91 protein-coding genes, 2 pseudogenes and 1 riboswitch (1 of these 94 running past the window's edge) are annotated in these 98871 nt (G+C 33.9%); of the genes and pseudogenes, 25 read left to right on the top strand and 68 right to left on the bottom strand.

The window, feature by feature from the left end:
• Positions 1 to 527: 527 nt before the first annotated feature.
• The 6 genes from DFQ09_RS16740 to DFQ09_RS16715 form a co-directional block, all read right to left on the bottom strand.
• Positions 528 to 2429: a putative porin gene (locus tag DFQ09_RS16740; protein ID WP_245940380.1), complete on the bottom strand. Its 1902-nt coding sequence runs from the start codon at positions 2427 to 2429 to the stop codon at positions 528 to 530.
• 189 nt (positions 2430 to 2618) lie between these two features.
• Positions 2619 to 4841: a zinc-dependent metalloprotease gene (locus DFQ09_RS16735; protein WP_181897204.1), complete on the bottom strand. Its 2223-nt coding sequence runs from the start codon at positions 4839 to 4841 to the stop codon at positions 2619 to 2621.
• Between the two features lie 185 nt (positions 4842 to 5026).
• Positions 5027 to 5974 carry a hypothetical protein gene (locus tag DFQ09_RS16730; RefSeq protein WP_115812404.1) on the bottom strand — a complete coding sequence of 316 codons (948 nt, stop codon included), beginning with the start codon at positions 5972 to 5974 and terminating at the stop codon, positions 5027 to 5029.
• A gap of 8 nt (positions 5975 to 5982) precedes the next feature.
• Positions 5983 to 6831 carry a hypothetical protein gene (locus DFQ09_RS16725; protein WP_115812402.1) on the bottom strand — a complete coding sequence of 283 codons (849 nt, stop codon included), beginning with the start codon at positions 6829 to 6831 and terminating at the stop codon, positions 5983 to 5985.
• Between the two features lie 28 nt (positions 6832 to 6859).
• Positions 6860 to 8326, bottom strand: coding sequence for a RagB/SusD family nutrient uptake outer membrane protein (locus DFQ09_RS16720; RefSeq protein WP_115812400.1), 1467 nt, complete (start codon positions 8324 to 8326; stop codon positions 6860 to 6862).
• A 12-nt stretch (positions 8327 to 8338) separates the two neighbouring features.
• Positions 8339 to 11440 (bottom strand): SusC/RagA family TonB-linked outer membrane protein, encoded by a 3102-nt coding sequence (locus DFQ09_RS16715; protein WP_115812397.1) that lies wholly within the window; start codon positions 11438 to 11440, stop codon positions 8339 to 8341.
• Between the two features lie 215 nt (positions 11441 to 11655).
• Here DFQ09_RS16715 and DFQ09_RS16710 point away from each other — a divergent pair, with 215 nt between their 5' ends.
• The 3 genes from DFQ09_RS16710 to DFQ09_RS16700 all read left to right on the top strand — a co-directional run bounded on the left by DFQ09_RS16710 (position 11656) and on the right by DFQ09_RS16700 (position 15784).
• Positions 11656 to 12258 (top strand): ribonuclease HII, encoded by a 603-nt coding sequence (locus DFQ09_RS16710; RefSeq protein ID WP_115812394.1) that lies wholly within the window; start codon positions 11656 to 11658, stop codon positions 12256 to 12258.
• Between the two features lie 31 nt (positions 12259 to 12289).
• A complete protein-coding gene (locus DFQ09_RS16705) occupies positions 12290 to 14644 on the top strand; it encodes a ribonuclease HII (RefSeq protein WP_115812390.1) in 2355 nt (784 codons plus the stop codon).
• Between the two features lie 90 nt (positions 14645 to 14734).
• A complete protein-coding gene (locus DFQ09_RS16700) occupies positions 14735 to 15784 on the top strand; it encodes a nucleoid-associated protein (RefSeq protein WP_115812429.1) in 1050 nt (349 codons plus the stop codon).
• 28 nt (positions 15785 to 15812) lie between these two features.
• Here DFQ09_RS16700 and lipB read toward each other — a convergent pair whose 3' ends face one another.
• Genes lipB through DFQ09_RS16685 form a run of 3 tightly spaced genes read right to left on the bottom strand, consistent with a single transcriptional unit; the run spans position 15813 to position 17499 of the window.
• Complete coding sequence (lipB, locus tag DFQ09_RS16695; RefSeq protein WP_115812386.1) at positions 15813 to 16517, bottom strand: lipoyl(octanoyl) transferase LipB; 705 nt, start codon at positions 16515 to 16517, stop codon at positions 15813 to 15815.
• A 13-nt stretch (positions 16518 to 16530) separates the two neighbouring features.
• Complete coding sequence (locus DFQ09_RS16690) at positions 16531 to 17295, bottom strand: hypothetical protein (RefSeq protein ID WP_115812382.1); 765 nt, start codon at positions 17293 to 17295, stop codon at positions 16531 to 16533.
• Between the two features lie 45 nt (positions 17296 to 17340).
• Entirely contained in the window at positions 17341 to 17499 is a 159-nt protein-coding gene (locus DFQ09_RS16685; protein WP_092470473.1) for a YqaE/Pmp3 family membrane protein, read from the bottom strand.
• Positions 17500 to 17874: 375 nt separating this feature from the next.
• Between DFQ09_RS16685 and lysS the strand changes: the two genes are divergently transcribed.
• From lysS to DFQ09_RS16665, 4 genes are all read left to right on the top strand, one after another.
• Entirely contained in the window at positions 17875 to 19563 is a 1689-nt protein-coding gene (lysS, locus tag DFQ09_RS16680) for a lysine--tRNA ligase (RefSeq protein WP_115812380.1), read from the top strand.
• Between the two features lie 121 nt (positions 19564 to 19684).
• Complete coding sequence (locus tag DFQ09_RS16675; RefSeq protein ID WP_115812378.1) at positions 19685 to 20794, top strand: META domain-containing protein; 1110 nt, start codon at positions 19685 to 19687, stop codon at positions 20792 to 20794.
• Positions 20795 to 20899: 105 nt separating this feature from the next.
• Entirely contained in the window at positions 20900 to 22156 is a 1257-nt protein-coding gene (locus DFQ09_RS16670) for a fibronectin type III domain-containing protein (RefSeq protein ID WP_115812376.1), read from the top strand.
• 86 nt (positions 22157 to 22242) lie between these two features.
• A complete protein-coding gene (locus tag DFQ09_RS16665; protein ID WP_245940383.1) occupies positions 22243 to 24732 on the top strand; it encodes a zinc-dependent metalloprotease in 2490 nt (829 codons plus the stop codon).
• Between the two features lie 53 nt (positions 24733 to 24785).
• Here the strand turns inward: DFQ09_RS16665 and DFQ09_RS16660 are convergent, their stop codons facing one another.
• Positions 24786 to 25532 (bottom strand): alpha/beta hydrolase, encoded by a 747-nt coding sequence (locus tag DFQ09_RS16660; protein ID WP_245940379.1) that lies wholly within the window; start codon positions 25530 to 25532, stop codon positions 24786 to 24788.
• Between the two features lie 235 nt (positions 25533 to 25767).
• The gene (yiaA, locus tag DFQ09_RS16655; RefSeq protein WP_115812372.1) at positions 25768 to 26259 is read right to left on the bottom strand and encodes an inner membrane protein YiaA; all 492 of its coding nucleotides are present in this window, start codon (positions 26257 to 26259) and stop codon (positions 25768 to 25770) included.
• A 151-nt stretch (positions 26260 to 26410) separates the two neighbouring features.
• Here yiaA and DFQ09_RS16650 point away from each other — a divergent pair, with 151 nt between their 5' ends.
• The 3 genes from DFQ09_RS16650 (at position 26411) to DFQ09_RS16640 (ending at position 28946) form a co-directional block, all read left to right on the top strand.
• Positions 26411 to 27907, top strand: coding sequence for a hypothetical protein (locus tag DFQ09_RS16650; RefSeq protein WP_115812370.1), 1497 nt, complete (start codon positions 26411 to 26413; stop codon positions 27905 to 27907).
• A 92-nt stretch (positions 27908 to 27999) separates the two neighbouring features.
• Positions 28000 to 28485 carry a hypothetical protein gene (locus tag DFQ09_RS16645; protein WP_147298363.1) on the top strand — a complete coding sequence of 162 codons (486 nt, stop codon included), beginning with the start codon at positions 28000 to 28002 and terminating at the stop codon, positions 28483 to 28485.
• Positions 28486 to 28586: 101 nt separating this feature from the next.
• Positions 28587 to 28946, top strand: a complete 360-nt coding sequence (locus DFQ09_RS16640; protein WP_115812366.1) for a hypothetical protein — start codon at positions 28587 to 28589, stop codon at positions 28944 to 28946.
• A 52-nt stretch (positions 28947 to 28998) separates the two neighbouring features.
• Here the strand turns inward: DFQ09_RS16640 and hemL are convergent, their stop codons facing one another.
• The 4 genes from hemL to DFQ09_RS16620 are packed head-to-tail and all read right to left on the bottom strand — an operon-like array spanning position 28999 to position 32417.
• Positions 28999 to 30285 (bottom strand): glutamate-1-semialdehyde 2,1-aminomutase, encoded by a 1287-nt coding sequence (gene hemL, locus DFQ09_RS16635; protein WP_115812364.1) that lies wholly within the window; start codon positions 30283 to 30285, stop codon positions 28999 to 29001.
• A 3-nt stretch (positions 30286 to 30288) separates the two neighbouring features.
• The gene (locus DFQ09_RS16630) at positions 30289 to 31122 is read right to left on the bottom strand and encodes a glucosaminidase domain-containing protein (RefSeq protein ID WP_115812362.1); all 834 of its coding nucleotides are present in this window, start codon (positions 31120 to 31122) and stop codon (positions 30289 to 30291) included.
• A 3-nt stretch (positions 31123 to 31125) separates the two neighbouring features.
• Positions 31126 to 32040: a 1-aminocyclopropane-1-carboxylate deaminase/D-cysteine desulfhydrase gene (locus tag DFQ09_RS16625; protein ID WP_115812360.1), complete on the bottom strand. Its 915-nt coding sequence runs from the start codon at positions 32038 to 32040 to the stop codon at positions 31126 to 31128.
• A 47-nt stretch (positions 32041 to 32087) separates the two neighbouring features.
• Positions 32088 to 32417 carry a hypothetical protein gene (locus DFQ09_RS16620; RefSeq protein ID WP_115812358.1) on the bottom strand — a complete coding sequence of 110 codons (330 nt, stop codon included), beginning with the start codon at positions 32415 to 32417 and terminating at the stop codon, positions 32088 to 32090.
• A gap of 50 nt (positions 32418 to 32467) precedes the next feature.
• On the opposite strand from DFQ09_RS16620, the gene DFQ09_RS18990 reads away from it, so the two are divergent.
• From DFQ09_RS18990 to DFQ09_RS16600, 5 genes are all read left to right on the top strand, one after another.
• On the top strand, positions 32468 to 32629 hold the full coding sequence (locus DFQ09_RS18990) for a DUF5522 domain-containing protein (protein WP_179349636.1): 162 nt from the start codon (positions 32468 to 32470) through the stop codon (positions 32627 to 32629).
• Positions 32629 to 34629, top strand: coding sequence for a urocanate hydratase (locus DFQ09_RS16615; RefSeq protein ID WP_115812356.1), 2001 nt, complete (start codon positions 32629 to 32631; stop codon positions 34627 to 34629). Before DFQ09_RS18990 ends, DFQ09_RS16615 begins: the two co-directional genes overlap by 1 nt.
• Positions 34630 to 34645: 16 nt before the next feature.
• The gene (locus tag DFQ09_RS16610; protein WP_115812354.1) at positions 34646 to 35197 is read left to right on the top strand and encodes a DUF4136 domain-containing protein; all 552 of its coding nucleotides are present in this window, start codon (positions 34646 to 34648) and stop codon (positions 35195 to 35197) included.
• 128 nt (positions 35198 to 35325) lie between these two features.
• Positions 35326 to 37224, top strand: coding sequence for a SulP family inorganic anion transporter (locus tag DFQ09_RS16605; RefSeq protein WP_115812352.1), 1899 nt, complete (start codon positions 35326 to 35328; stop codon positions 37222 to 37224).
• Between the two features lie 121 nt (positions 37225 to 37345).
• Entirely contained in the window at positions 37346 to 37537 is a 192-nt protein-coding gene (locus DFQ09_RS16600) for a cold-shock protein (protein WP_020895249.1), read from the top strand.
• A 196-nt stretch (positions 37538 to 37733) separates the two neighbouring features.
• Here the strand turns inward: DFQ09_RS16600 and moeB are convergent, their stop codons facing one another.
• The 11 genes from moeB to DFQ09_RS16545 all read right to left on the bottom strand — a co-directional run bounded on the left by moeB (position 37734) and on the right by DFQ09_RS16545 (position 50216).
• Positions 37734 to 38795, bottom strand: coding sequence for a HesA/MoeB/ThiF family protein (gene moeB / locus DFQ09_RS16595; RefSeq protein WP_115812350.1), 1062 nt, complete (start codon positions 38793 to 38795; stop codon positions 37734 to 37736).
• A complete protein-coding gene (thiH, locus tag DFQ09_RS16590) occupies positions 38795 to 39916 on the bottom strand; it encodes a 2-iminoacetate synthase ThiH (RefSeq protein ID WP_115812348.1) in 1122 nt (373 codons plus the stop codon). Before thiH ends, moeB begins: the two co-directional genes overlap by 1 nt.
• A 3-nt stretch (positions 39917 to 39919) precedes the next feature.
• Complete coding sequence (locus DFQ09_RS16585; RefSeq protein WP_115812346.1) at positions 39920 to 40690, bottom strand: thiazole synthase; 771 nt, start codon at positions 40688 to 40690, stop codon at positions 39920 to 39922.
• Positions 40691 to 40726: 36 nt separating this feature from the next.
• Positions 40727 to 41350 carry a thiamine phosphate synthase gene (gene thiE / locus DFQ09_RS16580; RefSeq protein WP_115812344.1) on the bottom strand — a complete coding sequence of 208 codons (624 nt, stop codon included), beginning with the start codon at positions 41348 to 41350 and terminating at the stop codon, positions 40727 to 40729.
• Complete coding sequence (locus tag DFQ09_RS16575; RefSeq protein ID WP_115812342.1) at positions 41340 to 42107, bottom strand: hydroxymethylpyrimidine/phosphomethylpyrimidine kinase; 768 nt, start codon at positions 42105 to 42107, stop codon at positions 41340 to 41342. The genes thiE and DFQ09_RS16575 overlap by 11 nt, the downstream gene beginning before the upstream one ends.
• A gap of 39 nt (positions 42108 to 42146) precedes the next feature.
• The gene (locus tag DFQ09_RS16570) at positions 42147 to 42749 is read right to left on the bottom strand and encodes a thiamine phosphate synthase (RefSeq protein ID WP_115812340.1); all 603 of its coding nucleotides are present in this window, start codon (positions 42747 to 42749) and stop codon (positions 42147 to 42149) included.
• A gap of 227 nt (positions 42750 to 42976) precedes the next feature.
• Positions 42977 to 44836, bottom strand: coding sequence for a phosphomethylpyrimidine synthase ThiC (thiC, locus tag DFQ09_RS16565; protein ID WP_115812338.1), 1860 nt, complete (start codon positions 44834 to 44836; stop codon positions 42977 to 42979).
• Between the two features lie 30 nt (positions 44837 to 44866).
• Positions 44867 to 45070, bottom strand: a complete 204-nt coding sequence (thiS, locus tag DFQ09_RS16560; RefSeq protein WP_115812336.1) for a sulfur carrier protein ThiS — start codon at positions 45068 to 45070, stop codon at positions 44867 to 44869.
• Between the two features lie 46 nt (positions 45071 to 45116).
• Positions 45117 to 45211, bottom strand: a riboswitch (TPP riboswitch).
• 210 nt (positions 45212 to 45421) lie between these two features.
• Positions 45422 to 47488 carry an alpha-ketoacid dehydrogenase subunit alpha/beta gene (locus DFQ09_RS16555; protein ID WP_115812334.1) on the bottom strand — a complete coding sequence of 689 codons (2067 nt, stop codon included), beginning with the start codon at positions 47486 to 47488 and terminating at the stop codon, positions 45422 to 45424.
• A 280-nt stretch (positions 47489 to 47768) separates the two neighbouring features.
• The gene (locus DFQ09_RS16550) at positions 47769 to 48836 is read right to left on the bottom strand and encodes a branched-chain amino acid aminotransferase (protein ID WP_115812332.1); all 1068 of its coding nucleotides are present in this window, start codon (positions 48834 to 48836) and stop codon (positions 47769 to 47771) included.
• A gap of 63 nt (positions 48837 to 48899) precedes the next feature.
• Positions 48900 to 50216 carry a dihydrolipoamide acetyltransferase family protein gene (locus DFQ09_RS16545; protein WP_245940378.1) on the bottom strand — a complete coding sequence of 439 codons (1317 nt, stop codon included), beginning with the start codon at positions 50214 to 50216 and terminating at the stop codon, positions 48900 to 48902.
• A 201-nt stretch (positions 50217 to 50417) separates the two neighbouring features.
• On the opposite strand from DFQ09_RS16545, the gene DFQ09_RS16540 reads away from it, so the two are divergent.
• Positions 50418 to 50894, top strand: a complete 477-nt coding sequence (locus tag DFQ09_RS16540) for an Lrp/AsnC family transcriptional regulator (protein ID WP_115812328.1) — start codon at positions 50418 to 50420, stop codon at positions 50892 to 50894.
• A gap of 107 nt (positions 50895 to 51001) precedes the next feature.
• Here the strand turns inward: DFQ09_RS16540 and DFQ09_RS16535 are convergent, their stop codons facing one another.
• The 20 genes and pseudogenes from DFQ09_RS16535 to DFQ09_RS16445 all read right to left on the bottom strand — a co-directional run bounded on the left by DFQ09_RS16535 (position 51002) and on the right by DFQ09_RS16445 (position 67662).
• On the bottom strand, positions 51002 to 51598 hold the full coding sequence (locus DFQ09_RS16535; protein WP_115812326.1) for an acyltransferase: 597 nt from the start codon (positions 51596 to 51598) through the stop codon (positions 51002 to 51004).
• A gap of 36 nt (positions 51599 to 51634) precedes the next feature.
• Positions 51635 to 52012 carry a four helix bundle protein gene (locus DFQ09_RS16530; RefSeq protein ID WP_115812324.1) on the bottom strand — a complete coding sequence of 126 codons (378 nt, stop codon included), beginning with the start codon at positions 52010 to 52012 and terminating at the stop codon, positions 51635 to 51637.
• A gap of 54 nt (positions 52013 to 52066) precedes the next feature.
• Positions 52067 to 52819: an enoyl-CoA hydratase/isomerase family protein gene (locus DFQ09_RS16525; protein WP_115812322.1), complete on the bottom strand. Its 753-nt coding sequence runs from the start codon at positions 52817 to 52819 to the stop codon at positions 52067 to 52069.
• A 59-nt stretch (positions 52820 to 52878) separates the two neighbouring features.
• Complete coding sequence (paaZ, locus tag DFQ09_RS16520) at positions 52879 to 55380, bottom strand: phenylacetic acid degradation bifunctional protein PaaZ (protein ID WP_115812320.1); 2502 nt, start codon at positions 55378 to 55380, stop codon at positions 52879 to 52881.
• A 193-nt stretch (positions 55381 to 55573) separates the two neighbouring features.
• Positions 55574 to 56785, bottom strand: a complete 1212-nt coding sequence (gene pcaF, locus DFQ09_RS16515; protein WP_115812318.1) for a 3-oxoadipyl-CoA thiolase — start codon at positions 56783 to 56785, stop codon at positions 55574 to 55576.
• Between the two features lie 119 nt (positions 56786 to 56904).
• A pseudogene (gene ypfJ, locus DFQ09_RS16510) lies at positions 56905 to 57764 on the bottom strand (KPN_02809 family neutral zinc metallopeptidase).
• 17 nt (positions 57765 to 57781) lie between these two features.
• Complete coding sequence (locus DFQ09_RS16505; protein WP_115812316.1) at positions 57782 to 58207, bottom strand: PaaI family thioesterase; 426 nt, start codon at positions 58205 to 58207, stop codon at positions 57782 to 57784.
• 6 nt (positions 58208 to 58213) lie between these two features.
• A complete protein-coding gene (locus DFQ09_RS16500; protein WP_020895225.1) occupies positions 58214 to 58591 on the bottom strand; it encodes a four helix bundle protein in 378 nt (125 codons plus the stop codon).
• Between the two features lie 3 nt (positions 58592 to 58594).
• Entirely contained in the window at positions 58595 to 59842 is a 1248-nt protein-coding gene (locus DFQ09_RS16495; RefSeq protein ID WP_115812313.1) for a 3-hydroxyacyl-CoA dehydrogenase NAD-binding domain-containing protein, read from the bottom strand.
• Between the two features lie 153 nt (positions 59843 to 59995).
• Positions 59996 to 60883 carry a pyridoxal-phosphate dependent enzyme gene (locus tag DFQ09_RS16490; protein ID WP_394347285.1) on the bottom strand — a complete coding sequence of 296 codons (888 nt, stop codon included), beginning with the start codon at positions 60881 to 60883 and terminating at the stop codon, positions 59996 to 59998.
• Between the two features lie 123 nt (positions 60884 to 61006).
• Positions 61007 to 61327, bottom strand: a pseudogene (locus tag DFQ09_RS19100) (endonuclease domain-containing protein); the annotation flags it as partial.
• Positions 61328 to 61384: 57 nt separating this feature from the next.
• On the bottom strand, positions 61385 to 62164 hold the full coding sequence (locus DFQ09_RS16485) for an enoyl-CoA hydratase-related protein (RefSeq protein ID WP_115812309.1): 780 nt from the start codon (positions 62162 to 62164) through the stop codon (positions 61385 to 61387).
• Positions 62165 to 62258: 94 nt separating this feature from the next.
• A complete protein-coding gene (gene paaD, locus DFQ09_RS16480; protein ID WP_115812307.1) occupies positions 62259 to 62759 on the bottom strand; it encodes a 1,2-phenylacetyl-CoA epoxidase subunit PaaD in 501 nt (166 codons plus the stop codon).
• A gap of 84 nt (positions 62760 to 62843) precedes the next feature.
• Positions 62844 to 63596 carry a 1,2-phenylacetyl-CoA epoxidase subunit PaaC gene (paaC, locus tag DFQ09_RS16475; RefSeq protein ID WP_115812305.1) on the bottom strand — a complete coding sequence of 251 codons (753 nt, stop codon included), beginning with the start codon at positions 63594 to 63596 and terminating at the stop codon, positions 62844 to 62846.
• A gap of 63 nt (positions 63597 to 63659) precedes the next feature.
• Positions 63660 to 64010 (bottom strand): four helix bundle protein, encoded by a 351-nt coding sequence (locus DFQ09_RS16470; RefSeq protein ID WP_115812303.1) that lies wholly within the window; start codon positions 64008 to 64010, stop codon positions 63660 to 63662.
• Positions 64011 to 64044: 34 nt separating this feature from the next.
• The gene (gene paaB / locus DFQ09_RS16465) at positions 64045 to 64329 is read right to left on the bottom strand and encodes a 1,2-phenylacetyl-CoA epoxidase subunit PaaB (protein WP_115812301.1); all 285 of its coding nucleotides are present in this window, start codon (positions 64327 to 64329) and stop codon (positions 64045 to 64047) included.
• Between the two features lie 53 nt (positions 64330 to 64382).
• Positions 64383 to 64733, bottom strand: coding sequence for a four helix bundle protein (locus tag DFQ09_RS16460; RefSeq protein WP_115812299.1), 351 nt, complete (start codon positions 64731 to 64733; stop codon positions 64383 to 64385).
• 29 nt (positions 64734 to 64762) lie between these two features.
• Entirely contained in the window at positions 64763 to 65719 is a 957-nt protein-coding gene (gene paaA, locus DFQ09_RS16455) for a 1,2-phenylacetyl-CoA epoxidase subunit PaaA (protein ID WP_115812297.1), read from the bottom strand.
• 231 nt (positions 65720 to 65950) lie between these two features.
• A complete protein-coding gene (locus tag DFQ09_RS16450) occupies positions 65951 to 67024 on the bottom strand; it encodes an FAD-binding oxidoreductase (RefSeq protein ID WP_115812295.1) in 1074 nt (357 codons plus the stop codon).
• Positions 67025 to 67092: 68 nt separating this feature from the next.
• Positions 67093 to 67662: a TetR/AcrR family transcriptional regulator gene (locus DFQ09_RS16445; protein ID WP_115812293.1), complete on the bottom strand. Its 570-nt coding sequence runs from the start codon at positions 67660 to 67662 to the stop codon at positions 67093 to 67095.
• Positions 67663 to 67775: 113 nt separating this feature from the next.
• Between DFQ09_RS16445 and DFQ09_RS16440 the strand changes: the two genes are divergently transcribed.
• Positions 67776 to 68084 carry a rhodanese-like domain-containing protein gene (locus tag DFQ09_RS16440; RefSeq protein ID WP_115812291.1) on the top strand — a complete coding sequence of 103 codons (309 nt, stop codon included), beginning with the start codon at positions 67776 to 67778 and terminating at the stop codon, positions 68082 to 68084.
• A 3-nt stretch (positions 68085 to 68087) separates the two neighbouring features.
• On the opposite strand, the gene DFQ09_RS16435 is transcribed toward DFQ09_RS16440, so the two are convergent.
• Positions 68088 to 68711, bottom strand: a complete 624-nt coding sequence (locus DFQ09_RS16435) for a DUF4230 domain-containing protein (protein ID WP_115812289.1) — start codon at positions 68709 to 68711, stop codon at positions 68088 to 68090.
• 228 nt (positions 68712 to 68939) lie between these two features.
• Between DFQ09_RS16435 and DFQ09_RS16430 the strand changes: the two genes are divergently transcribed.
• Complete coding sequence (locus DFQ09_RS16430) at positions 68940 to 69710, top strand: hypothetical protein (RefSeq protein ID WP_115812287.1); 771 nt, start codon at positions 68940 to 68942, stop codon at positions 69708 to 69710.
• 226 nt (positions 69711 to 69936) lie between these two features.
• Entirely contained in the window at positions 69937 to 70836 is a 900-nt protein-coding gene (locus DFQ09_RS16425; protein WP_147298362.1) for a hypothetical protein, read from the top strand.
• A 6-nt stretch (positions 70837 to 70842) separates the two neighbouring features.
• On the opposite strand, the gene gldC is transcribed toward DFQ09_RS16425, so the two are convergent.
• Both gldC and gldB read right to left on the bottom strand, forming a co-directional pair.
• Positions 70843 to 71178: a gliding motility protein GldC gene (gene gldC / locus DFQ09_RS16420; protein WP_115812282.1), complete on the bottom strand. Its 336-nt coding sequence runs from the start codon at positions 71176 to 71178 to the stop codon at positions 70843 to 70845.
• The gene (gene gldB, locus DFQ09_RS16415; RefSeq protein WP_115812425.1) at positions 71178 to 72146 is read right to left on the bottom strand and encodes a gliding motility lipoprotein GldB; all 969 of its coding nucleotides are present in this window, start codon (positions 72144 to 72146) and stop codon (positions 71178 to 71180) included. The genes gldC and gldB overlap by 1 nt, the downstream gene beginning before the upstream one ends.
• 84 nt (positions 72147 to 72230) lie before the next feature.
• Between gldB and nadE the strand changes: the two genes are divergently transcribed.
• Together nadE and DFQ09_RS16405 are read left to right on the top strand one after the other, a co-directional pair.
• On the top strand, positions 72231 to 73019 hold the full coding sequence (gene nadE / locus DFQ09_RS16410) for an NAD(+) synthase (protein WP_115812280.1): 789 nt from the start codon (positions 72231 to 72233) through the stop codon (positions 73017 to 73019).
• A 139-nt stretch (positions 73020 to 73158) separates the two neighbouring features.
• The gene (locus tag DFQ09_RS16405; protein WP_020895207.1) at positions 73159 to 73788 is read left to right on the top strand and encodes a response regulator; all 630 of its coding nucleotides are present in this window, start codon (positions 73159 to 73161) and stop codon (positions 73786 to 73788) included.
• Between the two features lie 12 nt (positions 73789 to 73800).
• Here the strand turns inward: DFQ09_RS16405 and dnaG are convergent, their stop codons facing one another.
• From dnaG to DFQ09_RS16385, 4 genes are all read right to left on the bottom strand, one after another.
• On the bottom strand, positions 73801 to 75792 hold the full coding sequence (gene dnaG / locus DFQ09_RS16400) for a DNA primase (RefSeq protein WP_115812278.1): 1992 nt from the start codon (positions 75790 to 75792) through the stop codon (positions 73801 to 73803).
• 182 nt (positions 75793 to 75974) lie between these two features.
• Positions 75975 to 77072 carry a hypothetical protein gene (locus DFQ09_RS16395; RefSeq protein ID WP_115812276.1) on the bottom strand — a complete coding sequence of 366 codons (1098 nt, stop codon included), beginning with the start codon at positions 77070 to 77072 and terminating at the stop codon, positions 75975 to 75977.
• 117 nt (positions 77073 to 77189) lie between these two features.
• Positions 77190 to 77975, bottom strand: coding sequence for a hypothetical protein (locus tag DFQ09_RS16390; RefSeq protein ID WP_115812274.1), 786 nt, complete (start codon positions 77973 to 77975; stop codon positions 77190 to 77192).
• Complete coding sequence (locus DFQ09_RS16385) at positions 77962 to 78525, bottom strand: RNA polymerase sigma factor (RefSeq protein WP_115812272.1); 564 nt, start codon at positions 78523 to 78525, stop codon at positions 77962 to 77964. The genes DFQ09_RS16390 and DFQ09_RS16385 overlap by 14 nt, the downstream gene beginning before the upstream one ends.
• Positions 78526 to 78889: 364 nt before the next feature.
• On the opposite strand from DFQ09_RS16385, the gene DFQ09_RS16380 reads away from it, so the two are divergent.
• A complete protein-coding gene (locus DFQ09_RS16380; protein ID WP_115812270.1) occupies positions 78890 to 80155 on the top strand; it encodes an aryl-sulfate sulfotransferase in 1266 nt (421 codons plus the stop codon).
• A gap of 2 nt (positions 80156 to 80157) precedes the next feature.
• Here the strand turns inward: DFQ09_RS16380 and DFQ09_RS16375 are convergent, their stop codons facing one another.
• Positions 80158 to 81135: a polyprenyl synthetase family protein gene (locus DFQ09_RS16375; protein ID WP_115812268.1), complete on the bottom strand. Its 978-nt coding sequence runs from the start codon at positions 81133 to 81135 to the stop codon at positions 80158 to 80160.
• Positions 81136 to 81269: 134 nt separating this feature from the next.
• Between DFQ09_RS16375 and DFQ09_RS16370 the strand changes: the two genes are divergently transcribed.
• Complete coding sequence (locus DFQ09_RS16370; RefSeq protein ID WP_115812266.1) at positions 81270 to 82511, top strand: T9SS type A sorting domain-containing protein; 1242 nt, start codon at positions 81270 to 81272, stop codon at positions 82509 to 82511.
• A gap of 66 nt (positions 82512 to 82577) precedes the next feature.
• Here DFQ09_RS16370 and rlmN read toward each other — a convergent pair whose 3' ends face one another.
• From rlmN to DFQ09_RS16305, 12 genes are all read right to left on the bottom strand, one after another.
• Positions 82578 to 83618 (bottom strand): 23S rRNA (adenine(2503)-C(2))-methyltransferase RlmN, encoded by a 1041-nt coding sequence (gene rlmN, locus DFQ09_RS16365; RefSeq protein ID WP_115812264.1) that lies wholly within the window; start codon positions 83616 to 83618, stop codon positions 82578 to 82580.
• Between the two features lie 462 nt (positions 83619 to 84080).
• Positions 84081 to 85130 (bottom strand): tRNA preQ1(34) S-adenosylmethionine ribosyltransferase-isomerase QueA, encoded by a 1050-nt coding sequence (gene queA, locus DFQ09_RS16360; RefSeq protein WP_115812262.1) that lies wholly within the window; start codon positions 85128 to 85130, stop codon positions 84081 to 84083.
• A 69-nt stretch (positions 85131 to 85199) separates the two neighbouring features.
• Positions 85200 to 86426 (bottom strand): 3-phosphoshikimate 1-carboxyvinyltransferase, encoded by a 1227-nt coding sequence (locus DFQ09_RS16355; protein WP_115812260.1) that lies wholly within the window; start codon positions 86424 to 86426, stop codon positions 85200 to 85202.
• Positions 86427 to 86459: 33 nt separating this feature from the next.
• The gene (locus DFQ09_RS16350) at positions 86460 to 86786 is read right to left on the bottom strand and encodes a nucleotide pyrophosphohydrolase (RefSeq protein WP_115812258.1); all 327 of its coding nucleotides are present in this window, start codon (positions 86784 to 86786) and stop codon (positions 86460 to 86462) included.
• A gap of 647 nt (positions 86787 to 87433) precedes the next feature.
• On the bottom strand, positions 87434 to 89347 hold the full coding sequence (locus DFQ09_RS16340) for a DUF3857 domain-containing protein (protein WP_115812254.1): 1914 nt from the start codon (positions 89345 to 89347) through the stop codon (positions 87434 to 87436).
• 245 nt (positions 89348 to 89592) lie between these two features.
• Entirely contained in the window at positions 89593 to 90045 is a 453-nt protein-coding gene (gene dtd, locus DFQ09_RS16335) for a D-aminoacyl-tRNA deacylase (RefSeq protein ID WP_115812252.1), read from the bottom strand.
• 45 nt (positions 90046 to 90090) lie between these two features.
• Complete coding sequence (gene rsgA, locus DFQ09_RS16330) at positions 90091 to 91041, bottom strand: ribosome small subunit-dependent GTPase A (RefSeq protein ID WP_115812423.1); 951 nt, start codon at positions 91039 to 91041, stop codon at positions 90091 to 90093.
• A 66-nt stretch (positions 91042 to 91107) separates the two neighbouring features.
• Entirely contained in the window at positions 91108 to 91767 is a 660-nt protein-coding gene (locus DFQ09_RS16325) for a T9SS type A sorting domain-containing protein (protein WP_115812250.1), read from the bottom strand.
• Positions 91768 to 91903: 136 nt separating this feature from the next.
• Complete coding sequence (locus DFQ09_RS16320; protein ID WP_115812248.1) at positions 91904 to 92986, bottom strand: bifunctional 3-deoxy-7-phosphoheptulonate synthase/chorismate mutase type II; 1083 nt, start codon at positions 92984 to 92986, stop codon at positions 91904 to 91906.
• 21 nt (positions 92987 to 93007) lie between these two features.
• Entirely contained in the window at positions 93008 to 93859 is an 852-nt protein-coding gene (locus DFQ09_RS16315) for a prephenate dehydrogenase (RefSeq protein ID WP_115812421.1), read from the bottom strand.
• Between the two features lie 31 nt (positions 93860 to 93890).
• On the bottom strand, positions 93891 to 95033 hold the full coding sequence (locus DFQ09_RS16310) for a pyridoxal phosphate-dependent aminotransferase (protein WP_115812246.1): 1143 nt from the start codon (positions 95031 to 95033) through the stop codon (positions 93891 to 93893).
• Complete coding sequence (locus DFQ09_RS16305) at positions 95030 to 95857, bottom strand: prephenate dehydratase (protein ID WP_115812244.1); 828 nt, start codon at positions 95855 to 95857, stop codon at positions 95030 to 95032. Before DFQ09_RS16305 ends, DFQ09_RS16310 begins: the two co-directional genes overlap by 4 nt.
• Positions 95858 to 96216: 359 nt before the next feature.
• Here DFQ09_RS16305 and gldA point away from each other — a divergent pair, with 359 nt between their 5' ends.
• Together gldA and DFQ09_RS16295 are read left to right on the top strand one after the other, a co-directional pair.
• Entirely contained in the window at positions 96217 to 97110 is an 894-nt protein-coding gene (gene gldA / locus DFQ09_RS16300; protein ID WP_115812242.1) for a gliding motility-associated ABC transporter ATP-binding subunit GldA, read from the top strand.
• Positions 97111 to 97117: 7 nt separating this feature from the next.
• A complete protein-coding gene (locus tag DFQ09_RS16295; RefSeq protein WP_115812240.1) occupies positions 97118 to 97306 on the top strand; it encodes a hypothetical protein in 189 nt (62 codons plus the stop codon).
• A gap of 4 nt (positions 97307 to 97310) precedes the next feature.
• Here DFQ09_RS16295 and DFQ09_RS16290 read toward each other — a convergent pair whose 3' ends face one another.
• Complete coding sequence (locus DFQ09_RS16290; protein ID WP_181897202.1) at positions 97311 to 98054, bottom strand: head GIN domain-containing protein; 744 nt, start codon at positions 98052 to 98054, stop codon at positions 97311 to 97313.
• A protein-coding gene (locus DFQ09_RS16285; protein WP_115812236.1) for an acyloxyacyl hydrolase crosses the window boundary here: on the bottom strand, positions 98051 to 98871 show its 3' portion. It continues 271 nt past the right edge of the window; 821 of the gene's 1092 nt are visible here — the last part of the coding sequence; its start codon lies beyond the right edge, outside the window — the gene reads right to left on this strand; its stop codon occupies positions 98051 to 98053. Before DFQ09_RS16285 ends, DFQ09_RS16290 begins: the two co-directional genes overlap by 4 nt.

Here is a 98871-nt window from a genome sequence, read left to right as displayed (position 1 = left end):
GTTTCCAGTTGATTCTTACGCTGTCAATTCAATATGTTAATGAACTTTTTCTTTACTTTCTCTTAACGTTGTTTCGCTAAGCGGGTGCAAATATACAAGCCTTTTTCGTTCCTGCAAGTGCTTTTTGTGTTTTATTTTAAATTAATTTTCAAAGCACTTATTATAAGGTGTTTACTTAATGAAAAAATATTGAATTTATTAGAGGGATATCTTTCTGCAGCACTATTTATAATTGACAAGCTATTTATTCATTATATATATGTACACTCTTAAGTCTGCATTAGCGGTAGTAGCGGCATCCTTTTTTTGCTTCTATATATAATGACACAGAAAGAACATCGTATATATGATGACGTATTCTCCCTTAAAATAAAACTAGTAAAAAAAGATATAGCGGATGACGCGACGCTTTTGCTGTTAAAAAGCAAAAGCGGAATGCCCTAAAAAGACATACAATACTTGTGGTATTATATATGGATCGGATAACTTTACTATTAATAAGTAAAGAAGAAACGTTATAAGTTAATCTATAGGAAGAAATCCCAAACTAAACCAAACCTAATCGTAAAATCTCTGTAAGGATTGTTGGGTGCTGAAAAATAATCGTATCCGGTAAAGGATGAATTAAAATGCTCGGCTTTAAAAAAGATACGTGTTTGCCTAACCTTAGCATTGATAAAGAAATCTAATCTAGGGAAACCTCCTAGCTTGGTGTCGTTTTGGGTATAGAATTCGGCCAATAGCGGGTCATAACCATTCATGTTATACTCAGAAAAGTAATTGAAAGTTACCCCTGTTTGTAAAGTCATTGATTTTTTAAACAACTGGTTGGAGTAATACAATGTATTCCTTGTTATGATTGCAGGTACATTAAGAACATCTTCATCACTAACTACATTTTGATACATTAAGGTGTTATCTAATGCAAAATTACCGACTTTAAATTCCTTTTGTAGTTTTAATCTAAAATACTGAAGCGGCTTATTGTACTGTTTTGGTTCTATAATGTTAACTCCGTCTATAGTTTCTTTTAAATTGAAATAGGTGTAGTTATCTATATTAGATAAATCTACATAGGCATTTAGCCATTTTTGAGATTCAATTTTGAAATTTAACTGCTGTGTGTTTACGTTTTTAAAATTCTCTAGATTATACCAATTATAGTTAATATAATCACTTTGGTATAATAGGTAGTTATAGTTTGCTAATCTGGAATTAATTGCGATTCCACCAGAAAGCGCTATATCTTTATTTAGCTTTAAGTTTATGTTACCGTCTAGAAAGCTTCCTACAAATGTATCGGAAAGGTTTAGTCCTCCGTTACCGGTAATATTAAATCCTTTATAGGTTTTTGAATACGCTCCTTCTAAACCTAGGAAGTTTGATTGAATTCTATTTGTTATTGCTGTTGTTGGAAATAATACAACACTATTATAACCGTAATTAATATCTGTATAATTTACAGCAAACTCTAGATCCCCTATTATATTATTGCTATATCTAAGTCCTAAGGCTGTTTTAAAATTCTCTAGTTTTACTTTATCATTAATGCTTGTTGTAAACGCTTCTCCAAAAAAATCTTCAGCAGACACGTCTTGACTATACTGATAATATTTATCTTCTAATGAAAGCTTATTGAATAGTGTTATACTATTATTACTTAGGGAGTCTCTTTGTTGAAGTAATGTATAAGCGTGCTCAAAATAAAAGCGTTTACCTTCTAATATGTTTTCAGCGTCTTCAAACGCAGGATCAAATACGGATCTGTCTAAAAACTCTTCATTACCTAGGCTAAAATTATCGAGGTCTTCAGTATCTAAACCACCATTTTCTTGGTTAAGTAAATCTTGCATTACAACATAACCTTTGGCCTGGTATTTTTTATTCTTTGCTTTATAATCTGATGTAAACCGAAAATTTCCGGTACTAGTCAACGTGTTCTGATAGTTACCTAATGACCGTAATCCTTTATAGGCTATTGAAAAATTAAATTGCTTAGAGAGATTTACGGTAAAGAAAGCGTCTAAAAGCTGACCTTGTTCAAATGCTGTCTTATAGGTTAAACGCGTCCACGGCGTTGGAACTTCATAAAACAGAACATCCTCGTGCTTTAAATAATTAAAATGGCGGGCTCTTGCACCGAACAACGGTGACGTATTATTGTCCCAAGAATCAAAACTAAGTGTATTATAGGTCTGTCCTATATTAGCAAACGGCATTAAATTAAAATTATCCGTTTGAAGGTAATTAAATTTATAATCCTTTTTAATTGTTAATGTTGTATCTACTTGGATAGAGTCTGCGAGATTACTAAACTGCAGATACATATCGATGGTAGCTAACTCTTTAAACCCGCTAGCCTTATTAGTTAGAGAAGTTGTATCTGATCTATTATCTAAGTTTGCTTTAGTTAGTTTAGTCTGAGCCACAAGGCTTATTGTAAAAAAACAAAATACAAGTATGTAAAAATGTTTGTTCTGCATTTAGAAATATATAATTTTCAAACAAAGTAAACCATTAATTATTGTATGGGAATATAAAATTACAATTTACTTAACATAAAAAAGACCAACAGTGTTATTTGTTGGTCTTTAGTATTATTTGATTATTAAAGTGTTTTACTCAATAATAACTTTTTTAGATGTCATATTATTTCCTTTAGAAATATTTGCGATGTAAACGCCAGAAGCTACACCTCGTAAATTTACCGTTTCATTAAATCTAACAGAATTATTAGAGAACGTATTCTTATAGACTATACGTCCACTAATATCATAAACATCAACTTTGACATCATCGTTATTGTTGATTTTAGAATCGAAGCTAATAGTAAACTCACCCTTATTTGGATTTGGATGAATAGACAAATTATTTTCAAAACCGAAATCATCGACACTTAAACTCTGTTGAATTTCAAAATCCCTTCTATTGATATTATAGAATATATTACCCACAGCTTCTACCATTATTCTACATGATGCCGCATCTATATTTGGAAGAGTAACAGTTTCATTACCGTCATTTGGCGTATTAGATAACAATACTGTATCGAAATTTAATCCACCATCGGTAGATAATAAAATATTAACATTTTGAGCATTAACAGCACCTGTATTGGTTGAAGCTACGTTCCATGATACTTCTTGAGAACTATTACCAACATAAGCAATATTAAAAGTGTTTTGAGAAGTTACAACAAAAGGACCAGCAGAATTAGTTAATGAGATACTCATTTCATCTACACTAGTCTGACCACCTTGAATGTCATTATCCCTTACCGTTAATCTAAAATTAAGATCTCTTGCGACTAACATAAGACGTTCCCAAGTTGTTGAATTATCAACGTTACCAACATAATCCTCTAATCTAGGAATATACCTTACATTACTAGTACTAGGTGAAAAAGATCTTACAACAGGTCCATCTGCTGTAAAATCTGATGGTGCTGTATTAGAAGCACCTAAATCATACTCCTCCCAACAGTAAGTTAAAAGCGCTACATCTTTATCATCAGTAGCAGAACCGACAAGTTTATATGGAGTTCTAAATGGAATTGTATAATCATTTCCAGCATTTGATGTCGGAGATGAATTTGAAATACTTAATTGTTCTGCACATGTACTATTTCCGAAAGTAATATTAGACCACATTTCGGCCAAACTTGCTTGATGAAAATATAAATCAGCTTGAGATTGAATATTTGACTGTGTACCGCAAATCCCTGCATACGACATAATTGTAGTCCCACCTCCTGGTTCAAATGCAGTACTTGCTGTTGCTGCACCAAAACAGGTATTCGCATTATAAGTATGACGAGCACCATATTGATGTCCCATTTCGTGCATTAATGTAGACTCAAAACCATAACCCGTTGGTGGTCCGAATAATGAACTACTCACTCCTCTAGCTTTATTATTTGTACATGGAGAAAACAATTGCGCAAGTCCACTACCTGAAGTACTTAACATATGACCAATATCATAAGGCTCTCCAATAAATGCATCAATGAAGAATTGACTCTCATCAATTAATACACTAATATCATCATTAGTTAAGAAGGAATCAGTGAGAAAAATCACATTCCTGTTATTATCAACAATAGTCATTGTTACTGCCAATTCTCTTTCATAAACAGCATTAACTCTTGTCATAACATCATTCATAACAGCTAATATCGCATTCTTTTTTACTGCATCAGAAGCACTGCTTAAGCCTGCTTGGCTGATATGATATGTTGCGTATTCTTGTGTACAAGAAAGTGCTAATTTAAAATTTCTTAATTTACCATCATTTGCATTTCGAGCAGCAGGGTTCATTCCTACGTCTAAAGAACTTGCTATTTGCTCTTCAGAATCTTCTGTAAGACAGCTTATTTGCGTTTCAGATAAAGGAATATCATTCTTAGAATAAGCGATGTAAAATTTTCTGTCTTTTGTTAAGGAATCAATGTATTGAACCGAATTATCAGTGTCAAAAATTACAGCTTTTAAACCAAAAAGAGAAATACTAAATCTAATTGTTTTGCCTTTGTTCTTTAATGAAGTTCCAACAAATGAACGCACATCACTTAACTCTATTTGCAATTCCTCAGAAAGCACTGGTGCATCAAAGACCTCATAATCTTCATAGAATCCATCACCACTAGGAAAACTTACGACAATACCATTTGTATTATCTGAAAGCATCCTATTTGGAGCAGATTTAATTTTATCAAATAACTGATCTATATTTAAACCATAAACAGTATAAGCATCTGGCATCGATACACGATCCCATTTCTCATACTCAGAATTCAAAACATCAGATTTTTGATACCAAAAACCTGATTTTGCTTGTGCCATAATTGACATTGAAACACTGACGAATACTAATAAAATTAAGTATCGACATTGAGTATTAATTTTCATATATTTTATATTTAATTTTAATAAATGTTTTTTCAAAATCAAAAAATCCATTTATAACGGATACAAGATAAATAAAAAAAAACCGCTAAAAGCGGTTTTTTTTTATAAAACATAAATAATTATATTTTTGTTAACACAACTGTTAATTCAATGTTCTCAACACCACATCCACCAGAGCCTCCGAAAAAATCTAACATATTCAATGTTACACTTTCTGATTCTGCTACTGTACAAGCGTCTAGAGTAAAAATATTAGCACTATCACCACCTATAGTAAGGTCTTCACCTGCAGCACAGGCTATACCCGTAGATATATCATTTTGAACAACTATCTGACCATCTGAATTAATATTAAATCCGATAGAAACTATATTACCACCTGGTGCATAAGCAACATCGAAAGACCTATTAAAAGCTGCACCTGCATCTGCTGTTACAGTAACAGTTTGATCAGCAAAAACATCTCCACCAAATAAACTATCACCAGAAGTCACAGTTAGATTATAATCACCTACAAAAAAGTCATCATTTGCAAGTAATCCTGCAATAGCAACTTCAATCTCTGGACAAATAGTTACCCTAATTGTTGTTGGTCTAGTTTCCTCTGTACCACTAATACCTATAGCAATACCTGAATTATCAGTACCATTCAAAACAACATCAAATACCATAGTTTCAGTAATATTAGCTGCTGTTACTTCCGCTATGTTCAATTGTATTTCCGGAAAAGTAGTATCAAAATTACTTGAAGTTCCACCTGGGCTTAATAAATTACCTGTGTTAGAAAAAACCGTATTAGGGTTAGCACCAGATACTGGTACAAAACTATAGCTAATAGTTAAATCATTGGCAACTATAGGAACATTTACTTCAACAGGAATTCCTGCAGGAACACTTACATCGTAACCTCCTAAGTCAATACTCAACTGGCTAGTTTGAAACTGCACCCATCCAGACTCTGGACTTTCGTTGAATTTACCTTCATTCTCACCTTCGCTACTATCACAACTGTTAAAAGAGACCAATAACAATGAGAATAAAAACGATATTTTAAAAATATTTTTCATATGTAATTTTAAATTTTAGTTAAAGTAAAACTTTGTATGCTACTAGCACCACAAGAAAGTAATGGGTCTTGTAAATAATTAACTGTTATAACATCTTCATTATCTAAAGAATAAGTTGAATTATTTGCAGCACCTGCAGTGACTAATATATAAGAATCACCACCTGCACAAGCAACATTGATATCAACATCCTGCGCAAAGTTTAATACGTTACAAGCTAAACCAAGTACTACTTCTACTTCAGCTTCAACAGTTGAACCAGGTAAATGTATTGTATTGAATGTTCTTTCTGTTTCACTATCACCTACAGATATCGAAACTGTTTCTCCTGCTGGAAAATTACCTGATCCATCATCACCGATAATGTAATCACCTACTAAGAAGGTAGAAGGAACTGGACAAACTTCAAAAATATTAACAGTAATTTCTTCAAAATCTGCATTCTCAGAATCAGATAACCCATTAATATTAAATACAATTCTTTTAGATGTAGCATCTACCAAATTATTGTCTGTACCTACTATAGTAAGTGTTCCTTGATAAGAGTTAGCTGGTATGGTTACACTTGTAGGTAAACTATAAGTAAGATCATTAGCTGTAGTTATCTCAGGATCTGCATTTAAAACAATATCATATGTTCTATCTACACTACTAACTGTACTAGAGTTTAGTATTAAATTAATACTACTAGTATCGTCGATTGTAACTGGTAAGTTATAAACACTTTTCTCAAACGTGATAAACGTATTGTTTTCATTGATATTGCCGTTATAAATAACTTCTTCTACTGTCTCATCACAAGACACAGTAACTATAGCCAATAGCAACACAAATGTTAATTTAAATATATTTTTCATAATTATTTTTTCTAAAAATTAATTTGAATTAGTATTGAGGATTTTGAGATATAGCAGTATTACCATTGATCTCAGATTGAGGAATAGCTAATGTAAATCTAAAATCAGAAGATGAAATATCACATATACCTTCAAAAGAAGCACAATCAACAGAATTTCTAGTCACTCCAATACCTAATTCTGGACCTACACGTTTAATATCTAACCATCTATGACCTTCATAACATAATTCTAAACGACGCTCTAACATTATATCAGTTAAAGCTACATTTAAATTCGTATAAGATGCAGGCGTAACAGTAGCTGATCCTCTAGCAGTTCTCAACTCTTGAATCGTAGTTGCAGCATCAGCGAACATATTATTTCTAGCTTGTAATTCAGCCTTGATTAATTGAACTTCTGAAGCTCTCATCATCTTAAAATCATTAATCGCCTGTCCAGCAGCTGAACCAGGATATTTATTAATTAATAATTCATTTGCAGGATCATTTAATCCTACTACAGTACTCGCTGAGTTAACAAAAGCTTGTCTTCTTGCACCACCTTCTGCATCTAATAAATTAAACAACTCATTAGACATTTCTAAGAATCCGTCACCTGTTCCTGGAAAGTTAAAGTAAAATAACTGTGCTACACCTGCATCACCAACAACTCTTGATAACTTAAATATAACTTCTGTGTCATCTACATCTAAATACATTCCAATATACTCACCAAAACTAGCTAAAGGATAATCCGTTAATAATTCATTAGCAAGTGTAATATTAGCCGTACTACTATCTCCTTCTGTAAGTGCTATTCTTAATTTAAGAAACTTAACGAAATCTTCACTAATCCAAATTGGACTTGCATTAGTAGCATTAGACGGATCAAATAAAGTTAAAGCTGTATTCAAATCCTCTTTAATGAAGGTTAAGTTTTCAGAAACTGTATTTCTTTCAAAAACATCTGAAGTTTCTGGAACAAAATCCATATTAATTGCACCTAAAGTATTAGGATTACTATAGTCTGTTGTATAATACTGAACAACTTCAAAGTGACATAACGCTCTTATAGCTAACAATTGTGCTTTTATGTGATTCGCTTCAACTAATTCTTGACCAGTAAAAGTTAAACGATCTAATACGCCAAGTACACGATTTGCAAAATTGATTGTTACATATCTATTATTCCAAATGTTATGAGGAATACTTCCACTAGTAAAACTTACTACATAGTTGTAATCCTGAGCACCCTGACCATTACTAGCTAAACCAGCTTTAAGGTTATCACCTAAAATTGCATTAGCGTATAAAGAATTACCTGTTCCATTACCACCTCCATCTGGAGCATAAGCGGCATAAACACCAAGTAGTCCCGATTGTACGTCGGCTAAAGATCTATAGGCAGCATCCTCTGTAAGCTCCCCTTCTTGCAAAATATCAGTGGCATCCTCACAAGAGACTGACAAAGACAATGCAAATAAAAATAATATTTTAAATATATGTTTTTTCATCTTAAATTTTTATTAAAAATTAACTGTTACTCCTAGAGTATATATTTTAGGTGTAGGGTACTGCCCTCTATCTGTTGTTCTAAAGTTAGATTCAGGATCCCATCCTCTATATTTAGTAAACGTAATTAAATTCTCACCTTGCAAGTATAGTCTTACACCACTTACTGGTAACTTTTCTAATGCCTCTTTTGGAATTGAGTATGCTAACGTAATATTTCTTAATCTAAGGAATGATGCATCTTCAAGATATCTATCCGTAGAATTAATATAATCAACACTACCAAAAGCAGATCCTACACGAGGTACTTCAGTAATATCACCTACATTCTGCCAAGCATCAAATAAAGTAACTGATCTATTTCTACCATTCTCTATAGATCCTTGAGACACTTCCTGTAAACTAGCATAATCTAAATTGTTTCTATAAACTTCAGCAACGAAAGACCATTGTGTAGTGAATGCGAAACCTTTATATTGTATATCCGTACCAAAACCACCTTGAAAAACAGGGTAGATTGATTTATCAGAAAACACTCTATCTTCATCCAATAACGTCTCTGTTAATGAACCATCTAATTTTCTAAATAATGGATTACCATTTGCTGGATTAACACCTGCATAAGGCACCAAGTAGAAAGATCCTAATGACTGACCTTCACCTAACGCTGTAGAACCACCATTATTAACTAACCCATTAGATGATGGAGGTAAAGCCTCAATCTCATTCTTGTTATAAGATCCATTAGCATTTACAGATATTCTCCAATCACTATCATTAAATAATCTGTACGATAATTGTAATTCAACACCTTTATTTACCATAGTACCTAGATTAGAATCAATTGTACCACCTGTAGCATTTAACAGTGAAATATTATTATTCTGAAACAAATCTTCCGTCTTTTTCTCGTAAACATCAATCGCACCAGTAAGCTTACTATTCCAAATTTGGAAATCTAATCCAACATTCGTTTGAGTAGTTTCTTCCCATCTCAAAGATGTATTAGCCACTTGAGCAGCCACAGTTGAAACAGAACCATTATAACCAGTTCCTGCAGTATATAGGTTTCTAGTTAAATTAAGACCCCCATAATAAGTACCTGCAATCCTGTCATTACCAGAAATACCATGAGATGCTCTAAGCTTTAATAAATTAAAAGCACTACCATCCATAAAAGGTTCAGCATCGATATTCCAACGACCACCAACAGACCAAAATGTACCCCATTTGTTATCATCAATAAATCTAAACGAATTATCTCTTCTTATTCCTGCAGAGAAACCATATTTACCATCATATTCATAATCTAATTGACTGAATAAAGACATATTTCCAACTGTAACAGTAGATTGACCTAAAGTATCAATATATGGGTTAGTTGTGTTTCCGTTGATAACTTCAGTTGTTGTTCCAGGAATAAAAGCAGCACCTGAACCTACTAAACGTGGATCAAGACCAAATTGCGAATAATTAAATCCGTCTAAATGTCCTTTTAAATACTCCATAAAAACAGTAACGTCTAGATTATGTTTATCACCAAAAGTGTTATTATAATTTAACGAAGTAACTGAGTTAAATCTAAAATCTCTTAAGAATGACTCAGACTGAATACCACCAAATTGAGCATCTACACCTTGTGCAGATTGAAACGGGCCTAATATACTTTCTGGGTGAAGAATATCTATAGCTCTTTCACTACTGTAATCCACACCTAATTGAATACCTGCCGTAAGATTTTTGGCAAAATTCCAATTTGCATTAAAAGACGCTAAAACTTTTACTTCCTCTTCTTTGTCAGTATTAAGCGCTATACTATTTAATAGAACATATGGAAAATTAGAAGCTCCACGTCCAAGAATAGCATTAATATCACCTGGCTGAATACCACCATCACGAGTTATTGAACCATCAGCCGCATATGGACTTAAATAAGGTAATCCCTGTAAAGCAGCACTAAACGGATTAAAAAATGTAGAACCAGAACCAGAACCATCTTGCTCATTTGTAGTAGAAACACCTACAGACAAGTTTAAACCATAATTAAATTTGTCATCAGAAGATTTACCACTGAAGTTATTTCTTACAGAGAAACGTTTAAATTCCGATCCAATAAAAATACCATCTTGCTCAAAATATTGCAATGAGGTAAAATTATTAGAATTTTCTCCACCAGATGTAATTGATAAGTTATGAGAATTAGTTGTTCCTTTTCTAAAAAACACATCCGCCCAATTTGTATTTGTTTGATTAGCTAAAGCATTAATCTCACCTGCTGATAACTCAGCTCCTAAACCACCATTATTTTGATTTTGCCAATTTAAAACCTCTCTTGAGTTCATCAACTCAAAAGGCTGATCTTGTAATTCATTATAACCGAAAGTAGAAGTATATTTAAATTCCAAACCTTGATTATAACGACCTTTCTTAGTTGTAATCACAATCGCTCCATTCGCAGCTCTGTTTCCATAAATATTTGCTGCAGCAGCATCCTTTAAAACTGCAAATGATGCAATATCAGTTGGGTTGATACTTCTAAAGTTATCTTCATCCACCGGAATTCCATCTACAACAAATAATGGCTCGATATTACCATTTATAGATCCAGGCCCTCTTAATATTATAGTACTATCCGATCCTGGCTGCCCAGAACCTGTAGCAATATTTAAACCAGCAACCTGACCTTGAAGATTTTGCAAGGCAGAAGCATTTGCTCTATCTTCTAATATCTCTGCATTAACCGTAGTTATAGCAGAAGTTACTGTTCTTACAGAAGCAGCATTACCGTAGGCAACCACAACAACTTCATCAAGTTGGCTGTCTGCTTTTAAAGCTACATTCACAACCGAACTAGAACCTACACTTTTTTCTACGCTTACAAATCCTACGTAAGAAAAAATTAAGATATCATTTTCATTTGCTCTAATGGAAAATTGCCCATCAAAATCTGTTTGTTGACCTCTAGAGGTCCCTTTTACAATTACACTAGCTCCAGGAAGGGGTAAACCATCCGTTACTGTTGTAACTGTACCTGTGATAGTCTTCTCTTGTGCAAAAGAAAACTGCATCACGAACGCCATAAATAGCGTTAATAACCATGTTAATTTTAATTTCATAAAACAATTATTTGAGTTAGTCTAATTGCAAACATCTTAATTAAATATTAAATAACCAAGCAATTTTCCAAAAATAATGTTAACACTATTGCGAATATCTTAACTATTCATAGATTGCTATTTCCCCAATGTTTTTAGGCATTAACTCAATAGTTAGATGCAAAAAGTGCAAAAGGGTTGCGTTAAAATTTTAACTTTGTTCAAAATTTAACATTTTGGCATTAAAAATTCAATTTTCTACTCATAATTTAGAATGTGGTACAGATGAAGCAGGCAGAGGTTGTTTAGCTGGTCCGGTTACAGCTGCTGCAGTAATATTACCTATTACCTTTAAAAACCTGATACTGAATGATTCTAAGCAACTCTCAGAAAAAAACAGGGTTATTTTAAAACCAATAATTGAACACGAGAGTGTTTCATTTGGGGTTTATCATATTTTTGAACAAGAAATCGATACTATTAACATCCTTAATGCCTCCATAAAAGCAATGCATGGCGCTATTTCTACTTTAAAAACTATTCCAGAATATATTATTGTAGATGGTAATAGGTTTAAGCCCTATGAAAAGATCCCATATTCCACCATAATAAAAGGTGATAGTAAATATTTAAGTATTGCCGCTGCTTCCGTTTTAGCAAAAACGTATAGAGATGATTATATGGAAAAAATCCACGAAGAGTTCCCAATGTACAACTGGAAACAAAACAAAGGCTACCCAACAAAAGAGCACAGAGCTGCTATAAAAAAATATGGAGTTACCAAATATCACAGAAAATCATTTAGATTATTGCCCGAGCAATACAAATTGGATATATAACTTTTTATATTTGTAAACTAAACACAACTTAATGAAGCGACTTGGTTTTTTATCGATTTTGTTTACCCTAGTTTTGGCCTGCCAAAAAGACTACAACAAAACCAAACAACCTTATAAATTAATTCCAACCGAAACATCTGCTATCATTCAAGTAAATGAGCTTAATGATTTTGTTACTAGTATTGAAAATAATGACGTCCTTTCTGGACTATATAATAAAGAGTTAAAAAACGCCTCTCTATTTTTAAACCAGCTTAACACTACCCAACAAGTTTATATTTCCTTTACGGATTCTAATTATCTCATTCTTACAGAAAATGACAGCACTTTATTTGTGCTTGATTCCATTAAGAATATTACGTCGACAACTTTGGTCGATTTAAACATTGAAAAGACCGAAATAAATAACAACATCATCTATCATAAAATTATAGGAAATACTTTTGCAGGCTCTAATGACTTAGAACTTTTAAAGACTCTAAACACTGATAACGAAAACACAGAGCTTAGCAACTTAATTGAGACCACAGATAAAAAATCGGTCGCTTCTATTTTATTTAAACCTGAGGCTACTAATTACTCTAAACTATTGTTTTCAGATGTCATAAATAAAGCTGGTAGAAATTTCACAGTCTTAGATTTTGATTACTCAGAAAAAGGACTGAATTACAATGGTATTTTAACCTCAAAAGATTCGAGTGCTAACCATCTCGACAGTTTTAAAAATACTGTTCCTCAAAAAACAAATTCACCTTTTATTGCTCCTTACAACACAAGTTCTTTAGTGAGTATTACATACGATAATTTTTCAGTATTTAATAAAAACAATTACCATCTAAAGGATAGCCTAGTAGACGTTTCTGAAACTTTCTTAAATTTCACAGATGAAATTGCCTTAATTGACGATGTATTAGTGCTTCATTCATTAGATCCTAACTTAATTATAGAATCTATTGAAGACAAATCTATATCGGAATCCTTTAGAGATATTGACATCTATGAGTTTGGACAACCAGACTTCTTCGAGACCAATTTAATCCCTTTTATAACTTTCGAAAATGCTAATTTCTTTTCTGTTTTTGAAAATTTCATTGTGTTTTCTAGCGCTTCTGAAACCTTAAAATCAATTCTAACAGATGCGTTAAATAACAACACGCTAGCTAATTCTGATGCTTTTTTAAGTATTAGCGAAAAGCTTAGTGATGAAGCCTCATTATTTATCTTTAAAGATTCTGAAAAACTCTCGACTGTTTTAGATCAAACGATGAATGGCTACAACGCTAACGCTGTTCAGTTTATACGCGAAGACAATTACACCCATATCAACGGAATTATTCAGAAATTCAAAAAAAGAGCCGCTTCAAATTCTGTTGCAGAAACATTTACCACCCCACTTGAAGCTGCACTATTAACAGCTCCACAAGCCGTTAAAAATCATGTTTCTAAAGCGCATGATATCGTCGTTCAGGATGTAAATAATATGCTCTATCTTATTTCGAGTTCTGGGAATATTCTCTGGAATAAACAACTTCAAGGACAAATTTTAGGACCGGTTGAACAGATTGATATGTATAAAAATGGCAGGTTACAATTAGCATTTACAACACCCAACCAACTATACATTTTAGACCGAAATGGTAACGACGTGTCCCCTTTTCCTTTAAAATTTAACGATGCCATTACACAACCGCTTTCCGTTTTTGATTACGATAAACGAAAAGATTATAGATTACTAGTTACCCAAGGAAAAAACCTTTTGATGTATAATGCAAAAGGACAATCTATTGGTGGTTTTAATTATAAAAATAATGATTCTCAAATTTCATCACAACCTAAACATTTCAGAATTGGAAGTAAAGATTACATCGTATTTGGAGCTGGCGAAAACCTTAAAATATTAAACAGACAAGGGGATAGTAGAATTAATGTAAAAGACAAAATCCGTTTTTCTGATAACGACCTGTATTTATACCAGAATAAATTTACCACGACCAACACACTTGGCCAACTTATACAAGTCGATACCAAAGGAAATCTCAGTACAAAAAATCTAAATCTTACAGATAAGCATAAAATAGCAACTACTAGTAAAACCTTGGTTTCCTTAAGGGAAAACAGATTAATTATAAAATCTAGAACCATTGATTTGGATTACGGAGATTATACAGAGCCTAGGATATTTTATTTGAATGATAAGATCTACGTTACAACTACAGATTTGCAATCTAAAAAAGTATACCTTTTTGATAGTCAAGCAAAATCCATCCCTAATTTCCCTGTCTTTGGTACGTCAGCGGCAGTGCTAGAAAAACTAGATAACGATAGTGGTTTAGAACTCATTACGCAAAGCGATGACAAAACCCTAATAGTTTACAAACTACATTAAAAATCATTCTTATTTTAGTATTATTTTCACTTACAATAAGCGCATTGTTTTGTAGTATTGTATAACCAAAATTTAGACGACAATTTCATCATGATAAAAAGACAAAAAGCATCCTTAAGAAGCTGTATAATTCACAAAGTTGGTAACAAATTTAATGGTACAAAAAATGCCTTTTCAGATGCCATTGTAGATTTTGATGAAGCCACTTATAATTTAATGTTGCCTTATCTTCTGAGACCTTTTATGAGTGTAGCCGAAAATTATCGTTTTCACCACCATAGTGATGTAGCTCTCAATGAAATAAACACTTATAGCGATCAATTATTTAAAGAAGGTGCTGATTTTGTAGACATCTCTAAACACATTGTAACGCATCTATTTGAGCAAAGTAATTCTGCTCAAATTAAAACCGGTGATGTCCTTATTTGTCATTTTGAAAACATACAATACGAAGACTACTTTACAGATGCTATTGGGATCTTTAAAATTGAAAATAAGACTGAGTTTTTTCAAACGTATTTAGAAGATAATAACTACGATATATTAGTTCAAAAAGGTATCCAAGCTAAAAAGGTAGACAAGGGTTGCTTAATCTTAAATACTTCCGATATGGAAGGCAAAATTGTACTTAGTGTAGACAACAACACTTACGACACACAATACTGGATCAAAAGCTTCTTAAACATCAGATACCCAGACGACAGCAATCAGCACACCAAAAACTGTATTGAACTTTGCCGAGAATTTTCTAAAGAAGTTTTACAACCTAATTTTGGTGGTCAAGAGCAAAGTAACTTCCTAGCTAAAACGGTTGATTTTTTCAAAGAAAATGAAATTGTAAATATCGATACTTTCAAAGAAGAAGTTTTTGATGAAGAGGATAAAATTCAATTATTTGAAGATTACAAGAAAACTTACGAAACAGACAATAAAGTACTGATTAGAAACCAGTTTGACGTCTCTGAAGTAGCCTTAAAAAAGCAAAAGCAAAAAATTAAAACCGAAATAAAACTCGACACCAACATTCAAATAAAACTAGATGTTGATGCCCCTGATGCTTCTGCAGAATATTTAGAACGCGGTTACGATGAAGAGAAGAAAATGCACTTTTATAAGGTATTTTTTAATGACGAGTCTTAACTTTAATTATTAACATCTCAGTCGTAAACTAAAGTTGAATGAAGCTCGCGTCAAAAAGCGCACTAAAATGCTTTAAAAGCTTCTCTTTAACTTCATTTTCATTTACGCTATCGACACCCAATTCATTATTTAAGGTTGTTACCGCTTTACCTCTTATTCCACATGGAATAATATGATCAAAATAGCCTAAATCTGCATTCACATTTAAGGCGAATCCATGCATGGTAACCCAACGGCTAGCCCTTACTCCCATAGCGCAAATTTTACGCGCAAATGGAGTGCCAACATCGAGCCAAACACCTGTTTCTCCCGGACTGCGTTCTGTTTTTAAACCGTACTCAGCTAATGTTAGAATGATAACTTCTTCTAAAAATCGTAAGTATTTATGAATATCTGTAAAGAAGTTATCTAAGTCTAGAATCGGATAACCCACAATCTGCCCTGGACCATGATAGGTAATATCTCCACCTCGATTAATTTTGTAAAACGTGGCTCCTTTTTCAGACAATTGCGTTTCAGAAAGTAGTAAATTTGAGAGATCACCACTTTTTCCTAAAGTATAGACATGCGGATGTTCTACAAAGAGAAAATGATTATCAGTTACTAAGCCAGCATCTTCTCTTCGATTCTTTATTTTAGTATCTAAAATAGCTTTAAAGAGTGTTTCCTGGTAATCCCAAGTGTCCTTAAAATCTTTAGTTCCTAAATCTTGTAGTTGTATTTTTTTATTCACAATAATTATTCTTTTAATCCTCTAAAACAACTTCAATATTCAATATTTCAGGATCCTTTAGCATATCTATAAACCCAACCTCATAAGTAACCGTTTTTCGATCTTCACTATACATTGCTCCTTGTTTCGAAAATGATTTTACAGCTTTTGGAAAGTGATAATTAATTATATACTTAGAAGATCCCAACATCAATGCCGATTTATCTATACTATCTAAAGATTTCTGATGTTTTTCTAAATCAATAATCTCAGCATTTCTTCTAAAAACGGTACCATCATATGAGTAACTCACCAAAGTTGAGCCTTCATTACCCATACTAGAAAATGGACTTAAAGGCAAATTATCACTAGCAGTGTCATCACCTTTTAAATTATTGAAACTATTCATTGCTTTGTACATATCCCGCAACTCACTAGCATCATCAAAGTCTGTTTCTAAATCAAAAAACATCTTCTTCTTATCTGGATCCATAACCATATGAATTTTATAATCCTCCATGGCTTTAATCTTTTCTTGTTCTCCTACAGACAAATTCGCTATACTATCTTTATATTCTACCAAAAAGTCCTTAAAAACGATTGTTGAATCCACAGCTTTACTCATTTCATCAGAAGCATTCTCTCCGAGTTGATCTAACACATCCATCATCTCTGATGCATCCATTGAGAATTTCACCTTACCACTACCGTCTTCATTGATATAGATATTTTCAGAAAACTGACAACTTGTTAGCAGCATTATAAACACACAAGAAAGCACCGTAAAAACCTTATTCATTTTTAATCTTTTAAATACATTATTAAGATCGCAAAGGTAAGACTTTTATCGCTTTGGGTTATTGAGAATAACCAAAGCTGCTATAACACCTGGCACCCAACCACAGAGCCATAATAAAAAGGTAATTAGAATAGAACCACATCCTTTATCTAAGACAGCTAAAGGTGGACAAATAATAGAAAGGATAACGCGCCAGATACTCATAATTTCGTTTGATGATTTGATGTATTTATAGGACGCAAGTTCAATATAAATGTTACACTTTATATGAATTCATATCCTTGAGGTTAGAATAAAATTCAATAAAGTATTATTACTATAAAGTAATATTGATTCTTGTTCTGAATTCTTGTTTATCAACTAAAGAAATTCAGAATGACCATCCTCTGCCAAAACACGATATAAAAGTGTTCTTCAAGATTCTTTAAAATGCCTTAAAAACATTTCTAAACAACCATAATTATTCAGAAAATTTAGAGCTTGTTAAATCTAACTAAAAAGGAGCTCGTTAATTTTTGTAAAAAGTGTAATTTTGCAGCCACTTACCAACACTTGGTAAGTTTATAAAATTAATTAAGAATGCAACTTTCAGAACAAGAATTGGTAAGACGCCAAAAGTTAGAAAAGCTTAGAGCTTTAGGGATTAACCCTTATCCAGCGGATTTATTTCCCGTAAACCACACTTCAAAACAGATAAAATCTAATTTTGAAGACGGTAAACAGGTTATTATCGCAGGTCGTCTAATGGCTATTAACATTCAAGGAAAAGCATCTTTTGCACAATTGCAAGATAGCGAAGGTCGTATTCAGGTGTATTTTAATAGAGACGAAATTTGTACAGGTGAAGACAAATCCCTTTACAATGATGTCTTTAAGAAATTATTAGACTTAGGTGATTTTGTAGGTGTTGAAGGGACACTTTTTACAACGCAAGTTGGCGAAAAGACTGTTATGGTAAAGGATTTTAAATTGCTTAGTAAAGCTTTAAAACCATTACCTATCCCAAAACAAAAGGATGGAAAAACCTATGATGCATTTACAGATCCAGAAATGCGTTACAGACAACGTTATGCCGATTTAGTAGTTAATCCTCATGTAAAAGAAGTGTTTATAAAGCGTACTAAGCTTTTTAATGCGATGCGTCAATTTTTTAATGATGCTGGTTATTTTGAAGTTGAAACACCAGTTTTACAGCCTATTCCTGGTGGAGCTGCTGCACGTCCGTTTATGACGCATCACAACAGTTTAGACATTCCATTATACATGCGAATTGCTAACGAATTATATTTAAAACGTTTAATCGTTGGTGGTTTTGATGGTGTTTATGAGTTTTCTAAAAACTTCAGAAATGAAGGAATGGACAGAACGCATAATCCAGAATTTACCGCCATGGAAATCTATGTATCTTACAAAGATTACAACTGGATGATGGATTTCTGTGAGCAATTATTAGAGCATTGTGCTATTGCTGTAAATGGAACTTCTGATGCTACATTTGGCGAACATAAAATCAATTTTAAAGCACCTTATAAGCGTATTACCATGCGCGATTCTATTTTAGAATTTACAGGTTTTGATATCTATAACAAGTCTGAAGACGACATAAGAGCAGCTGCAAAAGGCATGCATATTGAGGTTGACGAGACTATGGGTAAAGGCAAGTTGATTGATGAGATTTTCGGTGAGAAATGTGAAGGAAATTACATTCAACCAACGTTCATTACCGATTACCCAAAAGAGATGAGCCCTTTATGTAAAGAGCACAGAGAAAACCCTGAATTAACCGAGCGTTTTGAGTTAATGGTCTGTGGTAAAGAAGTTGCTAATGCTTATTCTGAACTTAATGATCCTATAGACCAACGCGAGCGTTTTGAGCACCAGTTAAGTTTAGCTAAAAAAGGAGATGATGAAGCGACAGAATTTATAGATCACGATTTTTTACGTGCACTAGAATACGGAATGCCTCCAACATCTGGAATGGGAATTGGAATGGACCGTTTAATAATGTTCTTAACCAACAATCAGAGTATTCAAGAAGTTTTATTCTTCCCTCAAATGCGACCAGAAAAGAAAAAAGTGGATTTAAGCGATAACGAAAAAGCGATTTTAGAAGTTTTAAAAGCTGAAAAACGCATGGACTTAAATGTGCTTAAATCAAAATCAGGCTTAAGTAATAAAGGTTGGGATAAAGGTTTAAAAGGCTTAAGCAAACATGGTTTAACAAAGGTTGAAAAAACTGATGACGGCTTATTTGTAGAGCTTATTTAAAAACCCTCTAACATAAATTTATAAAAAAGGAATTACCGAGAGGTAGTTCCTTTTTTTTCAGTTTAAAAACTATATATTAGGGCGTTACTAATAATTAGAATCTTTATAAAACGCTCATTTTATGAAACAAAGCTACGCAACCTTAATCTTATTTTTATGTTTTACAATAGTCATAAATTCACAGAACTTCATAGGTAATTGGAATGTAATTTCTCTTGAATCAAATGGAAACACCATCAATTTACCTTCAACGGTTACAACACCTCCAAATATTGAATTTCACAATTCATTTAGCAGTGCGCCTTTAGACCAATATTGGGGACGTTATATATACGGTAATGGCATTTGTAACTCTTTTACTTCGTACTTTGAGAGCGAACAAAATAATGCTATCAGTCTTATTCCTTATTTTGAAACTACAGACAACTCATGTACTACAACTGAGGAAACTGACTTTGAGAACTTATACTTTTCAATTTTACAAGAACCTGGAAATTTAACGTATTCATTTACTAATGATTTACACAATTTAAGTTTTACCAATAGCCAAGGAGATGTCATAAACTTAGGTCGTGAAGATGCTCCTTCAAACGTACTAAGCGGAGAATGGTTTATTCATTCTATTTGGGAATTTGATATTTTACTTGAGAATACTTTCGATCCTAACTTAAGTATAGTCTTTTCTGACGATATTATTAATGGACAAAGTGATTTTTATGGAAGCTCCACTTGTAATGGATTCAGCGGCATATATGACAATCCAGTACAACCAACTTCTTTTATAGTTAGAGATATAGGTTGGACGCTGATTTTCTGTGACATTGCAGATCAGGCGATTTTTGAAATGTCATACATGAATTTTTTCAGTCCTAATGAAAACATATACACATTTGAAATTACAGGAAGCGGTTCCGATGCTATGCTAACCATATATAATGGCAATGAGGTAGAACTTAATTACGGTAGACAAGCCCTGTCTACTAATAGTTTTACCGCGCAAAAAACCAAACTAATAACAGATATATCTAATCATAGATTACAACTCATTTCTGATACGCCTTTAGTCAATAATCCATACTCTATTTATGATCTTTCAGGCAGGCTAATTACGTCCGCCTACTTAGATCAATCTAATAACATTGAAATTGGCACTTTAGCTTCAGGAAGCTATATTTTAAAGATTATGAATTCACAAAACCAAACAGAAAGTTTTAAATTTATGAATTACTAATTTTTGTTTTTAATGTCTATAAGTATTCTAACTATCAGTTTACGTATTGATTAAAATATAATTTTACTACTTTAGCAACTAGCTATAAATCAGAAAACCACCCAAATGTTTAAAAAATCCTATTTATTAATCGTATTCGTAAGCCTTTTCTTGTCATGTGGTAATGATATTGATGACATTATTCCTGTATGTAATAGTGTAACTAATATATCATCAAGTGCTATTGCTGATAATTCTGCAACACTCAGTTGGGAAACAATTAATTCTTCAGCATCCTACAACTTAGAATATGGTATTTCGGGATTTACCTTAGGTAGTGGCACAACAATTTCTGTTTCCGAAACATCCGTAATACTAACCGATTTACAAGCCAATACAACTTACGACGTTTACGTTCAAACCCTTTGTAGTTCAATTAATAGTAGCTTACATAGTGACGTGTATAGTTTTACAACTTTAATCCCAAACGTAGCAACCGAGTTTAAAACAAATCTTTCTGAGTTGAATTTATTTTCAGGAAATTTGAATGAATTAAACATTACCACAAAAGCATTTGAGTACAATCTTAGCACTACTCTATTTTCTGATTACGCACATAAGCAACGTATCATCGCTCTACCTGAAGGCACAAGCATGGAATTTGACGGTGATGGTTTACCGCTTTTCCCAGAGAATACCGTAATTGCGAAAACATTTTACTACAATCACGATGAACGCGATTTATCCTTAGGAAGAACCATAATTGAAACCCGTATTTTAATGAAATTAAATGGCGAATGGGAAACGGGAGATTACAAATGGAACGACGAACAGACAGAGGCTGTTTTAGATTTAGGCGGAAGCTCGCTGCCTGTAACTTGGATTGATGTAGAAGGCAACACGAATTCTACAACTTATAAAATTCCGTCAGATACAGATTGTTTTACTTGCCATGGTAATAATGGCAACATTATACCCGTAGGACCAAAATTGAGATCCATGAATTTTGAAATCAATGGCGTAAATCAATTAGAACAATTTATCAGCAACTCTCAATTAACAGGTGTTGCTAATAGTGCTTCTATTACAAGTTTACCGAATTGGGAAGATGGAGACTTTAGATTAGAAGCTAGAGCAAGAGCATACATGGATATTAATTGTGCTCATTGCCATATCCCTGGTGGAAGCTGCGCCGATGAAACCACCTTAAATTTGGCCTTTGAAACGCCACTCAATGAAAGTCAAATTGTAGAACAAAGCCACCTTGTTAGTTATAGAATATCGTTTTATTTAGATGGTTTAAGTATGCCATTTATAGGAACTTCAATGATGCATACCGAAGGTGTAGAACTCATTCAGTCTTACCTAGACACCCTAGATTAACGACGTTAAAGAAATACTAAAATCAGTTTTTAAATTAACATATTCTTAATAGAATACGTATTTTCAACAAAATTTAAAAACTAACTATTTTGAAAAACGTACCCATTAAACTACTCTTTGTAGTTTCCGCCTTTTTAGCGTTTTCTTGCTCTACTGCAAAAAAAGCTGGAAAATCAGGCAAAGATGCCACAGCAATGGCTAAAACTTCAGCAAAGAAACCTGGAAAAAACGACCCAAAGCCTTACGACAAAGTCATCACTAAAGATGCCAAAAGTGATAAAGGATTATTTACAGTCCATTCTTTAGACGATAAATTTTATTACGAAATACCAGACTCTCTTTTCAATAGAGAAATGTTAATGGTAACTCGTATTGCAAAGACTGCTTCAGGACTAGGTTTTGGTGGAGGAAAAACGAATGAGCAAGTATTGAGATGGGAGAAAAAAGATAAGAAAGTTGTTCTTAGAGTTGTGTCTTACAACGTTGTTGCAGCCGATTCTCTTCCTGTTAGTGAAGCTGTTTTAAATTCTAATTTTGAACCTGTTTTATACACATTTCCTATTGAAGCATTTAGCAAAGACTCTACAAGCACAGTAATTGATGCGACACCTTTGTTTGAGAAAGATGTAAAACCTTTAGGATTACCACAACGTAATAGATCTTCTTATAAAATATCGCGTTTAGAAAGTGATAAATCATTTATTGAGACTATTAAGAGTTACCCTAGAAATATTGAAGCACGTCACGTAAAAACATATGCTGCCGGAAATCCTCCATCTAACTCTAGTACAGGTAGTATCTCAATAGAAATGAATAATTCTATGATTTTATTACCAGATGTACCTATGAAACGTCGTTATTTTGATGAGCGCGTAGGCTGGTTTGCAAGAGGCCAAACAGATTACGGATTAGCAGATCAAAAGAGCGAAACTTTAACCTATTTAGATCGTTGGAGGTTAGAGGTTAGAGATGAAGACATTGAGAAGTTTAAGCGTGGTGAATTAGTAGTCCCTAAAAAGCAAATTGTTTATTACGTCGATAGAGCGACTCCAGAACAATGGAAAAAATATATTAAGCAAGGTATTGAAGATTGGCAGGTTGCTTTTGAAGCAGCCGGTTTTAAAGATGCTATCATTGCTAAAGAGCCACCAACGGTTGAAGAGGACCCAGAATGGAGTCCAGAAGATGCACGTTACTCAGTTGTGCGTTATTTAGCATCTCCTATTCCAAATGCCAATGGACCTCACGTAAGTGACCCAAGAACAGGTGAAATATTAGAAAGTGATATCAACTGGTATCATAATGTAATGTCTTTATTACGCGGATGGTTCTTTGTTCAAACTGCTGCGATTAACCCAGAAGCACAAAGTCCACAATTTAAAGATGAAGTTATGGGACGTTTAATTCGTTTTGTATCTTCTCATGAAGTTGGTCACACCTTAGGTTTACCTCATAACATGGGATCTAGTGTTGCTTATCCTGTAGAGAAATTACGTGATGCTGAATTCACTAAAGAATTTGGTACTGCTCCATCAATTATGGATTATGCCCGTTTTAATTATATCGCTCAACCAGGTGATGAAGGAGTCGCTTTAATGCCAGATATCGGAACGTATGATAAGTATTCTATATCTTGGGGTTATAGACCAATTTTAGATAAAACTGCAGAAGAAGAAAAGCCAATCCTTAACGCATGGATTATGGAGCACGCTGGTGACCCAATGTATCGTTTTGGACACCAACAAGCTGGTGACGTAGTTGATCCAAGTTCTCAAACTGAAGATTTAGGTGATAATGCTATGTTAGCAAGTGAATATGGAATTAAAAACCTAAAGCGTATTGTACCAAACTTAATTGAATGGACAACTGAAGCTGGTGAAAACTATGACGACTTAGATGAAATGTACGGTCATGTGATTTCTCAATTTAATCGTTATATGGGTCACGTTTCTAACAATATTGGTGGTGTTTACGAAAATTACAAAGCTGCAGATCAAGAAGGAGCTGTATATACTGCTGTACCAAAAGCGCACCAAAAGGAAGCAATGAACTTTATTCAAGAGAACCTATTTGAAACTCCAGATTGGTTAATTGATAAAAACATTTTTGATCGTATTGAGTTTACAGGTTCTATAGAACGTGTTCGTGCTTTACAATCTAGAACTGTTAATAATATTTTAAGCTTAGGAAAAATGCAACGTTTAATAGAAGCATATACCTTTGATAGTGCAGCCTATTCTTTACCAGATATGATGAGCGATTTACGTTCAGGAATCTGGAGTGAATTACGTACAGGTAAAAAAATTGATACTTACAGACGTAATTTACAACGTGCACATATTGATAGATTAGAGTATTTGATGACTGCCAAAGACCAAGGTCCTAGCAGAAGATCTAGTTCTTACGTTAAGGTGACACCTGTTAATACTAGCCAATCTGATATTAGAGCGGTTGTAAGAGCTGAGTTAACATCCCTACGTAGCCAATTACGTTCTGCTCGTGGTGGAGATTCAATGAGTAGAATACATATAGCGGATGCTATTGAGCGTATTAATCTTATTTTAGACCCTAAGTAATCTAAAATTAAATACATTCTAAAAAAGGCTTCAAGTTATCTTGAAGCCTTTTTTTAGTTTAAAATAGTTTGAATCATTTTATGGTAGTCTTCAAACTCGATTAAATTATTATGCTCACCTCCTTCAACCGTAATAAATTCGAGGTTTTCAATATTTAATTTTAAAAGTTTTTTAGCTGATGCATAAGGTACAACGCTATCCGCTGTTCCATGAATAATTGTAATCGGACACCTTGCCTTTGGTAAAAACTGATAAGTTGGAAAATGATACTTTAACAATTGTTTTACAGGCAAAATTGGAAACCGATCTTTCGCCACGTCTAAAATACTGTAATAGGGTGTTTCTAAAATCAGTTGTTTTGCATTGTTTTTTGAAGCTAAATACGAAGCTATTCCGGTACCTAAAGATCTTCCATATAAGGTGATTTCATCTTCGGAATACTGTTTTAAAAGATAATCATAACAATATTGTGCATCACTATATATAGCTACTTCACTTAGTTTTCCTGTACTTTTTCCATAGGTTCGGTAGTCCATTATTAAGACATCATACTCCATATCTACAAAATATTCTGAAACCGTTCCCCAACGACTTAAATCGCCAGCGTTTCCATGAAAATAAAGGATAACTCCTTTTGGGTTTTCAACCTTAAAATGAAGTGCGTTTATAATGGTATTCTCATCTGTTTTAAAGAATAATTCTTCAAAATTATGTTGAAACTGGTATTGATAATTTTGCTCTAAAGTATTAGGAAAAAACAATAACTTTTCTTGCAAAAAATAAAGAGCGGATGCTATCATAACAAATATGCTTAAAAATACAATTATAAACTTTTTAAGTCTTTTTTTTAATATCACTTTAGTGGTGCGCTCCATTTGTTTCTTAGTATTAGTAACCAAAGATATTACAATAGTCTTTTGGAATAGGTAAACTAAAATAATACACTGATTATGCTCAATATTAAATCATTTTAAAAACCTCACAGCACAAAGAATGCTGCAAGGTTTTGGGTTAGTAATTAACCGATCATCAAAACTAATCGTCGTCTTCTTTTGTCTCCAATTCATTATTTATATAAGCTACATCTCTGGTGTTTTTCTGCACTGCAATAGCCGAAAACAAACTCAAAGTAAATGACATAGCATAGAAGCCTTTTTCACTTAATTCTAAATCTGCATTCCAAAGTCCAATACTTAATAGAACTATGGATGCGATAGATGTAAACCAACTGATACCGTAGTACATTTCGGTAACCTGAATGTTTTCGAGTTTATCTCTAACGGCTTTTTGTACTGAGATTACTGAGAATAATCCGAAAAGTAGAATTGTAAAATAATAGCCTTTTTCGTTAAGCATCATCTCTGCATTCCAAAGTCCAATACAATAAGCAACCATACCAATAAGTAAGGCCGACCACGAGGCTCCAATAAATGCTGGTGTTGGCTTATGATTATATAACTTCTTTTCTTTCTTTTTTGATTTTAAATTTTCTTCGTCTTTTAAAGACACTGTTGTTTGATAATTCATACTATTTTGTTTTAATGATTATGAGGCAAATCTCGAATAAAAGTGAAGAAGCATAAAACCACAATTCAAACAGAACTGACGATATATTTTATGGACCACATTTAAAATTACCTATATTTAGGGATAAATTAAATATATTTATGACGTTTAAATGATAGCATTAAAATCTATAATTGATACATTAACAATTGAAGAGCAACAGAAATTCGTAAATTACCTTCAACAAAAGAACAAGCGGAAGGACACCAAGAACATTCAATTATTTAAGGTACTCGCATATTCTAATGACGATTCTAAAAACATTTGCGTTCAACTTTATAAAGTAGAAAACTGCAATGCTTACCATGCCTTAAGAAAACGCCTATTTCAATCCTTAATAGATTTTACCGCGAATAAAAACCTCGAAGATGAGAGCTCCATAGACATACAGGTTATTAAGTACATTTTGGCATCACGAACCTTTTTACTTCAAAAAAAATATGAGATAGCATATAAAGTTTTAGACAAGGCTGAACGCTTAGCAGATGAGCATTTAATGTTCCCAATACTCAACGAAATCTATCATACCAAAATCCAATATGCCTCTAATTACCCTAAAGCAGGATTAGATGACTTAATTGCAAAACAAAAAGAAAACCAGAAAAAGCATCAATTAGAAGATGAACTCAATATCGTGTATGCTAAATTAAAATCGATGTTAAATGACGTCACTTATGAAGGCACCGTCATTGATTTTGAATTAGAACTAGAACACCTACTAAAAGTACATCATATTGAAATTAACACGTCGCTTTCCTTTAAATCCTTGTATCAAATTTTAGCGATTGCTAATATTTCGGCTTTAGTCACAAATAAATATTATTCCATAGAAAGCTTTGTAATGAAGAGTTATGACATTCTAAAACAAAAGAAGGAAACCGACAAGCAACTTTTTTATCAAATTGAAATCGTTTATATCATTGCTAACACGCTTTTCAGGAATAAAAAATTTGAAGCTTCTACACGCTACATCGATGAAATGGAACAGCTCATGCAGCTAAAAAAACGGGCCTATTACAAACCCTTCATATTAAAAAAAACCTTAGTCAAAGCTTTAAACCTCAACTATAGTAACGAACAAGATGACGCTATTACACTAATTGAAAGTTTCACTAATAAAAAACATGAAGACACAGAAACCTTACTCGACTTACAGCTAACATGCTTTATGTTTTACTTTCAAAAAGGAGACTTTACAAAAGCCAAATCCATTTCATCCAAATTTTATCATACCGACCGATGGTATAAAGAAAAAGCAGGTATAGATTGGGTGATTAAAAAAAACGTTGCCGAACTTCTATTATATATAGAATTACAAGAAGATGATTTATTCTATTCGCGATTAAAAAGTTTTAGGCGACGCTACTCAAGCTACTTAAAACAAATTGGACAATCCCGAATTCTAACTTTTATAAAGTTTGCCGAACAATATTACATAAAACCTGAAAGCATAGGCACACCAGAATTTCTGAATAAATTAGAACTAACTTTTGAGTGGACTACAATAAACAAAGAAGATATTTTTATAATAAGCTTCTATGCATGGCTAAAAAGTAAGGCTGAAAAACAAAATATATTTCAAATAACGTTGAGGCTAATAAAAATGTAACAAATGTTAAAATACGTGTTAAAAGCCTAACCAGAGTTAAACCTAAATAATGACTCTAGGTCTAAATAAGTATAACATAAAACATAAACGACATGAGAAATTTATTAGTAATCGCCGTAGCTCTATTTACACTAAATGGCATGGCACAGGAAAAAGAAAAGAGATCGGACCGCAAAGATAGATCAGAATTAAGAATGCAAATGACACCAAGTGATATTGCAGATTTAAAATCAAAAAAATTAACTTTAAAACTAGACTTATCCGATGCGCAGCAGAAAAAAGTACATAGTATTTTATTAAGCGAAGCAAAAGCCAACGAAGGTTTAAGGCAAAAACATAAAGCTGCAGAAGGAGAAAAAAGAGAAAGACCTTCTCAAGAAGAATTCCTTAAGATGCAAAATACCAGATTAGATCAGCAGATTGAAATGAAGCGCGAAATGAAAACAATCTTAAATGCAGAACAGTATGCTAAGTTCGAAAAAATGAAGCCTAGAGATCATAAAAAAAGAGGTGATCGTCATAAAAAACGTGATGGAAAACACGAAGGAAAACACAACAAACAACAAGACGAAAACTAATATATAATCGTCTTATTTTAAAGAAAAAGTATCGCTTCGGTGATACTTTTTCTTTTTATTGAATAAAATTGTTATTTTAGTGTCGAATTTAAAAATTAATAATGAAAAAGACTATCACACTCTGTTTATTTGTATTTGCACTATTTTTAGGAACCCATACTGCTGTTGCACAAAACAGCAATACTGAAAAAGAAGCAAATGCTATTATAGAAACTAAAACTATTAAGACGACTAAAGGTTTAATTAAATTTATTCAGTTAGAAAAAGACAAGACAGCAGAAGTCTACAAAGCAATAAAAGAGCATACTAGCGATTTATATTTCATTGAAAATGAAAAAAATTCAACTGAAAAAGAAGTATTCATTAGAACAACAGCCACAAATGAAACGCTTGATAGCAAGATGAAAGTTCTTTTAAACAAAGTACAATTTGAGCGCTTTAAACGTTTTCAAAAAAGTTAAGCTCAATTTTTTATATAAAAAAAGTCTCGCCATGTGCGAGACTTTTTTTTGTTTACAAATCTTTTGCAATCTCCTCGACAGCTGCAATCGTCTCGTTTAAATCTTCATAGCTTAATGCATCTGTTATAAACCAAGTTTCAAAAGCACTTGGTGCAATATAAATACCTTTGTTTAACATGCCGTGAAAGAACTTTTTAAACGTTTCATTATTCCCTTTAGCAGCAGAATCGAAATCCACAACTGCATCTTCTGAAAAATGCACAGAAATCATAGACCCTATCCTATTGATGGTATGCGTTACTTTATTTTTATTAAGCGCATCCGCAATACCGTTATGAAGGTATTTTGTCTTCTCTTCTAGCCTATTCATCAAATCAGCATCAGCATTAATAGTTTTAAGCATTGCCAAACCTGCCGCCATAGCTAACGGATTCCCACTTAAAGTTCCTGCCTGATACACCGGGCCAATTGGAGCTAAATAGTTCATAATTTCATTTCGAGCAGCGAAAGCACCAACAGGTAATCCTCCTCCTACAACTTTTCCGAAACAAACGATATCTGCATTAATATTTTTAAGTGCTTGCACTCCTCCATTTGCCAATCTAAAACCGGTCATTACCTCATCAAAAATCAATAAGATGTCATTAGAGTCGCAAATAGCTCTTAAACCTTCTAAAAACCCCTCAACCGGAGGAATACAGCCCATATTACCCGCAACAGGCTCAATAATAATTGCAGCTATAGCATCTTTATTTGCCTCAACTAATTCTTTTACGTTTTCAAGATCATTATACCTTGCCAATAACGTATCTTTTGCGGTTCCTTCTGTGACACCAGGACTATTTGGTGTTCCAAATGTTATAGCACCACTTCCTGCTGCAATTAAAAACGAATCACTATGGCCATGGTAACAACCCGCAAATTTTATAATCTTATCTTTTTTAGTAAAACCTCTAGCTAAACGAATAGCACTCATACACGCTTCAGTCCCTGAATTTACAAAACGTATTTTATCAATATTCGGCACCATAGAAACTGCTAATTCTGCGATCTCAGTTTCAATAGCTGTTGGCATTCCGAAGGAAGTTCCTTGTTTTGCTTTTTCAATAACGGCATCAACTACAGGAGGAAATGCATGACCAAGTAACATTGGACCCCAAGAATTTATATAATCTATAAAACGATTTCCATCTTCATCATAAACATAAGCCCCTTTTGCTGACTTAGCAAAAATTGGTGTTCCTCCAACTGCATTAAAAGCCCTTACAGGTGAATTTACACCACCAGGAATAACCTTTTGTGCGTCTTGAAACAAAGCACTACTTCTTTTATATAACATAAATTAATTTGGAATAATAAGTTCTTGACCAATAGTAAGGTCATTTGATTTTAAATTATTTTTAACTTTAATAGCATCAACCGTAGTTTTATATAATCTAGATAAAGAATACAACGTATCTCCTTTAGCCACCGTGTGCTTTTTAGACGTCACCTTCTTTGGCCCCTCTATTATAGTGGTTGATCTGCGCGATGATTTAGTAGTTGTTCCATTAAGGACTTCATCATCATATTTATCAAGATTATAGCGTTCAATTAAGCTAATCAGTTTTTCAGGATATTTACGATCTGTTGCATAACCTGCCGCTCTTAAGCCTTTAGCCCAACCTTTATAATCATCGGGTCTTAGATCAAATAAACTCGCATAACGGCTACGGCCTGTTAAGAATTCAGAATGGTCTTCGTAAGACATTTCTGCTTTATCATATTTCCTAAAGCATTCTTGTGAACGATCATCATCATGATAAATCTTAGCACCTGTCCAACCGTGGCATTTAATCCCAAAGTGATTATTTGCCTTAACCGCTAAACGTCCTTTTCCAACACCAGATTCTAAAATACCTTGAGCCAAGGTAATACTCGCTGGAATTTTATGAGTCCGCATTTTGTTTTTGGAAATTTCAGCATATAAATTAATATAAACCTCAACACTACTTGGAGCTTTATTTTCTTCTATAACTGTCGGATTTGTTTCAACCGTTTTAACCTCCTCTTTTTTGTCTTTTACTACAGCTGTTTTAGTAGTATTACTTCGTTTCTTTTTAGTTACAATACCTTTTTTAGGACCACAACTCATTGCCAATACTGCAACTAATAAGATTAAATATCTGAACTTCATGTTTTATATTTCAATTAAAGGGCGATTTTTACGCTTCAACAGATCATTTACACCTGCAATTCCTTGCAAACCCCCTGTGTGAATGACAAGTATTTTAGAATCCGCTGGAAAATATCCAAGAGCAATTAAATCAAATATTCCAAATAGCATTTTACCTGTATAAATCGGATCTAATGGAATATTATAATCATTCTTAAACGTATTAATAAACGAAATCAATTCGGGCTTTATTTTACCATAACCACCAAAATGATAATCTGTTATTAATTTCCAATTATCTTGATTTGCAAATTTACGAATATCTTCTTGTAAAAAATCACCTTTTAAAGCCGGAAAGCCTAATATTTTCTGATGCTTTTCAGATGAATTAATTAACCCAGAAATTGTCCCACCTGTTCCTACAGCACAACAGATATAATCAAATTTAGAATCGTTTTCTTCTAGGATGTCCTCACAACCCTTTACTGCTAATTCATTTGTACCTCCTTCGGGAATTAAATAAAAATCCCCAAATTCATTTCTTAAGCTATTTATAAAAGCACTGTCTGTTTTAGTTCGATAGACCTCCCGAGACACAAATTCAAACTGCATACCACAAGATTTTGCAAACGTTAAGGTTGGGTTTAAATCTTTCTTTTCCCTTAACTCCTCCCCTCTTATGACCCCAATCGTATTAAAACCATATTCTTTTCCGGCATAAGCCACAGCAGCAATATGGTTTGAAAATGCACCTCCAAAGGTTAATAAGGTTTTTACATTATTCACTTTAGCGTCTTCAATATTGAATTTTAACTTACGATACTTATTTCCAGAAATAAACGGATGAATTAAGTCTTCGCGCTTAATTGCTATTTTAATAGAAGTATTTGGAAGAGATAAATGCTGATTATGAGTACTATTATTTAACAACGGCTTTATTTTTACAACAACAAAGTTAGTTGATGGCGAAGAAAAAATCGCAATAATTAATTTCTAATAAATTTAAACACATTATACAAAGGTCTCGATTTTAAATAGTCGAGATCCTTTTCATGCCTATATGCTTCACGTTCAAAAGAAATATTCCTATAGGCTAAATCCCATTTTTTATTTTGAATTAATCGACATAAAAATTCAATTGTGTACAGCACATAAAATGGAAGAATAAACAACTCAAGCTGTTGTTTGAGATGAATTTTTTCATGATTTATTAGTACAGCATTACGCTTTAAATCTTCAGTCTTTAAAAACATAAAAGGAAAAATAGTAATTCCCAGATAACCTTTTGGCACTAAATATTTCGAAATCAATATCATGCTTTATTCGTTTCAAAAATCAAACCAAATTACGTTATCTTTGTTTACATATGAAAAAATATATTCCCATTGAAGACGGTGACTACTACCTAACACCAGAAGGTTACCGCTGTTTTACTGAGCAATACCATTTAAAACGTGGTTATTGTTGCGAAAGCGGCTGCAGACATTGTCCATATGGATTCAACAAAAACACATTAAAAAAGAAGTAATGCATACTACAAAACTTTCGTTCAAAGATCAAATATTAGAAGGCATTCCAAACATATTACCAGAACCAAAGCCTTACGATACTTCGATAAATCATGCACCGAAACGCAAGGCAATTCTTTCTGCAGAAGAAGAAAAATTAGCGCTTAGAAATGCTTTACGTTATTTTGACAAAAAAGATCATAAAACCTTATTACCTGAGTTTAAAAACGAGTTAGATACTTACGGCAGAATTTACATGTACCGTTTACGGCCAGATTATAAAATGTATGCCAGGCCAATTTCTGAATATCCTGCAAAATCAACACAAGCTGCAGCCATTATGCTTATGATTCAGAATAATTTAGATTATGCCGTAGCACAACATCCGCACGAATTAATCACTTATGGTGGTAATGGAGGTGTGTTTTCAAATTGGGCACAATACCGACTAACCATGAAGTATTTGGCAGAAATGAATGATGAACAAACCCTGACCATGTATTCTGGTCATCCTATGGGATTGTTTCCATCGCATAAAGAAGCACCAAGAGTTGTGGTAACTAACGGTATGATGATCCCGAATTACTCCCAACCAGATGACTGGGAGAAATTCAACGCTTTAGGCGTTACACAATACGGCCAAATGACTGCCGGAAGCTACATGTATATTGGCCCACAAGGCATCGTACATGGTACAACTATTACAGTTCTTAACGGTTTTAGGAAAATCAAAAAAGAACCAAAAGGCAATTTATTTGTGACCTCCGGATTAGGAGGCATGTCTGGTGCACAACCAAAAGCAGGAAACATTGCAGGCTGTATTACCGTTTGTGCTGAAGTAAATCCTAAGATCACGCAAGTACGATTAGATCAAGGTTGGATCGATGAAAAAATAACCGATTTAGATCAACTTGTTACTCGTGTTGAAAAAGCTAAAGCTGAAAAAGAAACTATTTCAATCGCTTATCTCGGAAACATTGTAGATGTATGGGAAAAATTTGATGAAGCTAATGTTCATGTTGATTTAGGAAGTGATCAAACATCACTTCATAATCCTTGGGCTGGAGGTTATTATCCTGTGGATATTTCTTTTGAAGATGCGAACGACATGATGGCGAACCAACCAGAATTATTCAAAGAGAAAGTTCAAGAAACCTTACGACGTCATACAAACGCTATAAATAAACACACCTCAAAAGGCACTTATTTCTTCGATTATGGAAATGCCTTTTTGTTGGAAGCCTCTCGTGCTGGTGCTGATATTATGGCAGAAAATGGTATTGATTTTAGATACCCAAGTTATGTTCAAGATATTATGGGACCAATGTGCTTTGACTATGGTTTCGGACCCTTTCGTTGGGTTTGTGCTTCTGGTAAGCCGGAAGATTTGATAAAAACTGATGCTATTGCCTGTAAAGTCTTAGAAGACATTAAAAAGGACTCTCCTAAAGAAATTCAGCAACAAATGGCTGATAATATTCAATGGATTAAAGGCGCACAAGAAAACAAACTCGTGGTAGGTTCACAAGCCCGAATTTTATATGCAGATGCAGAAGGCCGAATGAAAATTGCCGAAGCCTTTAACCAAGCCATAAAGAATGGAGAAATTGAAACTGTTATTTTAGGAAGAGATCATCACGATGTCTCAGGAACCGATTCCCCATACAGAGAAACCAGTAATATTTATGACGGCTCACGCTTTACAGCAGATATGTCTATACAAAATGTGATTGGCGATAGCTTTAGAGGAGCCACATGGGTAAGCATTCACAATGGTGGAGGCGTTGGATGGGGCGAAGTTATAAACGGTGGATTTGGTATGGTTCTTGATGGTACTAAGGAAGCATCAAAAAAATTAAAACAAATGCTGTTTTGGGACGTTAATAACGGTATTTCAAGACGAAGTTGGGCTAGAAATGAAGGAGCCGTTTTTGCCATAAAACGCGCTATGGAAGTCGAACCTAATTTAAAAATAACCTTACCTAATTTCGTTGATGATAATTTATTAGATAAAGTATAATTAAAAAAAAGAAATTATGAAAAAACTATTAAAATTTACACCAATGTTTCTCTTATTGATAGGATTAGCTTCTTGCAGCTCCGTACGAGTTGCAGCTGATTATGATAGAGAAGCAAATTTTGACAATTATAAAACCTTTGCATTTTTCAAACCCGGAATTGACAAGGCAGAAATCAACGACATTGATAAGCGTCGTATTCTAAGAGCCATTGAAGCGGAACTAATGGCGAAAGGTTATACCAAATCAGAAAACCCAAATATGCTAGTGAGTATATTCACCAAATCTAATCAACGTGTTGATGTTTACAACAACGCTTGGGGCAATGGTGCTTGGGGTTGGGGCGGTTATGGCGGCTGGGGCTGGAGATCTGGCTGGAACAATAACCAAGTCACAACCACTACTGAAGGTATGCTATTTATAGATCTTATTGATGCCAACAAAAAAGAACTCATCTGGCAAGGTTCTGGTACAGGAAATCTTAATGCTAGTAACCCAGATAAGAAAGACGAACGTATAAAAGAATTTGTATCTCAAATGTTAGAGCAGTTTCCTCCAGAGGAAAAATAACATATTGCACACAAAAAGAACAGAAAAGCATTGGTATCCACCGATGCTTTTTTTGTTTAACAAACTACTGCTTTTTAGATTAAATTCAAAAAGTCTACCTTTGCCGCCTTTTACAAATAAAAAGTATTATGCTCGGTCAAAAAACCATTAAAAATTTCACACAAAACCCTAAGAATGATATTCTTGCAGGTATCACGGTATCACTAGCAATGATTCCGGAGGTGGTTGCCTTTGCGTTTGTTGCTCAAATTAGTCCAATTGTAGCCCTCTTTGGTGCTTTTATAATTGGAATCATCTCTGCACTTTTTGGTGGAAGACCAGGTTTAATATCTGGAGCGGCTGGTGCAGTTGCTGTTATTTTTGTTCATATGATTCAAGAAGGACATGCTAAAGGCTTATTATTTGATACACCTGTGGATAACATGGGCTATTTTTATTTGTTAGCTGCTGTTGTTTTAATGGGACTAATTCAAATATTAGCAGGCGTTTTTAAGCTTGGTAAATTTGTACGTTTAATTCCACATCCAGTAATGTTAGGGTTTGTAAACGGATTAGCTATTGTCATTTTCTTAGCACAACTTGGAATGTTTAAAGAAAATACAAAGGATATTTTTGGACAAAACATGCGCAAAACCGTATCAAAAGAACGGGTTTATAATTTAAGTGATAATTCTGTTAAAGATTTAATTTCTGACACCAAAATATTTTCAATTAATGAGGAATCAGTAACCAATATTAGCACGGGTGAAGCCGTTTTTATTATATCGGACAATCAAGTTTACGATATAGATACTAAACAAGTTGTTTTTAACATTAAAGACGATGGCTTCTATTCTGTAAGAGACAACGGAGTTGTAAAGTCTACTATGGAAGGCCAGAAATTATACATCATGATTGGTTTGGTTTTCTTAACCATGTTCATAATTTGGGGCTTGCCTAAATTAACTAAAAAAATGCCTGCTGCATTAACGGCGATTTTAATAGTGACTTTGATCTCTATTTTTAGCGGCCTTCAATCCATTAACGTAGGAGATTTTATTAGAGATGGTGGTGGCGCAGGTTTAAATGGCTTTGATGAATTGTCTAGCAAACTCAACCTTGCGGAACTATGGAGTCATTTGCCATTTAACTTAGACACTTTAAAATTCATTGCGCCTTATGCCTTTTTAGCGGCATCAGTAGGTTTGATTGAAACCTTAATGACCATGAACCTTGTAGATGAATTAACAGACTCGAGAGGTGATGGTAATAGAGAATGTATTGCTCAAGGTTCTGGAAACATGCTTAGCGGAATCTTTGGAGGTACTGGTGGTTGTGGTATGATTGGACAAACTGTAATTAATATTAACGCAGGTGGTAGAGGCCGTTTGTCTGGTGTAATGATGGCAATAACCTTACTTACATTCATCCTATTTGCTGATAAATATATTGAGCAAGTGCCAATTGCAGCTTTAGTCGGTGTTATGTTTATGATGGTTATTGAAACATTTGCTTGGTCTAGTTTCCGAATCATGAAGAAGATACCTGTATCAGATGCCGTTGTACTTGTTATTGTTTCGGTAGTTACTGTTTTCTTCGACTTAGCCATTGCGGTATTTGTTGGTGTTATTATTTCTGCCTTATCGTTTGCTTGGGAAAATGCTAAGAAAATTAGAGCACGTAAGCGTATTCAAGAAGATGGCACAAAAACTTATGAAATTTGGGGTCCCTTATTCTTTGGAAGTATTACCGCTTTTAATGAGAAATTCGATATTAAAAACGATCCAGATCATGTAGAAATTGATTTTGTTGAAGCTCGTATTTCGGATCACTCTGCTATTGAAGCTATTTTTATTATTGTTGAAAAATATCAGGCTGAAGGAAAAACAATAAAACTAAAACACTTAAGTGAAGATTGTAAGATATTACTGTATAAAGCAAGTCCTAAATTTAAAGATGTTATCGTTGAAGCTATCGACGATCCACGTTACCATTTAGCGGCTGATCCTGAAAAATTTACAAGACCTTTATCTGAGTATAATGTTTAATTTTCTTAACAGATAAACATTAATAACAGAGATAGTTACTATCGTAAAAAATAACTGCATTAAATTAATTGAATTTCAATTAATTACCTTATATTTGCAGCTTAATTTAATATATTTTAATATGAGTACTGGTACAGTAAAATTTTTTAATGACTCTAAAGGTTTTGGATTCATAACAGAAGAAGGGAACAACAAAGAGCATTTTGTACATATTTCTGGTTTAGTCGATGAGATTAGAGAAGGTGATAATGTAGAATTCGATTTAGCAGAAGGAAAAAAAGGATTAAACGCAGTTAATGTAAAAGTTATATAATTATATACCTTACAACCTTTTTAAGTATAGAGCCTGTCTTTTAGATAGGCTTTTTTATGTTCAATAGTTAAATACATTTTAGAATTTATTTTGAAGTGATCAGTAGACGTATTTGAACTACCAATTATCACAACTTCTAAATAGCCATAGTTAATTCTTCTATTTTTTCGAGATAACATTTTAATAAAAGGACACTTTAAATTTTCGACCGTAACCCCTCTTTTAAATTGTAAAAAATAGCTTTATCGAATTGCTCTTTCAAAAAAGAAATGGCTCTTTGACTTCTTTTACCCGATTTACAATAAACTACAATAGGTAAAGTAATATCAATTTCTTGAAAACGTTTTGATAACTGCCCTAAAGGAATATGTTGTCCTCCAATATGATACCTCTCTCTTTCGGGAATTTCTCTAACATCTAATAAGTTATAATTTGCCTTGTTTTTATTTAATTCATCTAGCGTGATTTCTTTAGTTGAAGTAATTCCGCAGAAAAAATTGTAATCTTTTTCTAAAGCAATAATTTCTGAAGCTTCCTCTTTTTCAAAACCCAATATTTGTTGATTCAGACTTAAAGCATCAAATAATAATAGCCTATTCGTTAGCACGTCTCCAATACCACAAATAATTTTAATGGCTTCATTTGCCTGTAAACTCCCAATGATTCCAGGCAACACTCCTAAAACTCCTATTTCTGAACAATTGGGAGAATCTTCTGGTTTTGAAGGTGTTGGATATAAGCATCTATACGTTCCGCTTCCTAAATAATTAAAGACACTAACTTGACCTTCAAATTTAAAAATAGCGCCATAAACTAAAGGTTTGTTAGTCATTACTGCGGCATCATTTGTTAAATATCGCGTTGAAAAATTATCACTTCCGTCTATTATAATATCATAATTAGTAAATAATGCAATAGCATTTTCACGTGTTAGTGCTTCGTTATAAGTATTAAAAAGTACAAACGGATTTAATTGAGATAATCGCTTAGCAGCAGTTTCGGCTTTAGACAAACCAATATCATCAATAGTATATAAAATTTGGCGCTGTAAATTACTTTGATCAACTACATCATGATCTATTATACCAATAGTTCCAACACCTGCCGCTGTTAAATATTGCAAAACAGGACAACCTAAACCACCTGCTCCAATGACTAAAACCTTTGCTTGCTTCAGTTTTAATTGTCCGACTTCTCCTATTTCATCTAAAATAAGATGACGACTGTATTGCTTTCTTTCTTCTATGGTAAGGCTCATTATTTTTGTATTTCTTCAAAATGTTCCCAATCTTTCCAAACTACTTCTAATCCTTGACTTTTTAACATTTTAACGACCTCTTCTGTACTTCTTTCATCAGAAATTTCAAACTGCTCTAAAGATTGTGGCTCTACAGTGTAACCACCTGGATTTGTTTTAGATTCTGCGCTAATTGAAGTGGCACCTAATTGCACAATATTATTTCTAAATATTTCATTTTCTCTTGTAGACATAGATAATTCTATATCTTCATCTAACAACCGAAAAGCACAAATTAGCTGCACCAAATCACTATCGGTCATTTCTACTTTTGGTTCTAAACCTCCAGAATGCGGCCTCAACCTTGGAAATGAAATGGAGTACTTTGTCTTCCAATACGTTTTCTGTAAATATTTTAAATGTAAGGCTGTAAAGAAACTATCTGCACGCCAATCTTCCAAACCAAACAAAGCACCTAATCCAATTTTATGAACGCCTGCTTTTCCTAATCTATCTGGCGTATCTAAACGGTAATTAAAATTAGATTTTTTTCCTTTTGGATGATGTTTCTTATACTCTTCTCTGTGATATGTTTCTTGATATACCAATACGGCGTACAATCCGTTTTCAATTAACAACGCGTATTCATCTTGATCTAAAGGCTGTACTTCTATAGTAATATTCGAGAATTGAGAACGTATTATTTTAATTGCGTTTTTAATATAATTGACGCCTACCGTTTTATTGGCTTCACCTGTCACTAGTAAGATATGGTCATATCCTTTTGCTTTTAAAAAAGCCACTTCTTTTAAAATTTCAGCATCGGTTAATGTGCGTCTTGGTATTTTGTTAGTCATGCTAAATCCGCAATACGTACAAATATTCTGGCACTCGTTACTTAAATACATTGGTGCGTACATCTGTATAGTATTCCCAAATCGTTTTTTAGTAAGCCTGCTACTTTTTTGCGCCATTTGTTCTAAAAATGGTTTTGCCGCAGGAGAAATTAAGGCTTTAAAATCTTCTAAATCCAGCTTTTCTTTTGCCAAAGCATTTTCTACCTCAACTTCTGTTTTACTGAAAATGCTTTTCAGTGTGTTATCCCAATTATAAGTATCGAAAAGTTCTATGAAATTTGCCATATTTTAGTTTAAGAAACTCGTTAACGGACTACTCGCTTCCGCTTTATTTTTAATTGGTGCTAGTTTGGCTTCAAACGCCATTCTACCAGCTTCCACGGCCATTTTAAAAGCTTTTGCCATAGCTACCGGATGTTTAGACACTGCAATTGCCGTATTTACTAAGACAGCATCTGCACCTAATTCCATGGCATAAGCTGCATGCGATGGTGCGCCAATACCTGCATCTACAATAACAGGCACATTAGATTGCTCGATAATAATCTCTAAAAAATCTTGTGTCTTTAATCCTTTGTTACTTCCTATTGGAGCTCCCAATGGCATAACACATTGCACTCCGACATCCTCTAATCGTTTACACAATACAGGATCTGCATGAATGTAAGGCATCACTACAAATCCTAATTTTACTAATGCTTCAGCCGCTTTTAATGTTTCTATAGGATCTGGTAATAAATATCTAGGATCTGGATGAATTTCTAATTTAACCCAGTTAGTACCTAAAGCTTCTCTTGATAATTCTGCTGCAAAAACAGCTTCTTTTGCGGTTCTAACACCAGATGTGTTTGGCAATAAATTAATATGAGCATGTTTTAAATGCCTTAAAATATCATCTTCATTATTTTGGACATTGACTCTTTTTAAAGCCACCGTTATGAGCTCACTTTCGGAAGCCAACAAAGCGTCTTTCATTACTTCTGAAGAGCTAAACTTTCCTGTTCCGGTGAATAATCTAGAGGTAAATTCTTTATCTGCTATTTTTAATATGTTATTCATTTTTACTTTTTTGAATCTATGTTAGATTAAGACTGCTTATGCTTTTACTTCTGACGAATTTAAGATTTCATAAAACTTAGAAATACTTGTAAAATCTTTAGTTATTGTTCCCGAAACAGCTATTCCGTAAACACCTGTGTCTATAATTGCCGAAATATCTTCCATGCAAATACCACCAATAGCGATTATAGGCGTGTCTGTTTTTAACGTTCTTATTAGCTGCTGGTAACCTTCGACACCTAAAATTGGACTTAAATTCTTTTTAGTTTCTGTAAACTGAAAAGGTCCTAAACCAATATAATCCACTTCCTTATCCATTAGAACTTTGCAATCCTCTAAAGTGTTGGCAGTGCCTCCAACTAGATATTGTTTTCCCAAATAGGCTCTAGCTATTAACGGACATGTATCTGTTTTCCCTAAATGAACACCGTCTGCTTTTACGGTTTTAGCTATTTTATAATGATCATTTATTATTAGTTTCACTTTAAATTGAGTGGTGATTTCTCTAGCTTTTTCTGCAGTTTCTAAAATGATATCTAGTGCCATTTCTTTTAAACGCAGTTGTACTAATTCTGCTCCGTTTTCACATGCTTTTTGTATGTTTCTTAAATGATCTTGCGGTGTTTTACCTTGAGAAATATAATGTAGTTTACTTAGCATTTTCTGTGTATTTATGTGTTCCTAACAAAGTGTTGTTTGAATTTAAAAACTGTTCGGTATACCATTTTGCATCTTTACAAGCATCTTCTATGTTCATTCCTTTTTCTAAATTAGAAGCCAATGCTGACGATAAAACACAACCGCTTCCATGCTTTTGAAAAACGGTTTCTGCAATTGGCGGAATGTTTAGTTTTACTATTTTACTGTAATAGACTTCGTCCCACCCTTTTTTATCTGTTCTATGACCTCCTTTTAAGTAGATATTTGTTCTATCTGAAATAAAATCGATAGTGTCTTCTATAGATTTCTCAGGGAACAAGGCTTCAATCTCTTCATAATTTGGTGTAATAAAATTGCAATTTTTTAAAACTTCTTCTAAAACTTTTAAATCTTGTTTATTATGAAAACTAAAACCTGCACTTGCTGTTAAAACAGGGTCTAGTACTATTTTTACAGATGGATTTAGCTTTTTTAATGTTTGAATAACGTCCAATAAAACGTCCCAAGACTGGATGATTCCTATTTTTACTACAGCAATGGCAAACCGTTGAAACAAAAGGTCAATCTGATTTAAAATGATTTCTTTTTCTATCCAAATACAATCTTTAAAATCTATATCGTTTTGAACAGTAACCGCAGTACACACGGATAAACCGTACAAACCATGCGCTTCAAATGTTTTAATATCAGACGTAATTCCGGCGCCACTCGATGGGTCTAAACCTGCTATTGTTAAGATGTAGTTTTTTTGATTCAATTTTTATGTATTTAACATCAATAGGTTATTCAAAAACACTTATTTACTGGTGTGTTTATTATATGTTTCTTTTATTTTTATAAAACCCTCTAACGGATTTTCAGCATTCCAAACACCACCTAAAACACCTATTCCTTTAAACCCTAACGTTATAGTTTCTTCTATCGTTTCTACACTAATACCACCCATACCGATGATTGTTTTATCAATATGGTTAACATCAAAACCTTTTCCCGTATATCCTTTTTTTGATATTGAAGAAAAAACAGGACTTAATAAATGATAATCGAATTCAAAATAACACGCTTTTAAGACTTCTGGATCATGAAATGAAGAGCTTATTGTTTTACCAAACATATTTAGGTTTTTGAAATATTGACCAGGATTATCTATATGGTCAATCCTTTTTTGCTCTTGAAAATGAATACCTTTTAAATTGAAATCGTTTATCAACTCATGAAAATAATGCACTACAATTCTGTTGTGATATTCTTCATCAATTTTGTTTAAATACGCAACGTGTTCGTCGTAGTTTTTATCTGGTTTTCTCAAATGATACACCAATAAACCTTCTCTAAATAATTGGTTTAGTATTTCTATTTCGTTTGGAATATCGTTTTCTGGTGCGATAAGAACTATCATAGTGTTTTTAGTTTTTAATATTGAAAGATAAGATTACTTCGTCGTACCTCCTCGTAATGACGGTTACTTGGATTTTGAGTTAGGGATTACTCAGTGATTCTATTTTATTAAATAGGAATTCGTGAGTGTTACACAATTATAGTGGCATCCTTTTGCTTTTTCGGCAAAAGATATAACGGAAAGCCCGACCACGCTTTTTTTTTAAGCGTGGGAACTTCCTTCTAATTTTACAAATAAACTTCGGATCCTTTTTCTTTAAACTCTTTAGATTTCTCTTCCATTCCTTTTGCAATAACCTCGTTATCTACGATATCGTTAACTGCAGCAAAATCGCGTACCTCTTGAGAAATTTTCATGGAGCAGAATTTTGGTCCGCACATAGAGCAAAAATGAGCAATTTTAGCACCAGCGGCAGGCAAAGTTTCATCATGATATTCGCGAGCACGTTCTGGATCTAACCCTAAATTAAACTGATCTTCCCAACGGAACTCAAACCGCGCCATACTTAATGCATTGTCTCTGTGTTGCGAACCTGGATGGCCTTTTGCTAAATCGGCAGCATGCGCGGCCAACTTGTAAGTAACCACACCTACGCGCACATCTTCTTTATTTGGTAAACCCAAATGCTCTTTTGGTGTTACGTAGCACAACATGGCGCAACCGTACCAACCTATCATTGCGGCTCCAATACCAGAAGTGATATGGTCGTAACCTGGTGCAATATCTGTAGTTAATGGGCCTAAAGTGTAAAAAGGAGCTTCGTCGCAAAGTTCTATTTGCTTCTCCATATTTTCTTTAATCATGTGCATTGGCACGTGTCCTGGTCCTTCTATAAAACACTGTACTTCGTGCTTGCGTGCAATTTGCGTTAGCTCTCCTAAGGTTTCTAACTCTGCAAATTGTGCTTCGTCATTGGCATCTGCAACAGAACCTGGACGCAGTCCGTCTCCTAAAGAAAAGGCAACATCGTACTGTTTTAAGATTTCACAAATGTCCTCAAAATGTGTGTATAAAAAACTTTCTTTATGGTGTGCTAAACACCATTTTGCCATAATAGAACCACCACGAGAAACAATACCGGTAACACGTTTTGCCGTCATTGGCACATAACGCAATAACACGCCTGCGTGGATGGTAAAATAATCGACTCCTTGTTCGGCTTGCTCAATTAAAGTATCACGAAAAATTTCCCATGTTAAGTCTTCGGCAACACCATTTACTTTTTCTAATGCTTGGTAAATTGGTACGGTACCCACTGGCACTGGAGAGTTACGAATAATCCACTCGCGTGTTTCGTGAATATTTTCTCCGGTAGATAAATCCATAATATTATCTGCTCCCCAACGGCAAGCCCACACTGCTTTTTCTACTTCTTCTTCTATGGATGAGGTAACGGCAGAGTTTCCAATATTTGCATTTATTTTAACTAAGAAGTTTCTACCTAAAATCATAGGTTCGGCTTCTGGGTGGTTAATATTTGAAGGAATTATTGCACGACCTCTCGCTACTTCCGACCTTACAAATTCTGGTGTAATTTTATCTGGAATAGAAGCTCCAAAGTGTTCACCTTTGTGTTGCTTTCTAATCTCTGTCATTTCATCTATTCGTTGGTTTTCTCGAATAGCGATATACTCCATTTCTGGTGTAATTATTCCTTTTTTAGCGTAATGTAATTGGGTTACATTTTGACCTTTTTTAGCTCTTAGCGGATTCTTTAATAACTTAAAACGCATGTGATCTAAACTAGCATCGTTTAAACGCTCGTTACAATATTCTGAAGAGAATGATGCTAATTCCTCTACATCACCACGTTCTTTAATCCAAGGTTCTCGAATTCTTTCAATACCACTATGTACATCTATTGTTTTGTCTGGATCTGTGTAAGGCCCAGAAGTATCGTAAATAGTTACGGGCTCGTTGGGTGTTTTCTTTTTTGTCATTGAGTCTACCGTATCACTCAATGTAATTTCACGCATAGCAACTTTAATTTGCGGGTGAATTTTTCCGTTGACATAGATTTTCTTAGAATTCGGAAACGGATGTCTTGTAATACCGTTTTGCTTTGGAGCTGTGTCTTTGTTCTTCATTTGATAATTGGTTTCCTTTTAAAATAAAAATCATCCTCCTTGAGTAGATTTTATAATTAAAATATCATCATTATTGTGAAGTAATCGTGAAGACCAATCTGTTTTTTTAACCACAGTATTATTTATAGCAATAGCAATTCCGTTTGTTTGAATTTTTAAATTTTCAACAAACTCTTGTAATGTTACGTGTTCTAAAATGTGGTGGTCTTCTTGGTTTACTTTTATAGCAATCATATTTATAAAATATTACTGTAAACCAAAATGGTAGTATTTCGATGTCTTATCGAACATAACTTTTTCCTACGTTGGTATTAACCAAATCAGGTTCTAAGGATGTTTCTCAAACTAATTTAATAGCTACTCCTAAAGTTTACACCTCAAATATAGAAGATTATTTACGACTTCCATACGCTTTCCAATTTATTTTTGAAATCTCTTTTTTTTGGAAAAACATATTTTAACTAAAATCTATTTCTATAAAAATGAAGCAAATTGAAGTCATAAAAAAAAGGGACTCATAATTGTTTTCCAATTACGAATCCCTTTTATTACACACATAACTAGGTGTGCAAGACTATTATAAACTTAATAGTTTAGTAACTTTTCTATCTTAGCTTTCACTTTTTCTGTTGAAGGAATCATTGTTTGCTCTAAAGTAGAATTTAACGGTATTGCAGGCATATTTTCACTACCAATAGTCATTACTGGCGCATCTAAATATTTAAAGCATTCTTCTTGAATTTTTCCAGATAATGCTCTTGCAAAACTATTGTTTGAAGGCTCTTCTGTTACAACAAGACACTTTCCTGTTTTCTTAACCGATTTCATAATCGTGTCTTCATCTAAAGGATATAAAGTACGTAAATCGATAACTTCAATTTGGTCTTGCATCCCTAATTCTTCTGATGCATTCATTGCCCAATGCACTCCCATTCCGTAAGTAACAATAGTTAATGTCTCTACATTTTCTTGCTTCCAAATTTCTTGTAAAACCCAGGCTTTACCAAAAGGCAATACATAATCTTCACTTGGTTCAACAGATGTTGCACCTTGCGTTCCTGGTACTTTAGACCAATATAAACCTTTGTGTTCTAAAATTACAACTGGATTAGGATCGTAGTAAGCTGCTTTCATTAAACCTTTTAAATCTGCTCCATTACTTGGATACGCTATTTTAATACCACGAATATTTGTTATCACAGATTCTACTGAAGATGAATGGTAAGGTCCTCCGCTTCCATAAGCACCAATTGGCACTCTAAGAATCATAGAAACCGGCCATTTACCATTAGATAAATAACAACTTCTACTGACTTCTGTAAATAACTGATTTAAACCAGGCCAAATATAATCTGCAAATTGAACCTCAACAATTGGTTTTAACCCAACGGCACTCATACCAACTGTAGAACCGACAATAAAGGCTTCTTGTATTGGTGTATTAAAAACTCTGTCGTCTCCAAATTTTTGAGCTAAAGTTGCGGCTTCCCTAAAAACACCACCAAGTCTTCCACCAACATCTTGCCCATAAAGCAAACATTCTTTATGCTTTTTCATCAGTTCTTCTACTGCGAATAAAGCACAATCTACCATAACTACTTTCTCTGCGCCTTCTGGTGAACGTGTTCCTTTTTCTTCGGTAATTGGTGTTGGTACAAAATCGTTTGTAAATAAATCTTCAGGTTTTGGGTCTTCGGCTAATAATGCTCTTTCAAAATCTGATTGTACTTTCGCTTTCGCGGCATTTTCAATGTCTAAAACGTCTTGTTCTGAAAATCCTGCATCTAGTAATTGTTTTTTTATAACTGGATAAGGATCACGAGAACGTGCCTCTTCTAAATCATCGCGATACCATTCCATTCTTACACCAGAAGTATGGTGATTTAATAACGGTACTTTTGCGTGTACTAAAAATGGTCTACGCTCTGTACGAATGGTTTCTATGACTTTTTCTAATGCTTCGTAGCTTTCTGTAAAGTTGGCACCATCTATTGAGATAGCGTCTAAACCTTTAAATCCAGCTGCATATTCGAAAGCATTTTGCGCTCTCGTTTCTGCTGCATTGGCACTAATATCCCAACCGTTATCTTGTACTAAATATAAGATTGGCATTTGCTTTAATGCTGCCATTTGGAACGCTTCTGCTATTTCTCCTTCGGTTACAGATGCGTCTCCAAGTGAACAAACTGTTATTGGTTTTAGAGATTCTTCGCTATCGCTCTGAATGACATTACCTAAACCTTGTAATTCTTTATACTGCATTCCCATAGCAACTCCTGTTGCTGGAATGGTTTGCATACCTGTTGCAGAGGATTGGTGTGGGATTTTTGGTTTATCGTCATCCTTTAAACTGGGATGCGAATAGTATGTTCTTCCTCCAGAAAATGGATCGTCTTTTTTAGCTAACAATTGCAACATTAAATCGTAAGGCTCTAAACCAAAAGATAATAACATGGCATCGTCTCTGTAATATGGAAATGCATAATCTTGAGGTAATAATTGTAAACCTAAAGCTATTTGAATGGCTTCGTGTCCACGAGATGTTGCATGTACGTATTTTGAAACTTGTTTAAAATTAGCTTCGTATAATTCTGCCATTGCTTTTGCTGTGCAGAGTTTTGAAAATCCTTTTTCTAGTGTTTCTTTTTTCATCCTTAGTGACCGCGAAAACGGTTATCTTTTTTAATGTTTCTCCTTTTACACCCCTGAAGTCCCCTCAAGGGGACAATCCCCTGAATAATCTTTGAACTATTGTCCCCTTGAGGGGACTTTAGGGGGGTGTTGCGTTAGGGATTACTCGTTCATTCTTAATTTAATAAATAAGAAATCGTGATTGCTTCGCAATTGAAACAATTTGTTGAAGCTCCTTTTTGCTTTTTTCAAAAAGAGCGAGTAGTGAAAGCCCGACCCTTGTGGTAACGCCCAAATAACTCTAAGCTAATTCCTTTTCTACCTTAGTCATCCAGTTAAATTGGTCGTCTAGCTTGCCCGTTTTAATAGCATTCAAGGTGTCATTAACTTCTAATCCAACCGGACTTTCATCAGAGACATTAATCGTCTCGCCTTCTAATCCAATCTCTTGAATGTACGCTATACCAACAGCTGTTCCTGTTCCGAAAGCTTCTTCTAAAGTCCCGTTTTCTGATGCTGTTTTAATTTCATCGATAGTAATTTTTCGTTCTATTACCGTGAAATTCATAGCACGTAACATCTCTATAACACTAGCTCTTGTGATGCCATGCAACACAGAACCGTCGAGTTCTGGTGTGATAAATTCCCCATTAATTTTGAAGAAAATATTCATGGTACCAACTTCTTGAATATACTTATGTTCTGCGGCATCTAACCATAATACTTGGTCGTAACCTTTGGCTTTTGCTAATTCTGTTGGACGAATGGCTGCTGCATAATTTCCAGCGGCTTTAGCTTCACCAGTTCCACCTTGTGCTGCTCTAATGAATTGCTTTTCTGCCCATAATCTGATGCGTTTACTAAAAAATGGACCTGCTGGTGATGCCATTATTATAAACTTATAGTGGGTTGCTGCACGCATACCAATAAAAGGCTCATCGGCATACATGAATGGTCTTAAATAAAGTGCGCTTCCATCGGTTGGCGGAATCCAATTGTGCTCTAAACCAACCAATTCTTTAAGTCCTTCTACAAATAAATCTTCAGGAATATTAGGCATTCCCATACGATCCGCACTTTTATTTAAACGTTTGGCATTTTCTTCTGGTCTAAATAACATTGGTGTGCCTTCGGTGTCTTTGTAAGCTTTCATCCCTTCAAAAATAGCTTGTCCATAATGTAAAGCCATTGCTGCTGGATGCGTTGGAATTAATCCCATAGGAATAACTCTTGGATTAACCCATTCTCCGTTTTCGTAATCGCAAATAAACATGTGATCGGTGAATGTGGTGCCTAATGGAATATTGTTAAAGTCTAAGGCATCAACTTTTGATGTTTCTACTTTAGTAACTGAAATGTTAGGTTTCATATATGTATGTTTTTTAGAGTGTTTAAAACACCCCTAAAGTCCCCTCAGGGGACAATTCTGAATTTATATTTCTCTATTAATATCAAATTGCTCAAAATAATCGGCTACTCGTCGCACAAAACTTCCTCCTAAGAATCCGTCTACTACGCGATGATCGAAAGAGAGCGATAAGTACATCATGCTACGAATAGCTATTTGGTCTCCTTTCTCAGTAGTGATAACTTCTGGTCGTTTTTTGATTATTCCTAATGCTAAAATGGCAACTTCTGGCTGATTAATTATCGGTGTTCCCATGACACTACCAAAAGTTCCTACGTTAGAAATTGTGAAGGTGCTGCCTTTTATATCGTCTCCTGCTAGTTTGTTTTCTCTAGCTTTTCCTGCTAGTTCGTTTACGTTACTAGCAATCTCTTTTAAATTTTTAGTGTTTGCATTTTTTACTACAGGAACTATTAAGTTTCCACTTGGTAATGCTGTTGCCATACCAATATTAATGTCTTCTTTTACAATGATATTATTACCATCTACAGAAGCATTAATATTTGGGAAATCTTTTACTGCTTTCGCTACAGCTTCTACAAATAATGGTGTGAAGGTTAAACGCTCTCCATGCTTTTCTTGAAAGGCAACTTTGTTTGCGTTTCTCCAGTTTACCATATTCGTCATGTCTGCTTCTACATAAGCGGTAACGTGAGGCGATGTATGTTTTGAGTACACCATGTGATCTGCAATCATTTGGCGCATTCTGTCCATTTCGATTACTTTTCCTTTGCCTTTATCGAAGTTTAATTGTGGGATTCTATAAGCTGTTGGATCTTTTTCGGATACTGGTTGTGCGAATTTGTACGGTCGTCCTTCGTCTATATATTGAAACACATCGCTTTTACGAAGTCTGCCTTCGTTTCCTGTTGCAGGAATACGTGCTAACTCCTCAAAACTAATGTGGTGTTCTTTTGCTATTTTTATAATTAATGGCGAAAAGAAGGTGTTTGAGTTTGAAGTTGAAAATGAAGATGAACTTGAAACTGAAGTTGAACCTGAAGTTGAACCTGAAGGTTTTTGAACTGGCTTAGGTCTTTTTTGAAATTTCTCTTTCTTTTGACTATGAGATTTCTCGTCACTCGTTCCTCTCTCTGTCGAAATGACATCCGTTTTCGATTTCTTTTCTTCTGAAACTTCAAGAATTGCCATAACTTCTCCAACAGGCACAACATCTTTTGCTTGAAACATGGTTTTCATTAAAGTTCCTGCTGCTGGTGCTGGCACTTCGTTATCAACCTTATCTGTTGCTACTTCTAGTATAATATCTCCTTCTTCAAAAGAGTCTCCTTCTGATATTAACCAATTGATAATTGTTCCTTCGGTTATACTTTCACCCATTTTGGGCATCTTTAATTCAAAAATCATCAAGCTAATATGGTTTAGGATTATAAGAATTAAAGATAATGCATATCGAATTACACAATTGTTAAAACCTTTTAATTTACCTTTAAAAAGGATAATATTCTTTATTTAAATAATACTGCAGATTATTTATCTTTTAATCCTTAAATTTACCACTTTAAAACAACTAATTTTCTCATGCCACATACACTCGATAAAATAGACACACAACTACTCACTATACTTCAAAAGAATAGCAATCGAACGACTAAGAGTATTGCTGAAGAACTCGGCATGAGCACTTCACCAATATTTGAACGCATTAAAAAATTAGAAAAAGAAGGGTATATTGAAAAATATGTGGCCGTTTTAAACAATAAGAAAATCGGTTTAAAGCTGACTGTTTTTATAGGTATTACCTTGCAAGGGCATACCCGAAGCTATTTGGAAAAGTTTGTAAAGGAAATCAACAACTTTCCGGAAGTTATAGAATGCCACAGAGTCAGTGGAAATTTTGACTATTTATTGAAACTCGTCGTTGAAGATATTGAGGCTTATGAAACCTTTATCATTTCAAAATTGACGCTACTTCCTTATCTAGGAAATGTACAAAGTTTGATTGCGCTATCGACGAGCAAAGAGACTAATGAGATTGATTTGAGTCGGGTTTTGTAATCCTGTAAGGTTTTGAAAACTTGACAGGTCTTTAATATTGAGGTTTGAAAATAGGGCTTCTCGACACAATTCCGATAAAAACCGGAATCACTCGAAGTGACATCATCTTATTTTTTGAATGATTCTCTAAGTGTTTTATAAACATCATCCTGCATTTTCATATTCTCAGGCACTTCTCTTAATGGCTCAACAGCCTTTAAACTCTCGTGGCAATCTGCAGGTAATTGCTGATATAATTGTGTGCCTTTCGTTTTCCAAGCAATCATCTCATCACTAACTTGCTTGATAACTTTCGCAGGATTACCAACGACTAAACTTCGGTTTGGAATTTTAGTTTCGGCTTTTACAAATGCCATGGCTCCTACTATGGATTCGTCACCAATTTCGGCATCATCCATAATTACGGTGTTCATTCCTATCAAACAATTTCTCCCCAAATTTGCGCCGTGAATAATGGCTCCATGACCAACATGTGCACTTTCTTTAAGCGTGATAGACTTCCCTGGAAACATGTGTACTGTACAATTTTCTTGTACGTTTACGCCATCTTCTAAAATGATTTGTCCCCAATCTCCTCGAATGGCTGCTCCCGGACCAACATAACAATTTTTGCCAATGATGACGTTTCCCGTTACTGCCGCAAGCGGATGCACGAAACTGGATTCATGAACCACTGGTGTGTAATTTTTGAATTTGTATATCATAAGTTTTGAGCTGTGAGTTATTAGCTGTGAGTTGGATTACTTTTTAACATTGAGTTTTCTTCTTAAAGAAGAAATCATTTTGCCTATTTCTGTTAACATAGCACGGTTTGATTCAAATTCCTCCTTAGAAATATACGCTCTTAAAAAGGCTTTTGTATTCCATGTTACGCACTCATGACTACTATCCCACGCCATTTTTAAATACCTATTAAAATTAGCATCCGTACTTGCTGAGCCTTCAGAAATATTTGCTGCTATAGAATCTGCAGCTCGTGAAAATTGGGACGTTAACCTAAACATTTCTTTTTTTGGAAAAGTTTCTACTAACTTATTAATATCTTCTCCAAAAGTAATTACTTTCTGATAGAGAATTAAATTTTCAAAACTAAAATGATACTTGCTTTCAAATTCCATATTACAATTGTTTTTGAATAAAACTTCTCACAACTCATAGCTCAAACCTCATCACTACTTAAATCCTTTTAATTTTTCTTTTGTAAAATCACTCAACACAAGTTTACCACTAGTTGCGGCGCGTTCTGCTAATAATGCATCCCAATGATCTGTGCCTTGCCAGAAGACCTTTTTCATTTCTAGCATAGCCTCAGTATTGTAAGTACATAAATGTTCTGCTGTTGTTTTTACAGCTTCATCTAACATTTCTGTGCTTTCATAAACTTGGGTAAATAATCCTTTTTGCTTAGCCCATTCTGCAGGATAAAACGTGTTTGCATCTATTGCTATTTGAGACATTGCGCTTAATCCCATTTTACGCTCAATCGCTGGTCCAACTACAAATGGTCCAATTCCAATATTTAATTCGCTTAACTTAATAGCTGCGAATTTGGATGCCATACAATAATCGGTTGCAGCTGCTAGTCCAACGCCACCACCAACGGTTTTTCCTTGAATGCGGCCAATAATAAATTTCGGACATTTACGCATCGCATTAATCACGTTTGCGAAACCTGAAAAGAATACTTTCCCTGTTGCTGCATCGTTAATGTTTATTAGCTCTTCGAAACTTGCTCCTGCGCAAAAGGTTCTGTCTCCTCCACTTTTCAGTACTATAACTTTGATGTTGTTATTTTCACCTGCTTCGGTTATTGTTTTTGCTAATTTAGCGAGAATATCTCCAGGCAGTGAATTGTGCGCTGGATGGAAGAATTCTATGTATGCTACTTCGTTTTCTATTTTTATACTAACGTATGCTTCTGACATGTTTACTTAATTAACAGACCTGCGAGGTTTTAAAAACCTGCGAGGTCTTGCGTTACTATTTATATTAATCCAAATTGTTCAAAGTGATGATTCAAATGTTTTCTTTCTAACAAATACGATTCGTATTTATTCAATTCTCCGAAAACTAAATTCTTTAATTTAGCTTCTGGATTTTCTTTAAAATATGCTAAATACTTTTCTCTTTGTGCTTTAAACTTTTCTATTGCTACAGCTAAATCAGGATGCTTTAATGTATCTAAAGTATCTTTTTCTAATTGTGGAAATTGAGAGTTTTTTGGGAACTTATCAAAGTTCCATAAACTATTATGTACTTTATCTAAAATCTTTTCCGGTGTAGCAATTTCAAAATCTTGAATTTCACCAGATGCAATTTTATAGGTATATTCTAAATGTTCAATCATGTGTTGAGGTGTCATAATTCCCCATTTAGGTTTTGCATCTTCTTTTAATGCATAAAGACATGCGTTGATTTTATCTTCAGTCATTTCAGTTAAAACTTCTTGCTTTTTCTGAACCATAGTTAAGACTGTTGCGAATGCTACTTTCTCATCGGTATTTGCATCAAAAATTTCGGCATACCATTTTACAATTCCGCTAGGATGTTCTGCTGAAGCGACATCTCTATCTACTTTTTGCTTACACGTTAAACGTACGTAAATAGTATCGTTGTGATATAACGGCCTTAAAAACCTGCATTCTTCTAGTCCGTAATTTGCTGAAACTGGTCCTTTATTTGGATATACAAATAATCCTGCTGCAGCTGAAATAATAAAATAACCATGTGCAGTTCTTTGTTCAAAAATACTTCCGTCTAAAGATGTAATATCTGTATGCGCATAGAAATGATCCCAAGTGACGTTTGCAAAATTGATAATATCTGTATCTGTAAATGTACGTCTATGAGTTTTCATAGACATTCCTGGCTGGATGTCTTCCCAATGGTATTTAAATGGATGCATTTCGGCTTCCTTATATTTTGCGTTTTGCTGGTAAATTCCAGTAATTTCTGTAATTGTAGTTGGCGAACCTTGGATTGCTGTACGTTGTAAATAATGTTTTATTCCACGCATTCCGCCCATTTCTTCTCCTCCTCCTGCACGTCCAGGACCTCCATGAACTAAATATGGTAATGGCGAACCATGACCTGTACTTTCTTTAGCCATATCGCGATTAACCACCATAATACGACCATGATGAGATGCTGCGTTAATTACATACTCTTTAGCAATCTTATCGTCATTTGTGGCAATTGAAGATACTAACGACCCTTTACCCATTTGAGCTAATAGAATAGCTTCATCTAAGTTTTTATAAGGCATTATTGTACTTACTGGACCAAAGGCTTCACGTTCGTGAATTATTGTATTTTCAAAAGGATGATCAGAACGTAATAAAATCGGGCTAATAAAAGCGCCTTTTTTAGCATCTGCTCCAATGGTGTTTATTTCATCTAAACTGCCGTAAACGATTTGTGCTTCTTTAGATAAATCATTTACTGAGTCTCTAACTGCTTGCACTTGTTGATGACTTACTAAAGATCCCATTCTAACTTCTTTCAATCTTGGATCTCCAATAGTTACTTTATCTAATGCTTTTGATAATGCCGTTTGTACATCTTCTACTAAATTTTGCGGAACAATAATTCTACGTATCGCAGTACATTTTTGTCCAGCTTTCACTGTCATTTCTTTTCGGACTTCTTTAATAAACAAGTCGAATTCTGGTGTTCCAGGAACTGCATCTTCTCCTAAGATCGATGCATTTAAAGAATCGGCTTCCATGGTAAATGGCACAGATTCTTGTATCAATTGCGGATGCGCTTTTAATAAACGTCCTACTTTTGCAGAACCCGTAAAAGTGACAACATCTTGAGACTCTAAAGTATCTAAAATGGTTTTTACCGTTCCGTTTATAATTTGTAATGCGCCTTCTGGTAAAATACCAGAAGCTATTATTTCTTTTACGACAGCCTCTGCTAAATAAGAAGTGGAAGGTGCTGGTAAAACTACAGCAGGCACTCCAGCCATCCAGTTTACTGCACATTTTTCTAACATTCCCCAAACTGGGAAATTGAATGCATTAATATGTACTGCTACTCCTTTTTTAGGCACCATAATATGATGCGCCATAAAGCGTCCGCCACGAGATAAATCGATAGCATCACCTTCTACGTGATACGTTTGATTTGGAAACAGTTTACGTAAGGAAGCGTTTGCAAACAAGTTTCCGAAACCACCTTCGATATCTATCCAACTATCTACTTTGGTTGCTCCTGTTCTATAACTTAATTCGTAAAACGCATTTTTTCTTTTGGTAAGATATAATGCCAAACTTTTAAGCATGTTTCCACGTTCTTGGAAAGTCATTTTACGAAGGACTTCTCCTCCTTTTGTTCTTCCGTAGTTAAGAATTTCTGGAACGTCTAATCCTTCAATAGCGATGCTAGTAAAAGCTTCGCCAGTTACTGCATCTAGAATTGGTGTTCCTTCTTCTTTACCTGTTGTCCATTGTCCTTGAACGTAATGCTGTATTTTATTCATCATTTTTACTTTATAGTGGATTCCTGCCTGCGCAGGAATGACAAAACTTTATTCTTTACTACAACTAAGAATTATCATTAACCTTAGCGGCTAAGTGCGTTAGCGATTGAACGGTTTGTTTGAGCTCCTTTTTGTTTTTCTCAAAAAGAGCGAGTAGTGAAAGCGCGACCCTTGTGGTAACGCCCAAACTATATTACAAATTCACATTTTCAATAATTGCGGCGTAACCTTGACCAACACCAATACACATCGTGATTAACGCATATTTTTTGTTCTGTTGTTTTAACTCTAAAGCCGCTGAAAAAGCAACTCTTGCACCTGTAACACCAAGCGGGTGACCAATAGCAATTGCACCTCCGTTTGGATTTATTCTCGGGTCGTTATCTGCCAATCCCCAAGCGCGAATACATGCTAATGCTTGCGCTGCGAAGGCTTCGTTAAGCTCGATAATATCCATATCTTCCATGGTTAAACCTGCTTTTGCTAATGCTTTATTTGAGGCTTGAACTGGACCAATACCCATAATTCTTGGCTCGACACCAACTACTGCAGAACTTACTATTCTTGCTAATGGTTTTAAATTGTATTTTTTTACTGCATCTGCTGAAGCGATAATAGTTGCCGCTGCTCCGTCGTTTAATCCGGATGAATTTCCAGCTGTTACACTTCCACCTTCTTTTTTAAAGGCTGGTCTTAGTTTTCCTAAGATTTCTAAAGAGCTTGTTGGTTTTACAAATTCATCTTTAGAAAAAAGAATTGGATCTTTTTTACGCTGTGGAATTTCAACGGTTACAATTTCTTTTGCTAGTCGTCCGTTTTCTTGTGCTTTGGTTGCTTTCTGCTGACTCCAAAGTGCAAATTTATCTTGATCTTCTCTAGAGATATTATATTTTTCGACAAGATTTTCGGCAGTGTTTCCCATGCCATCTGCCCCATACATTTGCTGCATTTTCGGATTGATAAAACGCCATCCGAAAGTAGAATCGTACATTTTAGAATCGCCTCCAAATGCCGTAGATGGTTTTGCCATTACGTATGGTCCGCGCGTCATATTCTCTACGCCACCAGAAATAAATACGTCGCCATCTCCTGCTTTTATAGCTCGATTTGCGTGAATAATTGCCGATAATCCCGAACTACATAAACGGTTTACTGTTTCTCCAGGAACGGTAAATGGCAAACCTGCTAATAAGGATGACATTCTCGCAACATTACGATTGTCTTCTCCCGCTTGGTTTGCGCAACCCATTATCACATCGTCATACGCTTCCTTAGGGATGCTTGGGTTTCTTTTTACGATTTCTGAAATTACTAACGCACCCAAATCATCTGTTCTCACAGCAGATAATGTGCCTTTGTAGTTCCCTATTGGTGTTCTAATGCCGTCTATTATGTATGCTTCCATATTTGAAATTGAAATTGAAATTGAAGTCGATAATTGAAACTTCTATTTCATAATTAATGTTATATTTACTTCTATTCTTATTTAATACCTACAAGGTTTTTGAAACCTTGCAGGACTAATTAATTTATAAGCGCAGAGAATGTATCTCCGTTTCTTATATCTCCTGTATTGTAGCCTTTCATAAACCACTCCATACGTTGTTGTGATGTGCCATGCGTAAAACTGTCTGAATTGACGCTTCCGCTTGTTCTTTTTTGAATCGCATCATCACCAACAGCATTGGCAGCACTCATGGCTTCCTCTATATCTCCTTCTTGTAAATACTTTTTATTATGATGTGCCCAAACTCCTGCATAGAAATCAGCTTGCAATTCTTGTGCTACCGATAATTTATTGGCTTCGGTTTGGTTGGTTTGACTCTGTAATTGTCTTACTTTATTAGAAGTGCCTAATAAAGTCTGAATGTGATGTCCTACTTCGTGTGCTGTTACGTATGCAATTGCAAAATCACCTCCTTTAGCTCCAAAACGTGTTTTTAGTTCATCAAAGAAAGACATATCCATATATAATTTTGATCTGCTGGACAATAAAAAGGACCTGAAGCTGCACTTGCATTTCCACAACCTGTACTTACGGCATCTGTAAATAAAACAAGTTTTGGTTCTTTATAATCACCTAGGTTATATTCCCTAAAAAGTCTATTCCAAACATCTTCTGTATCTACCAAGACTGCGTTCATAAAATTACCCATTTCAACTTCTTGACTCGTTAGATCTCGTTGCTCAACTTGTTGTGTCGTTTGACTATTGGCTACTTGCTCTATAATTGGAGCTAATTGTTGTCCTGTTTCACCTCCAAAAAGTTGCAATAGAATAACGACAACAGCAATGACTCCTCCACCTGCAGCTAATTTGCCTTTATTCCCAATACCACGTTGGTCCTCGAGATTTCCGCTTTTTCTTCTACCTTGCCATTTCATAATTTAATATTTTTATTTTATTCCCAATCTTTTTGAGTTCTATAAACGACACCTTTAAAAAGCGCGACTAATTCATTTCCTCGTTTTACTTCAATAATATTAAAGCCTAATCTATTTTTTACAGATTCTATTACAGATTCTGCAACTATATAATCACCTTCATTTAAAGCTTCGATATGATTAATGCTTGTTTCGATAGAAACGGCATATTTACCATGTGTATTTGCTGCAAATCCGAAAGCTGTATCTGCTAATGAATAACTTATTCCACCATGAGCTTTATTCATGCTGTTTAACATTTCCTTTCTAATGGTCATTCCGACTTTACAGCGTCCGATTTCACATTCTAGAATTTCTATGCCTAGCCACGTGCTGTAGGCGTCTTGGGAAAGCATCCGCTCAGGAATGAGGTTTGAGGCTATAGGTTTGCTTTTAGTTGACATTAATATTTATTTAATTCTTTTTAAAATTGCACTTCTCAAGGAAGTTATCATTTTTGATAGTTCTGTTATTAATTTTCTATTTTCTTCGTCTTCTTCAGCAGTAATATAATTTCTCATTTGAGCTTTCGAACTACATGAAATACATTCATGTGCACTGTGCCAAGCATTTCCTAAATAGTTGTGGAATTGTTTATCTGTGCCACTCGATCCCTCGGCTATATTTAAAGCTATAGAGTCAGCTGCTCTTTTAAATTGTGAGGTAAGTTCAAATCGTTCTTCTTTTGGAAATTTCTTTCCTAATCGATTTACCACTTCTCCAAACTCCATGGCTTTGGCATATATTCCTAAATCTTCAAATTTAAAATGATACTTCGATTTTCTCATACCTCAAACCTGGTTTTCAAAAAATCTCAAACCTGTTTTTTTCATGTTACGTAATAATGGGCTACAACGATATCTATCTTCATGATACTCATTATATAAATCATCTAATTTTGAAACGCACCAATCGATTCCTTTTTCATCTGCCCAAGCCAATAATCCATTTGGATAATTGACACCTTTAGTCATGGCATTGTCTATATCTTCTGCGGATGCAATATTTAAAAATAAGGCATCTGCAGCTTCGTTGATGAGCATTACCAATACACGATCGAAAATTTGATTTTTCAAAAACTCTTCGTCTTCATAAGTTTCAAAAGTCTTTGTATTTGCATGGTTTGTCTCAATTATTTTTCCGTTTTTATCATAATCATAAAAACCTTTTCCTGATTTACGTCCTAAATAACCTGCTTCTGAAAAGCGTTTTTGGGTTAATGATGGTTTATACCTTGGGTCGAAATAGAATGCTGTAAAAACGGTTTCGGTTACCGTATAATTCACATCGTTTCCTATGAAATCCATTAATTCAAATGGTCCCATTCTGAAACCTCCAAGAGTTTTTAAACTATGATCAATCGTCGCAAAGTCTGCTAATCCTTCTTCATAAATTCGTAAAGCTTCTCCGTAAAATGGTCTAGCGACTCTGTTTACTATAAATCCTGGTGTGTCTTTGGCAACTGCTACAACTTTTTTCCAATCTTTAATCGTTTGTATGGCTTTTTCAAGAACTTCAGTTGACGTTTGAATGGCTGGAATAACCTCAACCAATTTCATTAAAGGTGCTGGATTGAAAAAATGAATCCCTACACAACGCTCTGGTTTATTAAGTGATGCAGCAATAGATGCTATTGACAAACTTGATGTGTTTGATGCAATAATACAATCATCAGCGACATAGCTTTCTAGTTCTGAAAATACTTTTTTCTTGATGTCAAGGTTTTCAATAATGGCTTCAATAGTCAAGTTTGAATCTGCTAAATCTTTTAGGTTGCTTACGTAAGCGATGTTTGCTTGAATTCGATCTTTTTCTGAAGTATCAATTCTTCCTTTTTCAATTAAACGCAATAATATTTTTTCAAGACTTCCTTTAGCTTTATCTAAAGCTGCTTGATTAGTATCGTATAATTTCACTTTACATCCAGACGTTGCAGCAACTTGTGCGATGCCACTTCCCATGGTACCTCCTCCTATGATTCCAACTCTATTGATTTGAGATTGTGGATTAACGATTTTTGATTTTTGATTTTCACTCATACCTGATTTTCCATCTATATTTTATGATTTCAACTTGTGTGAAGCTGTTTTAATACTAACAACAAAAATTGAACTTAATTCATCGTTTTCTTTTAATATTTATTCTAAAATGTCTAAACACCCCTAAAGTCCCCTCAAGGGGACAATCGTTAATCAAAACGGTAAATTTCTCACATCTACATTACCGCCAGATAAAATGATTCCTACGTTTTTAGTTGCAAATTCTTTTCTATTCTTCAACACAGCAGCAAAGGCTACAGCACTTGATGGTTCTACAATAATTTTCATACGTTCCCAAATCAATTGCATAGCTTTAATGATTTCATTTTCTTCCACACAAATTATTTTCTCTACATGTTTTTGAATTATAGGAAAATTACGATCGCCTAAATGTGTTCTTAGTCCATCAGCAATAGTTGCAAACGTAGTGTTTGTTTCTATTTTACCTGAAATTAATGAGCGATAGGCATCATCTACAGCTTTAGGCTCAGCACCAATCACTTTACATTTTTCTGAAAAATAATGTGCTGCCAAAGCGGTTCCTGCAATAAGACCTCCGCCACCAACTGGTGTTAAAATCACATCCAAATTGGGTTGTTCTTCTAAAAGCTCAATTGCTGCTGTACTGTTACCATAAATCACCTCATCTTGATTTGATGGATGTAAAAACGTCGCTCCTTTTTCTTCCTTTATTCTATTGGCAGTTGCTTCTCGTGCTTGTGGTGTCGATTCGCATTCTATGATTTCTCCCTCATAAGTTTTAACCGCATTTTTTTTGACTTGTGGTGCATTTTCTGGCATTACAATGTATGCCTTAACGCCTAATTTCTGTGCCGCTAATGACACCGCTTGAGCAAAATTACCTGACGAATGTGTCACCACTCCTCGCTGTCTTTCTTCTTCTGAAAGTGATAAAATGGCATTAGCAGCACCTCGCATTTTGAAGGCACCCATTTTTTGAAAGTTCTCACACTTAAAAAACAGGTTACACCCTGCTTTTTCATTTAACAACTGCGATGTTAACACAGGTGTTTTGTGAATAAAGGGTTTTATTCGGTTGTGAACTTCTATGAGAGTTTGTCTTAAATCGAATGGATTGTCCCCTTGAGGGGACTTTAGGGGTGTTTTTAACGATTTCACCTTTTCTTCCAAAGACATTGAAACACTAAGCATATTGTTCTTAACATCTCCATCAGTAAACCTAATAAATCTTACACCTAAATTTTCTAGCTTATTTTGCCGATTTAAATCTTCGAAATATCTATGGTCATGAGAATCACCATCAATTTCAATAGCTAGCATGAGCTCGTGACAATAAAAATCTACGATATAATCTAACATTGGTACTTGTCTATGAAACTGAACACCTAAAGCCTCATTCTTAATATTCTTCCACAACAATACCTCCGCCAAAGTACTATTGTTACGTAGTTGCCTAGCATATTCTTTTAATTTTGGATTGTATGGAATTACTTTGTTTCTCACTTTACATTTTAACACCCCTAAAGTCCCCTTAAGGGGACAATATTCGGATGAATAATTTTAATTTCCTTTAAAATTTGGTTGACGTTTTTCTATAAATGCAGCGACTCCTTCTTTGTAATCGTCACTTTGTGCGGCTTCTATTTGTAATTTAGATTCTAAAGCTAATTGCGATTCTAAATCGTTAGTCATCGATTTATTAAACAATTCTTTAATCATACCAAGAGCTTTTGTTGGCATGTTTGCGAGTTTTAAAGCTAGCTTATTAATCGTTTCTTCAAATTCCTCTGTCGGAACACATTTGTAAATCATGCCCATTTTTTCAGCTTCTGCAGCTCCAATTTTATCACCTAGCATCGCTAATGCTAATGCTTTTTGAAAACCGATTAGTCTTGGTAAAAAGAACGTCCCTGCACTATCCGGAACTAAGCCAATTAAACTAAAGGCTTGAATGAAACTTACTTTTTCATGTGCGACAACAATATCACAAGCTAAAGCAATGTTTGCTCCCGCTCCTGCTGCTACTCCGTTTACAGCTGCAATTACTGGTTTTTTAATATTTCTAATTCTAGTAATTATTGGATTGTAATGCTCTTCTAATATTTTTTTGAATCCAGGATTTAAATCTGGATCCGTCACTTCTTTTAAATCTTGACCAGCACAAAATGCTTTTCCATTTCCGGTTAAAACAATAGCTCTCACTTCTTCATTTTTTTCACAAGCATCTAATGTGTCGTGCAATAAAAATGCCATTTCACGATTGAAACTATTAAATACTTCTGGTCGGTTTAGCGTTATGTATGCTATTTTATTTTCTATTTTTAAAAGAATTGAGTTCATTTTATAATTTATTTTTAATTTAAAACACCCCTAAAGTCCCCTCAAGGGGACAATCGTTCGATTTAGATTTTTAGTTTCAAATCTGACTTTTGCTTTATTTTAAGCACTTGAAATAATCAAATGGTTCTTGACAATCGTCACATTGAAACTGCGCTTTACAAGCTGTGGAACCAAACTGACTTACTAATCTTGTGTTTTGTGAACCACAATTGGTACACTTAACTATTCTTTTATCGTTAAGCAATACATCTTTATCTGCTTCTGCGCTTAAAGGTGCTGCAATTCCGTAATCTTCTAATGCTTTTCTTCCTCTTGGTGTAATCCAATCGGTGGTCCAAGCAGGATGTAAAATCAATTCTACTTTAGACTCGTATCCTGCGACTTTTAATGCTGATTTTATATCATCGCCAATCACATCCATTGCTGGACAACCACTATAGGTTGGTGTGATTTCAACTTTAACGATATTATTTTTTATAACCGCAGAACGTACCACTCCCATATCCATGATGGATAATACGGGGATTTCGGGATCGGAAACTTTTTCCAGAATTGGAATTAAGATTTCGTCTATGTTTTGTTCTGTTGTTGTCATTTTTTGAATTTGAAGTTGAAGTTGAAACTGAATTTGAAGTGTTCTTATTTCAAGTTCAAATTCGATTTCAATTTCTTTTATTTTTTACCATTCCATATTAGGATAAGCACGTTGCATGTATTGAAGCTCCGTTAATAAATAGCCTAAATGCTCCGTATGAATCCCTTCTTTACCTCCTTTTTGAAACCACTTCGATTCAGGTGTTTCAAGGGTTGATTCTTCTAAAATCTCACTCACTCGGGCATAATAAGCGTCTTTCAGTTTTGTAACATCAACACCTATTCCTTCTGCAACCATAGCTTTATCTGCTTCGGTTTGATGAAATAACTCATCGGTATACGTCCATAAACCATCAATAGCTTCTTGCATTTTTGCTTTACTTTCCTCTGTACCGTCACCTAAACGCTTTATCCAATCTGAAGAAAAACGTTCGTGATAACTCACTTCTTTTATACATTTATTCGCAATTGCAGACAATGTTAAATCGGTACTTTTTTGTAATTCGGCAAGAAATGCTAAGTGGTACACATCGAATAAAAACTGACGCGCCATAGTGTAGGCGAAATTTGTATTTGGTTGTTCTACCAACAATACACTTTTATATTCGCGCTCTTTACGAAGCATGGCGATATCGTCTTCTGTTCTATCGTCACCTGCTATTTTTGCAGCATATTGAAAATAGCTTCGCACTTGGCCAAACAAATCTAATGAGATATTTGTGCAGGCAATGTCTGTTTCTAAACTTGGACCATGACCTGTTAATTCTCCTAGTCTTTGACCGAGGATTAGGCTGTTGTCTGCTATGCCAAGTATATAGTTGTATAAGTTTTGTTTCATTTTAAATTGAAATTGAAATTGAAATTGAAATCGAAGTTGAAAACTCACTCGAAATCAAAAAATCTAATTAATGTTTTTAATTCTTGTGACCATTATTCTAATTAATTGGTCATTTTCATCTTTTAAATTTGAAAGACTTTCCTCTGAAAATAATTGAGCTTTAGATTGAATATTCAAATTTCGTTGGCTCTCTCTTAATTCTTTTAAAGAAATTCTCAATTTATTTATTTTATCTTTATCAGTTCCAGCCCCTAATGCTTCTCCATAATTTAATGCTGAAGAACAAGATGAGCGTATAAGCTGTTTTGCTAAATAATCTCCTGCATAAGACAATGGCTTTTTATCATACAGAATAATTATTGCAGCCGCAAAATCTTCAAGTCGTTCTGTTAAATCAAATTTTATCCCATTCATATTTTCAGATTCAGATTCAATTTCGATTTCACTGTTACATATGTTTCACCTCGTCTGGCAAATCGTAAAATGTTGGATGACGATAAACTTTATCTTGAGCAGGCTCAAACATTTCACCATTGTGTTCTGGATTTGATGCTGTAATATTTATTGATTCCACAACCCAAATACTCACACCTTCATTTCGTCTTGTATATACATCTCTTGCATTTTCTAGAGCCATTTCTGCATCTGCAGCATGAAGGCTTCCGAAATGACGATGTTCTAATCCATTTTTACTTCTTACGAAGATTTCCCAAAGTGGCCAGTTTTTACTCATTATGAAATTGAATTTGAAGTTGAACTCGAAATTGAAATACATCAATCTAAAATTCAACCTATGTTTTTAATTCTTGTTACTATTATTCTTATTAATTGGTCATTTTCGTCTTTCAGACCTTTTAAATCTTCTTCTGAAAACAACCTTGCTTTAGTTTGAATATTTAAGTTTCTTAGCGATTCTCTTAACTCTTTTAAGCAAATTCTCAGTTTATTTATTTTATCTCTATCGGTTCCTGCACCTAAAACTTCACCATAATTTAAAGATGAAGAACATGACGACCTTATCAATTGTTTAGCTAGATAATCGCCTGCATAAGACAAAGGCTTTTTATCATATAAAATTATGATTGTAGCAGCAAAATCTTCAAGTCTTTCCGTTAAATCAAATTTCCTGTCGCTCATTTTTCAACTTCAGTTTCAGTTTCGACTTCTTAAATTGCTTGTTTTTGTTTTCTTGCTTGTTTCTTTTCTGCATAAGCCATAGCTGCATCTCTAACCCATTCGCCTTCTTCCCATGCACCAACTCTTGCTTTCATTCGTTCTTTATTACAAGGTCCATGACCTTTGACGACTTGCCAAAATTCATCCCAATTAATTTCTCCGAAATCATAGCTTTGACGTTCTTCGTTCCATTTTAAATCTGGATCGGGGATGGTAAGTCCGATTAATTCGGCTTGAGGAACCGTTTGATCTATAAATTGCTGACGTAAATCATCATTCGATTTTCGTTTCAATTTCCATTTCATGGATTGTTCTGTATGTATAGATTCTGCGTCTGTTGGACCTAACATCATTAAACTTGGCCACCACCAACGATTTAAAGCATCTTGTGCTAATTCTTTTTGCTCAGGTGCTCCGTTTGCCAACTTCATCATGATTTCAAAACCTTGACGTTGATGAAAACTTTCTTCTTTACACACACGAACCATTGCTCTTGCATAAGGACCATAAGATGTATTACAAAGTGGTACTTGATTTATAATCGCAGCACCATCAACTAGCCAACCTACAGCTCCCATATCTGCCCAAGTGATGGTTGGGTAATTAAATATGGAAGAATATTTTGCTTTTCCGGAATGCAATTGTTCGTATAACTCATCTCGAGAAACACCTAAGGTTTCACAAGCAGAATAGAGGTATAAACCATGACCAGCTTCATCTTGAACTTTAGCTAACAAGGCCACTTTTCGTCTCAACGAAGGTGCTCTAGTAATCCAATTGCCTTCGGGAAGCATGCCTACAATTTCGGAATGTGCGTGTTGCGACATCTGACGAATATGCGTTTTACGATATTTTTCTGGCATCCAGTCTTTAGGTTCGATTTTCTCGTCTCTTGCGATACGAGCTTCGAATTGTTCTTCTAGATTTTTTATTTGTTCTTCACTCATCTTTATAGCTATTAGCTATTGGCTTTTGGCCTTTAGCTGGTTGAACTTTATTTTTTTATTAGCTGTTGGTTGTTGGCCTTTTGCTGTTGGCGCGTTAAGGATTGCAACGACATCCTTTTTTATTTTTCTTAAAAAAGATATAGTGGAAAGCCTGACCCTTTTGGGTAACGCCGAAATCATTATTTTAAATAACTTACATACCTACAAGGTTTTTGAAACCTTGCAGGATTACTACACATCAAAATCGACAACTACTTTTTCTGTTGTTGGTACAGCTTGACAGCTTAACACTAGATTTTGTGATACTTCTTTTTCGTCTAGTGCGTAATTGATTTTCATCTCAACCGCACCATCTATAACTTGACATTTACAAGTACTACAAACGCCTCCTTTACATGCGAAAGGCAAATCTGCACCTGCTCCTAAAGCGGCATCTAATATATTATCGTATTCTTTGGTCATGGTGAAAACGAATTCTTTTCCGCCATCGACAATAGTAACTTCAACTCCTTCTACGTTTTGCTGTGCTAAACGCTCTGCTCTCTTTATATCTTCATCTGAAAGTCCGGTTACAAACAACTCATAATGCACGAGCTCTTTTGGTAATCCTGCATTGATGAGATATTCACTGACATAATTGACCATTTTTTCTGGACCACACAAAAACACTTCACTTGTATCTGGAATATCAATGAACGTTTTTGTTAAAACCTGCATCTTTTCATCATCAAATCGTCCATTGAACAATTCGATATCTCTTCGTTCTTTGGTTAAGAAATAATAGATTTCGAATCTTCCGAAATAAGTATTTCTAAGCTGCTCAAGTTCTTCCTTAAAGATAATGGATTTTGCCGTCTTATTAACGTAAAATAATTTACAAGTTGAATTTGGTTCTGCTTGCAAATGCGCTTTAACCATTGAGAGAACTGGTGTAACACCACTTCCGGCTGCAAAAAACAAATAATTTTTTGCTTTTTCCGCGCTAACTTCTACTCCAAATGTTCCGCTAGGTGACATTACTTCTAATTGGTCACCGGTTTTTAATTCGTCGTTTATATAGGTTGAAAATTTTCCGCCTGGAATCAGCTTTACAGCAACTTTCCATTGACCGTCTGATGGACTTGAACAAAGCGAATACGAGCGACGCACATCTTCTCCGTTAATGTCTGCTTTTAAAGTTAAATGCTGACCTTGACGAAATTTGAATGCACTGTGTAACTCTGAGGGAACTTCAAAGGTTATGACTGAAGTATCTTCGGTCTCCTTATATATATCTTTAATTTTAAGCTTATAAAACTGCGCCATAGATGTTGTTGAACTAACAAACTAACACTTGTTAGTTTGTTTGACAAAGTTAGTAAATAAATTTAAATTTATTTCACAACACCTTTTATAAGAATTTCATTGAGGTTATTGGTGAGTTCTTTTAGGTTTACATCTTCCTTTTTGGGTATCCATAAATAAAGAGAACGTAAGGTGGTTAAGATGGAAAACATCATTACATCTGGTTTTATATCTATGATTTCACCTGAATTTACACCTTCGATAAGAATCGTTTTAAAATCGTTTTCATAATCACTACGCAACTTTTTGTAATGATTTAATTGTGCCTCTAAATGCATCCAATCGTGATTTAAAGCTGCCATACCATAAATGTTTTGACTTGAAATTTCGACATGAAGCGCAATGATTTCCTTTAGTTTTTCGATACAGGTAGCATCACTTGCCAAAACAGAAGTCATACCTACCGTAAATTTTTCCGCAATAGAAATAATGATACTTTCTAATATATCTTGTTTGGAATTGATGTGGTTGTATAAACTCGCCGCTTTGATGTTCATAGCCGTAGCTAAATCTCGCATAGTGACGGCACTGTATCCTTTTTCCTTAAAGAGTTTGGCTGCAACTCTTATAATTTCTTCTTGACGTGTCTCTTGTTTCATGGCGCTATAAAGTACTAAAATAGTCAGAATTTTAAGTGCAACGTAATTTTAATGTAACTTTGATTACGAAGACTTCCGTTAACTTTTCAGAAGTTTGCTTAAAAATAAATACCATGGGACTATTTAATGCTTTATTTGGAAAATCGACTAACAAGGTTGCAGAATACTTAGAAAAAGATGCTGTAATTTTAGATGTTAGAACTCCTAGTGAATACCAAGGCGGTCATATTAAAAATGCTTTACATATTCCGGTTCAGGAATTAGGTGCTAGACTTAATGAAGTTAAAAAGCTGAACAAACCTGTTATAGCCTATTGTGCAAGCGGCATGCGTTCAGGCAGCGCAGCAAGCCTACTAAAATCCAAAGGTGTTGATGCTATCAATGGTGGAGGCATGAGTAGCCTACAACGAAAGTTGAGCTAAGTTTTAATCGAATATACGTTCTAGATTATTAAGCTCACTTAATTCTGAAATAGGATTTTGGTTGTATTCTAGTGTCCAACCTAAAGAATTAGTCAACATAAAGAACTTTGACAATTCGCTAATTAATCTGTTTTGTGCATTCGATTTTAAGTCAGATGCTTCAATCTTTTTCATTAGTGACTTGTTCACCGTCTCTTTTATACTGTTGTAATCTTTGGCTTCAAATGGATTAAGATAATCTGCCTGCATATCGTAATATTCAAAATCTGGACTGATTTTAATTTCTTCTTTCGGAATACTTAGAATTTGAAGTGTTTTAGTTGCTTCATCAATTTTATATTCAATTTTACTTAAATCGTACCCAATAGTTACATCTGCATTTACGATGACTACAGCTTTCTTTTCGGCTGAAATTAAATCCCCAAAAACACCTTTAGAATTCTTATACGTAAACACCTCACTAAAATGCCCTTCGGTAACCACGAGTTTACCAACATTTTTAATTTGCTCCTGAATTAAAGCACTACTTTCTTTAAGTACAATTTTATCTTCCTGTTTATCATTACAATACCTAAAAGTAAATACAACAATTAAGGTTAAGACAACACCAAATAGTATTTTTCGCATAGGCTAATTTAAGAAAAATACAATTCAAAATACATGAAACAAGGTGCAATTAAATCTTGTTTATTTGCCTTACAACGAGGACCTAAGTGTATTATCTAGAAAAAACGCAACACACCTTGAAAATAATTATCTATCAATTTATGATTATAACTTAGTATAACACAAATCAAATAGTGATGTCCCAAAACAGATTATTTGCAAGTTCTCTAACTTAAAAATATAATTGTTATGATTAAAAACATTAGCATATTGTTAGTCCTACTTTTGACCTCAATTAGTTTTGGTCAAAACACCGTTTTGCTTCAAAATACAAACCCAAAAGCTAAAGAATTAAAACACAATTTAAACGCGACTAAAGACAGCTTAATGTTGTCTTGTGATTCTAAAATTTTAAAAGTTGAAATTTTTAATGAAAATTACGAGCAACTAATTATAGTCGACGCCAACATTATCCAAATCTCATTAAAAGATATTCCGAATGGAAATTACATAATAGAAACTAGGCTAGACGAAAAGATAATACCTATAGATCTAATAAAGCATGACGACTACAATGACGCTTCCCATTCTAGTCTGTATCCCAACCTAGAACAAATAATAGAAGGAAAAGGAATGATGTTAGATGAAGAATTAAAAGTCATTAAAAGTTCCCCAAATAAAAGCATAGAATTTATTTTAACCAGAGGAAAAACTAAAAGTCATAGCACTAAAAATCAAAAATATTTCTGGACAGAAACACAAATTATTAATGAAAGTGGCTCTAGTAAAACGATGAGATTAGCAGATCAGAAATCAGTAGACAAAATGATTCATAGACATAAACTTGAAATAAACAGTGATTCTGGCAAACTAAACAAGTTGACTGTTTGGGAAGTTTATAACAAAGGAGCATTTATGGAAAATCAGGTTTCAAATCCAGAATTTGTGTATTCATCTTCAACCGATTTGTATAACCATACCCCTTATTATTCTACAGCCAATAGTATTCAGAACTTATAAGTTTTTAATAATGATTAGCTCTATTATAAAATAGAATAAACAACACTTTCCACGATATTATATGTGTTATATCGGTGAACACAACACATTATCAAAGAAATGTACCATGTATCTGAATTTTAAGACAGTACATCAAAAAGCTTCTAACTTTGTCAGTAATACTTAAGCCATCTAATTGTTTTGCTTAGTATTAAAATTGTTTCCCAAAACAAAAAACCTACTTATTATGAGACTGCTATACTTCATCGTATTGTTCCTTTTATCATCTTTAGTTTACGGACAAAAATCCGAACTAATTCAAAATGTAAACAATAGAGCTAAAGAGCTACAGCATCACCTTAATACATCTGAAGATAGCATTATCTTTAAATCTGAGCGTACTATTTACGAAATCATGATTTTTAATGATGATTTTGAACGTATCATTAAAGTTAAAGACACAGAGGCAAAAATTCTAATTGCTGACATACCTGTGGGGCGCTACGCTGTTGAAGCAGTGCTTATTGATAAACTTATTGTTATTACACTCTTACGAAATGAAAGTTTCAATTTACCAGAACCAATTCCTTTACTCGCTACCCCTACGAATACTATTGGTAAAGGCATAAATCCTTCAAAAACAGACTTAGTAAACACAGAAAACATAGTCGCTTCAGCTAAAGAAGAATCATTTGGATTTGAGAATAATAGCGGAAAAACCGATTTAAATTTATCAGGAAAAACAGCTACTCCTATCAGCAAAAAAGAAAACAAACTTCAGTTATATAAAAATGAAGGTGTCGCATTTCAAAAGTCAATTCTACCACCAAAAAAGATAGAGCATTCTACAACTAATACTGTAAATTCTACTTATTGGGTCGTTTATAAAATAAACAACGGATCTAGTTCTGAAAAAGTTTTAAAAATAGCAGACCAGAAAACTGTTGATCGTATGATTCAAAAAAATGAGATTGATATGAGAACTTTCTCAGGACGATTAAACGAGCTTACTGTTTGGCAAATCCACAATACAACTGGTTTTGTGCAACACAAAAGAAAGAACAAGACAAACTATATGAATATCGAATCGGACAGCTTTAATCTAGTTCCGTACTATAAAACGGATCATAATCACATCAGCAAATAAGATATTCTACTTTTTAAGCTCAAGCTTTTCCGCAAAATAATCGCAAAAATCTTTCATATCTCCAGTCATTTTTTCGTCTTGAGTTGCTCTTAGGAACGAATCGCTCATTGTTACTAATGTTTGATGAAAGAAGAGTTTCATTTCATCTACTGGCATATCTTTTGTCCACAAGTCTATCTTTAAGGTTTCTTGCGCATTACTATCCCATACAGACAACATAATCGCTTTAGCCTCTTCGTTATCTACGCCTCCATCTTGAGCTGACCAGTTTAGTTTTTCTGGGACTCTATTCTCATCAAGTTCAACGTTTAATACTATTTTAGATTTTATAAGTTTAGACATTACTTTTTTGGTTTAAATTTTGATTTTCTAAATATTTCTTCAGGTTCAGTTTGCATAATTTTCATCATATCTTTTCCTGTAGTCTCTGCATAAGCTTTTACAATTTGCCAGCCTAAATACTGACCTAAACGTCCTGGCGACTCATTATCTAATTGGAGATAAAACTTTGTAAACGGTGCGTCTGCAATAAAACGATTTGGCAATTTAGGGTCTGTACTGTATAATAATTCTTTCTCAATAAAATAACTCCAGATTTGACTTTCATTTGCTTCAGCCCATTTTAGCTGCAGTTCTGAATAGCCCATTTTTTCGGCATCTGTTTTAAACGGAATTATAACATCTTTAAAATAGAGCAACTTTCCGAAGTAGATCATTTCATCTAGCAAGGTTTTTCTGTTGGCTTGAAAAACATATTTCTTCGCATAACCATCTGCCAAATCCACCACAATTTGTTCTTGTGTAAAGTTTTTAGCCAAATATGCTGGTATATTACCATCTACATAAAAACGATGCGTTTCTCCTAAGTAATTATCTAAGGCTATCAAAGCAATACTATCAGTAACAATAACATTATCTCGATACTGTACATCATTTGTTAAGGTTATAACTCTTGGTACAGAAAACACTTTATCATAATATTTGATATGCTGAAACATAGCAATCAATTCTTCCTTTGGCTCCTTAAAATCTTTAAAAGCAATATCCACTTCTTGTAGAATTTCATTCTGCAAAGTGTCGTTAATTCTATTCACCCAAATAGAATCTGGCGTTTGTTTAGAAAACATAAATGGATACTCCATTTTTAGCTGTCCTAAATCCTTAGGTGTTGCCTCATAAAATGCTTTATCGAAACGTTCTACATTAAAATCTACTTCAATTTTAGCGATTTCTTGTTCAATTTTAGATTCCTCATCACAAGAAAACATTGTAAACACTATTAATAAAATAAAGTAAATTCTTATCTGCATCTGGTAAAATATTTTTAATCCTAACTCGATTGCGTTATTTTTGTTGTGCAAAGGTACACTTCTTTGTTTTAAAAATTAAAAATTATGCAAACTGAAAACGTAGTAGATCACATTGTAAATTGGCTAAAAGACTATGCTACAAAAGCCAAAGTAAATGGTTTTGTTGTTGGAATTTCTGGCGGAATTGATTCTGCAGTAACCTCTACTCTATGTGCAAAAACTGGTTTTGACGTTCTATGCATAGAAATGCCAATTCACCAAGCTCCAAGCCACGTAACAAGAGCCCAAGAACATATTTCGTTTTTAAAAAGCCAGTATCCTAATGTAAAAGACACGGTTGTAAACTTAACTCCCGTATTTGAAGAATTTAAAACCGAAGTCAGCTTAGAAGGTAAACAAGCCACGGTTGATATGGCTTTAGCTAACACCAGAGCTCGTTTGCGAATGACAACGCTGTACTACCACGCAGGACTCTTAGGTCTTTTGGTTGCTGGCACAGGTAATAAAGTTGAAGATTTTGGTGTTGGGTTTTACACAAAATATGGTGACGGCGGAGTTGATTTAAGTCCTATTGCCGATTTAATGAAATCAGAAGTGTATGCTATTGGAAACTATTTAAACGTACCAAAATCAATCATAGAAGCTGCTCCTAGCGATGGTCTCTTTGGAGATGCTCGTAGCGACGAAGATCAAATTGGCGCATCTTACCCAGAATTGGAATGGGCAATGCAAGTTACAGAAGAAGGTAAGACTGCTAACGATTATGAAGGAAGAAAACGCGAAGTAATTGAGATCTACTCACGCTACAATTCATCCAACAAACACAAAATGAACCCAATACCAGTTTGTGAAATTCCTAAAAATTTAAAATAATTATTGCATTTTATAAAACAATTTAGCTAAATTATTTAATTTTTAACTATTTTTACTCAATAAGCACCCACAAAGTTTTAGAAATTAACATTTTATAAAGCCATAATTAACCCTAACCAAATACCAAAATACAATTATCATGATACATATTCTGATTGTAGATAGTCATCCTATTGTAAGGACAGGATTAGAACTATTCTTAAACAGTAAAGCAGATTTTAAAGTCATCGGTAGTTTAGGAAGTGGAATTGAGATATTTGAATTTGTAAGACGCAATAAAGTTGACGTTATTATATCTGAAATCGACTTACCAGAACTTAACGGAATTACTGCACTGAGAGCCATAAAAAAAGAAAATAAATCTGTTCAGGTTTTAATGTTTAGTCATCAACCTGAAGAAATATACGCTATAAGCACGATTAAAGCAGGTGCTTCTGGTTATTTAAATAAAGGAGCGAGCGTTGACGAAATAGAAACTGCCATTAGAAAAATTAGCGCTGGAGAAACATCTCTAAGCGAAAAAATGGATAAGCATTTCCGTTATGAAGACACGCGCAAAAGCAGAAGTCGCATGTTTAAAAAGCTATCTACTAGAGAGGTTGAAGTTTTAAAGCTACTCTCTATAGGTCGTAAAAACAAAGAAATAGCGCAAGAGTTAGATATTAACGAAAAAACCGTTAGCACGTATAAAGCCCGATTGTTTAAGAAGTTAAATGTAACAAATATTGTAGATTTAATTCATCAAGCAAAGCACCACAATTTAACTTAACTCGGTATTTACCTAACCCAAAACCTTACCTAACTTACGAGACAACAACATTTTAAGACCAACATAGTCTTTTACATCTTCCATTATAACACGTAGATCGACATTTTCTTTTAAGGTTTCATTTTTATATTCGGCTACTTTTTGATCAATTAAATGACAGCGTAAACTTAGAATAGTTTGACTCACTAGCTGTGACACAGAATCTTTCTTTTCTTTAGGTATAATTAGATTACGCTCCCAATCGTGAAGGTTATAGCGCTCATCCTCCATTAAAATACTTGTAACTGTACTTGCAGCATCTTGGTCTAATTGATTAATGAAGTTTTTGGTTGAAAACCCTTCTTCTTGATTCAACTTGTCAATAATAGAATAATAAAGTGCTTTAAATTGTGGATTAGAAAATTGCATTTCATCCTCTTGAAGATCTAAATACACTTTCTCAAATACACGTGCTTCATGTTTTGTTGGCTCTAAAAGCAACTCCCCTGAGGTCTCATCCTCTTGTAGAATTAAGTCCTCAAACTGCTCTGTTCTATCACCATAAAGCATCAAAATTTCAATAATTTTTTTTTCTAATTCATATTGAATATCAACTTTTGGCTTACGACTAGGCTCTTCATTCCTAAAAACTTCAAATGGAGGTTCATTTGGATCAGAAGAACTAGATGAAATATAAGACTTGGGTTTATTATTATCCTGAGCCTGTTTATTATTAATTTGTGCTAAGGTTGTAAATAGAACATTCTCGCTAATATCCATGATACGCGCACATTCTTGAATGTAAATTTCACGTTTGATTTGATCTGGAATCTTAGCAATGCTGTTCACGATTTCGCGAATGGTCTCCGCTTTTTTAATCGGATCATTATTAGCCTCCTTAACTAAAAGCGAGGCTTTAAACTGAATAAAATCTTTGGCATTCCCTTCAAGATAAGCCGTAAGTTCTTCTAAGGTGTTTGATTTAGAAAAACTATCTGGATCTTCACCATCAGGAAACGTACAAATCTTAACATTTACACCTTGCTCTAATATTAAATCGATACCTCGAATGGATGCTCTAATTCCTGCGGCATCGCCATCAAAAAGCACGGTAATATTATTTGTTAAACGATTAATTAGTCGAATTTGGTCTGGCGATAACGCTGTACCAGAAGAAGACACTACGTTGGTAATACCTGTTTGATGAAACTGAATAACATCAGTATAACCTTCTACCAAATAACAATTATCTTCTTTTGCTATCGTTTGCTTGGCATGATATAGGCCATACAATATCTTACTTTTATGATAAATTTCACTCTCTGGTGAATTTAGATATTTCGCTGCTTTTTTATCGTTAGTTAAAATACGTCCACCAAAACCAAGAACACGCCCACTCATACTATGAATAGGAAACATTACTCGGCCTTTAAATCTATCGAAACGTTTTTCGCCTTTAACAATAGTTAAACCTGTTTGCTCTAAAAAATTAAGCTTATACCCTTTACCCAGAGCATCATCTGTAAAACCTTGCCACTCGTCTAAGGAATAACCCAGATCGAATTTTTTTATGGTTTCTTCTGTGAAGCCCCGCTCCTTAAAATAGCTTAAACCAATGGCTTTACCTGGATTTGTTTTATGTAGTACATTCTGAAAATAACTACTCGCATACTCACTTACCAAATACAAACTCTCACGGTTGTCCGCTTGTGCTCTTTCTTCGTCGGTACGTTCGGTTTCCTCTATTTCAATATTGTACTTTTTAGCTAAGTATTTTATAGCCTCAGGATATGTAAAATGTTCGTGCTCCATTAAAAATGTGACAGCATTACCACCTTTTCCACTCGAAAAATCCTTCCAAATTTGTTTAACTGGAGACACTACGAAACTTGGAGAACGCTCTTCACTAAAAGGACTTAGACCTTTATAATTCGTACCTGCTTTTTTTAACTGTACAAAATCGCCAATTACCTCTTCTACGCGAGCGGTTTCAAATACTTGTGCAATGGAATTTTGTGAGATCAATTTTAGTGTTTTAGCAAGTCTGTAAATTTAAGATAAAACAATTTGTATTAAAAGCTATTCGCAAAAACTAATTTGATTTTAGTTAAAGGACTTCGCATTGGCAGATTGATTATGTAAAAACAAAAAGCCTTAATCTAAAACGCGATTAAGGCTCTCTAGCACTGCAAAGTTGATTGATTGATTTAATCCATATCAAAACGTATTCCTACTGATATGTTATTTTGTTCTACCACTTGGTTTTTAAATATTGGGTTAAGGTCATATTTCACATACAAAGCAATCTCTCCCAATGCTACGTAGCCACTTAAACCGTATACAAATTCGTTAACCTCAAATCCACCACGTTGTTTATTTTTTATTCTATCACCATCATCTTTGTATTTTAATTTTTGCATGTTTCCAATATTTAGACCAGCATAACCACCTAAACCTACTTTTAATTTTTTGTATGTTGAATATCTAAAATAATCTTCTTTTTCAATCTTTTTAGAAGGTCCAAATTCTATGTGCATCGGAAATACTAAATTGGTCGTTCTAAACTTTGCCTTGTTTAAATCTGAAGGAAATTCTTGAAGTGAAATCTCGCCATCAGTATTCACTAAGTAATTATTGTCCTTTATTTCAAATTTATTCCACTGAAAAGAGAAACCGTATTTTAACCTCCAAAAATTAGTATCTTCAAAAAGTCTTGTTTTCCATGCATAGCCTAATTCATAGAAATTAGAATTTCCAATTTTATATGGTGAATCATTTAAACTTTGCCCTTCGATTATGGCATTATTAAATCCTAACGCAAAGACAACATTTGTAGTTGTACGTCTATCGTATTTTCTAGGCTTATCCTTAGATTTTTCCCCAAAATAAACAAAGCTTTCTTTGTCCTCTTCTCCGGATCCTATTCTAAAAACAAATCCATCCCCTTCACCATCTTCAACACTATAAGTATCATCGTTTCTATTTAATAATGCGATTTTATTATCTATGATCGCTAAACGATTTTCAATATTTAAAGCTCTGTTTTTTGCAGCTTCTTTTTTTAGATTTTCTGCCTCAGCTGCTGTTATTTTACCGTCATCTAAGCGTTGATTAATTGCTGCTATTTCGGACTTTAAAAAATCTCTTTCTTCTTTTTCAATGTTAATTTTGAGATTTTTAAGTGATTCAATTTTTAAGTGATTCGCTGACGTTTTAGTGCTATCAATCTTTGTTTCTTGTGCTTGTACTGTTGTAAATGCTAGTGCTATCACTAAGCACACTATTAATCTTGTAATGTTGTTCATAACTGTTCGTTTTTTTGATTTATTGATTATTGATGTTTACTTCGGCTACGCTAGCAACCAAACTAATTTGATTCTTGTTCTAGGATCCCTTAATGAGATCGCTTTTTTTAAAGGGACCTAGTTATTACGATTTGCAACAGCAGTTTTAACCGTTCCGTAACTCTCCTTTAAAGCTTCAAAAACCTTACTTCTAAAAGATTGCCCCATTTCATCTTCAACGCTCATTAATAAGTTATTTGCATCTACTGTTCTTGATGATTTATTCTCAATGTTTTGCTTAAACAATTCTTTACTCGCCATTTTTAATAATGAATCTATTTCTCGATCTGTAACCGATACTTTTTCAGACTTTAATGCTACAATAGCATCTGCTACTGCAATTTTTAATTTTGCCTCTTCTAAAAGACGTTGTACTTCATTATTCAATAGCTCTTCCTCATTTAGATGCATACGTTTCTTCTTTAGCTCACCCGTATTTGCCAATTGATCTTGAGACTCAGACTTTTTGTTTACCACTTTTTTATAGTCTATTTTATTTGACTTGTTATCTGCTGCTAAATCCTCTTTTTTATCTTCTACGCTTTTATCCTCAACGACAACCTTAATGGATTCTTTTTGATTTGGTTTTAAGATTTCATTATTTAATTGTTGCTCTATAACGTCCTCATCAACGATCTGAGGTAACACAATTTCCGAATCTGGTGTATTAAAAAACGGTATTGATATGGCAATCATAATTAATATACCTGCAGCTATACTTAACCACCAAAACATTGGTTTTTTAGATTTGTTATCCTCTGCATCTAAACGTTCAGATAACTTAGACCAACCTTCTGATGATGGCGACAAGGTTCGCTTCTCTAGCTTATCCTTTATATTTTCTTCAAACTTAATTGGTGCCATAACTGTTGTTATTTAATTCTTTTAATTTCTTTTGAAGCATCTGTCTTGCTTTAAATAATTGCGATTTTGAAGTGCCTTCAGATATTTTTAATAACTCAGCAATTTCATTATGCTTATACCCTTCTATCGCATACATTACAAAAACCATTCGGTATCCTTCTGGCAAACTATCTATGAGGTGTTGTATTTCTGCAACTTCGATATTTGTATTAATGTTGTTTGCGGAACCTTGATCTAAATAATCATCTTCAACTGCAAATTCAATCGTCTTCTTTTGCCTTAAATGAGATATGGATTCTCTCACCATGATTCGTCTTATCCAACCTTCAAAGCTGCCTTCATGTTTATACGTTTTCAAGTATTTAAACACTTTAAAAAAACCATTCAACATTACTTCTTCTGCTTGATAAACATCTTTTATATAGTACCTACAAACACTCAACATTTTTGGTGCGTGTAATTCGTACAATACATGTTGTGCTTCGCGATTTTGTTTCGCAGCGCGCTCTATAAGTTTTGTTTCATTTTTATGAAGTTGAATAACTTTCATGGTTGGGTTTAAATTCTGATGACGTTCAGATGCCTTTCTATTTATAAAGACGCAAATTTACAGCCAAGGGTTGCTTGGGAAGCTAGAAATAATTAAAATAATTTTTAATTACCTGAATTCAAGGTGTTTGAAATTTGTTTTTTTTTGTTTTATAAATTACGCAATACACCTTCCACTTTAGCGGTGTATAGTAGAGTAGTCCTAAATAATTCTCTAAAACCATTAAGAACATCTCGTAAAAAGGCCTCCCTTTAAAAGATTTCAGACCATAAGTCTGCCTACGATTTAAAATAATAACTCGTAAAATAAACTTTATATAATTTGCCCTTGTAATTAATACGCTTAATTTTACAAGAAAACTGCTATGAAACACTTACCATTTCTATTCCTTTTTGGAGCTATAATCCTGAGTTGTAGCGACGATGATAGTCAATCGAATACGCTTATCACGTTATCCGATAATGTTGAAGTGTACAATGGTGACCTTATTGAAAATGGATATGTTTTAGCTGTTGAACATGGCAGTAACACATCTTATTTATTAAATAAAGAAGGTTTAAAAATACATGAATGGACATTTGAAGATAATTTAGGAAACGATTTGGAAATTCTTCCAAATGGCAAGTTATTGGGAATATTTAAATCTAGTAGTCCAGAAATAGCGTTTGGTGGATTTGGAGGAATATTAAGAATTCTGAATTCTGATGGTACGACCGACTGGGAATACATTTATGCATCTGAGACTTCAATTGCTCATCATGATGTTGAATTGTTACCCAATGGAAATGTACTATTTATTGCATGGGAAAGAATAGGAAATATTTCATCTTCTCAGGCAGGTGCTGATACAACTGTAGCTATATTTCCTGAAGTTTTAATTGAAATAAATCCAAACACTAATCAAACAGTTTGGGAATGGCATAGTTTTGACCATATTATACAAGATAGATATGATACACTGGCAACTTATGGAAATGTAAGCGATAATCCTCAACTCATAGATATTAATTACAATATTGTTGACAATGGTGATATTATGCATGCCAATGGTATTGATTATGACGCTGAAAAGGATGTCATTTATTTAAGTATAAATTATTACAATGAAGTTTGGGTAATAGACCATAGTACCACTACTGCTGAAGCTGCTACAAATTCCGGAGGAAATTACAATAAAGGTGGAGATTTACTCTATAGATTTGGAAACCCTGAAGCCTATAAAAACACTGAAGGAGAACGATTATTCTATAACAATCATTTTCCAAATTTACTAGAAGGAGATGAACCTGGCGCCGGAAATGTTCTCGTCTATGGAAATGGCAACGACATTAATCAATCGACAGTCTTTGAGTTAGATATACCAAATGATTTTTCTCTTTTACCAAATACTGATAATGAACCATCAATAGTATGGAGTTTTACAGATCCGAATTTATTTTTTGGCAGAATTTCTGGTGCTGTACGTTTAAAAAACGGAAACACATTAATTGCTGAAGGAGACTATGGTTTATGGGAAGTCACACCCAATCATGAAATTGTATGGAAATATAATGGCCAAGGAGTCAATTTCTGGAGATGCTATGGATACTTACCAAATGATGAAAGTATAGTCAACTTAGACTTACTTTAATTTTATTTTTTCCTATCAATAACATAATCGACCATAAGCTTTAGAGAAGCTTTGTATGGTGACTCAGGGTAATTTGCCAATATAATTAAGGCCTCTTCTTGAAAAGCTTTCATTTTAGAAACCGCATAATCCAAGCCGCCATTGTCTTTAACAAAAGCAATGACCTCGTTAACTCGTTTTTTATCTTTATTGTGATTTTTAACCGAATTAATCAACCATGACTTTTCTTTCTTAGTACACTTATTAAGTACATAAATAAGTGGAAGTGTCATTTTTTGTTCCTTAATATCTATACCTGTTGGTTTGCCGATGGCCTCTTTACCATAATCGAACAAATCATCTTTTATTTGAAATGCCATACCAATTAACTCTCCAAATTTACGCATCGCTTCTACTTCTGGTGAATTCGGTTTTACGGAAGCAGCACCCAAACTGCAACAGGCTGCAATTAAAGTTGCTGTTTTTTGTCGGATAATTTCGTAATAAATATCTTCTGTAATATCTAGTTGTCTGGCTTTTTCAATTTGAAGTAATTCTCCTTCGCTCATTTCGCGTACAGCGACAGAGATAATTTTTAGTAAATCAAAATCATTGTTATCTATAGAAAGTAACAAACCTTTGGAGAGTAGAAAATCCCCTATAAGAACCGCAATTTTATTTTTCCAAAGGGCGTTAATTGAAAAGAATCCACGTCTTCGGTTGCTATCATCCACCACATCATCATGAACCAAAGTTGCTGTATGAATGAGCTCTATTACCGAAGCACCTCTATAAGTGCGTTCACTAACTTCACCATTATTCATCATTTTAGCCACCAAAAACACAAACATTGGTCGCATCTGTTTTCCCTTCCTATTCACTATATAATGTGTAATTCGGTTAAGAAGCGCCACCTTACTCGCCATAGAGAGTTGAAACTTTTGTTCAAAAAGATCCATCTCGTAGGCAATCGGTAATTTTATTTGTTCGGTTATTTTCATTTTTTATTTAAATCATTGCGAAATTACAAATTCTATTATTATTTATTCATAAAATGGGAATTATAGAATTTTAACTTTTACTCCTCAAAATAATTTGTAACTTTATACCTACTAATCGTTAAAAAAACAAACAAATGAAAAAAATTACTTTATTAGCATTAGCTTTAGCAGCTTTTCAATTTAATTACGCTCAAGACACTTGTGCGACAGCAGCAGTAGTAACAGCAGGAACTCATACAGTTGCAGCAGTAGATGGAACTGATGTACCAGACCCAACTTGTGCTGCCAATGGAATAGGAGCCACTGCTGGTGAATGGTATTCTTTTACTGCTACTACAGATGGTATAGCGACCGTAACTACCGATTTAGCAGCAAATTTTGGTGGTGACACACGAGTACACGTTTACTCTGGTGCATGTGGTGCTCTTACTTGTGTTGGCGGTAATGACGATGTAGCTACAAGCTATTTATCTGAAGCGGTGTGGTTAATATCAACAGGTACTACTTATTATATTGCATTTGATAATCGTTGGAGTGGTGCAGGCTTTGATTTTGAAATAAGTGAAACAGCTTATTCTTGCGATAATTCTTTTCCTTATTCAGAAGATTGGACTGATGCTACAAGGTATCAAGTTTGTTACACAGTTGAAGATTCTAACAATGACGGTCTAACTTGGACATATAATTCTATTAATGATTTAGATGGTAATGGCACTTTAGATCCTATTGCAAACGTGTTTCCTCAAGATGCATTAACTCCTAAAGATGATTGGATATTCACTACTGCATTACCTGGTGAAGCTGGAACAGCATATCAAATAACAGTAGTATATAATGGTGTAAATGTAAATGGATTAGCAAACGAAACATTTGAGATTGCAGTTTTAGATGCTCCTTCATCTTCAGCAACAACTCAAACTATTCTTGGTTCTTATACTGACATTACACAAAGCGGAACATTCGGAGATACGACTGGAAATGATTTAATTACTCAAGCTTATACAAGTACAGTTACATATACACCTACTACATCTGGTGATTTTCATGTTGGGATACATGCTACAACTCCGGTTTCTGGTAGCGATGTGTTTATGATAATGGACTTATCAATTAGCTCAACGCTTAGTGTAAATGATTTTGAACAAAATAATTTCAGTCATAACTATAATAAGAATCTTCAGACACTTAACTTAGAATCTGCTAATACAGAATTAACAAGTGTTGAAATTTATTCTTTAGTTGGACAACAAGTATTATCTAAGTCTTTATCTAATGCTTCTGAAGCTATTAATGTTTCTTCTTTAACAGATGGCGTTTATATAGCTAAAGTAACTATTAATGGTAATTCTAAAACGATCAAATTCGTTAAGAGTTAATACCTATTATATAAATTTAAAAAAGCGGCAATTGCCGCTTTTTTTTATGTCTTAATATAAAGTAATCTAACTTTTATTAGCCAACTGTCCACAGGCCGCATCAATATCCTTCCCTCTACTTCTCCTTACCGTTACAGTGATGTTATTAGCTTCGAGAACAGAAACATACATATCAATAGCTTTTGAGCTGGCTTGTTGAAATTCGCCATCATCAATAGGATTGTATTCTATAAGGTTGACTTTACTGGGAGCAAATTTGCAAAACTCAACTAGAGCTTCAGCATCTTTTCGTTGGTCATTTATACCATCCCAAACTACATATTCGTAAGTAATTCTATTCTTGGTTGCTGCATACCAATATTGAAGAGATTCTCTCAAATCGCTTAATGGAAACGTAGCGTTAAACGGCATTATGGAGGTGCGTATCTCGTCTATTGCAGAATGTAAAGACACCGCTAACTTAAACTTCACATTATCATCAGCCATTTTCTTTATCATCTTTGGCACTCCAGAGGTTGATACCACAATTCGTTTTGAAGACATTCCTAAACCTTCTGGCGATGTAATTTTATCGATGGCTTTAAGCACGTTATTATAGTTCATTAAAGGTTCACCCATTCCCATAAAAACGATATTACTTAAAGGTCTGTTATGATATAATCTACTTTCGTTATCAATGGCAACAACCTGGTCGTATATTTCATCTGGATTAAGATTCCGCATACGTTTTAATCGCGATGTCGCACAAAACCTACAATCTAAACTACAACCTACTTGAGACGACACACAAGCTGTTGTTCTGGTTGCTGTTGGTATAAGCACAGATTCTACAATTAAATCATCATGAAGCCTTACAGCGTTCTTAATAGTACCATCAGAGCTACGTTGCATCTGATCTACTTTGATATGGTTAATTACAAAATTAGCTTCTAACATTTGTCGTGTTTCTAGAGATACGTTAGTCATATCTTCAAAACTATGTGCTGACTTTTGCCATAACCACTCGTAAACCTGATTCCCTCTAAAAGCTTTATCTCCTTGTGACACAAAGAAATCTCTTAATTGGTCTTTGGTTAGTGCTCTTACGTCTTTTTTCTTAGTTTCCATATTTTGCAAAAGTAGTGAATGTATTATTAAAATTGAGGCTTCTCGTAAAGTCGCTATGCTGCAAAGATAAAAATCTCTATTGATATCGATTTAGAGTATCATATTTGGTTTGATGTGACAATTGCACATCGGATGGCGTTAAGGATAAATGCCAAATTAAACATGTAATGTTGTCATAAATCGTTTCTTTTTAGCTTACTTTTCACAAAAAAATAGTACCGTAACACAGGCTATGCTAAGATTTTTTCGTTTCTATTAATCTAAAAATAATTCAATTTATTTACACAAAAAAAGCATATTCAACTTGGCTATAGTGGAAAGCCCACAGAAATTTGGATGTTTTATCCAAATTGCGAGGACTTGCAGCGAACAGCCTGCCCCTTGGGTAACGCCAAAAAATATTAAAAACAAAAAAAGCCTCAATGAAGAGACTTTTTTTAAAACTTTATAATTTTTGAATGCTTAGATGATTAACATCGCATCACCATAAGAATAGAATTTATACTTTTCTTTTACTGCTTCTTCATAGGCTTTCTTCATAAAATCATGACCAGCAAAAGCTGATGTCATCATTAACAACGTAGATTTTGGTGTATGGAAGTTAGTAATCATACAATTAGCGATGCTAAACTCGTATGGGGGAAATATAAATTTGTTTGTCCAACCTTCAAATTCATTTAATCTTCCGTTTGAGGATACTGAACTTTCAATAGTACGCATTGATGTTGTACCTACAGCACACACACGCTTTTTCTTTTCTATACCTTCATTTACAATATCTGCAGCACTTTTCTTAATTACAATCTCTTCACTGTCCATTTTGTGCTTAGATAAATCTTCAACCTCAACTGGGTTAAATGTACCTAAACCTACATGTAAAGTTACTTCTGCTGTTTTAACACCTTTTATCTCTAAACGTTTTAATAAATGTTTAGAAAAATGCAAACCTGCTGTTGGTGCTGCTACAGCTCCCTCATTCTTAGCATAAATCGTTTGGTAACGCTCTTCATCTTCTGGCTCTACCTCTCTGTTGATATACTTTGGCAAAGGTGTTTCACCAAGTTGCGTTAATTTTGTTCTAAAGTCTGTATAAGAACCATCATAAAGGAAACGTAATGTTCTACCTCTAGAGGTGGTGTTATCTATAACTTCAGCAACTAAAGTCTCATCATCACCAAAATATAATTTATTACCAATTCTTATTTTACGAGCCGGATCTACCAATACATCCCAAAGACGTTGATCTTGGTTTAACTCACGTAGTAAAAACACTTCGATACGTGCACCTGTTTTTTCTTTATTACCAAATAAACGTGCCGGAAACACTTTGGTATCATTCATTATCATCACATCACCTTCATCAAAATAATCGATAATATCCTTGAACTGTTTGTGCTCGATAGTTTGTTTTGCTCTATCAAGAACCATTAGTCTAGATTCATCTCTGTGTTCTGCAGGATGTTCAGCTAATAATTCATCTGGAAGGTCAAAACTAAAGTGTGATAATTTCATGTATCTGTTTTATTTTTTCGAATTGCAAATATACAATCTCAACATAGGCCTTGTCAAGTAAATAAGGGTTTATTTTAAATTGAAACCAATCGTTTTGAAATCTTCCCAAAATTGAGGATACGATTTACTCACCACATCAGCGTTTTCAATAACAATTGGCACTTTTAAACCTAAAGGTGCAAAGGCCATAGCCATTCTATGATCATTATATGTTGCTATTGTTATATTACTATTAACTGTTTTTGATGGTTTTAAATGTAAAGAAAGGTCTGTAATGATTACTTCTGCACCTAACTTTTCTAATTCAGTTTTAAGCGCAACCAAGCGGTCTGTTTCTTTTATTTTAAGGGTATGTAAACCTATCATATAACATTCTAATCCTAAACCAAATGCTGTTACAGCAATGGTTTGCGCAATATCTGGAGCATTTTTTAAATCTAGCTCAACAATAGAATTAATATCAATATTCGATGATTTCCGAAGTGTAATTGACTCCTTTAAAAACGTCGTAGTAACTCCAAATTTCTCATAAATATCTGCCAATACAGAATCTCCTTGCAAGCTTTCACTTTTGTAAGATCCGATAGTAATTTCTGTACCGACATCACTTAAAGCAATTAGACCATAAAAGTAAGATGCTGATGACCAATCAGATTCAACCGTAAGCGTTTGAGGTTCTATATCAGTTGTATTGGGTTTTACAGTAATGATATTCTCAACAAAACTGGTTTCGACGCCAACACTATTTAATAAGCTCAACGTCATATTAATATATGGCACCGAAGTTATTTTCCCTTCTAATGTTAACTCTAATCCCTTTTCAAATTTAGACGCAATTAATAATAAAGCCGAAATATACTGGCTGCTTACATTAGCCGCCAAAGTAACTTTATTTTCCGTCAGTTCTTTACCTATTATTTTTAAGGGTGGAAATCCGTCATTCTCTAAATACGTAATCTCGGCACCTAATGTACTTAAAGCATCAACCAATATTTTAATAGGTCGTTCTTTCATACGAGGTGACCCAGTGATAATCGTTTCTCTACCTTTCTGAATTGAAAAATAAGCTGTTAAAAATCGCATGGCCGTACCTGCATGATGAATATCTATAAGTTCCTCCTCTGAAGACAATGCTTTTCGCATTAGCACTGAATCATCAGAATTAGACACATTACTGATACTAACCTGAGGATATAACGCCTGGAGCAATAACAGACGATTAGATTCACTTTTAGATCCTGTAATTTGAACCTTTTGGTGATTATGAAGTTGTGATTTTTGGATTTTAATGTCCATAAGAAAGCTTTAAAATAAAAATGAATGACAAAACTACTTTAATTTATCATTATTGTGATGTCTGTTATGATCTCGTTTTGTTTTTTTATCCATTTTTTTATCGAAAGCAGTTTGTAAGTCTATACCTGTTTGATTTGCCAAACACAATACCACAAACATTACATCAGACAACTCCTCGCCTAGATCTTTATCTTTATCGCTTTCTTTTTCACTTTGTTCTCCGTAACGTCTGGCTATAATACGTGCCACTTCACCAACTTCTTCGGTTAGCTGTGCCATATTTGTAAGTTCATTAAAGTAACGTACACCGTGTTCATTAATCCAATCGTCAACTTCTTTTTGTGCGTTTTTGATATTCATGTTTATACCTTAGTTAATGCATTTTTTTCTGCTTGTTTTTCTACTATTTTACTATAAAAGGCTTTAAACGCCTTGCAATCTACTGGCAAAATTAAAGGATTAGTAATATCTAATTGCGACTTTAATTGCAAATATTTTCCGTTTTGCTGAACAAGATACGTAAATGTTACGTTAACATTATAAAACCTAATACTTCTGACTTAGGAAGAAATTCTACATCGGAGCCTTCTGACAGCAAAACATTAACTATATATTTACCTGTATCAGGGATTACCAAATCGATTGGATATTCACGTTCTTCCAATTTAAATGGATTTTCTTTCGTTGCTAAAAATAATAGAGAAAAAAGAGGAATACGTATTATCAATAATTTTCTTATTATTTAAAGTTGCTGTTAGCTCCGTTGTCATTTTACATCTGTAATTATTAATGACAAAAAAAAAGAAACTTATATCTTCATTGTGATATAAAAATGGCTGCAGAAGCAGCTGAATTTTTTATAGGATCTTTTTCTTTTAGTTCGGCGTTTAAAATTTCACTAAATCCATAATTCTGAGAACTTAAAAAGTTAAGACTATTACCAATGTAAATAGTGGGTCTTTAATTATTGTATTGGTGATTAGGTTGAATTATTATATAAGAAATCATTAAGCCTTAATTAATACCACTTTACTTTTATCGTGTTTTACAATCTGTTTTCTAAACTCTCTAAAGGCTTTATAATCTTCCTTTGGATAGTTTCCTTTTAGTAGAATATAAGTTCTTGTGTATTTCAACTTATTGGCTTCTAATTTTTCTAATTTAAAACTATATGTACCGAACTTGGTTTTAATATCCTTAGCTTCTGTCATGGCTTCCACCTTAAAATCTTCTGGTAATTGAATAATAAATTCATCAGAGTCTTTAAAAGAACGCTCTACTTTAAATTCTAATTTTCGATCCGTATATCTCGAAGGAATGGAAGTCACCGTATTAAACATATTGGGTTGAAAAATAAGTCTATCACCACTCTTTGAAGCATAATTTGTTGCTGATAATTTAACCGCTTCACTTAGAACAATAATTTCTTTATCATTTATAATATTGATATTTTCAATAAAGATATTCTTGATATTATCCCAATAGTCCTTGTAATAGATATGCTGATCTTGTTCCGTTTTATTTTGAATACCATCATGCAGACTATACTGATAACCTGTAGTTTTAACAGTTACATCTGCCGTAAAACCACCTGTTGCATCCATAATAACATTAGCGTTTGTTTTCTGAAGACTTTCGTCTGCTTCATAAATTTTAGTTCGTACTATTTCACCTCCTTCTGGCTTTACTAATAATACAGATCGATCATCCGTAAAACCAGCAGAAAACCCAAAAGGATTAGTTTGATTTGTGCACTCTAAAAAAATATTCTCACCATTATTAGGAACACAAAGAATAGCGTGATTCCCTTGAGCTGATGAAAACTCTTTATCAATATCTAAAATATTACGACTTCCAAAAACCAACGTATAATACGAAGGCACATCTACGGCTTCCAATAATGCTTTTGTATAGTTTGTTAAACCTTTACAATCTCCATAACCAAGCTTACTTACGTCGTCTGCCAACATTGGTTTCCAACCGCCTATTCCTATCTGAACACTTATATAACGTGTTCTATCTTGCATGTATTTATAAACCAATCTGGCACGCTCAATTTTATCATCTATACCTTCAGTTAGCGTTTTTACATCGTCTATAGCAGATTGCGGTAATATATCTGTACCAGTTAAAAGCTCTCCATAAACCCATTTTCCAAAATCTTGCCAATTAGTGTTTACACCTTCTACACCATTCATATTAAACTTCGTAAGTGCTGGTTTTACGTTAGGAGTAAATGTAACGAGCGAAGGGCTATACGATTCGTAGTTAACCCCTGGTAAATTCTCGATTCTAAAATGATTCTCCGAGACTTCAATTACGTTATTATTCTCAATATTTTCCTTTTTAAGTTTTAAAGGTATTCCTGAATTATTTTCAATTTTATACTCGGCAAATTGAATGGCTAAAAAATAACCGTTGATTGGTCTCCATTGGGGAATAAAAGCCGTAGTATTATGTTTCACTTCAGATATAAACTCAATAGTATAAGGGTAACTAGTAGGTGTGTAATCGTAATACTTAACACGACTATCAGAATATAATGTTCCTCCACTTACAGCGCTATTATCTGTAAAGTCATTCTTTTTTATCTTCTTTATTTCTTCACCAAAACTATCGTAAACTCTAGCTTCTATCGTTTTAATACTTGAGTTTTCACTATAAAATTCTAAAGAGTTGGCATGCTTATCTCCGTATTTGTTATAAACTGTAACGATACGCTTTGTATGTACCACCATATTATCTATAGCATTTATCTCTATTTTTTGATTATCATACCTAACAATCGCATTAACTTTTGTTGTTAGTTCTTGTGGCGCAAGCATTGCAATATAGGTGTCTTCAGATTGAGAAAAGCCGAAAATCGAAAAAAACAATACGTAAGAAAAAAGGTTAATCTTGCTAGGTAGTGATTTGAGCATTAGATAGTTTTGTCGGGTTAGTTCTACAATATAGAAAGGAAAAACAAATAGCCAAACTATTTCTGATATAAATCTCTTATGTTTCTAAATTATTCGATGAGAGCCCTATTTCTTTCTAAAGTTGATTAAAAAATTTCAATTTATAATTGAATACTCATAACTTTCAAACCGTATTAACCCATTTCTACTTACTGGAATGACAAATAAAATTTAAAATTATATGCGTTGTAATTTGCTCTTGGGTATTACTCTTTATTTTTTGAGTCAATAAGTATAGTCACAGGCCCGTCATTGACCAAATGCACTTTCATATCGGCACCAAACTCACCAGTTTGTATAGATTTACCCAATGTAGCTCGAAGGGTTTTAATAAAGCCTTCATACAGCGGAATAGCAATATCTGGTTTTGCTGCTTTAATATAACTTGGGCGATTTCCTTTTTTTGTACTGGCGTGAAGCGTGAATTGACTTACCAAAATAACATCTCCTTCGGAAGCTTTTAGGGAGATATTCATTACACCATCCTCATCCGGAAAAACACGAAGATTAGCTATTTTATTACAGAGCCAATCAATGTCTTCCTGGGTATCCTCATTTTCGATTCCCAATAAAATTAAAAGTCCTTTTTGAATGGTTGCGACTTCAGAATTATTTATGACAACTGAAGCTTCAGAAACTCTTTGTATTACTATCCTCATAAATTGATAACTTAATTCAACCTTACTACAACAAAAAAGAAACGATTACGCCTCGTCCCAATTGTCCGTTCTGTAATGTTCATCTTCTCCTTCTAAAATTTGAACATAACTCTTATATCTTGAATAGGAAACTTCATTAGCCTCTAAAGCGTCCTTTACAGCACATTTTGGCTCGTTGAGGTGAATACAATTATTAAACTTACAATCTTGTTTTAAAGCAAAAAACTCAGGAAAATAATCGCCAACTTCTTCTTTTTCCATATCAACAACTCCAAATCCTTTAATACCTGGAGTATCAATAATAACCGCATCGAAACTAAGATCAAACATTTCTGCAAATGTTGTGGTATGCTGTCCTTGGCTATGCTGCGAGGAAATGGCTTTGGTTTTTAGATCTAAGGACGGTTCAATAGCATTTACTAAAGTAGATTTACCAACTCCAGAATGACCAGCAAACATGCTTACTTTACCTTTCATTAAGGTTTTAACCTGATCTATATTTTTCCCTGTGGTTGCAGAAATACCAATACACTCATAACCTATCGCTCTGTAGACACTAGCGAGATATTTTACCTCTAAAAAAGTGTCTTCATCATAAGTATCTACTTTATTAAATAATAACACTGTTTTAATAGAGTAGGCTTCCGCCGTCACTAAAAACCGATCGATAAAAGTGGTAAATGTCGGTGGATTATCTATAGTCACCAATAAAAACACCTGATCAATGTTTGAAGCAATAATATGCGTTTGCTTAGAAAGGTTTACTGACTTACGAACAATGTAGTTTTTACGCTCTTCAATGCGATGAATTACACCTGTATCCGTGTTGTTTTTTGTTTCTAATTCAAACTCTACTTTATCGCCAACAGCAATTGGGTTGGTACTTTTAATACCCGCCAATCTAAATCGGCCTTTAATTCTACATTCATAGAATTTACCGTTTAGGGTTTTTACAGTGTACCAACTGCCTGTAGATTTATATACTGTTCCTGTCATTACAACAAAGATGGTCATTATTGTTTAATGGAACAAAAAAGCTCGCATAATATACAAGCCATTTCCTTAACTTCTTATCGCTTTTATGGATTCTAGCTGTTTTCCATCGGCTATAATGTTTATAATATAAATTCCAGAAGCAAATTGCGATACATCAATAGTCACTTTTTCTCCAAACTTTTGATGTGTTGAATTTTGAATGATTTGACCAGAACTATTGACTATTGAAATTTTCACTTCATCATAATCTTCATTCAACTTTAATTGAAAAACACCATTTGAAGATGGGTTTGGGAAGAGTTTAGGACGTACTTGATTTGACAATAATTTATAATTAACAGATGTTTCAATGCCAACACCACATCGTGTCTCACTATAACAAACAGCTCTGCAAATAGACTTACGATCATTTAAAAAGCCATTAACAACAGCCGCTTTAAGCTTGCCACCTTCAATCAATTTAATTTCTAAATGTTTATCTTTATTTAAGACTATCTCTTTGTTTTCATATCCGATATAAGAAACAGACAACGTATCTCCTGGCTTAGCTTCAATTTTAAATTGACCTTTACTGTTCGTTGCAATTCCTTTGGTAGAATTTTTAATGAGTATACTAGCTGATTCTAAAGTAATAGAATCATTAGAAACAACTCCTGTTACTAAAATTTGCGCTATTGAAGTCACTGTAAAACATAATGCAAGGATTAAGATTGTAATTTTTTTCATGAGTAATTGGTTTTGGTTGATATACCAAACCTACTCAGAAGTTAAAAGTAAAAAAACGGACAATGCGTGAATGGTACATTTAAATGAGTGAGCGCACCATATAAAAAAGGCTCGCAAATTGCGAGCCTTTTTTTATTTAGTTATTTATAATCTTTTCTTGATGGATAATTGATTCTTGGTGAATCGCTTTAAACATTTTTAAAATAAATTCTTCACTTAGTCCTCTTTCATCTCCTTCTAATACCATTTTACCTAAGATTTCGTTCCAACGTTTATTTTGTAACACGGCAACATTCTTTTCTTTCTTAAGTAACCCGATACCATCAGCAACTTTCATACGTTTGCCTAACAAATCAATAATCTGGTTATCTACAACATCTATCTGAGCTCTTAAATTATTAAGTTCAGAGTTGTATTCTGCTTCAGGATCTGATTCTTTTCTAATCTTCAAATCTTTCATAATCTGAACAAGACTACTTGGTGTTACCTGCTGTGCAGCATCACTCCATGCATTTTCAGGATCGAAATGCGTTTCGATCATTAAGCCGTCAAAATTAAGATCTAGAGCCGTTTGAGACACTTCTAAAATCATATCTCTATTTCCTGTAATATGAGAAGGATCATTAATTAAAGGTAAATCTGGAAATCTGTTTTGAAACTCAATCGCCAATTGCCATTCTGGTATATTTCTATATTTCGATTTTTCATACGTTGAGAATCCTCTATGTATGGCTCCTAAATTTTTAATTCCTGCAGAATATAATCTTTCAATACCTCCTAACCATAATGATAAATCTGGATTTACTGGATTCTTAACCAATACTATTTTATCAGTGCCTTCTAAGGCATCAGCTATTTCTTGCATTATAAATGGACTCACTGTAGAACGTGCTCCAATCCATAATAAATCTACATCATACTCTAAGGCTAATTTTACATGCGCTGCGTTTGCAACTTCTGTACAGGTTTTCATTCCTGTTTCTGCCTTAACTTTTTGTAACCATTTTAGACCTAAAGCTCCTACTCCTTCAAAATTACCTGGACGTGTTCTTGGTTTCCAAATACCTGCTCTATAGTAATTAACATCAGTATCTTTTAGCTCGTGTGCTATTCTTAATACTTGTTCTTCTGTTTCCGCACTGCAAGGACCTGCAATTACTAATGGATGATCTAGATTCATATCATCCAACCAAGTTCTCATTTCTTTCTTGTTTTCCATTTTTGCTTTTATTCTTAATTACTATTGTATTCCGTTTAATATATCTTTTATGTGATTTGTTTTTTCCATTTCGTTATAAACAGCTTCAAAATCATTGTCTTCCATCAGCTGTTTAAAATGCTTCAGATTATCGATATACTCATCTAAAGTCTCTATAACATTGGCTTTATTTTGCTTAAAAATTGGTGTCCACATCGCTGGCGAACTTTTTGCTAAACGCACTGTACTTGCAAATCCACTGCCTGCCATATCAAAAATATCGCGTTCATTTCGTTCTTTGTCAATTACCGTTTTCCCCAACATAAACGCACTTATATGCGATAAATGTGACACATAAGCAATATGCTTATCGTGTGCTTTAGGATTCATATAACGGATACGCATTCCTAAATCTGAAAACAACTTTAATGCTTTTTCTTGAAGTTTGAAGGCTGTTTCCTCAACTTCACATATAATATTCGTCTTGTTTTTATATAAGCCGTGAATCGCTGCTTTTGGTCCAGAATGCTCTGTACCAGCAATAGGATGCACTGCTAAATAATTTCTTCGCTTCGGGTGATTTCTCACTTTTTCACAAATATCCTCTTTAGTAGAACCTACATCAAAGACAATAGTGTCATCTGAAATATGATCTAAAACTTTAGGTAAAACCTCTAAAGTTGCGTCTACCGGAATCGCTATAATTACAATTTCTGCTTTATTTAAATCTTCAAAATTTGCTTTTTCATCAATAACTCCTAATTGCAAAGCCTCTTCAAGATGTGCTTCAGTTGTATCAATACCAAAAACCTTACATTCTGGATGCAACGCTTTTATATCCAACGCAAAGCTTCCTCCAATTAATCCTACTCCTATGATAAAAATATTATTCACTTTTAACTTTTTAATTCTCACTGCTTATTAATTATACTCTCGCAATAGCCTCTTCAATGACGTCTTCTGACGCACATAATGAAAACCTTACATAGCCTTCTCCATTACTGCCAAACACAGTTCCTGGCGTAATAAATATAGAATGCTCTTTTAATACTAAATCTGTAAATTCTTCAGATTTTAAATGTGGTGGTAATTTTGCCCAAACAAACAACCCGGAAGCATGCTCATCATAAGTACAATTAAGTCCTTTGGCTAATTTCCATACCAATGCTCTTCGCCTTTGATAGACACTATTTAAACTCTTAAACCACATTTCTGAACATTTTAAAGCTTCAATAGCTCCTTTTTGAATGCCATAAAACATACCCGAATCCATGTTACTTTTTACGCGTAAAACGGCACTTATAAAATCGTAATTACCAACTAACATCCCAACACGCCAGCCCGCCATATTAAAGGTTTTACTCAATGAATTTAGCTCCAAACAGACATCCTTGGCATCCTTGTATCTTAAAATACTTACGGGTTTATCATTCAGAATGAAACTATACGGATTGTCGTTTACTATTAAAATATCGTGTCGTTTTCCAAAGGCAATCACCTTATCATAAAATTTATTAGTTGCGTTTGCACCTGTTGGCATGTGCGGATAGTTAATCCACATAATTTTAACTCGTTTTAAATCTAAACGCTCTAAAGCAGCAAAATCTGGTTCCCAATTATTATCTTCCTTTAAGTCGTAAAATACCGGCTTTGCTTCCAAAAGTTTAGTTACCGATGCATATGTTGGATACCCAGGATTAGGAATTAACACTTTATCGCCTTTATTTAAAAAAGCCATAGAAATATGCATTATACCTTCCTTGCTTCCCATTAAAGGCAATACTTCGGTTTGCGAACTTAAATTAACCTCGTAATGCATTTTATAAAAGTTTGCAATTCCTTCCCTCAGTTCTGGCAAGCCCTGATAACTTTGATATTGGTGTGCTTTTTCATCTATTAAACTATCTTGAAGCAACATAGACGCTTTAAAAGGCGGCTCTAAATCTGGACTCCCAATACCTAAATTAATAATGGGTTTGCCTTGAGATTTTAAAAGCGCCACTTCTCTTAACTTCTTAGAAAAATAGTATTCTTCAACATTTTGTAATCGTTTTGCAACTTCTATCATTGTCTTGCATTTTTATATTCTCCCAATATTTTAAAATTCTCTGCCATTAAGCCTATAATAGACTTCGCCTTATCGTAATCTTTATAATCCGTAAAAGTAACATCCACGAAAAACGCATATTTCCAAGGGGTATCAATTTTTGGTAATGATTGTATTTTGGTAAGGTTCAGTTTACAATCACTCAACACATTTAACAAAGCTGCTAAACTGCCGCGTTTATGATCTAATTCAAACTTTAAAGATGCTTTATTAATATGAGCGTTATCAGTATGATTATTTTCACGTCTCACAATAACAAAACGCGTTTCGTTATGTTTTATAGTCTGAATACTTTCTGCTAAAACATTAAGACCATATAATGCTGCCGCATTTTTACTCGCTATGGCTGCAATGCCTTTTAAATTTTGATCTGAAATTTGTTTTGCAACATCAGCTGTATCTTTAGCTTCCACCAATTTTATATGCGGATACTCTCTAAAAAACACCTTACATTGTAATAAAGCCATAGGGTGTGAATGTACCTCTAAAATATCCTCAATAGATTGATTACTTAGCGCCATTAAACTATGCTGAATATCTAAATAGCATTCACCAACAATACTTAAATTATGATTGTCAATTAGCGCGTAATTAGGAATAATTGAGCCTGCAATAGAGTTTTCTAAAGCCATTACAATTTCATCCGTTTGCTCCTCTAATAGTGTATCAATAACACTATCAAAAGTCATACATTCCACAACCTCAGCTTCACCATTAAAATAATGCTGAACAACTTCGTGATGAAATGATCCTTTAATTCCCTGTATTGCAATTGGTTTCTTCAAAATTTATTAATCTTATTATATTCTAAAAACAGTTCAACATTTATCAACTTCTAAAAAATTGGCATAAAAAAAGTCCCGATTAAATCGAGACTTTTAAAACTATATTTTAAATAAAACATACTCAGTCTCGTTCCTTTAGCTAAAAAAGAAATAAAACCAGTTATAATATGCTCTAGATATGTTCATATTCATTTTCCACATCAGTGGAAATCTTTAATTATAGGGCTAATGTAATTATTATTTTCACAAATCAAAATTGTTGAATTAGTTTTTTCCAAATAATTGCAAAGTTTTAAAGAATTAACAATAATTGCATTACAATATTCGGAATTAACTATTTTTGAATAAATTCTATCTCTATGTCAATCAAAGTTTCAAACATTACCAAATTATACAAAGATCAGAAAGCACTTAACAATGTTTCTTTTAAGGTAAATGATGCAGAAATCGTTGGTTTTCTGGGTCCAAATGGTGCTGGAAAGTCCACTATGATGAAAATCTTAACCACTTATATTGAAGCTTCTGAAGGTTCTGCAAGTGTAAACGGGTTTGACGTGACTTCAGAAAAGAAGAATGTACAAAGTAGTGTTGGATATTTACCAGAGCACAATCCGCTTTACACCGATTTGTACGTTAAAGAATATTTGAATTTTAACGCGAATGTTTATGGCACGCCTAAATCGCGTATTGAAGAGGTTATAGAGTTAACGGGATTAAAGCCAGAAGCTCACAAAAAAATAAGTCAACTTTCTAAAGGTTACAGACAGCGTGTTGGTTTAGCAAATGCGTTGTTACACAATCCTGATGTGTTAATTTTAGACGAACCTACAACGGGTTTAGATCCTAATCAATTAGTAGACATAAGAAACCTCATCAAAAGCATAGGTAAAGAAAAAACAGTGTTTTTATCTACGCATATTATGCAAGAAGTTGAAGCCATGTGCGACCGTGTAATTATCATTAATAAGGGAGAAGTGGTTGCCGATAAATATTTGAAAGATTTACGAGATGGCCAAGAACAAATAGTGATTGTTGAATTTGACTTTAGAGTTGAAGATGCTTTTCTTTTAAGACTACCAAAAGTAAAATCTGTAAAAAACACGTACGGCTTTGTTTATGAAATTACCTTTTCTACAAAAGACGATATGCGCTCACATGTATTTGATTTTGCACACGATAATGAATTAAAAATTCTACAACTAAATCAGAAGAATGCGAGCTTAGAGAGTTTATTTCAAGAATTAACGAAATAGTTAAACGGTGGAGGTTATAATTGAGTTTGTTTTTACAGCAATTTTTGAATCTTTACCAAAACTTATAGGAACCTCTTTACGTTGGTGCTATTTCTTAGGAACCAAAAGTTTCGGAACCGTTTTTAGCGAGAATTGGAACAAACGCATCGGTTTTCTAGCAATTAGTGTTGTATTAGTAATTTTACTAAGTTCTTAATTGATTATTGAAACATCAAACGTCCAGTATAGATAATATCAACATCTACAATTGCTGGTTCATTAACTGAAATTAAATCTCCTGTACCTCTAAGGTTCCCTGTTAACGTTTGCTGTGGATTAACAACCATATCATTACTTCCGCGATGGTAAACATGTACGTTATCCGCCCATAAATCTTCACCTTCAAAACGACCTGCACCTGCATAAAACCCTACAAACAAATTATCTACTGCGCCTTCAATATAGAAAAATGACAGGTTATTGGATTCTATATTCAGACTTTCAGAATTAATATTGAGCCTAAAATCACCAACGGTAAATTCATTTTCTTCATTATAGTCTTCGGAAATCAAAGTCAACGTTTCATAATTTAAAATCCCATCTGAAGAAATATCATATTGTGTAGATGTTCTTATTTCAGTAAGCGTAGGTGTTTCCACATATATTTTGGTAATACCATAATCTCTTACATAGTTACAGGAATTATTATCCGTTAAAATCAATCGATCTCCAACCACTTCCACTGTAACATCCTTCATTAAATTTTCACCCGTTTCAATTGTGACTTTATAATCTGGGCCCTCTTTAATAATTAGTTCAACATCTTTATGAACAAGAATACGTTGAAAACTAGATATTGAAACCTCTTGTTGAATGATGCTTCCTGATGTTTGAAAACAATTGTTAGCATCTTCGCTATTACAAGCTAATATGAACAAGCTAAATATGTAAACTAATTTTCTCATAATCTAACGCCTATTCCGAATTCTACAGCTTCTGCTTTTGCACCATGTGATTTCAAGGTTACGGCGCCGAAAAGATTTTTTCCGAAGTACCGTTTTAAACCTATTCTTATATACGTTCTACCTTCAAAATCAAATGGATAATACACATAATAACCTAATTGTGATTCTACCGACATTCTATTGATAAATAATTCATGTCCCACAAAAAGTCCGACACGTTTATAATCTTCATCGCCACTTACATTCTCTTCAGGAAGTGAAACGGATTGGTAATAGATCAATTCTTTTAAAAAGTTAGAGAAAAACACATCTGCACCAAACTGAATGGCACTTACATGGCTTAAGCGTTTGTCTGCATAACCAGATAGTACATAAAATGGAAATTGCCCACTACCAATGACATCACTTTCATTGATCCCAGATCTAAACGCAAAATTATATTTTATGTTTTCGGTGAATTTTTCTTCATCAACAGTTTCAACAAATTCATTTTCCTCCGCCTCTAGTTGATAGTTTAGTCCCAAATTGAAAGCTATAGTATTTACACTTGTGTTGGGTGCCTTAACATTGGCGTTAGAATAATGTATTAAAGTAACACCCGTTTGAATACCAAAACGATTAAAAATTCGCTCTTTTTTATAATTAAGCATTACATAGGTTGAACTTAAAATATCAGATCCAAAAGCTACATTCTTTGGGTTTTCAATCTTATCATAAGGATTAATAGAATAACTTAATCCCTGTCCTATCCGTAACATGGCATTACGTTTAAAAAAATAAAAATTATAATGAGCGTAGAGACCATAATTATCACCTA

It is taken from the genome of Winogradskyella pacifica (genome assembly GCF_003386275.1).
GTDB lineage: Bacteria > Bacteroidota > Bacteroidia > Flavobacteriales > Flavobacteriaceae > Winogradskyella > Winogradskyella pacifica.
The sequence above is the reverse complement of the archived record's forward strand: the minus strand, read 5'-3'. Positions and strand labels throughout refer to the sequence as shown.

Coding starts and splice junctions, on each gene's coding strand:
- DFQ09_RS16530 (WP_115812324.1), bottom strand. CDS start 52,012: ATGGAATTTGAAAGCAAGTATCATTTTAGTTTTGAAAATTTAATTCTC.
- DFQ09_RS16385 (WP_115812272.1), bottom strand. CDS start 78,525: ATGAAAGTTATTCAACTTCATAAAAATGAAACAAAACTTATAGAGCGC.
- DFQ09_RS16320 (WP_115812248.1), bottom strand. CDS start 92,986: ATGGAAAACAAGAAAGAAATGAGAACTTGGTTGGATGATATGAATCTA.
- DFQ09_RS16505 (WP_115812316.1), bottom strand. CDS start 58,207: ATGTCAACTAAAAGCAAACCTATAGCCTCAAACCTCATTCCTGAGCGG.
- DFQ09_RS16545 (WP_245940378.1), bottom strand. CDS start 50,216: ATGGGTGAAAGTATAACCGAAGGAACAATTATCAATTGGTTAATATCA.
- DFQ09_RS16725 (WP_115812402.1), bottom strand. CDS start 6,831: ATGAAAAATATATTTAAATTAACATTTGTGTTGCTATTGGCTATAGTT.
- paaC (WP_115812305.1), bottom strand. CDS start 63,596: ATGAAACAAAACTTATACAACTATATACTTGGCATAGCAGACAACAGC.
- DFQ09_RS16290 (WP_181897202.1), bottom strand. CDS start 98,054: ATGAGAAAATTAGTTTACATATTTAGCTTGTTCATATTAGCTTGTAAT.
- DFQ09_RS16585 (WP_115812346.1), bottom strand. CDS start 40,690: ATGAATAACATATTAAAAATAGCAGATAAAGAATTTACCTCTAGATTA.
- gldC (WP_115812282.1), bottom strand. CDS start 71,178: ATGTCTAAACTTATAAAATCTAAAATAGTATTAAACGTTGAACTTGAT.
- DFQ09_RS16445 (WP_115812293.1), bottom strand. CDS start 67,662: ATGAAACAAGAGACACGTCAAGAAGAAATTATAAGAGTTGCAGCCAAA.
- DFQ09_RS16685 (WP_092470473.1), bottom strand. CDS start 17,499: ATGAGTATCTGGCGCGTTATCCTTTCTATTATTTGTCCACCTTTAGCT.
- DFQ09_RS16555 (WP_115812334.1), bottom strand. CDS start 47,488: ATGAAAAAAGAAACACTAGAAAAAGGATTTTCAAAACTCTGCACAGCA.
- DFQ09_RS16600 (WP_020895249.1), top strand. CDS start 37,346: ATGAGTACTGGTACAGTAAAATTTTTTAATGACTCTAAAGGTTTTGGA.
- thiS (WP_115812336.1), bottom strand. CDS start 45,070: ATGATTGCTATAAAAGTAAACCAAGAAGACCACCACATTTTAGAACAC.
- nadE (WP_115812280.1), top strand. CDS start 72,231: ATGCAAACTGAAAACGTAGTAGATCACATTGTAAATTGGCTAAAAGAC.
- DFQ09_RS16310 (WP_115812246.1), bottom strand. CDS start 95,033: ATGATAGAAGTTGCAAAACGATTACAAAATGTTGAAGAATACTATTTT.
- DFQ09_RS16615 (WP_115812356.1), top strand. CDS start 32,629: ATGCATACTACAAAACTTTCGTTCAAAGATCAAATATTAGAAGGCATT.
- DFQ09_RS16735 (WP_181897204.1), bottom strand. CDS start 4,841: ATGGCACAAGCAAAATCAGGTTTTTGGTATCAAAAATCTGATGTTTTG.
- DFQ09_RS16350 (WP_115812258.1), bottom strand. CDS start 86,786: ATGAATATCAAAAACGCACAAAAAGAAGTTGACGATTGGATTAATGAA.
- DFQ09_RS16355 (WP_115812260.1), bottom strand. CDS start 86,426: ATGGACATTAAAATCCAAAAATCACAACTTCATAATCACCAAAAGGTT.
- DFQ09_RS16610 (WP_115812354.1), top strand. CDS start 34,646: ATGAAAAAACTATTAAAATTTACACCAATGTTTCTCTTATTGATAGGA.
- DFQ09_RS16675 (WP_115812378.1), top strand. CDS start 19,685: ATGAAACAAAGCTACGCAACCTTAATCTTATTTTTATGTTTTACAATA.
- thiC (WP_115812338.1), bottom strand. CDS start 44,836: ATGAAGAACAAAGACACAGCTCCAAAGCAAAACGGTATTACAAGACAT.
- DFQ09_RS16340 (WP_115812254.1), bottom strand. CDS start 89,347: ATGCTCAAATCACTACCTAGCAAGATTAACCTTTTTTCTTACGTATTG.
- DFQ09_RS16500 (WP_020895225.1), bottom strand. CDS start 58,591: ATGAGAAAATCGAAGTATCATTTTAAATTTGAAGATTTAGGAATATAT.
- moeB (WP_115812350.1), bottom strand. CDS start 38,795: ATGAGCCTTACCATAGAAGAAAGAAAGCAATACAGTCGTCATCTTATT.
- DFQ09_RS16705 (WP_115812390.1), top strand. CDS start 12,290: ATGAAGCGACTTGGTTTTTTATCGATTTTGTTTACCCTAGTTTTGGCC.
- DFQ09_RS16405 (WP_020895207.1), top strand. CDS start 73,159: ATGATACATATTCTGATTGTAGATAGTCATCCTATTGTAAGGACAGGA.
- thiE (WP_115812344.1), bottom strand. CDS start 41,350: ATGCTAAGTAAACTACATTATATTTCTCAAGGTAAAACACCGCAAGAT.
- paaD (WP_115812307.1), bottom strand. CDS start 62,759: ATGACAACAACAGAACAAAACATAGACGAAATCTTAATTCCAATTCTG.
- DFQ09_RS16720 (WP_115812400.1), bottom strand. CDS start 8,326: ATGAAAAAACATATATTTAAAATATTATTTTTATTTGCATTGTCTTTG.
- DFQ09_RS16375 (WP_115812268.1), bottom strand. CDS start 81,135: ATGAAAATAACCGAACAAATAAAATTACCGATTGCCTACGAGATGGAT.
- DFQ09_RS16630 (WP_115812362.1), bottom strand. CDS start 31,122: ATGAAGTTCAGATATTTAATCTTATTAGTTGCAGTATTGGCAATGAGT.
- rlmN (WP_115812264.1), bottom strand. CDS start 83,618: ATGGAAACTAAGAAAAAAGACGTAAGAGCACTAACCAAAGACCAATTA.
- DFQ09_RS16450 (WP_115812295.1), bottom strand. CDS start 67,024: ATGGCGCAGTTTTATAAGCTTAAAATTAAAGATATATATAAGGAGACC.
- rsgA (WP_115812423.1), bottom strand. CDS start 91,041: ATGACAGGAACAGTATATAAATCTACAGGCAGTTGGTACACTGTAAAA.
- DFQ09_RS16700 (WP_115812429.1), top strand. CDS start 14,735: ATGATAAAAAGACAAAAAGCATCCTTAAGAAGCTGTATAATTCACAAA.
- pcaF (WP_115812318.1), bottom strand. CDS start 56,785: ATGGAAGCATACATAATAGACGGCATTAGAACACCAATAGGGAACTAC.
- DFQ09_RS16670 (WP_115812376.1), top strand. CDS start 20,900: ATGTTTAAAAAATCCTATTTATTAATCGTATTCGTAAGCCTTTTCTTG.
- DFQ09_RS16605 (WP_115812352.1), top strand. CDS start 35,326: ATGCTCGGTCAAAAAACCATTAAAAATTTCACACAAAACCCTAAGAAT.
- gldB (WP_115812425.1), bottom strand. CDS start 72,146: ATGCAGATAAGAATTTACTTTATTTTATTAATAGTGTTTACAATGTTT.
- DFQ09_RS16645 (WP_147298363.1), top strand. CDS start 28,000: ATGAGAAATTTATTAGTAATCGCCGTAGCTCTATTTACACTAAATGGC.
- thiH (WP_115812348.1), bottom strand. CDS start 39,916: ATGGCAAATTTCATAGAACTTTTCGATACTTATAATTGGGATAACACA.
- DFQ09_RS16550 (WP_115812332.1), bottom strand. CDS start 48,836: ATGAAACCTAACATTTCAGTTACTAAAGTAGAAACATCAAAAGTTGAT.
- DFQ09_RS16535 (WP_115812326.1), bottom strand. CDS start 51,598: ATGATATACAAATTCAAAAATTACACACCAGTGGTTCATGAATCCAGT.
- gldA (WP_115812242.1), top strand. CDS start 96,217: ATGTCAATCAAAGTTTCAAACATTACCAAATTATACAAAGATCAGAAA.
- DFQ09_RS16660 (WP_245940379.1), bottom strand. CDS start 25,532: ATGATAGCATCCGCTCTTTATTTTTTGCAAGAAAAGTTATTGTTTTTT.
- DFQ09_RS18990 (WP_179349636.1), top strand. CDS start 32,468: ATGAAAAAATATATTCCCATTGAAGACGGTGACTACTACCTAACACCA.
- DFQ09_RS16370 (WP_115812266.1), top strand. CDS start 81,270: ATGAAAAAAATTACTTTATTAGCATTAGCTTTAGCAGCTTTTCAATTT.
- DFQ09_RS16430 (WP_115812287.1), top strand. CDS start 68,940: ATGATTAAAAACATTAGCATATTGTTAGTCCTACTTTTGACCTCAATT.
- paaB (WP_115812301.1), bottom strand. CDS start 64,329: ATGAGTAAAAACTGGCCACTTTGGGAAATCTTCGTAAGAAGTAAAAAT.
- DFQ09_RS16730 (WP_115812404.1), bottom strand. CDS start 5,974: ATGAAAAATATTTTTAAAATATCGTTTTTATTCTCATTGTTATTGGTC.
- queA (WP_115812262.1), bottom strand. CDS start 85,130: ATGAAATTATCACACTTTAGTTTTGACCTTCCAGATGAATTATTAGCT.
- DFQ09_RS16690 (WP_115812382.1), bottom strand. CDS start 17,295: ATGAATAAGGTTTTTACGGTGCTTTCTTGTGTGTTTATAATGCTGCTA.
- DFQ09_RS16620 (WP_115812358.1), bottom strand. CDS start 32,417: ATGATATTGATTTCGAAATATTTAGTGCCAAAAGGTTATCTGGGAATT.
- DFQ09_RS16440 (WP_115812291.1), top strand. CDS start 67,776: ATGGGACTATTTAATGCTTTATTTGGAAAATCGACTAACAAGGTTGCA.
- DFQ09_RS16460 (WP_115812299.1), bottom strand. CDS start 64,733: ATGAGCGACAGGAAATTTGATTTAACGGAAAGACTTGAAGATTTTGCT.
- DFQ09_RS16525 (WP_115812322.1), bottom strand. CDS start 52,819: ATGTCAGAAGCATACGTTAGTATAAAAATAGAAAACGAAGTAGCATAC.
- paaA (WP_115812297.1), bottom strand. CDS start 65,719: ATGAGTGAAGAACAAATAAAAAATCTAGAAGAACAATTCGAAGCTCGT.
- DFQ09_RS16425 (WP_147298362.1), top strand. CDS start 69,937: ATGAGACTGCTATACTTCATCGTATTGTTCCTTTTATCATCTTTAGTT.
- DFQ09_RS16540 (WP_115812328.1), top strand. CDS start 50,418: ATGCCACATACACTCGATAAAATAGACACACAACTACTCACTATACTT.
- DFQ09_RS16390 (WP_115812274.1), bottom strand. CDS start 77,975: ATGGCACCAATTAAGTTTGAAGAAAATATAAAGGATAAGCTAGAGAAG.
- DFQ09_RS16470 (WP_115812303.1), bottom strand. CDS start 64,010: ATGAATGGGATAAAATTTGATTTAACAGAACGACTTGAAGATTTTGCG.
- lysS (WP_115812380.1), top strand. CDS start 17,875: ATGCAACTTTCAGAACAAGAATTGGTAAGACGCCAAAAGTTAGAAAAG.
- DFQ09_RS16650 (WP_115812370.1), top strand. CDS start 26,411: ATGATAGCATTAAAATCTATAATTGATACATTAACAATTGAAGAGCAA.
- DFQ09_RS16325 (WP_115812250.1), bottom strand. CDS start 91,767: ATGAAAAAAATTACAATCTTAATCCTTGCATTATGTTTTACAGTGACT.
- DFQ09_RS16640 (WP_115812366.1), top strand. CDS start 28,587: ATGAAAAAGACTATCACACTCTGTTTATTTGTATTTGCACTATTTTTA.
- hemL (WP_115812364.1), bottom strand. CDS start 30,285: ATGTTATATAAAAGAAGTAGTGCTTTGTTTCAAGACGCACAAAAGGTT.
- dtd (WP_115812252.1), bottom strand. CDS start 90,045: ATGAGGATAGTAATACAAAGAGTTTCTGAAGCTTCAGTTGTCATAAAT.
- DFQ09_RS16395 (WP_115812276.1), bottom strand. CDS start 77,072: ATGAACAACATTACAAGATTAATAGTGTGCTTAGTGATAGCACTAGCA.
- DFQ09_RS16570 (WP_115812340.1), bottom strand. CDS start 42,749: ATGATAGTTCTTATCGCACCAGAAAACGATATTCCAAACGAAATAGAA.
- DFQ09_RS16485 (WP_115812309.1), bottom strand. CDS start 62,164: ATGAACTCAATTCTTTTAAAAATAGAAAATAAAATAGCATACATAACG.
- DFQ09_RS16380 (WP_115812270.1), top strand. CDS start 78,890: ATGAAACACTTACCATTTCTATTCCTTTTTGGAGCTATAATCCTGAGT.
- DFQ09_RS16715 (WP_115812397.1), bottom strand. CDS start 11,440: ATGAAATTAAAATTAACATGGTTATTAACGCTATTTATGGCGTTCGTG.
- DFQ09_RS16495 (WP_115812313.1), bottom strand. CDS start 59,842: ATGAGTGAAAATCAAAAATCAAAAATCGTTAATCCACAATCTCAAATC.
- yiaA (WP_115812372.1), bottom strand. CDS start 26,259: ATGAATTATCAAACAACAGTGTCTTTAAAAGACGAAGAAAATTTAAAA.
- DFQ09_RS16435 (WP_115812289.1), bottom strand. CDS start 68,711: ATGCGAAAAATACTATTTGGTGTTGTCTTAACCTTAATTGTTGTATTT.
- paaZ (WP_115812320.1), bottom strand. CDS start 55,380: ATGAATAAAATACAGCATTACGTTCAAGGACAATGGACAACAGGTAAA.